This window comes from Mesorhizobium sp. AD1-1, from assembly GCF_020164655.1.
Taxonomy (GTDB): domain Bacteria; phylum Pseudomonadota; class Alphaproteobacteria; order Rhizobiales; family Rhizobiaceae; genus Mesorhizobium; species Mesorhizobium ciceri.
The window spans coordinates 1-105056 of sequence record NZ_JAIUGP010000020.1; the positions used below are offsets into that span (position 1 = coordinate 1).

At 62.7% G+C, this 105056-nt stretch carries 102 protein-coding genes and 1 pseudogene; 47 read left to right on the forward strand and 56 right to left on the reverse strand.

Features of this window, described 5'->3' with window-relative positions:
• Nucleotides 1-101, reverse strand: a pseudogene (locus LB519_RS28015) (DUF680 domain-containing protein); the annotation flags it as partial.
• A gap of 466 nt (nucleotides 102-567) precedes the next feature.
• Between LB519_RS28015 and LB519_RS28020 the strand changes: the two are divergent.
• Complete coding sequence (locus LB519_RS28020; RefSeq protein WP_224621662.1) at nucleotides 568-1245, forward strand: response regulator; 678 nt, start codon at nucleotides 568-570, stop codon at nucleotides 1243-1245.
• Between the two features lie 13 nt (nucleotides 1246-1258).
• Nucleotides 1259-2611: a sensor histidine kinase gene (locus LB519_RS28025; protein WP_224621664.1), complete on the forward strand. Its 1353-nt coding sequence runs from the start codon at nucleotides 1259-1261 to the stop codon at nucleotides 2609-2611.
• 28 nt (nucleotides 2612-2639) lie between these two features.
• On the opposite strand, the gene LB519_RS28030 is transcribed toward LB519_RS28025, so the two are convergent.
• The 9 genes from LB519_RS28030 to LB519_RS28070 form a co-directional block, all read right to left on the reverse strand.
• On the reverse strand, nucleotides 2640-3518 hold the full coding sequence (locus LB519_RS28030; RefSeq protein ID WP_013532454.1) for an ABC transporter permease: 879 nt from the start codon (nucleotides 3516-3518) through the stop codon (nucleotides 2640-2642).
• Nucleotides 3519-3531: 13 nt separating this feature from the next.
• Nucleotides 3532-4386 (reverse strand): ABC transporter ATP-binding protein, encoded by an 855-nt coding sequence (locus LB519_RS28035; RefSeq protein ID WP_013532455.1) that lies wholly within the window; start codon nucleotides 4384-4386, stop codon nucleotides 3532-3534.
• Nucleotides 4387-4528: 142 nt separating this feature from the next.
• Nucleotides 4529-5515: an ABC transporter substrate-binding protein gene (locus LB519_RS28040; RefSeq protein ID WP_263485018.1), complete on the reverse strand. Its 987-nt coding sequence runs from the start codon at nucleotides 5513-5515 to the stop codon at nucleotides 4529-4531.
• 202 nt (nucleotides 5516-5717) lie between these two features.
• Nucleotides 5718-6497 (reverse strand): 4-hydroxy-tetrahydrodipicolinate reductase, encoded by a 780-nt coding sequence (gene dapB, locus LB519_RS28045; protein ID WP_224621665.1) that lies wholly within the window; start codon nucleotides 6495-6497, stop codon nucleotides 5718-5720.
• 17 nt (nucleotides 6498-6514) lie between these two features.
• Nucleotides 6515-8608: an ATP-dependent helicase gene (locus tag LB519_RS28050; protein WP_224621666.1), complete on the reverse strand. Its 2094-nt coding sequence runs from the start codon at nucleotides 8606-8608 to the stop codon at nucleotides 6515-6517.
• Between the two features lie 97 nt (nucleotides 8609-8705).
• The gene (locus tag LB519_RS28055; RefSeq protein WP_013532459.1) at nucleotides 8706-8879 is read right to left on the reverse strand and encodes a hypothetical protein; all 174 of its coding nucleotides are present in this window, start codon (nucleotides 8877-8879) and stop codon (nucleotides 8706-8708) included.
• A gap of 393 nt (nucleotides 8880-9272) precedes the next feature.
• Complete coding sequence (locus tag LB519_RS28060; protein WP_224621667.1) at nucleotides 9273-10439, reverse strand: M20 aminoacylase family protein; 1167 nt, start codon at nucleotides 10437-10439, stop codon at nucleotides 9273-9275.
• Nucleotides 10440-10472: 33 nt separating this feature from the next.
• Nucleotides 10473-11699, reverse strand: coding sequence for a Zn-dependent hydrolase (locus LB519_RS28065; protein ID WP_024504282.1), 1227 nt, complete (start codon nucleotides 11697-11699; stop codon nucleotides 10473-10475).
• On the reverse strand, nucleotides 11696-12904 hold the full coding sequence (locus LB519_RS28070; RefSeq protein WP_224621668.1) for a diaminopropionate ammonia-lyase: 1209 nt from the start codon (nucleotides 12902-12904) through the stop codon (nucleotides 11696-11698). The genes LB519_RS28065 and LB519_RS28070 overlap by 4 nt, the downstream gene beginning before the upstream one ends.
• Before the next feature lie 72 nt (nucleotides 12905-12976).
• On the opposite strand from LB519_RS28070, the gene LB519_RS28075 reads away from it, so the two are divergent.
• The gene (locus LB519_RS28075) at nucleotides 12977-13486 is read left to right on the forward strand and encodes an Lrp/AsnC family transcriptional regulator (protein WP_224621669.1); all 510 of its coding nucleotides are present in this window, start codon (nucleotides 12977-12979) and stop codon (nucleotides 13484-13486) included.
• An 81-nt stretch (nucleotides 13487-13567) separates the two neighbouring features.
• Nucleotides 13568-14710: a flavin-containing monooxygenase gene (locus tag LB519_RS28080; RefSeq protein WP_224621670.1), complete on the forward strand. Its 1143-nt coding sequence runs from the start codon at nucleotides 13568-13570 to the stop codon at nucleotides 14708-14710.
• Between the two features lie 26 nt (nucleotides 14711-14736).
• Here the strand turns inward: LB519_RS28080 and LB519_RS28085 are convergent, their stop codons facing one another.
• From LB519_RS28085 to LB519_RS28110, 6 genes are all read right to left on the reverse strand, one after another.
• Nucleotides 14737-16845, reverse strand: a complete 2109-nt coding sequence (locus LB519_RS28085; RefSeq protein WP_224621671.1) for a molybdopterin-dependent oxidoreductase — start codon at nucleotides 16843-16845, stop codon at nucleotides 14737-14739.
• Nucleotides 16846-16927: 82 nt separating this feature from the next.
• Nucleotides 16928-18805 (reverse strand): ABC-F family ATP-binding cassette domain-containing protein, encoded by a 1878-nt coding sequence (locus LB519_RS28090; protein ID WP_224621672.1) that lies wholly within the window; start codon nucleotides 18803-18805, stop codon nucleotides 16928-16930.
• 124 nt (nucleotides 18806-18929) lie between these two features.
• Nucleotides 18930-19379 (reverse strand): MucR family transcriptional regulator, encoded by a 450-nt coding sequence (locus LB519_RS28095; RefSeq protein ID WP_013532467.1) that lies wholly within the window; start codon nucleotides 19377-19379, stop codon nucleotides 18930-18932.
• A gap of 162 nt (nucleotides 19380-19541) precedes the next feature.
• Entirely contained in the window at nucleotides 19542-19745 is a 204-nt protein-coding gene (locus LB519_RS28100; protein ID WP_027162726.1) for a hypothetical protein, read from the reverse strand.
• Nucleotides 19738-20664, reverse strand: a complete 927-nt coding sequence (locus tag LB519_RS28105) for a DMT family transporter (protein WP_224621674.1) — start codon at nucleotides 20662-20664, stop codon at nucleotides 19738-19740. Before LB519_RS28105 ends, LB519_RS28100 begins: the two co-directional genes overlap by 8 nt.
• Nucleotides 20665-20709: 45 nt before the next feature.
• The gene (locus LB519_RS28110) at nucleotides 20710-21543 is read right to left on the reverse strand and encodes a hypothetical protein (protein ID WP_024504290.1); all 834 of its coding nucleotides are present in this window, start codon (nucleotides 21541-21543) and stop codon (nucleotides 20710-20712) included.
• A gap of 110 nt (nucleotides 21544-21653) precedes the next feature.
• On the opposite strand from LB519_RS28110, the gene LB519_RS28115 reads away from it, so the two are divergent.
• Nucleotides 21654-22613, forward strand: coding sequence for a LysR substrate-binding domain-containing protein (locus LB519_RS28115; RefSeq protein WP_013532472.1), 960 nt, complete (start codon nucleotides 21654-21656; stop codon nucleotides 22611-22613).
• 96 nt (nucleotides 22614-22709) lie between these two features.
• Here LB519_RS28115 and LB519_RS28120 read toward each other — a convergent pair whose 3' ends face one another.
• Complete coding sequence (locus tag LB519_RS28120) at nucleotides 22710-23222, reverse strand: DinB family protein (RefSeq protein ID WP_013532473.1); 513 nt, start codon at nucleotides 23220-23222, stop codon at nucleotides 22710-22712.
• A 59-nt stretch (nucleotides 23223-23281) separates the two neighbouring features.
• Here LB519_RS28120 and LB519_RS28125 point away from each other — a divergent pair, with 59 nt between their 5' ends.
• Nucleotides 23282-23974, forward strand: coding sequence for a glutathione S-transferase family protein (locus LB519_RS28125; protein WP_224621675.1), 693 nt, complete (start codon nucleotides 23282-23284; stop codon nucleotides 23972-23974).
• A gap of 17 nt (nucleotides 23975-23991) precedes the next feature.
• On the opposite strand, the gene LB519_RS28130 is transcribed toward LB519_RS28125, so the two are convergent.
• On the reverse strand, nucleotides 23992-24249 hold the full coding sequence (locus tag LB519_RS28130) for a DUF2934 domain-containing protein (protein ID WP_013532475.1): 258 nt from the start codon (nucleotides 24247-24249) through the stop codon (nucleotides 23992-23994).
• A gap of 159 nt (nucleotides 24250-24408) precedes the next feature.
• Here LB519_RS28130 and ndk point away from each other — a divergent pair, with 159 nt between their 5' ends.
• Nucleotides 24409-24831, forward strand: a complete 423-nt coding sequence (gene ndk / locus LB519_RS28135; RefSeq protein ID WP_013532476.1) for a nucleoside-diphosphate kinase — start codon at nucleotides 24409-24411, stop codon at nucleotides 24829-24831.
• Between the two features lie 68 nt (nucleotides 24832-24899).
• On the opposite strand, the gene LB519_RS28140 is transcribed toward ndk, so the two are convergent.
• The 6 genes from LB519_RS28140 to LB519_RS28165 all read right to left on the reverse strand — a co-directional run bounded on the left by LB519_RS28140 (nucleotide 24900) and on the right by LB519_RS28165 (nucleotide 30045).
• Nucleotides 24900-25664, reverse strand: coding sequence for a YbaY family lipoprotein (locus tag LB519_RS28140; RefSeq protein ID WP_013532477.1), 765 nt, complete (start codon nucleotides 25662-25664; stop codon nucleotides 24900-24902).
• 125 nt (nucleotides 25665-25789) lie between these two features.
• Entirely contained in the window at nucleotides 25790-26266 is a 477-nt protein-coding gene (locus tag LB519_RS28145) for a molybdenum cofactor biosynthesis protein MoaE (protein WP_063171808.1), read from the reverse strand.
• A 1-nt stretch (nucleotide 26267) separates the two neighbouring features.
• Nucleotides 26268-26525 (reverse strand): molybdopterin converting factor subunit 1, encoded by a 258-nt coding sequence (gene moaD / locus LB519_RS28150; RefSeq protein ID WP_013532479.1) that lies wholly within the window; start codon nucleotides 26523-26525, stop codon nucleotides 26268-26270.
• A 1-nt stretch (nucleotide 26526) separates the two neighbouring features.
• Complete coding sequence (gene pgsA / locus LB519_RS28155) at nucleotides 26527-27123, reverse strand: CDP-diacylglycerol--glycerol-3-phosphate 3-phosphatidyltransferase (RefSeq protein WP_013532480.1); 597 nt, start codon at nucleotides 27121-27123, stop codon at nucleotides 26527-26529.
• 97 nt (nucleotides 27124-27220) lie between these two features.
• Nucleotides 27221-29284, reverse strand: coding sequence for an excinuclease ABC subunit UvrC (uvrC, locus tag LB519_RS28160; RefSeq protein ID WP_224621676.1), 2064 nt, complete (start codon nucleotides 29282-29284; stop codon nucleotides 27221-27223).
• Nucleotides 29281-30045 (reverse strand): SDR family oxidoreductase, encoded by a 765-nt coding sequence (locus LB519_RS28165; RefSeq protein WP_013532482.1) that lies wholly within the window; start codon nucleotides 30043-30045, stop codon nucleotides 29281-29283. Before LB519_RS28165 ends, uvrC begins: the two co-directional genes overlap by 4 nt.
• A gap of 412 nt (nucleotides 30046-30457) precedes the next feature.
• On the opposite strand from LB519_RS28165, the gene LB519_RS28170 reads away from it, so the two are divergent.
• Nucleotides 30458-31120, forward strand: a complete 663-nt coding sequence (locus LB519_RS28170) for an outer membrane protein (protein WP_013532483.1) — start codon at nucleotides 30458-30460, stop codon at nucleotides 31118-31120.
• A 95-nt stretch (nucleotides 31121-31215) separates the two neighbouring features.
• Here the strand turns inward: LB519_RS28170 and LB519_RS28175 are convergent, their stop codons facing one another.
• Nucleotides 31216-31812, reverse strand: a complete 597-nt coding sequence (locus tag LB519_RS28175; RefSeq protein ID WP_013532484.1) for a glutathione S-transferase family protein — start codon at nucleotides 31810-31812, stop codon at nucleotides 31216-31218.
• Between the two features lie 410 nt (nucleotides 31813-32222).
• On the reverse strand, nucleotides 32223-32687 hold the full coding sequence (locus LB519_RS28180) for a hypothetical protein (RefSeq protein ID WP_224621677.1): 465 nt from the start codon (nucleotides 32685-32687) through the stop codon (nucleotides 32223-32225).
• 574 nt (nucleotides 32688-33261) lie between these two features.
• On the opposite strand from LB519_RS28180, the gene LB519_RS28185 reads away from it, so the two are divergent.
• Entirely contained in the window at nucleotides 33262-33573 is a 312-nt protein-coding gene (locus LB519_RS28185; protein ID WP_013532486.1) for a transcriptional regulator, read from the forward strand.
• 21 nt (nucleotides 33574-33594) lie between these two features.
• Here LB519_RS28185 and LB519_RS28190 read toward each other — a convergent pair whose 3' ends face one another.
• The 7 genes from LB519_RS28190 to LB519_RS31280 form a co-directional block, all read right to left on the reverse strand.
• Nucleotides 33595-34209, reverse strand: coding sequence for a LysE family translocator (locus LB519_RS28190; RefSeq protein ID WP_013532487.1), 615 nt, complete (start codon nucleotides 34207-34209; stop codon nucleotides 33595-33597).
• A 101-nt stretch (nucleotides 34210-34310) separates the two neighbouring features.
• A complete protein-coding gene (locus LB519_RS28195) occupies nucleotides 34311-35147 on the reverse strand; it encodes a DMT family transporter (RefSeq protein ID WP_224621678.1) in 837 nt (278 codons plus the stop codon).
• Nucleotides 35144-35725 carry a TetR/AcrR family transcriptional regulator gene (locus LB519_RS28200; protein WP_224621679.1) on the reverse strand — a complete coding sequence of 194 codons (582 nt, stop codon included), beginning with the start codon at nucleotides 35723-35725 and terminating at the stop codon, nucleotides 35144-35146. The genes LB519_RS28195 and LB519_RS28200 overlap by 4 nt, the downstream gene beginning before the upstream one ends.
• A 134-nt stretch (nucleotides 35726-35859) precedes the next feature.
• Nucleotides 35860-36312, reverse strand: a complete 453-nt coding sequence (locus LB519_RS28205) for a hypothetical protein (RefSeq protein ID WP_013532490.1) — start codon at nucleotides 36310-36312, stop codon at nucleotides 35860-35862.
• Between the two features lie 194 nt (nucleotides 36313-36506).
• Nucleotides 36507-37361 carry a 23S rRNA (adenine(2030)-N(6))-methyltransferase RlmJ gene (locus LB519_RS28210; RefSeq protein WP_013532491.1) on the reverse strand — a complete coding sequence of 285 codons (855 nt, stop codon included), beginning with the start codon at nucleotides 37359-37361 and terminating at the stop codon, nucleotides 36507-36509.
• A gap of 62 nt (nucleotides 37362-37423) precedes the next feature.
• The gene (locus tag LB519_RS28215) at nucleotides 37424-38029 is read right to left on the reverse strand and encodes a hypothetical protein (protein ID WP_013532492.1); all 606 of its coding nucleotides are present in this window, start codon (nucleotides 38027-38029) and stop codon (nucleotides 37424-37426) included.
• Between the two features lie 215 nt (nucleotides 38030-38244).
• Complete coding sequence (locus LB519_RS31280; RefSeq protein ID WP_255337192.1) at nucleotides 38245-38373, reverse strand: hypothetical protein; 129 nt, start codon at nucleotides 38371-38373, stop codon at nucleotides 38245-38247.
• Nucleotides 38374-38739: 366 nt separating this feature from the next.
• Between LB519_RS31280 and LB519_RS28220 the strand changes: the two genes are divergently transcribed.
• Together LB519_RS28220 and galE are read left to right on the forward strand one after the other, a co-directional pair.
• Entirely contained in the window at nucleotides 38740-39777 is a 1038-nt protein-coding gene (locus tag LB519_RS28220) for a UDP-glucuronic acid decarboxylase family protein (RefSeq protein WP_024504301.1), read from the forward strand.
• Nucleotides 39774-40853, forward strand: coding sequence for a UDP-glucose 4-epimerase GalE (gene galE, locus LB519_RS28225; protein ID WP_063171800.1), 1080 nt, complete (start codon nucleotides 39774-39776; stop codon nucleotides 40851-40853). The genes LB519_RS28220 and galE overlap by 4 nt, the downstream gene beginning before the upstream one ends.
• Nucleotides 40854-41533: 680 nt before the next feature.
• Here the strand turns inward: galE and LB519_RS28230 are convergent.
• A complete protein-coding gene (locus LB519_RS28230) occupies nucleotides 41534-42136 on the reverse strand; it encodes a DUF995 domain-containing protein (RefSeq protein WP_224621681.1) in 603 nt (200 codons plus the stop codon).
• A 226-nt stretch (nucleotides 42137-42362) separates the two neighbouring features.
• Here LB519_RS28230 and LB519_RS28235 point away from each other — a divergent pair, with 226 nt between their 5' ends.
• The 3 genes from LB519_RS28235 (at nucleotide 42363) to LB519_RS28245 (ending at nucleotide 46148) form a co-directional block, all read left to right on the forward strand.
• Entirely contained in the window at nucleotides 42363-43991 is a 1629-nt protein-coding gene (locus tag LB519_RS28235) for an ArnT family glycosyltransferase (protein WP_224621682.1), read from the forward strand.
• A 184-nt stretch (nucleotides 43992-44175) separates the two neighbouring features.
• Nucleotides 44176-45102, forward strand: a complete 927-nt coding sequence (locus LB519_RS28240; protein ID WP_013532498.1) for a lysylphosphatidylglycerol synthase transmembrane domain-containing protein — start codon at nucleotides 44176-44178, stop codon at nucleotides 45100-45102.
• 44 nt (nucleotides 45103-45146) lie between these two features.
• On the forward strand, nucleotides 45147-46148 hold the full coding sequence (locus LB519_RS28245) for a glycosyltransferase family 2 protein (RefSeq protein ID WP_224621701.1): 1002 nt from the start codon (nucleotides 45147-45149) through the stop codon (nucleotides 46146-46148).
• 159 nt (nucleotides 46149-46307) lie between these two features.
• On the opposite strand, the gene LB519_RS28250 is transcribed toward LB519_RS28245, so the two are convergent.
• Nucleotides 46308-46715 (reverse strand): hypothetical protein, encoded by a 408-nt coding sequence (locus LB519_RS28250; protein WP_224621683.1) that lies wholly within the window; start codon nucleotides 46713-46715, stop codon nucleotides 46308-46310.
• A 292-nt stretch (nucleotides 46716-47007) separates the two neighbouring features.
• Nucleotides 47008-48888, reverse strand: coding sequence for a glycosyltransferase family 2 protein (locus tag LB519_RS28255; protein ID WP_127384679.1), 1881 nt, complete (start codon nucleotides 48886-48888; stop codon nucleotides 47008-47010).
• Between the two features lie 600 nt (nucleotides 48889-49488).
• Between LB519_RS28255 and LB519_RS28260 the strand changes: the two genes are divergently transcribed.
• On the forward strand, nucleotides 49489-50412 hold the full coding sequence (locus tag LB519_RS28260) for a glycoside hydrolase family 26 protein (RefSeq protein ID WP_224621684.1): 924 nt from the start codon (nucleotides 49489-49491) through the stop codon (nucleotides 50410-50412).
• Between the two features lie 133 nt (nucleotides 50413-50545).
• Nucleotides 50546-51031 carry a DUF995 domain-containing protein gene (locus tag LB519_RS28265; RefSeq protein ID WP_013532503.1) on the forward strand — a complete coding sequence of 162 codons (486 nt, stop codon included), beginning with the start codon at nucleotides 50546-50548 and terminating at the stop codon, nucleotides 51029-51031.
• Nucleotides 51032-51060: 29 nt separating this feature from the next.
• Here the strand turns inward: LB519_RS28265 and LB519_RS28270 are convergent, their stop codons facing one another.
• The gene (locus tag LB519_RS28270; RefSeq protein ID WP_013532504.1) at nucleotides 51061-51510 is read right to left on the reverse strand and encodes a DNA polymerase III subunit chi; all 450 of its coding nucleotides are present in this window, start codon (nucleotides 51508-51510) and stop codon (nucleotides 51061-51063) included.
• 28 nt (nucleotides 51511-51538) lie between these two features.
• Nucleotides 51539-53050 carry a leucyl aminopeptidase gene (locus LB519_RS28275; protein WP_224621702.1) on the reverse strand — a complete coding sequence of 504 codons (1512 nt, stop codon included), beginning with the start codon at nucleotides 53048-53050 and terminating at the stop codon, nucleotides 51539-51541.
• 51 nt (nucleotides 53051-53101) lie between these two features.
• Between LB519_RS28275 and LB519_RS28280 the strand changes: the two genes are divergently transcribed.
• From LB519_RS28280 to rsmA, 7 genes are all read left to right on the forward strand, one after another.
• A complete protein-coding gene (locus tag LB519_RS28280) occupies nucleotides 53102-53290 on the forward strand; it encodes a hypothetical protein (RefSeq protein ID WP_157678558.1) in 189 nt (62 codons plus the stop codon).
• Between the two features lie 111 nt (nucleotides 53291-53401).
• Nucleotides 53402-54604: an LPS export ABC transporter permease LptF gene (gene lptF / locus LB519_RS28285; RefSeq protein ID WP_013532506.1), complete on the forward strand. Its 1203-nt coding sequence runs from the start codon at nucleotides 53402-53404 to the stop codon at nucleotides 54602-54604.
• Nucleotides 54601-55686 (forward strand): LPS export ABC transporter permease LptG, encoded by a 1086-nt coding sequence (gene lptG / locus LB519_RS28290; RefSeq protein WP_174299091.1) that lies wholly within the window; start codon nucleotides 54601-54603, stop codon nucleotides 55684-55686. The genes lptF and lptG overlap by 4 nt, the downstream gene beginning before the upstream one ends.
• A complete protein-coding gene (locus LB519_RS28295; protein ID WP_064993142.1) occupies nucleotides 55686-58106 on the forward strand; it encodes an LPS-assembly protein LptD in 2421 nt (806 codons plus the stop codon). Before lptG ends, LB519_RS28295 begins: the two co-directional genes overlap by 1 nt.
• Before the next feature lie 90 nt (nucleotides 58107-58196).
• The gene (locus LB519_RS28300) at nucleotides 58197-59135 is read left to right on the forward strand and encodes a SurA N-terminal domain-containing protein (RefSeq protein ID WP_024504313.1); all 939 of its coding nucleotides are present in this window, start codon (nucleotides 58197-58199) and stop codon (nucleotides 59133-59135) included.
• A gap of 1 nt (nucleotide 59136) precedes the next feature.
• On the forward strand, nucleotides 59137-60165 hold the full coding sequence (pdxA, locus tag LB519_RS28305) for a 4-hydroxythreonine-4-phosphate dehydrogenase PdxA (RefSeq protein ID WP_127384835.1): 1029 nt from the start codon (nucleotides 59137-59139) through the stop codon (nucleotides 60163-60165).
• A 10-nt stretch (nucleotides 60166-60175) separates the two neighbouring features.
• Nucleotides 60176-61015 carry a 16S rRNA (adenine(1518)-N(6)/adenine(1519)-N(6))-dimethyltransferase RsmA gene (gene rsmA, locus LB519_RS28310; RefSeq protein ID WP_127370435.1) on the forward strand — a complete coding sequence of 280 codons (840 nt, stop codon included), beginning with the start codon at nucleotides 60176-60178 and terminating at the stop codon, nucleotides 61013-61015.
• Between the two features lie 48 nt (nucleotides 61016-61063).
• Here rsmA and gmk read toward each other — a convergent pair whose 3' ends face one another.
• The 7 genes from gmk to fabD all read right to left on the reverse strand — a co-directional run bounded on the left by gmk (nucleotide 61064) and on the right by fabD (nucleotide 67622).
• Nucleotides 61064-61720: a guanylate kinase gene (gene gmk, locus LB519_RS28315; protein ID WP_013532512.1), complete on the reverse strand. Its 657-nt coding sequence runs from the start codon at nucleotides 61718-61720 to the stop codon at nucleotides 61064-61066.
• Between the two features lie 3 nt (nucleotides 61721-61723).
• Nucleotides 61724-62614: a YicC/YloC family endoribonuclease gene (locus LB519_RS28320; protein ID WP_013532513.1), complete on the reverse strand. Its 891-nt coding sequence runs from the start codon at nucleotides 62612-62614 to the stop codon at nucleotides 61724-61726.
• 155 nt (nucleotides 62615-62769) lie between these two features.
• The gene (gene mltG, locus LB519_RS28325) at nucleotides 62770-64035 is read right to left on the reverse strand and encodes an endolytic transglycosylase MltG (protein WP_127366166.1); all 1266 of its coding nucleotides are present in this window, start codon (nucleotides 64033-64035) and stop codon (nucleotides 62770-62772) included.
• 102 nt (nucleotides 64036-64137) lie between these two features.
• Entirely contained in the window at nucleotides 64138-65400 is a 1263-nt protein-coding gene (gene fabF / locus LB519_RS28330) for a beta-ketoacyl-ACP synthase II (protein WP_127366165.1), read from the reverse strand.
• 34 nt (nucleotides 65401-65434) lie between these two features.
• Entirely contained in the window at nucleotides 65435-65671 is a 237-nt protein-coding gene (locus tag LB519_RS28335) for an acyl carrier protein (RefSeq protein ID WP_006203723.1), read from the reverse strand.
• Between the two features lie 211 nt (nucleotides 65672-65882).
• Entirely contained in the window at nucleotides 65883-66620 is a 738-nt protein-coding gene (gene fabG / locus LB519_RS28340; protein ID WP_063171792.1) for a 3-oxoacyl-[acyl-carrier-protein] reductase, read from the reverse strand.
• Between the two features lie 60 nt (nucleotides 66621-66680).
• The gene (gene fabD / locus LB519_RS28345) at nucleotides 66681-67622 is read right to left on the reverse strand and encodes an ACP S-malonyltransferase (protein ID WP_224621685.1); all 942 of its coding nucleotides are present in this window, start codon (nucleotides 67620-67622) and stop codon (nucleotides 66681-66683) included.
• 253 nt (nucleotides 67623-67875) lie between these two features.
• On the opposite strand from fabD, the gene LB519_RS28350 reads away from it, so the two are divergent.
• Entirely contained in the window at nucleotides 67876-69831 is a 1956-nt protein-coding gene (locus tag LB519_RS28350; RefSeq protein WP_013532518.1) for an LTA synthase family protein, read from the forward strand.
• A gap of 47 nt (nucleotides 69832-69878) precedes the next feature.
• Here the strand turns inward: LB519_RS28350 and LB519_RS28355 are convergent, their stop codons facing one another.
• Nucleotides 69879-71540 (reverse strand): pilus assembly protein, encoded by a 1662-nt coding sequence (locus LB519_RS28355; protein WP_224621686.1) that lies wholly within the window; start codon nucleotides 71538-71540, stop codon nucleotides 69879-69881.
• Nucleotides 71541-71987: 447 nt separating this feature from the next.
• On the opposite strand from LB519_RS28355, the gene rpsF reads away from it, so the two are divergent.
• From rpsF to LB519_RS28425, 14 genes are all read left to right on the forward strand, one after another.
• Nucleotides 71988-72488 carry a 30S ribosomal protein S6 gene (gene rpsF / locus LB519_RS28360; protein WP_013532520.1) on the forward strand — a complete coding sequence of 167 codons (501 nt, stop codon included), beginning with the start codon at nucleotides 71988-71990 and terminating at the stop codon, nucleotides 72486-72488.
• Complete coding sequence (rpsR, locus tag LB519_RS28365) at nucleotides 72488-72736, forward strand: 30S ribosomal protein S18 (RefSeq protein WP_006203718.1); 249 nt, start codon at nucleotides 72488-72490, stop codon at nucleotides 72734-72736. Before rpsF ends, rpsR begins: the two co-directional genes overlap by 1 nt.
• 218 nt (nucleotides 72737-72954) lie before the next feature.
• Nucleotides 72955-73539, forward strand: a complete 585-nt coding sequence (gene rplI, locus LB519_RS28370; protein WP_013532521.1) for a 50S ribosomal protein L9 — start codon at nucleotides 72955-72957, stop codon at nucleotides 73537-73539.
• A gap of 300 nt (nucleotides 73540-73839) precedes the next feature.
• Nucleotides 73840-75144 (forward strand): SAM-dependent methyltransferase, encoded by a 1305-nt coding sequence (locus tag LB519_RS28375; protein WP_024504321.1) that lies wholly within the window; start codon nucleotides 73840-73842, stop codon nucleotides 75142-75144.
• Between the two features lie 67 nt (nucleotides 75145-75211).
• The gene (locus LB519_RS28380; protein ID WP_224621687.1) at nucleotides 75212-75535 is read left to right on the forward strand and encodes a YnfA family protein; all 324 of its coding nucleotides are present in this window, start codon (nucleotides 75212-75214) and stop codon (nucleotides 75533-75535) included.
• Nucleotide 75536: 1 nt separating this feature from the next.
• Nucleotides 75537-76514 (forward strand): small ribosomal subunit Rsm22 family protein, encoded by a 978-nt coding sequence (locus LB519_RS28385; protein ID WP_224621688.1) that lies wholly within the window; start codon nucleotides 75537-75539, stop codon nucleotides 76512-76514.
• A gap of 220 nt (nucleotides 76515-76734) precedes the next feature.
• Complete coding sequence (locus LB519_RS28390; protein WP_013532525.1) at nucleotides 76735-78225, forward strand: replicative DNA helicase; 1491 nt, start codon at nucleotides 76735-76737, stop codon at nucleotides 78223-78225.
• A gap of 76 nt (nucleotides 78226-78301) precedes the next feature.
• The gene (locus tag LB519_RS28395; protein WP_224621689.1) at nucleotides 78302-78448 is read left to right on the forward strand and encodes a hypothetical protein; all 147 of its coding nucleotides are present in this window, start codon (nucleotides 78302-78304) and stop codon (nucleotides 78446-78448) included.
• Complete coding sequence (radA, locus tag LB519_RS28400; RefSeq protein ID WP_064993137.1) at nucleotides 78448-79851, forward strand: DNA repair protein RadA; 1404 nt, start codon at nucleotides 78448-78450, stop codon at nucleotides 79849-79851. The genes LB519_RS28395 and radA overlap by 1 nt, the downstream gene beginning before the upstream one ends.
• Before the next feature lie 63 nt (nucleotides 79852-79914).
• Nucleotides 79915-80583 (forward strand): CvpA family protein, encoded by a 669-nt coding sequence (locus tag LB519_RS28405; RefSeq protein WP_063171789.1) that lies wholly within the window; start codon nucleotides 79915-79917, stop codon nucleotides 80581-80583.
• Nucleotides 80584-80688: 105 nt separating this feature from the next.
• A complete protein-coding gene (gene purF, locus LB519_RS28410) occupies nucleotides 80689-82158 on the forward strand; it encodes an amidophosphoribosyltransferase (RefSeq protein ID WP_013532528.1) in 1470 nt (489 codons plus the stop codon).
• Nucleotides 82159-82201: 43 nt separating this feature from the next.
• Nucleotides 82202-82942 carry an SDR family NAD(P)-dependent oxidoreductase gene (locus LB519_RS28415; RefSeq protein WP_013532529.1) on the forward strand — a complete coding sequence of 247 codons (741 nt, stop codon included), beginning with the start codon at nucleotides 82202-82204 and terminating at the stop codon, nucleotides 82940-82942.
• Nucleotides 82943-83077: 135 nt separating this feature from the next.
• Nucleotides 83078-83707 (forward strand): hypothetical protein, encoded by a 630-nt coding sequence (locus LB519_RS28420; protein WP_224621690.1) that lies wholly within the window; start codon nucleotides 83078-83080, stop codon nucleotides 83705-83707.
• Nucleotides 83708-83875: 168 nt separating this feature from the next.
• Nucleotides 83876-84097: a hypothetical protein gene (locus tag LB519_RS28425; protein WP_013532531.1), complete on the forward strand. Its 222-nt coding sequence runs from the start codon at nucleotides 83876-83878 to the stop codon at nucleotides 84095-84097.
• 3 nt (nucleotides 84098-84100) lie between these two features.
• Here the strand turns inward: LB519_RS28425 and LB519_RS28430 are convergent, their stop codons facing one another.
• On the reverse strand, nucleotides 84101-84607 hold the full coding sequence (locus LB519_RS28430) for an OsmC family protein (protein WP_224621691.1): 507 nt from the start codon (nucleotides 84605-84607) through the stop codon (nucleotides 84101-84103).
• A 201-nt stretch (nucleotides 84608-84808) separates the two neighbouring features.
• Between LB519_RS28430 and aguA the strand changes: the two genes are divergently transcribed.
• Together aguA and LB519_RS28440 are read left to right on the forward strand one after the other, a co-directional pair.
• Nucleotides 84809-85915, forward strand: coding sequence for an agmatine deiminase (gene aguA / locus LB519_RS28435; protein WP_013532533.1), 1107 nt, complete (start codon nucleotides 84809-84811; stop codon nucleotides 85913-85915).
• Between the two features lie 45 nt (nucleotides 85916-85960).
• Complete coding sequence (locus LB519_RS28440; protein ID WP_013532534.1) at nucleotides 85961-87055, forward strand: polyamine ABC transporter substrate-binding protein; 1095 nt, start codon at nucleotides 85961-85963, stop codon at nucleotides 87053-87055.
• Between the two features lie 109 nt (nucleotides 87056-87164).
• On the opposite strand, the gene LB519_RS28445 is transcribed toward LB519_RS28440, so the two are convergent.
• Nucleotides 87165-87914, reverse strand: coding sequence for a helix-turn-helix transcriptional regulator (locus tag LB519_RS28445; protein WP_013532535.1), 750 nt, complete (start codon nucleotides 87912-87914; stop codon nucleotides 87165-87167).
• 217 nt (nucleotides 87915-88131) lie between these two features.
• On the opposite strand from LB519_RS28445, the gene LB519_RS28450 reads away from it, so the two are divergent.
• The 3 genes from LB519_RS28450 (at nucleotide 88132) to LB519_RS28460 (ending at nucleotide 91684) form a co-directional block, all read left to right on the forward strand.
• Nucleotides 88132-89649 (forward strand): S10 family peptidase, encoded by a 1518-nt coding sequence (locus LB519_RS28450; RefSeq protein WP_127369405.1) that lies wholly within the window; start codon nucleotides 88132-88134, stop codon nucleotides 89647-89649.
• 178 nt (nucleotides 89650-89827) lie between these two features.
• Nucleotides 89828-90715, forward strand: a complete 888-nt coding sequence (locus LB519_RS28455; RefSeq protein ID WP_013532537.1) for a DMT family transporter — start codon at nucleotides 89828-89830, stop codon at nucleotides 90713-90715.
• A 60-nt stretch (nucleotides 90716-90775) separates the two neighbouring features.
• Nucleotides 90776-91684, forward strand: a complete 909-nt coding sequence (locus LB519_RS28460; RefSeq protein ID WP_224621692.1) for a DMT family transporter — start codon at nucleotides 90776-90778, stop codon at nucleotides 91682-91684.
• A 195-nt stretch (nucleotides 91685-91879) separates the two neighbouring features.
• Here the strand turns inward: LB519_RS28460 and LB519_RS28465 are convergent, their stop codons facing one another.
• The gene (locus tag LB519_RS28465) at nucleotides 91880-92734 is read right to left on the reverse strand and encodes a LysR substrate-binding domain-containing protein (RefSeq protein WP_224621693.1); all 855 of its coding nucleotides are present in this window, start codon (nucleotides 92732-92734) and stop codon (nucleotides 91880-91882) included.
• A gap of 113 nt (nucleotides 92735-92847) precedes the next feature.
• Between LB519_RS28465 and LB519_RS28470 the strand changes: the two genes are divergently transcribed.
• Together LB519_RS28470 and LB519_RS28475 are read left to right on the forward strand one after the other, a co-directional pair.
• Nucleotides 92848-93255 carry a tautomerase family protein gene (locus LB519_RS28470; RefSeq protein ID WP_013532540.1) on the forward strand — a complete coding sequence of 136 codons (408 nt, stop codon included), beginning with the start codon at nucleotides 92848-92850 and terminating at the stop codon, nucleotides 93253-93255.
• 123 nt (nucleotides 93256-93378) lie between these two features.
• Nucleotides 93379-95601 (forward strand): AMP-binding protein, encoded by a 2223-nt coding sequence (locus LB519_RS28475; protein WP_064993130.1) that lies wholly within the window; start codon nucleotides 93379-93381, stop codon nucleotides 95599-95601.
• 27 nt (nucleotides 95602-95628) lie between these two features.
• Here the strand turns inward: LB519_RS28475 and LB519_RS28480 are convergent, their stop codons facing one another.
• The 3 genes from LB519_RS28480 to LB519_RS28490 all read right to left on the reverse strand — a co-directional run bounded on the left by LB519_RS28480 (nucleotide 95629) and on the right by LB519_RS28490 (nucleotide 98640).
• A complete protein-coding gene (locus LB519_RS28480) occupies nucleotides 95629-96447 on the reverse strand; it encodes a CDP-alcohol phosphatidyltransferase family protein (RefSeq protein ID WP_013532542.1) in 819 nt (272 codons plus the stop codon).
• A 3-nt stretch (nucleotides 96448-96450) separates the two neighbouring features.
• Nucleotides 96451-97149, reverse strand: a complete 699-nt coding sequence (locus LB519_RS28485) for a phosphatidylserine decarboxylase (RefSeq protein WP_224621694.1) — start codon at nucleotides 97147-97149, stop codon at nucleotides 96451-96453.
• A 198-nt stretch (nucleotides 97150-97347) separates the two neighbouring features.
• On the reverse strand, nucleotides 97348-98640 hold the full coding sequence (locus LB519_RS28490; protein ID WP_224621696.1) for a DUF4375 domain-containing protein: 1293 nt from the start codon (nucleotides 98638-98640) through the stop codon (nucleotides 97348-97350).
• Nucleotides 98641-98964: 324 nt separating this feature from the next.
• Here LB519_RS28490 and LB519_RS28495 point away from each other — a divergent pair, with 324 nt between their 5' ends.
• On the forward strand, nucleotides 98965-99828 hold the full coding sequence (locus LB519_RS28495; protein ID WP_224621697.1) for an SMP-30/gluconolactonase/LRE family protein: 864 nt from the start codon (nucleotides 98965-98967) through the stop codon (nucleotides 99826-99828).
• Nucleotides 99829-99836: 8 nt separating this feature from the next.
• Here the strand turns inward: LB519_RS28495 and LB519_RS28500 are convergent, their stop codons facing one another.
• The 4 genes from LB519_RS28500 to LB519_RS28515 form a co-directional block, all read right to left on the reverse strand.
• On the reverse strand, nucleotides 99837-100184 hold the full coding sequence (locus LB519_RS28500; RefSeq protein ID WP_064993128.1) for an antibiotic biosynthesis monooxygenase: 348 nt from the start codon (nucleotides 100182-100184) through the stop codon (nucleotides 99837-99839).
• A gap of 107 nt (nucleotides 100185-100291) precedes the next feature.
• Nucleotides 100292-102172, reverse strand: coding sequence for an ABCB family ABC transporter ATP-binding protein/permease (locus LB519_RS28505; RefSeq protein ID WP_064993127.1), 1881 nt, complete (start codon nucleotides 102170-102172; stop codon nucleotides 100292-100294).
• Nucleotides 102173-102193: 21 nt separating this feature from the next.
• Entirely contained in the window at nucleotides 102194-102526 is a 333-nt protein-coding gene (locus LB519_RS28510) for an ArsR/SmtB family transcription factor (protein WP_013532548.1), read from the reverse strand.
• 209 nt (nucleotides 102527-102735) lie between these two features.
• Nucleotides 102736-104181: a LysM peptidoglycan-binding domain-containing protein gene (locus tag LB519_RS28515; protein WP_224621699.1), complete on the reverse strand. Its 1446-nt coding sequence runs from the start codon at nucleotides 104179-104181 to the stop codon at nucleotides 102736-102738.
• A gap of 125 nt (nucleotides 104182-104306) precedes the next feature.
• Here LB519_RS28515 and LB519_RS28520 point away from each other — a divergent pair, with 125 nt between their 5' ends.
• The gene (locus LB519_RS28520) at nucleotides 104307-104918 is read left to right on the forward strand and encodes a TIGR00730 family Rossman fold protein (protein ID WP_013532550.1); all 612 of its coding nucleotides are present in this window, start codon (nucleotides 104307-104309) and stop codon (nucleotides 104916-104918) included.
• The last annotated feature ends 138 nt before the right edge of the window (nucleotides 104919-105056 follow it).

Genomic DNA, 105056 nt, shown 5'->3' on the forward strand with positions numbered 1-105056 from the left:
GCAGGCTGATTGGCGTTGGCCGAGCCATAATTGTCGCTGCCGGCAAAAGCAGTGCCCGTGGCAACGAGGATGGCGGCGGCGGTAAGAGCGATCTTGGTCATTTTAATTACTCCAGTATTTGTCATGTCCGTCTAGTGGCGTGCCCTTGGGAGGAATTTCGCGTCGCTCGGACCACCCCGAGATGGGCTCGCCCTGCCGCGGATTCCAATCACGAAGATGTTCCCCCGCAGCTCGAATCCAGGCCTTGAAATTTGACACAGGGTCTCGGTGGTCATAATTTAACTGTTTGAAATCAGATAGTTAATCGATAACGCCCATCACCAGGCGCGACCGCTCGCCAGGCCGGCGTTCACCATCTGCTACACAGTGCGTCAACAGAAATCGAACTGAACGGTTCGGTTTGAAACGATTGCGCCACCATCTGAACTTCTGGATCTCCTCCATTTGCCTTGCGGTTGGATCGAGATTATCGCTTGTGCACGATCATCAATCGGGCGCGACTTGGCGGCGCCAGTTGAAGAAGTGGGCGGAAATCCGGGTGACCTGCACCCCAGGACAGCGATAGAAATGCGGTTGCTGCTTGTAGAAGACAATCGCGAGCTGGCGGATTGGCTGGGCAAGACCCTGCGTCAGGCGAACTATGTCGTCGACATCGTCCATGATGGCGAGGATGTCGAACACGCGCTCGCCGCCGGTGGCCACGCGCTTGTCATCCTCGACCTTGCGCTGCCGCGCATGAGCGGGCTGGAGGTGCTGCGAATGTTGCGGACGCGCGGCAACCGGGTGCCGGTGATCGTGCTGACCGCAAACGCCAGTCTCGACGGCCGGGTCAAGGGCCTCAATGAGGGCGCCGACGACTATCTGGCCAAGCCCTTCCAGATCGAAGAGCTCGAAGCACGAATCCGCGCGCAATTGCGCCGTGCCAATGACCGCACCGCGCCGGTCGTTGCCTGCGGTGATCTCGTCTTCGACACCAACACGCGGCTGTTTTCGCTTGCCGGCGAGGCGCTGGCGCTGACACCGCGCGAGCATGCCGTGCTTGAGCAATTGATGGTCAAGGCCGGACGCACGGTGAGCAAGGCGGCATTGTCGGCCGCGATCTACGATTTCGAGACCGACGCCGATCCCAGCGCCATCGAGATCTACGTGCACCGCGTGCGCAAGAAGCTCGAAGGGTCGCGGGTCCAGATCGCCACACTGCGTGGTCTCGGCTACCTCTTGCGCCAAGACGATTTGGCGCCGTGACGATCCTGGCGCCATGAGGATCAACAGCCTCCGCCTGCAATTGCTGGCATGGGTGGTGCTGCCGCTTGCCGGGCTCGCGACCATCAACCTGTGGACCAGCCAGCGCAACGCACTGGCGACCGCGGACCTGGTCACCGACCGGATGCTCGTCGGATCGGCGCGGGCGATTGCCGAGCAGGTCGCCATGGTCGACGGCGTGCTCGATGCCACGGTGCCCCCGGCGGCGATCGAGATGTTCGACACCGGCGACCGCGACAGCGTCTACTATCGCGTCGAGACAGCCGGCGGGCGGCTGCTGACCGGATATCCCGACCTGCCCGAAGCGCCGCAGCATGCCAGTGTCGAGGCCGCCTACCGCGATCACCAGCTGCGGCTCCTGACCCTTGGCCATGCGGTGATCGGCGCTGGCAACGACTCGCCAATATCAGTCACCGTGGGCGTCACCCTTGCCGGCCATGACGCCATGGTCAAACAGCTTTGGTTCAGCGCCTTTGCCCAGCAACTGGCGCTGGTGGCGATTGCCGGCGTGTTCGTGCTGCTCGGCTTGCGTCGCGGCCTGGCGCCGTTGATCCGGCTGCGCGATGCGGTACGCTCGCCAAACCGCAGCGACCTTGACCCCGTCGAAGTGCCCGGTGTGCAAAGCGAGATCCGCCCGCTGATCGACGCCCTCAACGCCTACATGGAGCGCGTGCGGGCGCAGATGGCGGCGCAACGCCGCTTCATCGCCAATGCGGCGCACCAGCTGCGCACGCCCCTGGCGCTGCTGTCGACACAGGCAAGCTATGCGCTTCGCGAAAGTGCCGCCGATGCCCGCCAGGAGGCGCTGGTGGCGCTGCAGGCGAGTTCCGGCAAACTGGCGCGGCTGGCCGAACAGCTCTTGACCCTGTCACGCGCCGAGCCAGGCAGCCGGCGGCCGCGCGCCGACCGCATTGACCTGGCGGAAGCCGCCCGGCACGTGCTGGAAACCCTGGCGCCAACGGCCATCGATCGCAAAATAGATCTCGGCCTCGAGGAGGCTGGCCCCGTTCCGGTCATCGGCGACGGCACCATGCTGCGCGAGATGATCGTCAACCTCGTCGACAACGCGCTGCGCTACTCCCGGGCTGAGGGCAGTGTCACGGTGAAGCTGGCGGCCATCGACGGCGAAGCCGTGCTGACGGTCGCCGACGACGGGCCTGGCATTCCGGCGGACGAGCGAGACCATGTCTTCGAGCGCTTCTACCGTATTGCCGGTTCGACCGAGGAAGGCAGCGGGCTGGGACTCGCCATTGTACGCGAGGTCGTCGAAAATGCCGGCGGCCGCGTCACCCTTGGGGATGGCGCGGCCGGCGGTCTGTTGGTTGAGGTCAGGCTGCCGCTGGCCTGACCGGTCAGGCTGCCCCTGGTCTGACCGATCACGTTCCCTGCTCGTTGAACGGCGCCGGCCGCCACTTCACGACATAGTTCTCGAAGCGGGTGATGATGAACTCCACCACCAGCGCCATGACAGCCAGGATGATCATCGCGGCGAACACGCCATTGGCGTTGAAGGCGCCCTGCGCGGTCGAGATCAGCAGGCCCATGCCTTGCTTGGCGCCGAGGAACTCGCCGACCACCGCGCCGACCAGCGCGAAGCCGAAGCTGACATGCAGGCTGGCGAGTATCCAGCTCATCGCCGAAGGAATGATGACGGTGCGGGTGATCTGGAATGGCGAGGCGCCAAGGATCTGGGCATTGGCGATCATTGCCCTGTCGGCCTCGCGCACACCCTGGAAGGCGTTGGCGAAAACAACGAAGAACACCATCACCACGGCAAGCGCCACCTTGGACGCCATGCCGAGGCCGAGCGCGATGATGAACACCGAGCCGAGCACGACGCGCGGCACCGAATTGGCGATCTTGATGTAGATCGAAAAGACATCCGCCAACAGCCGATTGCGGCCGAGGATGATGCCGGCGGCGATGCCGCCAAGGGCACCGATGACAAAGCCGAGGAAGGTTTCCTCCAGCGTCACGTAGATCTGCAGCCAGAGTGGGCCTTGCGAGGTGCCTTCGGTGATCCACGACCAGATCTGCTGCCAGATGCCAGAAGGGCTGGCGAAGAAGAACGGGTCGATGATGTTGTAGTCGGCGCCGAGTTCCCACAGGCCAAGGAAGACGACCAGGATCGCCAGGCGCAAGGAGATGACAAGCGCGTGGCGGCGGCGCAGCCTTGCCCTCGCCCGGGCTTCGGCAACGGCGATGGAAGCATCGCGGACGGCGGCCTGGTTGGCGGTCGGAGAGATTGCGGTCATGCTGTTTCTCCTTTCAATGTCCGGTCTGCAAGGTCCGGCTCTGGCCGAGCTGCACTTCCTCGCGCAGATCGTTCCAGATCACCTTGGCGATCTCGACGAAGTTCGGGTCGTAGCGGATGTCGGCCATGACGCGCGGGCGCGGCAGGTCGATGCGGTAGACGCTCTTGACCGTGCCCGGCCCAGCGGTGAGCACATAGACCTTGTCGGCCAGCGCCACCGCCTCCTCTAGGTCGTGGGTGACGAAGACAACCGAGGATTTCTGCTCCGACCACAGATCCAGCAATTCGTCCTGCATGGCGGTGCGCGTCTGCATGTCGAGCGCGCTGAACGGCTCGTCCATCAAAAGGATCTTGGGCTGGTTGATGAAGGTCTGCGCCAGCGCGACGCGCTTGCGCATGCCGCCCGAAAGCTGGTGCGGATAGTGCTTCTCGAAGCGGCCGAGGCCGACGCGGGCGATCCAGTCGCGGGCGCGGTCGTAGGCCTGCGCCTTTGGCGTGCCGCGATAAAGTGGACCGGCGGCGACATTGTCGATGACACTGCGCCAGGGAAACAGCGCATCCGCCTGAAAGACAAAGCCGATGTCCCGGCTGATATCGGTGACCGGCGTGCCCATGACGCGGACATTGCCGGTCGTCGGCCGCAACAGGCCGGTGACCAGGTTGAGCGTCGTCGACTTGCCGCAGCCGGTCGGCCCGACGACGCAGGCGAACTCGCCGCGCGCCACGGTCATCGTGAAATCGCGGATCGCCGTCATCATGTGCCCGTCGGGCGTGACGAAACGCAAGGTCACATCATCGATGGCGATCGCGGCGTCGGCTTGTGGCGCGGCCTGAGACAGCTTCTCGGCCGCCATGGGTTGCACTTGCATGGCGCACTCCTGTCGCAATGGGGCAAGGGAGCCCGCGGCAGTGCCACGGATCTCCAGGTGTTCGGGAGGCCGCGCCGCTGCCTTCTTGATTCAAGCAGCCGGCGCAAGCCCTTGTTATTCAACGAGTGGTAGGCTGGCGCCGCTATTTGGCGGCGTCGACGAATTCGGTCGTGTAGGTCTTCGACAGGTCGATCTGCTTGCCTTGCAGGCTCTTCGAGAATGTCGAGAGAACCTCGAGCACGGTCGGCGGACCATCGGCCGGCATGCGGCCATCCGGCGTGAACATCGCCTTGCCGCCGGCCAGCCCCTGCACGTAAAGGTCCCGGTTGCCGGCATAATAATCCTTCGGCATCTTGTCGGCGATCTCTTCGGCCGAATGCGTGGCGATGAATTTCATCGTCTTGACGAAGGCATTGGCGAGCTTCTGTGCCTCATCCTTGTGGCCTTCCAGCCAGGAGGACTGGACATAGAAGGACGCCGCCGGATAGTCGCCGCCCAGCGCTTCCTTGGTCTTTTCGGGCGTGCGCATGTCGACCAGGATGCTTGCCTCGCCAGTCTTGAGCAGTTTGGCGATGGTCGGCTCGGTGGTCATGCCGGCCTGGATCTGGTCCTGCTTGACGGCGGCGATGAAGGTGTTGCCGGCGCCGACCGGCAGCAGCGTGTAGTCGCCGGGCTTCAGGCCGCTGCGCACGGCAAGATACTGGGTCAGGAAATCGGTCGAGGAGCCGAGACCGGTGACGCCGAGCGTGGCGCCCTTGAAATCGGCGGGCGACTTGATCTCCGGGTGCTTGGCGGAGACCAGCTCGACCTCACCGGGCGCTTGGCTGAACTGGACGATCGACTGGATGTATTTGCCCTTCGACTGCAGGTCGACGGTGTGATCGTAGAAGCCGACAACGCCTTGGACGGCACCGGCCAGCAGTTCATTTTCGGCCTCGACCCCGGCGCGCGAGTTGAGCAGTTCGACATCGAGCCCCTGGTCCTTGAAGTAGCCGAGCTGCTGGGTGAGCACGGCAGGCAGATAGATCTGCTTTTCCATGCCGCCGACGATGATGGTGATTTTGTCGGCAGCCGAAGCCACCGTGGCGCTTGTGGCTGCAATAGCAAGGGTTAGCGCCGCTGTGCGCAGGGCGCACTTCGAGATGAAACCGGTCACGAAACTTCCTCCACTTGGGCGGCGCGCCATCCGGCTGCGCCGCATTCCTCCTTACCGGCCGCTCCCGCACCGGTCACACGGCGAACGCCGCAATGACTTCATGGCACGCCCAAGCTTTCAGCTGGCTTTCAGTCGTTTTAGCGGCCGTTGAAATGGAATCCGTTGTGGCTGCCGGTCACGGAGCGCCGAAACCGAGAACGTCGCGCATGTCGTATTCGCCGGGTTGGCGCCCCGCCACCCAGAGCGCGGCGGCAATAGCACCACGGGCGAACATGATGCGGTCGCCGGCCGCATGCGACAGGGTTACAAGTTCGCCCTCGGCGCAGAAGCTGACGCTGTGCTCTCCGACGATGCTGCCGCCACGCACCACCGCGAAGCCGATCTCACCGGGAGGCCGCGCGCCAATGGCGCCATCGCGTGCACGCCTTGCGACCGTCTCCAGATCGATGCCGCGTCCGCCGGCTGCGGCATGCCCCAGCATCAACGCCGTTCCCGATGGCGCATCGACCTTGTGGCGATGATGCGCCTCGACAATCTCCACGTCCCAGTCATCGGGGTCGAGTGCCCGCGCCGCCTGCTCGACCAGTCCGATCAGCATGTTGAGCCCGAGTGAAAAGCTGCCGGAGCGCACGATGGCAATTGTTTTCGCGGCGTCGGAGATCGCAGCCAATTCAGAAGCATCGAAGCCCGTAGAGCCTATGACCAGGGCCGGCCCGCCGCGCTCGGCGCAAATCCTGGCCAGGTCGACCGAGGCAGCCGGCGTCGTGAAGTCGATGACCACATCGGCCATGGCAAGCGCCTCCTCGCGGCTGACCAGCCCATCGCCGACAGCGCCGGGCCGATGGAACCGCGCAGCGAGCGCCAGCCGCGCGTCGCCCTGCACGGCGTCCGCCATCTGACGGCCCATGCGGCCCAGCGCACCCGCGAGGGCTATCCTGACCGGTGGTTTCGACATGGAGCGCTATCCCGCGGCTATTTCCACATGCCGCGCATGCGCGCGCCGATGTCGACGCGCACCTCCGGCCGGGCTGCCCTGCCCTGTGCTGCCTGTGCGCTCGGCCACGACACCTGCTGGAATGCGGCAAGGATCGAAGCCGGGATGAAACGGGTGCGCGAGGCATAGAGATGGCGGTCGCCGCGCGCCGCCTGGCCATGTGGAAAGAAACGCTGCGGCATGACCAGGTTGAGATTGTCCTTGGCCCGCGTCATTGCCACGTAGAGCAGCCGGCGCTCCTCCTCGATGTCCTCCTTGGTGCCGACGCCGAGATCGGCCGGGATGCAGCCATCGACGGTGTTGAGCACGAAGACATTTTTCCACTCCTGGCCCTTGGCCGAGTGGATGGTCGACAGGATCAGATAATCCTCGTCGCGATGCGGCGGCCCAGCCTGGTCGCTGGTGGCGTCCGGCGGATCGAGCGTCAGTTCGGTCAGGAAGCGCTCGCGCGAGGCATAGCCCGAGCCGATCTGCTCAAGTTGCAACAGGTCGGCCCGGCGCGTCGTCGCGTCCTCGTGTATGCGTTCCAGATGCGGCTCGTACCACAGCCTGATCTGTTCGAGGTCGGCCGGCCATTTGGCGCCGGCGCGCAGGCCGGAATAGAGCGAGACGAAGCCAGGCCAGTCATCGGCAGCGCGTTGCGGCGGACGCCAGCCGGCCAGCCCCATGGCCTCGTCCAGCGCCGTCGTCATGGTCTCGACGATCTGCGCGGCGGCCGAAGGGCCGATGCCAGGCAAGAGTTGCAATACGCGAAAACCGGCGACACGGTCGCGCGGATTTTCGGCAAAGCGCAGCACCGCCAGCACATCCTTGACGTGAGCGGCATCGAGAAACTTCAGGCCGCCGAATTTGACGAAGGGAATGTTGCGCCGCGTCAGTTCGATCTCCAGCGGCCCGCTGTGATGCGAGGCGCGAAACAGCACCGCCTGGGATTTCAGCGCTGTGCCCGCCTCGCGCTCGGCCAGGATGGTGTCGCAGACGAAATTGGCCTGCTCGACTTCGTCGCGCACGGTCACCAGTTTTGGCCTGTCGCTGGATTTGCGCTCCGACCACAGGTTTTTGGTGAAGCGCTCCGAGGCTTCGCCGATCACCGCATTGGCGGCAGCAAGGATGGTCTCGGTCGAGCGGTAATTGCGCTCCAGCATCACCACGTCGGCGGCCTGCGCAAACTGATTGGGGAAGTCGAGGATGTTGCGAACCTCGGCGGCGCGGAACGAATAGATCGATTGCGCATCGTCGCCCACCACCGTCAGCCCGGCGCCGTCGGGTTTCAGCGCCATGAGGATCGAAGCCTGCAGGCGATTTGTGTCCTGGTATTCGTCGACCAGCACATGGTCGAAACGCCCGCCCAGATGCGCTGCTATCTCGGGCTCCGCCGCCATCTGCGCCCAGTAGAGCAGCAAATCGTCGTAATCGAGCACGTTTTGCGCCTGCTTGGCCTCGACATAACCGGCGAACAATTCTTTCAGCTGCTCCGCCCAGCCGGCGCACCAGGGAAAGGCGGAACCCAACACCTCGTTGAGCGGCGCCTGCGCGTTGACGGCGCGCGAATAGATGGCAAGGCAAGTGCCCTTGGTGGGGAAGCGCGCTTCCGTCTTCGAGAAGCCGAGCTCGTGGCGGACCAGATTCATCAGGTCGGCGGAATCCTCGCGATCATGGATGGTGAAGGCCGGGTCGAGACCGATCTCCAGCGCATAGTCGCGCAACAGCCGCGCGCCGATGCCGTGAAAGGTGCCGGCCCAGGTCAGCGCATCGGTGATGACGGCTGCATCGCGGCCGAGCACCTCGCCGGCAATACGCTCGACGCGCCTGGCCATTTCGTATGCGGCGCGGCGCGAAAACGTCATCAGCAGGATGCGGCGCGGGTCGGCGCCCTTGACGATCAGATGAGCGACGCGATGCGCCAGCGTGTTGGTCTTGCCAGATCCGGCGCCGGCAATGACCAGCAACGGGCCGGCAATCTGACCGGCGCCGTGCTCGACGGCCTGGCGCTGGGCATCGTTCAGCCGCGCGAGATAGGCAGGCTGGACGGTCGGTTCCCGAAAGGTCGAATCAGCGGTGGCGAGGTTCATCGCCCATCAAGCATCGTTTCTGCTTTGTTCGCAACATCAATGCGGGCACACCTAACCCATGCAGGACTGGGGCCGGTCTGAAGAGAAGGGATCGCGGCTAGCGTTGCGGATCGACACCCATGTCGGCCGACTGCCGTCGCAAGGTCTCGCGATCGGGTTGCGACGGCGGCAACAGCAGCGGGTCGACCGTATCGGGCACGTTTTCGACCATCTTCCTGGCGATGCGATAAGTGACATAGGCGAAGGCGCCGGCGACGAGCAGACGGAACATGGTGCAACACTCCTTTGGAGCAGAACCAACCGTAGAAACAGCCTTTGGTTCCCTTGCCAATCGTCCACGCGCGCAGTCGAAGATAGAGGGCGGTTTCGCCGGCGCTCCCGATGCATTCTCGAGGCACCGCAAGCGGAACTTGGCCTTTGCGAGGTTCGCGTGCTGCCGCAACCCGCTGTGGCGTCCCGGACGAACTTTTGGAGAAGAAGGCCGGCGCCGCTTGGGAGGAGTGAAGCGCCGGCCAAGCGGATAATTAGGTCCGCCGCACAGGTAAGGCTAGCTGAGTCTTTCCCCTGCGTCATCGGAACATTGTTTTTGTTAACAGCGTATCTGCCCGCGACTCTACCCATATCCGGCTCGCGATACGCATGTTTGACAATCGTGACGCCGCGATCATCTCCCGGCCGCGAGCCTTTGCCTGACCAGCGCGACATGGAAATTCGTGCCGAACAACAGCCCCTCATCGTCGAAGTCGTAGCTGGAATTGTGCAGCGGCGCCGAGCCCTCGCCATTGCCGAGGAAGGCGAAGCAGCCCGGCACATGGTCGAGGAAGCGGGCGAAATCCTCGGAGGCGGTCATCGGCTCGCGGGCGACGGCGATGTTGCCGGGTTCGAAGACGCCTCTGGCGGCGGCGAATGCGGCATCGACCAGTTCGGCATCGTTGCGCAGCGGCACAAACTCCCTGCTGTACTTGACCTCGGCGGTGACATTATAGGCGGCAGCGATGCCCTCGGCGAGAATGCGCATCTGCCGCTCGATCTCGGCGCTGACCTCGGGACGGAAGCTGCGCGCATCGCCGAGGATGCGGGCAAGACCGGGCAGAGCGTTGCGGGTGCCGTCGGTGATCAGCTCGGTCACCGAAACCACGGATATGTCGGCCGGACTCAGTCGGCGCGAGACGATGGTCTGCAGATTGGTGACCAGCGCGCAGGCCGCGACCAGCGTCTCGTTGCCCGCATGCGGCCGCGCGGCATGGCCGCCGAGCCCCTTGAGCACGATCTCGAAGTTGTCCTCGGCCGACATTATGGGTCCGGCACGGGTCTCGAAATGCCCGATCGGCAGGCCGGGCATATTGTGCAGGCCAAATATCTCGTCGAAGGGAAAGCGCTGCATCAGCCCATCGTCGAGCATGGCGAGCGCGCCCCTGCCCCATTCCTCGGCCGGCTGGAAGACGAAGCGCACGGTGCCGTCGAAACCGCCCTCACCGGCCAGCAGCTTTGCCGCGCCGAGCAGCATGGTGGTGTGGCCGTCATGGCCGCAGGCATGCATGATGCCGGGATTGCCGGACCGGTAAGATGCGTCCGATTGTTCTGATATGCGCAGCGCATCCATGTCGGCCCTCAGCGCAATCGCCCGGTTGCCGCTGCCGCGCTTCAGCGTGCCGACGACACCGGTGCCGCCGACGCCTTCGGTGACATCGTCCAACCCAAATTCGCGCAGTTTGGCGGCGACGAAGGCGGCGGTGCGCGTCTCCTCGAAGCCGAATTCCGGGTGTGCATGCAGATCGCGCCGCCAGAAAATCATCTCCTGCTTCAGCGCGTCGCGATCGAGTTCAGACATTCTTCTGCCCCTTCTGCTTCTGCCCCTTCTGACCTACTTTGCCAGTTGCGCGGCCACATCAAGCAGGATGTTGGCGCCGGCAACAAGCTCGGCGTCATCGGTGTGTTCGCGAGGACTGTGACTGATGCCGCCAACGCTCGGCACGAAGATCATCGCCGCAGGCGCGATACGCGCCAGCATCTGCGCATCGTGGCCGGCGCCTGATGTCATGCGCCTGACCCCGAGGCCACGGCGTTTCGCGGCGGCCTCGATTTGTTCGACGATGCGCAGGTCGAAGATCACCGGTTCGAAGCGGGCCAGTTGCTCGACCGAAACCGTCACGTTCTCAGCGGCGGCAAGCTGCTCGAGATAGGCGGCAAGCGCCGCTTCCGCCGCCTGCAGGCGCTGTTCGTCGGGATCGCGCAGATCGACGGTGAAGACCGCGCGCGAAGGGATGACATTGATGGCATTCGGCTCGAAGCGGATCGTGCCGACGGTGGCGACGGTCGGCGCGTTCGAGGCTTTGGTCCGGTCGAGCAGGAAGGTGATGACCCGGGCGGCGGCGTGGCCGGCATCGTTGCGCATCGACATCGGCGTGGTGCCGGCATGGTTGGCGACGCCGTCGATGGTGATGCGCTGCCAGGAGATGCCTTGCAGATTCTCCACCGCGCCGACCGGCAAGCCTTCGCGCTCCAGCACCGGCCCTTGCTCAATATGCAGTTCGAGATAGGCGTGCGGCGTGAGGAAGCCGGGCTCCCGGTCGCCGGCATAGCCGATGCGGGCAAGCTCCTGCCCGAGCACGCTGCCGTCGGTGCCGACGGCCGCCAGCACCGTTTCGGCATCGATGCCGCCGGCGTGGACCAGCGAGCCCATCATGTCGGGTGTGTAGCGTACGCCCTCCTCATTGGTGAAAGCGGCGACCGCGACCGGGCGCGACGGCGAAAAGCCCGTCGCCTTGAGCGTCTCGATCACTTCCAGCCCGGCAAGCACCCCGTAGCAGCCGTCATAAATGCCGGCATCGATGACGGTATCGATGTGCGAGCCGATGAGCAGCGGCGCTTGCCCGGTAATTTCCGGGTTTTGCCAGATGCCGAAAATGTTGCCGACCCGGTCGATGGCGACATCGAGCCCGGCCTGCCGAAGCCAGCCGACGAAGAGGTCGCGGCCCTGCCTGTCGGTGTCTGAGGCGGCCAGCCGGGTCAGCCTGCCCTCGCCATCCCGGCCAACAGCGCCGAGTTCGCGGATGCGGCCGAGCAGGCGCTGCGCATCGATGGCGATCATGCCGTTGCCTCGGCTGTCATCTTGCCTTCCAGCACATCGGCCGGGTTCATGCCAACCAGTTCGGCGTAGCGATGCGGGTCGGTGGCGCCTTCGGTGTTGATCACCAGCACCCGCGATTTGCCGTCGAGTTCAAGATCGGCCCGGTTGTCGGCCACCGCCCGGATCAGCCCGGCAAGGCCGACACCACCGCTTTCGCCGGCGACGATCACCGGGTCACCGCCGGCCGGCCAGGCCAGCCGCCGCATCACCGCGATGGCCTCGTCCTCATCCACCGTCATGAAGGCGTCGGCGGCCCGCGCCAGCACCCGCCAGGCGACCGGCGAGGCTTCGTAACATTCAAGCATGGCCATCACCGTCGGCTGGCCGTGCGCGACCTTGACCGGGCGCCCGACCTGGGCGGCTGCGAGAACACAAGCGGCACGCGCCGGCTCGACCACGATGAAGGTCGGCCTGGCGTCACCGAGCACGATGGCCAGATGACCGGCCAGCGCGGCGGCAATGCCGCCGACACCGGCCTGCACGAAGACGTGGGTCGGCGTCCGAGGGAGTTGGCGCAAGGCTTCGCGTACGATCGCGGTATAGCCCTGCATGACCAGGCCGGGAATGCGCTCATAGCCCGGCCACGAGGTGTCGGAGACCACGGTCCAGTCCTTGTCGGCCGAAACCTGGGCAGCTTGCCTGACCGAATCGTCATAATTGCCGTGGACGCGGATCATCTCGGCGCCATAGCGGGCGATCGCCGCGATGCGCTCCTCGCTGACCCCGGCGTGGACGAAGACCGCCGCCCGCGCGCCGACGAGTTGCACGCCTTGCGCGACGGAGCGGCCATGATTGCCGTCGGTCGCACAGGCAAATGTCATCGCCGCGGCGACCGCCCGCACGTCAGCCTGATCGAGATCGGCCATGTCGACGGGCCGGCCAAGGCGACTGCCGGCCTCCTCCAGCACCAGGCGGAAGACGGCATAGGCGCCGCCAAGCGCCTTGAAGCTGCCGAGGCCGAGGCGAAAGCCTTCATCCTTGATATGGATGGCGCTCAGTCCGAATTCGCTGGCGAGCGCCGGCAGTGCATGCAGCGGCGTCATCCGGTGATTGTCGCGGTGGCTGAGAAAACGCTCGACTGTGTCGGCTCCGGCCACGCCAAGGGTTTCGGCATCGATCGGATCGAGCGGCCGGCGGTGCGATGCGTTGCGGTTGAGCAGGAACATTGGCCGGTCCCGTTGGTCAGCGAGAACATATTGCAGGAGCGACGCAAAGAGCGCTGTAATATGGTCTCTTAAATGCAAGTTTGTTTCGTCCGGGATATTCCATTGCCTGCATTGCCGTCCTCGCTCGATAGTTTCGATCTCGCCATCCTTGCCATCCTGCAGCGCGACAACACGACGCCGCAGCGGTTGATCGGCGAGGCGGTGAACCTGTCGGCGCCGGCGGTGCAGCGCCGCATCAAGCGCATGGAGCAGACCGGCGTTATTGCCGGCAATGTCGCTGTCGTCGAGCCGGCAGCGGTCGGCCAACCCATCACCATCTTCGTCGAGGTGGAACTCGAGAGCGAACGCGCCGAACTGATCGACGCGGCCAAGCGGCAGTTCTCGGCGACCCCCGAGGTCCAGCAATGCTATTACGTCACCGGCGAGGCCGACTTCATCCTGGTCATCACAGTGGCCGACATGGGCGCCTATGAGGCGCTGACGCGAAAACTGTTCTTCGACAGCAACAATGTCCGCAAATTCCGCACGTTCGTTGCCATGGACCGGGTCAAGGTAGGGTTGACGGTGCCTTTGCCTGTCTAAATATTTGTCGCGCGGCAGGCCTTTACTTTCCCACCATGTTTTTGACATTCTCGGGCTGTGAATTCTGCCGCGGAGGCGCGCTTGGACGACACCACCCCAGTTGCGATCATCGGTGCCGGGCCGGCGGGCCTGGCCATTGCCGCGTGCCTGCGGCAGAGCGGGCAGGATTTCGTCCTGCTGGAAAAGGAGCAGCAGGCCGCACCCGCCTGGCGACGCCACTATGAGCGCGTCCACTTGCACACGGCCAAGCGCTTTTCCTCGCTGCCCTTCGCGCCCTTTCCCAGGGACTATCCGCGTTATGTGCCGCGCGATCTCTTCGTCGACTATCTCGATGCCTATGCGCAACGTTTCGATCTGCGGCCGCGATTTGGAGAAACAGTGCGGGCGATCACCCGGCGGGGCAGAAGCTGGCTCGTGGATACGACGACCGGTCCCTTACATGCTTCAAACGTTGTGATTGCATCTGGCAACAACGCAGAGCCGCTGATGCCCGGATTTGCCGGCGCCGATGCCTTCAAGGGCCAAAAGCTGCATAGCGCCGACTATCGCAACGCAGTGCCTTTCGCTGGCCGGCCGGTACTGATCGTCGGCATGGGCAATACCGGCGCCGAGATTGCGCTCGATCTGGTGGAAGGCGGTGCGCGGCCGACGATTTCGGTGCGCGGCGGCGTTCATATCGTACCGCGCGAACTGCTTGGCGTGCCCATCCAGATGATCGGCATGGCGGCGCGCCTGATGCCGCAGCGCATCAACGACGCCTTGTTTCCCATCATCCTCGATCTGGCGTTGGGCAGGCTGGGGAAATACGGGCTCAGGCGGCCGCAGCAAGGAATGCTGCAGCAGATCGCGCTCTCGTCGCGCATTCCGACGATCGATATCGGCACGGTGCGCAAGATCCGCGAAGGTGCGATCAAGATCGTACCCGACATTGCCGAGATCACCGAACAGGGCGCCCGTTTTGCCGATGGCAAGCATGGCGAGTTCGATGCGATCATCTTCGCCACCGGCTTCCGGCCCGGCTACGCCAAATTGCTGGAGCCCGGCGTTCAGCCAGAGCGCAGCGGCGTCAATGCGAGGGCTTCAGAGCTTGGCCTCTATCTCATCGGCTTTCACAATCCGGTCACCGGATTGCTGCGCGAAATCTCGATCGAGGCCGAGCAGATCGCCGACGACATCAGTTTTAGGCGAAACCGAAAGAAGGTGGCCGAAGCCCTGCCGGTATAATTTGACGCGAGAGCAACTGAGTTCTCTCACCTTGCCGCGCGCAGCCAGACCTTGTTGTCGTGGAAGGCAGCACCCCCATAGGGTGCAGGCGCGTCGGCGCCGGTCAAAACGTTGATGCCCTCGCCGCGCTCATGGGCGCTGTTTGGCCAGATGCCTTCGGCGATCACCACGCCACGCTTGATGCCGTCGAACAATTTTGCATGCAGCACGACTTCGCCGCGCTGGTTGCCGACCTCGACACGGTCGCCATCGGCCAGCCCAAGTGCCGCGGCATCGTCGGGATGTAGAAGCAGTTCCGGGCGGCCCTCCCTGGCTTTCGACACCGGTGTTTCCGAGAATGTCGAATTGAGGAAGTTGCGCGCCGGCGACGTCGTCAGCCGGAACGGGTGGGCTTCGTCGGCGACCTCGATCAGGTCGACATGGTCGGGGAATTCCGGCAGCCGCGCCACCGGGCCGAACAGGCCCATGCTTTTGGGCGGCCGGTTGGGCGCCGCCTGCCCGGTCCAGTCGGCGCGGAAGCGGAATTTTCCATCCGCATGGCCAAATCCGCTGATGAAGTGTGCTGCCTCGAAATCCGGCTGCAGGTCGACCCACTTGTCTTGCTTCAAGCTTTCGAAACTGCCCAGCCCGCGCTTGCCCAGGATGATGTCGATATGCTGCTGCTCGGTCAGGCCGAAACCCGGACGGTCGGCGACACCGAGGCGATCAGCCAATTGCTCGATGACGAAATGGTTGGTGCGCGGTCCCTCCGGCGGCTCGATCAGCTTGGGGCCAAGCGTGATGTGCTGGTTGCCGCCGCCCTTGTAGACATCGTCGTGCTCGAGGAACATCGTGGCCGGCAATACGACGTCGGCAAGCTTGGCCGTGTCGGTCATGAACTGCTCGTGCACGCAGGTAAACAGGTCGTCGCGCAGGAAGCCTTGCGTCACCAGCCGCTGCTCCGGCGCGACATTCACCGGATTGGTGTTCTGGATCAGCATCGCCGTCACCGGCGGGCCACCATAGAGCGCATCGCTGGCTCCGGTCAGCACCGGGCCGATGCGCGAATGGTCGAGATAGCGGATCGAGGGATCGCGCATCTTGGTGCCTTCGAGCACATCCTGGTTGAGCTTGAAGATGCCGGAATTGGAATGGAAGGCGCCGCCGCCCTCATATTGCCAGCTGCCGGTGACAGCCGCGATGCACGAGGCGGCATGCATGTTGACGGCGCCATTGCGCTGGCGTGCAAAACCATAGCCGAGGCGGAAATAGGTCTTCTTGGTCGTGCCGACGAGGCGGGCGAAGGCCTCGATCTCGGCGACCGTCAAGCCGGTGATCCCGGCCGCCCACGCCGGCGTGCGCGTCTCGAGATGGGCTTCCAGCCCTCTCGGGTCGTCGGTGTATTTCGAGAGATAGGCGCGGTCGGCCATGCCCACCTTGAACAGCACATGCATGACCGCGCAGGCCAGCGCGCCGTCGGTGCCCGGCTTCAGCACCAGGCCGAGATCGGCCTGCTTCATCGTCGCGTTTTCGTAGACGTCGATGACGACGATCTTGGCGCCGCGCTCCTTCCGCGCCTTGATGGCGTGGGTCATGACGTTGACTTGGGTCACCACCGCATTGGTGCCCCAGATCACCACGCAATCGGATTTCGCCATCTCGCGCGGGTCCGGCCCGCGCAAGGCGCCGGCCCCCATCATCCAGCCCGTCCAGGCGAGATTGGTGCAGATTGACCCGAAGAAGCCGGAATACTTTTTCGCGTGGCGCAGCCGGTCGATGCCGTCGCGCTGCACCAGCCCCATCGTGCCGGCATAGTAGTAGGGCCAGATCGTCTCCGAGCCGTACCTCTCCTCGGCCGCAATGAACTTTTCGGCGACGAGGTCGAGCGCGGCCTCCCAACTCGCTTCCTTCCAGGCGCCGTCGCCCTTAGCGCCGGCGCGGATCAGCGGCTTCAGCAAACGGTCGGGATGGTGGACGCGGTCGGCATAACGCGCAACCTTGGCGCAGACGACGCCGGCGGTGTAGCTGTTGGACTTGGCGCCATGGACGCGGCCGATCCGATTGCCGTCGAGCAGTTCGACCTCGAGCGCACAGGTCGACGGGCAATCATGCGGACAGGCGGAATGGCCGATTCTGAGCTTGGCGTGCTGGTTCATGCGGCAAGACTAGCGGGTTTCAAAGGGCGCGTGTAGGGCCAGATGATTAGCCAATCTCCCCACTTGTGGGGAGATTGCGTAATCACTCCGCCGTGCCTTCCTCATACTCTGCCGACATGGACAGCCACTTTTCCTCGTGGCCGGCCAGCGTCTGGGCCAGTTGCGAGCGCTCCTTGGCCAGCCGGGTCGCCGTCGAGGGATCCTTTTCGTACACCGCCGGATTGGACAGTTCGTCCTCGATGCCGTCGATGCGCTTGCGGATGCGGTCCATCAGCGCTTCGGTGGCGCGGATTTCCTTGGCCAGCGGCTCGAAGGCGGCGCGGCGTGCCGCCGCATCGCGACGGCGGTCGGCCTTTGATGCCTTTTCCGCCTCGCGCTTGCCGCGGCGGTCGCCGGACACGCCGGTGACCAGCGTCTTGTAGTCTTCCAGATCGCCGTCATAGGGGTTGACCGCGCCGTCCTTGACCAGCCACAGCCGGTCGGCGGTTGCCTCGAGCAGATGGCGATCATGCGAGATCAGGATGACGGCGCCAGGGAATTCGTTCAACGCATGGATCAGCGATTCGCGGCTGTCGATGTCGAGATGGTTGGTCGGTTCGTCGAGGATGAACAGGTTCGGCCCCTCGAAGGCCGACAGGCCCATCAACAGTCGTGCCTTCTCGCCGCCCGACAGATCCTTGGCGGCGGTGTTCATCTTCTCGGTGGTGAGGCCGAACTGGGCGACGCGGCCGCGTACCTTCGATTCCGGCGCCTCCGGCATCAACCGGCGGACATGCTCGTAGGCGTTTTCGTCCGGCCGCAGATCGTCGAGCTGATGCTGAGCGAAGATCGCCACCTTCAGCCCGGGCGCCACCGTCATGGTGCCGCTCTCCTGCTTCAACCGGCCGGACAGCAATTTGGCGAAGGTCGACTTGCCGTTGCCGTTGGCGCCGAGCAGCGCGATGCGGTCGTCGGCGTCGATGCGCAGCGTCATCTTCTTAAGGATCGGCTGCCCCTCGGTGTAGCCGACATTGACGTTGTTCAGCGCCACGATCGGCGAGGCCACCGTCTTCACCGGCTCGGGGAAGGAGAACGGCCGCACCGAATCGTTCACAAGGGCCGCGATCGGCTTCATTTTTTCCAGTGCCTTGATGCGCGACTGTGCCTGTCTCGCCTTGGAGGCCTTGGCGCGGAACCGTTCGATGAAGGATTCCATGTGCTTGCGCGCGGCTTCCTGCTTGACGCGGCCCTTCTCCTGCAATTCCTTCTGCTCGGTGTATTGACGCTCGAACTGGTCGTAGCCGCCGCGCCAGAAGGTCAGCTTCTTCTGGTCGAGGTGAACGATCGAGTTGACGGCGCGGTTGAGCAGGTCGCGGTCGTGCGAGATCAAAAGCACGGTGTGCGGATATTTCGACACGTAGTTTTCCAACCACAGCGTGCCTTCAAGATCGAGATAGTTGGTCGGCTCGTCGAGCAGCAGCAGATCGGGCTCGGCAAACAGCACCGCGGCGAGCGCCACGCGCATGCGCCAGCCGCCGGAAAAGGAGGAGGCCGGACGCCGTTGCGCAGCGTCATCGAAGCCGAGGCCGGCGAGAATGGTGGCGGCGCGGGATTCGGCTGAGTGCGCGTCGATGTCGGCCAGCCGCATATGGATGTCGGCGATGCGGTGCGGATCGGTCGCCGTCTTTTCCTCTTCGAGCAACGCCGTGCGTTCGAGATCGGCCTTGAGCACGATCTCGATCAGCGCATCCTCGGTGCCTGGCGCTTCCTGCGCCACCTGGCCGATGCGGGTGCTCTTCGGCAGGCTGATCGAGCCTGTCTCGGACGGGAAATCGCCGGTAATGGCCTTGAACAGCGTCGTCTTGCCGGTACCGTTGCGGCCGACGAGGCCGGCTTTGGTGCCGGCTGGCAAGGTCAGCGAGGCATGGTCGAGAAGCAGGCGTCCGGCCATGCGGAGCGATAGGTCGTTGATGATCAGCATGGCCGCGCTTTTGCACCGGACATCAACGCTTCGCAAGGCCTTGCGGGCCAGTTGGCCGCACAAGGCCTCGAAACGACGCCCGCGAGGGCGCCGTCAAAGCAGCCGAACAGTGGCTTGCCTGCTCTCAGGCAGTCGCCTTGCGCTTCGTTGCCTTGGCGACAGCGGCCGGCGCTGCTGCCGGCTTGCGGCCCAGTCCCGTCGACTTTGCCAGCGCCGATCGCGTCGCCGAGTAGTTCGGCGCAACCATCGGATAGTCCGGCGGCAAGCCCCATTTGGCCCGATAGTCGTCCGGGCTCAGGCCGTAGTCGGTCCGCAGATGCCGCTTGAGCGACTTGAACTTCTTTCCGTCCTCAAGGCAGATGATGTAGTCGGGAAACACCGACTTCTTCGGATTGACTGCCGGAACCAGGTTTGGAGTTTCCGCGACAACTGCACCAGCGAGCTTGCGAACCGAAGCACTGACGCTGGCAATCAACTCAGGCAGGCCGGAAGCCGGAAGGGGATTGTTGCCTACATAGGCCGAGACAATATCGGCCGTCAGCTCGATAACGGTCTTATCATCGATATTTGACAATTCTTTCACCTTATTTGCGACAAAATCCTCCACCCCAGCGAAGACTTGTGTCGATGTATCTCTTTAACCGCGTCCCCCAACGGACCGCCAAGTCTCATAAAAGAATGAAGAATCGGCCAAAATAGCATTCATGCGAAATCGACGCCGTGCAAATTAGAAAATCTAATACTTGGAACCAGCAGACTTAGCGGCAGGACTTTCGTCCAATATCTCCAGAATACGCTTCCAGCGGGCGCAGCGCGCGAAATCCTTTTGTTCTATCGCCTTTTCGGCCCTCATCGCGGCGTAAAGCGGTGCCTCGACGCCGAATTCGTCGATCAGCCAATGCGCTTCCTGAATGGCCAGACGCTCATTCTCGTCAAACATGGTTTTCGGCCTCCGAACGTTCCACACCGACCGCGACACAACTGCCGATGACGAGGATGGCTCCGACAATGGCCGTCACCGTCAGCCGTTCGCCGGACAAGGTCAAAAGCAGGGTCGAGGCGATCGGCGTGAGATAGGCGACCACCGCGACCCTGCCGCTGCCTTCAAGCTTCAAGGCGCGCGACCAGAAATAGTAGCCCAAGCCCATCGGACCGGCGCCGAGATAAAGGCCGAGAGCCAGGTCCGCGCCGATGGGCCAGGTGAAACCGTCGCGAGCGCACCACAGAAACGTCAAAGCGACGCCGATCAACGATGAGGGCAGCAACAGGCGATCGGCTGGGGTGGCGACCCGTCCCACCATGATCGAATATAAGGCCATGCACAGCGCCGACCCGAATGCGGCGAGATATCCGACCAGATCGCCCTCGAACCAGGATTGGTTGCGCCCTCCCGAAATCACCAGTGCGACGCCGATGAAGCCTACCACCGCGGCGAGACCCAACAGTGCCGGACGCCGCGGATTTTCCAAGGCAATGACTGCCGCCGCGACCATCAACGGCCAGGTGTAGGCGACCAGATTGGCCTCGATCACCGGCATCGAAGCGAAGGCGATGTATTGCAGCACCATGGTGCCGACCAGACCGATGAAGCCGACCGCGAGAGAGATGAACGCCGCCCCGGCCGTGACCGGTGCTACTCTTTTCCGGCTCATCAATCGGATGGCGGCGAAGACGAGTGCAGCGCCTGCAAATTGCAGGAACTGGACCTGCGACACCGGGTGGCCGGCCAGCAGGGATTTGCCGACCAGGGCATTGGTGGACCACAACGCCACCGCACCGGCAGCGAAGACCAACGCGGATATCGAGCCGGATCCCTGCCGAAACAATCGGCATGGGATTCTATTTTGCTGTTCGACCATGATCCTGTCCGAAAACCGGTTCCGACTTTTCGGGATCATGGTTCACTACCATGATTCCCTGGCTCCGCCCGGAACCGGAGCATCGACGGCGGCGGGCACGGGATGCTCCGCCTCGAACCGACGGTAGGCCGGGAGCTGGTTGGTCCAGACATCTTCGGCCAGTTCGCTGACCCACTCACGGTCGTGGTCATTGTCGGCGGCGAGATAGAACATTCTGTTGTCGTCGACATAGGGTTTGGCCACCGAGCGCTGGTTGAGCACCAGCGTGACGCGCTCGCCGAACCGGATCGGCGCGGTGCGATGCAGGACGCCCAGGAACTGGCCGAGCGTCGCGTAGTTCATCTTGTGATCGATGCGCATGACACTGTTGCGCGGGATCTCGCGGCCGGATTCGAGAATGGCGCGGCCGGTTTCGGAGTCGTCGCAATAGATTTCGAGGTGGCCGCCGACCAGCGGATTGCTGATCGACAGCGGAATGAGCTCGGTGACCGGAACGCCATCGCAATGCCACTCCACGGCGCCGTCCCTGGGATTCATGAAGGTGACCGTCGAGCCGACGATCGACAGCGGATAGGGCTCCAGCTTGGTGCCCATCATGTCGGACAGCCGCTCCAGGCGCAGCTTGTCATGCAGCAATTCCCTGATCTCGGGGATGAAACGGTCGGCCCCGGTGATGAAGGTCAGATCGAGGTGCTTGTGCACGGCATGGCTGGCCTTGAGCTTCAGGGCAGCCTCCTCGATCGCGGCAAGCAGTGCCGGGTCATAGCCGTGCAGATATTGCGCGACACCGAAACTCGACACTTTCCAGGCGGTTTCATGGCCGATAATGGCTTCGCGGCTCATCGCATAACGCAGTTCGGGAATGGTATGGGCGTTCATTGTACTTCTCCAGGATGGGGGCAACACTTGGTAAACAGTCGATTAATTCACCCACCCCTGTAAAATTAGGAATGCTGGTGCTAGTGTAAGCCAAGCTTAAGGTCGAAACCGTGCGTCTGCTCAGTCAGGTCAACCTCAATTCGCTGAAAATCGTGGAAAGTGCTGCAAGGCACGGTAATTTCACGCGCGCCGGTGAAGAACAGTTTATTACCGCTTCAGCGGTCAGCCAGCGCGTGAAAAGCCTGGAGGATCAGCTTCGTTTCAAGATTTTCCAGCGCGGCGGCAATGCGGTGTCGTTGACGCCGGAGGGCGAGACCTATGTCTCGCGCGTTCGCGAGGCGCTGGAGCGAATCGTGGCCGCCAGCATGGAAGCGACCGGACAATCGCAGGAGCATGTGCTAAAAATATCGGTGCTGCCGACCTTTGCGGCACGCTGGCTGTTTCCGCGCCTGCCGCTGTTCCAGCAGCAATATCCCGATATCGTGATGCGGGTCTCGACTTCGTACGCGACGCATGAGTTCACGGCCTCGGAATTCGATCTCGAAATCCGTTATGGCGACGGTCACTTTCACGGGCTGCAGTCCGATCTGCTGTTTCGCGAAGACCTGACACCGGTGTGCAGCCGCAAGCTGTTCCACGAAGTCCTCGGCGACAAGCGGCTGTCGAAGGTGACACCGGACGACCTCAAGCACTTCACCCTGCTGCATTCCGACACCTGCACCCAGAATTGGCAGTCCTGGCTTGGTTTCGCCGGCGCCAGCTTCGTGCTCAGCGAGACCAAGAGCATCTATTTCGACTCGTGCATGATGTCCTACGAGGCAGCCAATTCCGGGATGGGCTTTGCGGTGGCCAACCGTGCCTATATGGCCAGCGACATCCGCGCCGAAAGGCTGGTGGCTCCCTTCGCCGTCCATCATCCGAACACGGCTGGCTGGTATTTTGTCTCTCCGCTGAAAGGCCTTGCCGCACGCAAGGTCCAGTTGTTCAAGCAGTGGGTAATGGCGGAAGCCGCCCTGACCCAGTCCCAGTTGGACAACGAAATCAGGGGCGAGGCTTCGACGGCTGCCTGAATCCATCCGGTGCCTACTGATGCAAAGACGATGCTGCAGCACAAAATGCAGCGATGGTCGGCACAACCTTCGGACTGGCTACGCCAACGCCACCGATCAGGCGAAAGCCCTGCCCTCCTCGGTCCGCTGGAAAAGCATCAGGTCCAACCCCAGGCTTGGCCGTCCCAGGATGGTCAAGATCGTATGCGCCTGGCCGCGATGGTGGGTCTGGTGGTTGAAGACATGGTCCAGCGCCGGCGCCAGCCTTTGCGAGACGGTGCGCATGTCCGAGACGGTCATGTAGGTGAACCGGCCCGTCAACGCCTTGTCATTGAGGCCGCCGACCCAATCGATGATCCGCCTGTCCTCGGCTTCACGCGCCGCCCGCAGGCCGGTCAACCCCCGATGCAGGATAGCGTCCAGTGTCGTCGGCGCGTCGCCCTCCCCGGTGAAGCGCTTCATCCAGATGCGGTCGGCAGTCAAAAGGTGGTTGAGCGTGCCCATCATCGAGCCGAAGAAGGCGCCGACATCGCGGTTGAATTCCTCATCATCGAGTTCGGCGGCGGCATCATAGATGCGACCGTTGGCCCATTGATTATAGGCCGCAAACATCATGAAATGCTGTCTCATGGCTTCCCTCGGCTCGCGTCGATGCGGGGCCTACCTAACCCGCACGGGAGCCGCCGCCAATGACCATTCTGCTTTATGATCTCGTCGGACGCGACAGCACACGTCCGTTCAGCCCGCATTGCTGGAAGGTGGCGATGGCGCTTGCCCACAAGGGGCTCGACATATCAACCGTACCGACGCGCTTTCTCGAGGTGCCCGCTGTCGAGGGCGGCGTTTCGAAAACCGTTCCGGTGATCCGCGACGGCGAGACAGTCCTCGCGGATTCTTTCGCGATCGCGCTCTATCTCGATGAAGCCTATCCGGACCGGCCGACGCTGTTTGGCGGTGAAGGCGGCGAGGCGATGGCGCGCTTCATCGAACGCTGGTCGCAAGTGACCATTCATCCCTACGTGACCACCGCGGCCATCATGGACCTTCATGCCATGCAGGACGCGGAAAACGCCGTCTATTTCCGCCAGAGCCGGGAGCAGCGTCTTGGCAAGAGGCTGGAGGAGGTGAAGGCCGCCAGGGAAGCCGGGCTCGGCACTTTCAGAGCCTCGCTGGAGCCATTGCGCTCGATGCTTTTCTATCAGCCGTTCATCGGCGGCTCGGCGCCGCTGTTTGGCGACTATATCGTCTTCGGCGCCTTGCAATGGGCGCGCATAGCCTCGCCCTACCAATTGCTCGACGACGGCGACGTGGTGGCGCAGTGGTTCACCCGCTGCCTCGACCTGCATGGCGGGCTGGGACGAAAGGTCGCCGCCGCGGCTTGACGCCGTAAAGCAGTAACTTACTTGGCCGCCTTCTTTGGCTTGCCGGCCTTCGTGGCAGCCTTTGCCTCCTTGGGGGCGGCTTTTGGCTTGGCGGCGCCAGCTGCCTTCTTGGTTGGCTTTTTGGCTGCCGACTTGTCCGTGGCGTCCTCCTGGTCGACATCCGCCGCCGCCTGATGCCAATGGCGCTCGTGATGTCCAGCCGGCTGGCCCTCTTGCAGCCAGATCTGGTGCGCACGGTTGCGAATGCGTTCCTGACGATCGTCTGTCATGGTCATGTTGTCTCCATACGGCCCGACCTCAGCGCGGCGCCGACACGCGACTATAGCAAGCAAAGCGTTGCTGTGCAGCCGTCTGATCGGGGGCCCTTGGCAATGGGCCGGGCGGCTTGTATAGAGCCCGCCACTCTCAATTCCATTCTCAGACAAGGACGACCCATGGCGCTCGAACGCACATTTTCCATGATCAAGCCGGACGCAACCCGGCGCAATCTCACCGGCGCCATCACCAGGATGCTGGAAGAGGCAGGCCTGCGTGTCATCGCCTCGCGCCGGGTCTGGATGAGCCGCCGCGAAGCGGAAGGCTTCTATGCTGTCCACAAGGACCGTCCTTTCTTCGGCGAATTGGTTGAATTCATGTCGTCGGCACCGACCGTCGTCCAGGTGCTGGAAGGCGAGAACGCCATTGCCAGGAACCGCGAAGTGATGGGCGCCACGAACCCGGCCAACGCCGCCGAAGGCACCATCCGCAAGGTTCATGCGCTGTCGATCGGCGAAAACTCCGTGCACGGCTCCGACGCACCGGAGACCGCGGCAGAAGAGATCAAGTACTGGTTCTCGGACACCGAGATCGTCGGCTGAGCCGACGATCCAGACCTTGGATTCCGTAAAAAGAAGGCCGGCGTTTCGCCGGCCTTTTTCGTTGGGGGTCAGCTCGCCGCGCTAAAGCGCAGGATCTCGCGGCCATCCTTGCCTGATATGATGAGCTTGCCGGCCTCGACACGGTAAGACGCCGCCTTGGCCAGCGCATCGAACAGCGCCTTTTCCTCGGCCATCACCTCTGGCGCACAGGCCTTGTAGGTCGAACCGATGTCTCCGATCACGATCGTTTGCCCATTGACCTTGGCGGTGGCGAAATAGGTGTTGCAGGGGCCGCTGCCGCCCGCCTTGCCGGCCTCGCTGACCCTGAATGTCGCTTGCGGGGCAGCGATGACGCCGATGCCGTCGACATAGTCGACCAGCCAGAGCTGGTCGAAGACCGAAACCGTCGGCTCGGCGTTCGGGGCGACCATCTTCAGCATGATGGTCTGCGGCACGTCGGTCAGCGGATCGACCTGATGGCGCATATCGGAGATGAACAGGAGCTTGTCGTCGACGGTGATGCGGGCTTGCAACGCGTAAGTCATCTGCGACCGGATGACGGAAGGGTCGAATTTGATCTCGAAGCTGATCGGCACCTGGCCGGTCGGCTTCACTTTCTGCTCGCCGATAATGGTGGCCGGCGCATCGGCCAGCGACACATCGGCAAGTTGCACGGAGAGCACGGCACTGGGCGGCAAGGCAATGCGCTCGCGATAGATCACTTCGCCTCTCACTGCCTTTTCGGCGGCAACAGACTGCTCAGGAACGGCCAATATGCCGACGACCAGAGGCACGAAACCGAAGATGAAGAACTCCGCGATCCTGTCCAGCATGACCATCTCCCTCACCCCGGGCTGCCAATGCCCTGGGCTGCCAATGCCCCGGGTTGCCAATGCCCAGGCCGACCAATTCCGCCAATTGGCCAAAGGATTGCGGTCAATGCATGGCTGCGGCGATCTTATTCGGACGCTTTCCAGCGTTGCGCGGCCGTTGCATCGGCTTCCTTGGCCTCGACCCAGCCTCCCTCCGAACCGTCAGCCCGATGCTCCTTCTTCCAGAAGGGCGCGCGCGATTTGAGATAGTCCATGAGAAAATTCGCCGCCTCGAACGCCGCATGGCGGTGCGCGGAGGCTGCCACCACCAGCACGATGTTCTCGCCGGGCGCGATCTTCCCGTGGCGGTGGATGGCGGTGAGCCCCTGCAACGGCCAACGCTCGACCGCTTCAGCAGCGATGCGGGCGATTTCTGCTTCGGCCATACCGGGATAGTGTTCGAGCTCGAGCGCTGAGAGCGCGCCCTGCTCGTCGCGGCAAAGGCCTGAGAAGCTCACCACGGCGCCGATATCGGCGCGGCCTAGCGTCAGTCTGGCGATCTCGGCCGCGACGTCAAAATCTTGGCGCTGAATGCGCACGACAGGTAAGACCGCGCCGGTCATGTCAGCCCCCGGTCATCGGCGGGAACAGCGCGATTTCGCGGGCGCCCGCGATCTTCTCGCGGTGCTCGACATGCTCCTGGTTGATGGCGACACGGATGACGTCAGGATATTGCAGCGCGTGCTCGTAGCCCTCGCCGCGCGATTTCAGCCAGCGCAGGAGATCGGCGACCGTCTCGATGCCAGCCGGCAAGTCGACGTCTTCCTCGGGCATGCCGATGCGCTCGCGCACCCAGGCAAAATAGATGAGCCGGGTCGTCATCTCACTCGTCCATGATGTGCTTGAGGCCGGCGCGGAAATAGTCGTAGCCGGTGTAGAGCGTGACCAACGCCGCGATCCACAGCAGCACCAGCCCGGTCTGGGTGGTCAGCGGAAAGATCTTGTCGCCGGCTGGTCCGGCCAAGAGGAACGCTATGGCGACCATCTGGATGGCGGTCTTCCATTTTGCCAGCTGCGTCACCGGCACCGAGACTTTCAGCGCCGCCAGATATTCGCGCAGGCCCGAGACGAGGATTTCGCGGCACAGGATGATGATCGCCGCCCACAACGACCAGCCGGCAATGCCCGCATGGCGATCGGTGTCCGCAGCCAGCAGCAGCAGGCAGGTGGCGACCAGCAGCTTGTCAGCGATCGGGTCGAGCATCTTGCCGATGTTGGAGGTCTGTTGCCAGGCGCGCGCCAGATAGCCATCCAGATAATCGGTGATCGAGGCGAGCAGGAAGATGATCAGCGCCGACCAGCGGGCAAAGTCGCTCGACTTCAGATGTCCTTCGAGAAAAAAGCACAGCACCACCATCGGCACCGCGACGATGCGGGCGTAGGTGAGCATGTTGGGCAGGTTGAACGCGCGCTTGGCCATATCCGGGAAACTCTTTCTGCCTGCCTACTCAAATCAGAAGCGAATGTGGGGGGTCAACAGGCCAGATTCGACAGGCCAGATGAAAGTGCCAGATTTTTCAACTCTCGTGGAAGTGATTGTAGACCAGTTTCGCCACCTGCTCGGAAATCCCGTCGACTTTCCGCAGATCCTCGATGGCCGCGCGGCTGACCGCCTTGGCGGTGCCGAATGCCAGCAGCAATGCCCGCTTGCGGCCGGGACCGATGCCGCTGATCTCATCAAGTGGGCTCTTGACCATTTCCTTCTTGCGGCGAGCCCGATGCGAGCCGATCGCGAAACGGTGAACCTCATCGCGCAGCCGCTGGACGAAATAGAGCACGGGGTCGCGGACCGGTAGGGAAAACGAGTCCCTGCCTTTGACGAAGAACCGCTCGCGGCCGGCATCGCGGTCCTGGCCCTTGGCGATGCCGATGGCAACCACGCGGTCCTCGATGCCGAGATCGGCGAGGATCTTGCGCACCGCGGTCATCTGGCCCTGGCCACCGTCGATCAGGATGACATCGGGCCAGGCCGGGAAGCTGCCGGAGATATCGTCCTCCATATCGTCTGCCGAACCGTCGGCTGCATCCCCAGCCGGGACATCGCCATGCTCCTTGAGCAACCGCGAAAACCGCCGTTCCATCACCTCGCGCATCATGCCGAAATCGTCGCCAGGCGTGATCTCGGTCGAGCGGATGTTGAATTTCCGGTACTGGTTCTTCACGAACCCCTCCGGTCCGGCAACGACCATGGCGCCGACGGCATTGGTGCCCATGATGTGCGAATTGTCGTAGACCTCGATGCGCACTGGCGGCTTCGGCAGGCCGAATGTCTCGGCGAAACCGGCAAGCAGGCGTCCCTGGGTGGAGGTTTCAGCCAGCCGGCGTCCGAGCGCTTCGCGGGCATTCTGCAAAGCGTTGTCGGTCAGGTCCTTCTTCTCGCCGCGCTGTGGCACGGAGATTGCGACCTTGCGGCCGGCGCGGGTGGAGAGCGCCTCGGCCAGCAATTCCTGATCCTCGACGCCATGCGACAGAAGAATGTTCCGCGGCGTCGGCTTGTCGTCATAGAACTGCGCCAGGAACGAGCCCAGCACCTCGGCTGCTTCCAACGCCGGATCGGCCTTGGGGAAATAGGCGCGGTTGCCCCAGTTCTGGCCGGTGCGGAAGAAGAACACCTGGATGCAGACCTGGCCGCCTTCCTGATGGATGGCGAAGACATCGGCTTCGTCGACGGTCGCCGGATTGATGCCCTGGTGGCTCTGCACATGCGACAGGGCCGCCAACCGGTCGCGATAGATCGCGGCGCGCTCGAAATCGAGAGCTTCCGACGCCTGCTGCATGGCGGCCGAGATTTCCGTCTTCACCTTCTGGCTGCGGCCGGACAAGAAGTCCTTCGCCTCATTGACCAGCTCGGCATAGTCCTGGTGCGAGACCTCGCCGGTGCAGGGGCCGGCGCAGCGCTTGATCTGATAAAGCAGGCATGGCCGCGTGCGGTTCTCGTAGAACGAGTTGGTGCAACTGCGCAGCAGAAAGGCGCGCTGCAGCGAGTTGATGGTGCGGCCAACGGCACCGGCCGAAGCAAAGGGACCGAAATAATCGCCTTTGCGCGAGCGCGCGCCGCGATGCTTGTAGATGCCGGGCGAGACATGGTCGCCGGTCAAGAGGATATAGGGAAACGACTTGTCGTCGCGCATCAGGACGTTGAATCGCGGCCGCAAGCGCTTGATAAGATTGGCTTCGAGCAGCAGCGCTTCGATCTCGGTGCGGGTGACGACGAACTCCATCGTCGACGTCTCGCGCACCATGCGGCCGATGCGGGTGGTGTGGAAACGGCCTTGCGCGTAGTTGGTGACGCGCTTCTTCAGGCTGCGTGCCTTGCCGACATAGAGCACATCGCCGGCAGCGTTCATCATGCGGTAGACGCCGGGCGCGTTGGGCAGCCGCTTGACCAGCGTCTGGATCACCTCGGCGCCGATCATCCCTTCCGCGTCGCCGGCATGCGGCGTCCAGTCGATGGCGGTGAAGGCGACATCGGGACCGACGGTTTCAACCATCTCCTCGACCGCCTCGTCCTCGAGGTCGATATCGGGAGGCAGATCGTCGGTACCGCCGCGCGGCTTGCTTTTGTGGTCTATAGGACTCATTCCGTCATGCCTGTCACATCGGGCGTCTGCCACGCAAGATGCTGGCCGCCATCAAGCGCGATCATCTGGCCGGTGACCGAGCGCGCTTCCCAGAGATAGCGGATAGTGGCGCCGAATTCCGGCAATTCCGGGCCGCGCTTGAGGATCAAGCCATCGACTTGGGCTGCAAAATCGCTGTCGTCCTGACGCGCGTTCTTCAATGTCGGCCCCGGGCCGATGGCATTGACGCGGACGCGGGGACCGAGCGCTTGCGCCATCATCTGGGTGGCTGTCCACAGCGTCGATTTGGACAGTGCATAGGAGAAGTAGCGCGGCGTCGGCCGCCAGACGCGCTGGTCTATCATGTTGACGATCAGGCCCTCCTGCCCTGCCGGTAGTGCCCGGGCGAAATTCTGCGCCAGGAGCGCGGGCGCTTTCACATGGACGGCAAAGTGCCGGTCCCAGGCCCGCCAGTCGAAATCCAGAACCGAATCGTCCTCGAACAGCGACGCGTTGTTGACCAGCAGCGAGAGCGGCCCTAGCGCTGCTTGCGCCTCGCCGATAAGGTCATCGATGGCGTCCATATCGGTCAGGTCGGCGGCGACCACCGCGGCGCGGCCACCTCCGGCGATGATTTCGGCAGCCAACGCATCGGCCTCGCTGCGCGAGCGGTTGCAATGGATGGCGACGGCAAAACCGTGCGCGGCGAGATCCTCGACGATCGCCCTGCCGATCCGCCTGGCCCCCCCCGTCACCAGCGCCGTGACAGTGGCTTTGCTCATATGGTGTCAATCCTCAATTTCGGCCCGAAAAGCAGTGCCGGCGAAATATGGCCCGGCATGCGTTAAATGGTGTTCGCACCTTGGGCAGCATTGTGGCGAAACGGCCGTTTGGGCATCTTGGCCCGCCCTGGACTCAGGCGTGCCCGACCGCAATATAGGGTGCTGGAGTCCTTGCACCAAGCGATGTGCAGCGCAGCACCGGATGGTTCCTGCCATTTCGCTGTTGCGAAGATGCAACGTCAAGGTTCTGCCTCATTTGCGCCGGGGAATGACCCAAGTTCAGGTTCGCTTCAGCCGCATTTTGACACGACATTTGGAACCGACGAACGCCAGATCCGTTTCACCCCCCGGACGGGTCGATGGCGATCGTGAGAAACAAGCCTGTGTCCTGTGGCTTAAGGAGTAAAGAACATTGCAAGCCAATCTCAAATTCGCACGGCCGCTGGCCGTTGCGCTCGGGCTCTTCGCCCTCAGCGGAACTGCCTATGCTGCTGACGTGGTTTCGGAAGAGCCGCCGGCACCTGCGCCGATCGCTGAACTTCCCGTCGCTTCGTGGGCCGGCCCCTACGCCGGTCTCAACGTCGGCTATGGCTTCAGCGGCCATACCAAGGAAAAGGATCTGGGTGTTGACAATGTTGACGTCGGCACCAAGGGCTTCGTCGGCAGCGTCTTCGGCGGCTATCAGTGGCAGCAAGAGAACTTCGTCTACGGCGCTGAAGCCGAACTCGGCTACAACGGCGTCAAGGGCGACGATTCTGGCGTCAATTCCAAGGCCGGCTTCGAGGGTTCGTTGCGAGCCCGTCTCGGCTATGCCGTGACCCCGGAAATCCTGCTCTATGGCACCGGCGGTCTCGCCGGAAGAAGCCTGAAGGTCGAAGACGACGTATACGGTTCGGACCGCGCCACGTTGCTCGGCTGGACCGCCGGTCTCGGCACCGACATCAAGCTGACCGACAATGTCTTCGGTCGTGTCGAGTATCGTTACACCGACTTCGGCAGCAAGAGCTTCGATGGCATCGGCAAGGTCAAGGCCACCGACAACCGCGTCACCTTCGGCGTCGGTATGAAGTTCTAAGTCGTTCAAGCCACGACACGAAAAAGCCGGGCCTCGCGCCCGGCTTTTTTTATGCTCGCGTGATTTCCGGGTAAATCTATTCGGGTAATGGGCGGTCAACCGGGAATGCAGGGCTTCAGTTCTGGAAACTTCTCGTCGAAGCGTGCCGCCCACCGCGTCAGCCGGGCGCGACCCTTCTCCCATTTCCCGGCAAAGCGCAGCGCGAGATAGCCAAGGCAGGCGCGCAGCGCCATCTGGCCGGCGGTGATCTTTTTCGGCAGCTTCGGCGGGTTGGCGTTGAGCAGGTCGAGTGCCGCCGTGATCTTCGCCCACTGGCGATCGAGCCAGGGCTGATAGACCATCTCCTCAGGCCGCGTGCGCCGTTCATAGACCATCGACAGCGCACAGTCGCAAATGCCGTCGGCCAATGCCTCCAGCACTTCCGCCTCGAGCCGCTTGTCGGGATTGCGTGGAAAAAGCGCGCTCTTCGACAAACGGTTGAGATGCTGGGTGATGGCGCGACTGTCATGGATGGAGCGACCGTCGTCGAGCACCAGAACCGGAATCTTGCCGAGCGGGTTGGCGATCATCAAGTCGGCCGGCTTCTCCTCGGTCTTGATCGGCACCAGATCGACAGCGATGCCGGCATAGGCTGCCGCCATTCGTACCTTGGAACTGTAGGGAGAAGACGACGCATAGAGCAGTCTGGGCATGATCCGTTTCCTGTTTTGCAGGCCGGCAGTGTTGACCGATCGGGCGCGATCGGGCAATGGCCAGAAGCGGAAAACCCAGCCGCCAGAGCGACGCATCGGACAGGGCCGTTTAGCGAGCGCTCCATGAAGACGGTGCTTCGTCACCATGGCCGCCGGGTTGCCGGGATCGCGCGAAGCCGCCAGCCGACTGGCAAGACCGAAGAGCCTCGCGCCGATGTTCATCACCCGCATGAATGACACGAAAAAAGCCCCACCGGACTCCGCCCTATGGCGAAGTCCTGGGAGCTGCGAAAAGATATCCTCCGTCCGCCTCTGTTCTCGCCTTCCGACTGCCTAAACAACGAGCGGGGCGCCCTGTGAGGCACCCGCCCTTGACTGTTTCGGCACCGCCCCCGGCGAGGGAAGCGCGACTACTTCTTGCCGGCCTTCGCGGGCGCTGCCTTCGGCTTGGCCGCAGGTGCCGCTTTCTTCACCGGCGCTGAAGATTTCGCTGCCGCAGCCTTCTTTACCGGAGCAGCCTTGGCAGCCGGCTTCTTGGCTGGTGCAGCCTTGGCAGCCGGTTTCTTGGCAGGTGCTGCCTTCTTCGCTGCGGGTTTCGCCGCGGCTTTCGCTGCAGGCTTCTTGGCCGGTGCCGCCTTGGCAGCCGGCTTTGCCGCTGCCTTGGCGGGTGCCGCCTTCTTCACTGCCGGTTTCGCAGCAGCTTTCGCTGCCGGCTTCTTGGCCGGTGCTGCTTTTGCCTTGGCCGCCGCGGCCTTCGGCTTGGCAGCAGGTGCTGCTTTCTTCACTGCAGCTGCGACCTTTGCCGTCGCTGCTTTTGCGGGTGCTTTCTTTGCCGGTGCCTTGGACGCCGGCGCTTTGGATGACTGCTTAGCCATGCGATGCCCCTTCCTTTGTGCCGACGGCCGTAATGACCCGGCGCGCTCATGCATATCTGACTCGCGGCTTGCTAGCCAGCGAAGCAATAGACTGATTTTCGCAGCTTAAATTTCGGTTACGATCGGCACATGGTCGTGCTGATCGTCGCAGAAATTCACTTCTGATCTTCGACCATTGGCTAGAATGTGTCGCCGACATTCTCCACAGTCCGCGGAAGCGCTCCTCTCGTGAAGCTCCGAAGATCAGCGAGCAGCTTTGCGTGTCGATCGTCGGCCGCCGATATCATGACCGCTGCCTCATCGGTGCGATCATCTCGTGCAGGCGGACGATCTATACTGCAATGCGACAGCCGATCGGTGCATGGTCTTGTCAAGCACGAACGCAGACCGGCCTGCTCGTGAATTGACAGATAACTCTACATGGCAGAGTATTCTGTACAGCATGCTGGAGCATTTCAATGTCGATCGCACAGGAGCAAGCGGCGCTGTCGCCGTTCGAGATTGCCAAGACGGTCCGCCACGGCGGCAGCATGGTTGTCGGCGGCCTCCGGCTTGGCTGCGCCGGAGCCAATCGATGAGTGCCGACGAAATCATCCACCAGAGCACTCGGCTCAGGATCATGGCGGCGCTGAGCATGCTGGAAAGGCGGCAAACGCTGGATTTCACCGGGCTGAAAGCCATCGTGGACGTCACCGACGGCAATCTCGGTGCGCATCTCGATACGCTGGCCAGGGCTGGTTATGTCGACATCGAAAAGCTGTTCGTCGGCCGCCGGCCGCAGACGCGCGTCAGGGCGACGACGAGCGGACGGCGCGCGTTCCGCGGCCATGCCGCATTCCTGCGCAAGATCCTCGATCAGGCCGAGGCGGCGGCGCGCAGGAAATAGCGTGATGACTGGGCAATCCGCTCAGCGCGCGGCAACAACGGCAACGCCGGCGCCGATCATCACACCGCCCGCCGCGCGGTTCACCCGGCGTACGATCCTTGGTGTGCGCAACAGGCTGCGGGCGCGACCGGCGAGGACGACATGACCGCCGATCACCACGACCTCGACGGCCACGATCACCATCATCAGCACACCGAGATGACCTGCGTCGAGCGATGCGCCGACGACGCTAGGCAACAGCGCAATGTAGAACAACGGCATTTTCGGATTGCCAAGATTGAGCGCGATGCCGGTGGCAAAAATCATCAACAGCCCTCGCCGTCCTGAGATGGGCTGCAGTTCGGGAATGACGGGCGCCGCCATCCACAGCCTGATGCCCGTCCAGACCAGATAGGCCGCTCCACCATAGCGAAGCACCGTCATGACGATCGCCATCTTGGCGGCGACGATCGACAGGCCGAAGGCGGCGAGGATCAGGAAGATGAGGATGCCGACCACGGTGCCGGCACCGTAGGCGATGCCCGACGCGGCGCCATTGGAGATTGTGCGCGCGACGATCGTCATGTTGTCCGGACCCGGGCTGGCAGCGAACACGAAGAAGGCGGCCGCAAAGGCAAGCGAGGTCGCGAGATCCATGAAAACTCCCGAGGGTAATGCCGCTCTCGGGAGTCCAGACTAGCCGGTTTACCTGTCGGCGCCATCAGGAAAATCGAGAAACTGCGCGATGCGCATTTCCGTCACGGCTGATAGCCGAGGCAGATGGCGCCGAGCGCGACGATGGCGCAGGCGCCGACCCGCCGCGGCGTCAGCACCTCGCCGAGGAACAGACGTCCGATGAAGGCCGCGAAGACGACGCTGGTTTCGCGGATCGCGGTGATCGGACCGGCCGGTCCGAGCGCGAAGGCCGCGACCACGACACCGTAGGCCAGAAGTGCAAACAGGCCGCCGCCCAGCGCCTTCCAGGTTTCCGGCGCACCCAGGTCGACTGTGAGCCGGCCACGGCAGGCGACGAAGGCCGCCGGCAGCAACGCGCCGTAGATCACCAGCACCCATGCGGTATAGGCGCCGGCGTTTCCTGCCGCCCGAACGCCGAGCGCATCGACCGTCGCGTAGGCGGCGATGATCGCTCCCGTTGCCAGCGCATAGAGTATCGATGTCGTGGCGGCCCTGCCCCTTCCGAGAGAAAGGCCCATGATGCCGCCCGCGACCAGCGCGACACCGATGGTCTGCGGCAGAGTGAGCTGCTGGTTGGCCAGGAAGAAACCGCCGAGCGTGACGAGCAGCGGCACGCTGCCGCGAACGATCGGATAGACCTGTCCCAGCTCGCCATATCTGTAGGCGGCCACCAGAAACAAACTGTAGCCAACCTGCAGGCAGGCCGAGAGCACAATGTAGGACCAGGCCGGCGCGGCCGGAACGGCGTGGAAGAAGGCTAAGGGGATGGCGAGCGCCGTACTGGAAAAGCTCATGACGGTGACGGTCCACAACCTGTCGGCCCCCGTGCGCAGGAACGCGTTCCAGGTTGCGTGCAGGATCGCCGCAAACAATGCGAGCCCGATGACCAGCGGGCTCATTGGGACTTACGCGAAGCAGCGACGATGCCCATGGCCGCCTTGCGGGCGTCGCGAATGGCGGCGTCGGCCGGCCCCATCTGCGCCAGCAAGGTCGCACCTTCGATCAGCATAAGCAGTGTCGCCGCCACGCTTTCGGCGCGGCCGCGCGGCATCATCTCTTCGAGGATAGACCGCATGCGCCGCTTGAGGCCGTTCTTCTGCCTGACAACGGCCTTGAAAACCGGATGCCCGGGATCGCCGAACTCGGCCAATGCATGAGCGAACAGACAGCCATGGAAATCGGCGCTGCGGAACCAGCGTGCATGCCAGTCAAAGATCCTTCCGATTTTCTGTTCCGGCGGAATGCCCTCCTGGGCGAGCCGGTCGAGCTGGCGGTCGAAACGCATAGCGCGATAGTCGAGCACCTCGACGATCAATTCGTCCTTGCTGGGGAAGTGGCGATACATCGTCATCTTGGCCACATCGGCTTCGGCGATGATCCGGTCGATACCCGTCGCATGGAAGCCGGCGCGCTTGAACAGCACGTAGGCCGTTTCAACGACGTGCTGGCGCTTATCGGAAACGGGCGATGGTATCATGGCGCATACCGAGTGGTGAGACAGGTCTGTCTCATACATATGCGACGGATCGCGCCAGCTGTCAACGCAGCACGAAAAACGCCTGCAGCCGATCAAGCCACAGGCGCGAAAGAGATTGGAAGGGGAAACCGGGTTTAGCGCAGAATGCGGCAGCGGCCGTTGTAGACCATCCAGCGGTCGAAGCCCGAGACGCAGAATTCGACATTGTCGCCGATCGAGGCAAAGCCCTGGCCTTCCTCGATCAGGTACCAGATGGTGCGATCGCGGCCGTCGGACAGGCTGACGGTGGCCCCGCAATAACGGCGACCGATCGGCCAGGTATCGTCGGCCGCCAGATAGCGATGCTGGTGAATGCGCCGGAAATCGGTGATCTGCACATCAGGCAGATGCGGCACGTGATGCACCTGATAGGAAAAGCGGCTGGTGATCTTGTTCAGTACCCAAGGCTGACCGCAGACCCCGCTGTCTTCATCGGAATAGACCGTAAGATCGGCGGCCTGCACGGTCTGGGTGATACCGAGAGGCGCGGCAAGCGGGGTGCAGAGCGAAATCAGGGCGGCAAGAGCGGATTTGGCGAAGCGAGTCATGGCAGCCTCTCAAGGTCGATTGTGCGCACTGTGCGGATTCGCTCGGCGGCGGTCAAGCGGTTGCGTTGACAATGGTTTCCCAGTTTGAAACTGCTTTTTGACCAAAGCCGAATTTACACGGCACCGGAATGGCTCTGGCACGTTCATGTCCGGATCCAAAAGAGCGCGGGTCCCGGGTCGTCAATGAGCCCGTCTCAAGCCTGCTCGCCGGCCAGCCATTCCAACGACCAGTGCGCCGGCCGCCCCACCGCAAGCAGCCTGTGCAGGGCCGGCAGCAGCGTCCGCAGCTCGCCCTCCAGCGTGAACGGCGGATTGACCACCAGCAGACCGCTGCCGTCGAGGCTGGGTTCCGAAGAGGCCGGCCTGATCTCGAATTCGATGTCGAGCAGCTTCGGGATGCCCGATTGCTTCAGCGCCTTGCGGAAAGCGATGATCGCCTTGCGGTCCTTGATCGGATACCAGAGCGCGTAGATGCCGCCTGGCCAGCGCTTGTGCGCCCTTATGAGCCCGTCGACGAGGCGATCGAACTCACCCGCTTCCTCGAATGGCGGATCGATGAGAACAAGGCCGCGCTTCTCCTTCGGCGGCAGATGGGCGCCGAGCGCCAGCCAGCCATCGAGTTCGATGATCCGGGCCTGGAAATCGCCGGCAAAGAACGTCCTCAGCCTCGCGGCATCCTTGGGGTGCAGCTCGATCGCGGTCAGCCTGTCCTGCTTGCGCATGAGATGGCGCGCAATCAACGGCGAGCCCGGGTATTTCTGGATGCCACCCTCAGGGTTGAGCGACCGTATTGTCTCCAGATAAGGCGCGAGCAGTGCTGCCACCGGCGCGGCAAACGGGGCATCGATCAGCCTGCCGATGCCGCCTTGCCACTCACCCGTCTTCTGCGCTTCGGCCGACGACAGATCGTAGCGGCCAATGCCGGCATGGGTGTCGACGACCCGAAACGCCTTGTCCTTCTGCTTCAGATACTCGAGCAAGCGCGTCAGCACGACATGCTTGACGACGTCGGCGAAATTCCCGGCATGGTAGGCGTGGCGGTAGTTCATCGTTTTGTGCCGTTATGCATGTCGTTGTCCCAAAACCGCTGCACACTTTTGGGCGACATGCATCAGCCCCTGCCCCAGCGCGGCGGTGGCGGCTGAGAGTTTGGATTTTCCGGCCGACCGCCTCGAGTGCGCAAGGTCAGCAAAAATCCGATCAGGCCGATCGCCATCAGCGCGAAGCCGACCGGCCGTGCACGGCTGTCGATCTCGCCTGCGCCGGAGCGCAGGATGAGATCGACAGCCCGCATCGGTATGTCGTCGGCATCACCCGGTCCGACGGTGAAGACGTAGGGACCCGGGCTGACGGTCGCGATGACGCCGGCCTCGTCGCGAAAGATCTTGTCGGGCAGTTGCGGGCTGGCCTGGCGAGGATTGTCGGAATGGTTGAACTGCAGCGTCGAGGCGAGCACCGTGCGGCCATTGCTGGCGGCGGTCAGCGTCAGCACGGTGCGCTGCTGCGAGACGATGCGCTCGGCTCTTGCGGTCAGGTCGACCAGCACCCGCACCGGCGCATCGCGGCCGGAGAGCGGCACCGTCAGCGGCTTGAAACGGCCTTGCTCATAGACCCGCCAGGTGCCGATCTCGTGCCCGGAGAAATTGCTCATCGCCCAGGGATAGATGACACCGACGCCGGCGCCGACAAGCAGGATCAGGACAAACAGAAAGCGCATTCACATCACCATGGCGTATCGTAACCTTGCCAATAGCGCCCCGACGGCCAAAAGGCGATGGCCAGTTGCGGCAGCCACCCTGGAGGTGGACCGTGCGGGGTGCGAGCGCAACCAGATTGGCGGCGTGGCTGCTCAACAATGCCGATAACGTTCTACCTATGCGCTCAAAAATTAAGCCGTGTATTTCGCGCGCCGCGCTGAATATTGCTGTCGGCTCATTCTTGGCCGTTCTTGCTGTCAGGTTTTGATTCTACCTCAAGGGACAGCTTGCCGCGTCCGGCAACATATTGACGTCGATCGAGCCAATATGCTGATTCATAAACAGGATTTGCCTTGTGCGCCATGCTTCGGTCCGAGAGGCCGTAGCCGCTTTCATGATTAACCATTCGCGAGCGCATTTGGTTAAGGAATTGCTAATTTAGTTGACTATAATTTCCACAGGTATATTTTCGATGCGTTGGGATGTGCAATTTGGGCGAGCAATCGATGGTGACACCGGGCGTGTGATCGCGATTTCGGGGCGCGGAGAATGCTGAGCGGCAGCACGGAGGTTGTGTAGTCGCACCAGCTTCGCGAAAGCCAAGAACAATTGACGCACATCAGTGATGGCGGTTCCGCAGATGCGGAGGTTTGCCACGTTCTCAGGAACGTGGCCGGGCGATGCTTTGTCCCGGCCCGGCGGTAGCGTGTTCGGTGCGTATGAGGAAAGCATGACTAAGCTTGTCAAGGTTCTGAAACTGGAATCCGGCAGCCAAAAGGACGCCAGCCAAAGCCGACGACGCGCCCTTGTCGCCGGAGGAGCGGGATTTTTAGGTTCGCATCTGTGCGAACGTCTTTTGCGGGACGGATACGACGTTGTCGCGCTGGACAATTTCCACACCGGCAAAAGATACAATCTCAATGCCCTTCAGCGCAATCCGAGCTTCAGCTGCATCGAGCACGACATCGTCGATGCACTGCCTTCGGACCTTCAGTGCGACGAGATCTACAATCTCGCCTGCCCAGCCTCTCCGCCGCACTACCAGGCAGATCCGATCCACACCTTCAAGACAAGCGTGCTTGGCTCGCTGAACCTTCTGGAACTCGCGCGACAGAACAAGGCCAAGATATTCCAGGCCTCGACGTCCGAAGTCTATGGCGATCCCTTCGTGCATCCACAGCCCGAGAGCTACTTCGGCAACGTCAACACGCACGGGCCGCGCTCCTGCTACGATGAAGGCAAGCGCTCGGCCGAAACCCTGTTCTTCGATTATTCGAGAACCTATGGTCTCGATATTCGTGTCGCCCGCATTTTCAACACCTACGGTCGCCGCATGCAGCCCGACGATGGACGTGTGGTTTCGAACTTCATCGTCCAGGCGCTGCGCGGCGAGGACCTGACCGTCTATGGCAGCGGCCAGCAGACGCGCTCCTTCTGCTATGCCGACGACCTGATCGAGGGCTTTATCCGGCTGATGAATGCGCCGAACGCGCCCGCCCACCCGGTCAATCTCGGCAACCCTGCCGAGTTCACCATCATGGAACTGGCGACGCTGGTCGTCGATTACACCAACGCCCGATCGAAGATCGTGCATCGGCCGCTGCCCGTCGACGATCCCAGGCAACGCAAGCCGGACATCTCCTTTGCCAGGGCCAATCTCGGCTGGGAGCCGAAAATCAGCTTGAGCCAGGGGCTCGCGCGTACCGTCGAGTATTTTGATACCCTGCTCTACGGAAGTCACACCGCCAGAGGAGCTGCTGCTTCATGAGCCGGCCGGCGGTCCTGGTGACGGGTGGAGCCGGCTTCATCGGCAGCCACACCTGCAAGCAGTTGGCCGCCGCCGGCTACATGCCGGTGGTTTTCGACAATCTGAGCCGCGGCAATGAGAGATCCGTCGCCTGGGGGCCGCTTGTCGTCGGCGATATCCGGGATCGGGATGCACTGCGGCGGGCGATGGAAACGCACCGGCCGACGGCCGTGATCCATTTTGCTGCGCTGGCCTATGTCGGAGAGTCCGTTCGCGAGCCGGCCGAATATTATTCGACCAATGTGACAGGCACCATCGCGGTGCTCGACGCCGCACGCGCGAGTTCGATTGAAAACATTATCTTCTCCAGCAGCTGTGCGACCTACGGCGTGCCGGAGGCGTTGCCGGTCCGCGAGACCTCCTCGCAAAATCCGATCAGCCCCTATGGGCGCACCAAGCTGATCGGCGAACAGATCATCGGCGACTATGCGTCCGCATACGGAATGAAATTTGCGATCCTGCGCTATTTCAACGCTTGTGGCGCCGATCCCGATGGCGAGCTCGGTGAGTGGCATTCGCCGGAAACCCATCTGGTTCCCAGAGTGCTCATGGCCGCATCGGGCATCATCGACGCGATCGAGGTTTTCGGCACCGACTACGACACGTCGGACGGCACTTGCGTAAGGGATTATATCCACGTCACCGATCTGGCCCGCGCCCACCTGAAAGCGCTCATGCATCTCGAGGGTGGCGGGCGAAGCCTTGCGGTCAATCTCGGCACCGGGCGGGGCGTCTCCATCAAGGAGATTGTCAAGGCGGTCGGCCGAATGACGTCGAGGCCGGTTCCGGCAGTGTTCAGGAGCCGACGCCCCGGAGATCCGGCGGAGCTCTACGCCGACCCGGGAAGCGCACGCGAACATCTTGGCTTTGTGCCGGAGCTTTCAGACATCGATACGATTGTCAGGACGGCCGCTCCCTTTTTCGGACTGAAGACCAGGCCCATGAAACTGCCGCCAGTGAGGGCGGCAGCGCCGGTCGTCGCCCGACGGGTCAGAGATAGCGGGGGTGACAGCTCGCGCGCTGGCCAAATCCGCTAGGGCTGCAGATATAAGGCGAGCCGCCCGAGAACGTGCTGCCATCGCCCGGATTGAACGAGATGTTCACCGGCGCCGGCGTGCTGGCTTTGATCCGTTGCGGCGGTGCAAAGGCGTAGGCACTTTCGGTCCCTATTGTGCTTGTCATCTGGATCGGAAGGTCGGCCCGGAGCGAGCGCACGAGAAATCTGGCCTGCACGGGCTGGACCGCGGGCTGACTGCGGACCGGGTGGACGATGGGCCTGATAAGGACCGAACCGGTTTCAGTTGCGTCCATACCTTGACAACCTGCAACCATAGAGCTCAGCGCCACAGCCGCGGCAATAGACACGACATTCTTGCTTGAGCGAAATACGCTCGCGGAATTTCTCATCCTCTGTCCCTTGCTATCAAGTATAAGCCAGGGGCGCATTGCGACATACTATACTTGGGCCGCTTCCACGCCGCATGAGTGACCACTCGCACATCACACGCTATATTAGATATCACTAATTATTAAATTTCATCAAAACCGTATGGCAGGCCATCGTCTTGTCGTCCGGGTGATGCAATTGAATGCGATTAAATGCGATCGGCGCGCCGATCGCGCCTGCCGAGCCACTCAACTATAAGCGATTCGCGGGTTCCACGACAGGCGCACGGGAAGAACAGCCAGGCCATCTCAGCGCGGCCGGAAGCGCGGCCTACTTTTTGGCATCGACCAGCTTGCGGGTCACTTCGAACTGCGCGCCCTTGGTGTCGCCTGCTTCGAATTTCTTGTATTCGTCAGAAGGATTCTCGGGAGATCGCTTGAAACCGTACCATTCCCCGTCCGGATCCTTGCGTTGCTCGATATTCCGGCCCTGAATGCGGTGGCTGTAGCAGGTGCGGTGCTGCTCGCCGGTGTAACCTTTCGATCGCCAGGCGAGCTCCATGCACATCTTGCCGTCCTTGGTCACCAGCCATCTGCCCTCCGCGACAGACGCGGTGTCCTGCCCGGACGTCCAGGCCTGGAGACGTCGATTGTCCTGCGCGAAAAAGGCCGCGCCGTTTTTCCATATCCATGTGCGGTCGGCATAAAGAAGCTGCAGCTCGTAGGCAGTCGGAGCCGGTGCGATGACCGTTTCCGCTGGTCTGCCGTCTTTGGCGGCAGCCGCGTGCGCCGTTCCCGAAAGCGCCGTCTGGCCGCAGAGGGCCAGGAGAAACATGAGTTGCATACAAGTTGCGAACCGACAATGTTTGCGTCGACGGTCGACACCATGCGGTGGCAATCCGTTCAGAGCTGTCAGTACAATTGGCGTTCGCATGCCCGTTTTGCCCAAGATAGCACTATCATCGCTCTGACAGCCGTATGAACTATTTAACAGTCGCGAGAACGGTGATGTCAACCTTTGCGAGCGGACGGACAACAACCGTTCCAGATGTGCGCATCCCGCTGTCGTCAAAATTAAGAAATGTGTCATATGCTCTGCCAACTCTGACAATCGCACTCAAAAGCAACATCCGCAGACGTCAGGGAGGACGCGGTTTCAAATGGCGGGCGACCCGGAATTGAACCAGGCCGAAGGTCAGCAATACCGGCAGCAGTCGACCGTCCGGGAAACGACTGCTCGCAACACCGTGAGCCCCAACATGGCGATCTTGCTGGGGATACTGTTCATTGCGATCCTGTTCAGGTTCCACAACATAACCTTGCCGCTGGTCGATGCCTTCAGCTGGCGCGAAACAAGTACCGCGATGATGGCCGACAATTTCCAGCAGCGCAGCTGGAACATCTTCTTCCCCGAGGTCAGCTGGACCGGGCCCGGGCCAAGCTATCAGGGCCGCGAGTTCCAGATCGTCAGCTATCTGACCGCCATACTCTACCAACTCTTTGGCTGGCACGACTGGTTCGGCCGCATGATTGCGGCCCTTTTCGGCTTGGTGACGGTGCTTTCACTGCACAGACTAACGGCGTTATGCTGGGGCGAGACGCACGCCCACGCCGCGGCACTTGCCTATGCGCTGATGCCGGCGGCGATCATGATCGACAGCTCGTTTCTTCCCGACCCCTCGATGCTGGCTCTGGTAACCTTGGGCGTCTGGCTTTTCACGAAATACTGGACGGGAGGCAGCGCGTGGCTGCTCCCCTTCGCCACAGCCAGCTTTTCCCTCGGTGTGCTTGCAAAACCACCGGGTTTGGCTGCTGGAGGCGTCATATTCTATCTGATGGTTTGCTGGCTTTTGCAAAATCGGCGAAAGCATGCGGCCAAAGTATTCATAAGCGGACTGGTCAGCCTGTTCGTCATCGGCGCCTACTACAGCTGGGCCATTTATCTCGGGCGAACCTATCCGCCGTTTCATGTCGCGGGCAGCGGATACATCTGGGATTCTGGATTCTGGACGTTTTTCAACAACGATTTCTATTTCAAATCTGTTTGGAACACGTCGGTCTGGTGGTTTTATGGCTATCCGTTCATGATTTTGATGGCGGTCGGATTCTGGATGCCGCCCCAGCCAGTCGCGGAATCGAAAGAACGCGCTCTTTCGGCCATACCTTTCATATGGCTTGCAGCGGCCTCTGTTGTTTATCTCGCTGCGGCACGTGAGATCACGACCAATCCATGGAACTATCATATATTCCATGTGCCATTTGCGATGTTTTGCGGCCGTGGCGCGGTCGTCCTGGCGACGCTTGGAGCCAAAACCGTTCCGTCTCCTGGGGTAATTCTGCGGTCGATTTGCATCGTGGCCGCTATGCTTGTCTGGTCGACTTTTCCTCTCGTCCGGACGATGAAGGCGCCCTTCGCCATGAATGGAAAGTTGCTTGGCGAAGAGCTGGCGCGCAGGGCCCAACCTGGCGATCTTGTCGTGGCCATCGCTCCGGAGGTGGGAGATCCCGTCGCAGTCTATTACAGCAGGGCGCGCGGGTGGGTGTTTCCGCCTGGTGGCGGCGACGTGGAGTGGTCCAGGTTCGTCGAGGACGATGCCATCGCGATAGCACAGCTTGAGGAACTTCGCACGCAAGGCGCGGATTGGTTCGGCGTGGCAAAGGATGCCGAAGACAGTCAGAAACGGCCGTTCATCGAGCATCATGACGGGGTGATCGACTATCTCAACAAGATCGGGACCAAGCGGCTGGATTCGGACAACCTCCTGATTTATGAAATCAGCCGGCCTTGATCTGGTCAGGCCGTTGGGCTTATGGGCTGGGGATCAGGCAAACGTTGGAAATCCGGCGACGGTCAGCGACCTTGCCGACCCGCCCTCGCCTGCCCAACGCAGCAAGCTAAGCGAGACAAGCCGGCCAGCAAGCTCAAATATCTCTACGGCTGGCGGAATTCGACGGTTGCGACCGGAGGAATTGTTGAAACGAGCGATTTCGATCATTGTGACGCTGGCCCTGCTGGCCTGGCTCGCCAGCGACTCGCGCTGGCGCATGGTCGGCGACGCCTTTGCCCGCATCACGCCCGGCACCTTCGCCGTGGCGACGATCGCGTTCTTCGCCACCTATGTCTTGCGTGCGCTGCGCGTCTGCGACGAGTTCCGCGACGAGGTGCATGGCCGCTTCGGCGCCTGCCTGCGCGTCATTCTGATCCACAATGCGATGATCAACGTCGTGCCCTTTCGCGGCGGCGAGACGGCCTTTCCCCTGCTCCTGCGCCAGGTCTTCGGCATACCGATCATGCGCGCCAGCGCCTCACTGCTGTGGTTCAGACTGCAGGACGCTTTCGTCGTCGGCGTGCTCGCCCTGGCGGTGTGGCCGGGCCTGCATCCGGCGATTAGGATTGCGGGCGGGGCCGTCTTGATCGTCGCCGCCTGGTACCTGCCGCGCTGGGCGCGTGCGCCGCATGACTGGGCCGGCCGCGGCAAGATCGTGGCGAAGCTCGGCAAGCTCCGAGATGTGTTCACCGAAGCAACCGGGCGCTCGCGCTATGGCTGGTGGTGGACGATCGCGAACTGGTCCCTGAAGCTCACTGTGCAGGGATGGTTGTTGGCAATGCTGCTGGGGACATCCTTTTCGACCGCCTTTCCAGGCGTCGTTGGGGCCGAAGGAGCCGCCATACTGCCGGTGCAAGGCGTCGCCGGCTTCGGCACCTATGAAGCGGGAGCAGCGGCGGCGCTGCTCACCTCCGGAATCACGATGAAGAATGGCTTGCAGGCGGCGCTGGCGCTGCACCTGTTCATCTTCTGCTCGGCAATCGCCACGGGTGCGATCGCCTGGCTGTTTCCCTCGAAATCGACGCTGCCGGGAAATCCGGCTGTCGGACCTGCAAGGAAGCCATCCCAATGAACGTATTGCCCATCCCTGCTTCGGGACTGCCTGACGGCGCGGTAATGCCGAACCATACGCTGTCCATCGTCGTCCCCATGTACAACGAGGCCGAAAACGTCGAGCCGCTGCTGGCACGGATCCACCAGGCGATGGAACGCTACGACCAGCCCTGGGAGGTCGTGCTGGTCGATGACGGCAGCACCGACGCGACGGTGAGCGAGATCAGGCGCCTTGCAGCGCATTACGGCTCGCATGTGCATGCGGTCGAGCTCGTGCGCAACTACAAGCAGACCGCCGCGATGCAGGCCGGCATCGACGCGGCGCGCGGCGACGTCATCGCCACGATCGATGGCGACCTGCAAAATGATCCCTACGACATTCCGCGTATGGTCTACCGCCTGCTGAGCGAGGATCTCGACCTGGTGGTCGGCTGGCGCAAGGACCGGCAGGAAGGGTTTTTCATGCGCAGGCTGCCCTCGCGCATCGCCAACGCGCTGATCGCGCGCGTCACCGGCGTGCGCCTCAAGGATTATGGCTGCAGCCTCAAGGTCTATCGCGGCAACGTCATCCGCAGCGTCAAGCTCTACGGCGAGATGCACCGCTTCATCCCGGCATGGCTGGCCACGGTGACGACCCCCAGACGCATCGCGCAGGAGGTGGTGAAGCACCATGCCCGCATCCACGGCCAGTCCAAATACGGCATTTCGCGCACCTTCAGGGTCGTGCTCGATCTGGTGTTCATGTACTTCTTCATGCGCTATCGCACACGGCCGGGACATTTCTTCGGCGGCATCGGCATCGTGCTTGGCGCGCTGGGTTCTCTGATCCTTGCCTACCTGCTTTGCCTGAAGCTGTTTTTCGCCGAAGACATCGGAACACGCCCGATGCTGTTCACCGGCTTCTTCCTGCTCATCGCCGGGGTGCAGATGGTGACGTCGGGCGTGCTGGCGGAAATGCTGGCACGCGTCTATCACGAGGCGAACGGAGCATCGGCCTATGTCGCGCGGCCACGGCCGCCGGGCGGCGACAATGACGGCTGGCACGCCCCGGGCCGAGCATCGTGACCTGATCGGAATGCCACGGAGGTCCGCGCCTAACGAACGCATGGCGGTTGGAGGGCAAGAGGCAAAGCGCAACGTCTGCGCAAACCTCCCGCCCTCCACTCGCGCCCCCCGGCAAAGACCCGGCAGCAGTCAAATCGGCCGCGCTTCAGGTCTGATGGCTTAGTAACGCGAACGGCAGCTGGCGCGCTGGCCGAAACCGCTCGGACCACATATCCAGGGCGAATGACCCAGGAGCGGGCCGCCATTGCCCAGACTGTAGGAGACCTTCACCGTCGCCGGCCTGCCGACCCTATGCGGCCGCACGAAGGCCGCATAGGCCTCCTCCCTCGTACGCGTCACGTTGGTCATCTTGGTGAGCGGTTTGCGGTTGATCAGATGCAGCCGCTTGTCCTTGGCGTAGTGCACCCTCTGGCCAAGCGAATGAACCACGGGCTTGGTGCCGATCGAGCTCGTCTTGGTGGCATCCATGCTTTGGCAACCGGACATCATCGAGATCAATGCAACCGCGGCAAATGCACAGGCATGTTTCTTGCCGAGCCTTGCCCCTCTTTCCATTATTTTGTTCATCGCTATCCCCTGCCATGAAATACAAGTCGCTGGAGCGCGGAGATATATTGCTCTTATTTGCTTTCCGCACCACGCGAGTGACCCATCGCCACTCACATCATGGGCTGTATATTAGGGGAGACTTATTAAATATCATGCAAACGATATGATGAGCGCGGTCTTTCGGCACTCGACCGGATATTATTAAAATTTGACCTTTTGGGCTCGTGCCTGGCCCTGCTACAGCTTGCCGGCCGGCTATCAAGGCAAATGCGGTTCAGGGGAGTTGTTTGCGCACGGACGCCTGTCGGCGTCAGCGTGGCGGATTCCAGGCGGGGTCAAGATGGAATGTGCGGGTTCCGCTCCCGCCGCGCCCGGCTCCGGAAACCGGGTAGGCCACGCTGACGATGCGCATACCGCCTGCCCCCTGCTGGAGCCCATATATGCCTTCCAGGCCGCGGTCACAGAACGCGGCGCCCGGGACGAAGAGCGCAACGCCAGCGAGCGAGGTCTGCAAGGCGAGTTTCGCGGCATTGCAACGCAACGAAATTTTGTTCTCCACGAGGTGCCTGGTGATGATCACGACCACAAGCAATCCGTAGACGAACGCATTGAAGGCAGCGAACCAGTAGAAGCCGGCGGCGTCCGAGGCGCGGTCTACAAGAAGGACCGGCAGCGAAGCTCCCATTGCAAGCACCACATAGGGAACAATAACGCGGGCAGGCAGCAGGTTTTTCGGGCCACTGCCCTTGGGGGTAACGCGAAAATCGACGAACGACTTGGTCAGATAATCGCGGATCGACGACAGCGTGCCCGCCAGCACCCACGGCCAACGAGCGAAAAATGAGAACAACATTCCCTCCCAACTGATCGTCTTGGCGGTCAGTGGGCGCGACAGCCCGAAGGACTTCAACAGCATCACCAGCACAATCAGCGAAATCGAGTTCGGCGCATAGTATAGAAGGAAGTCAATATACGTCACATTGGCGAAATTCTGACCCGTAAGAAGCGCGTATATCGGCATGATGTACATGAGAAGCGAAAATACGGCGAAAAGCGGATACCAGAGCTGGCGGAACAGGAACTGGAATTTCAGCCGTGGCGATACCTTGGAAAGGTATATGGGCGAGTATTCGAGCATGATCGTCATCAGGCTCCGCGACCACTGGAACTCTTGCGTGACAAGATCGCCAAAGGTTTGCGGGCCGTCGCCATGGGCAATGGCGTCTATGGCATGCACACCGCGCCAACCAGCCGCAATGAACAGCATGGACGTCGAGTGATCTTCGGCCAGTTCCGGGCCAAGGCCGCCGACCTGCTTGAGCGCTGCGGTTCTCACGGCATAGTGCGAGCCGATGCAGAGCGGCGTTCCGTCGCCCGTGTGGCCGGACTGCAAAGGTCCGTGGAACATCCCTTCCGGGAACAGCCGGCCGCGTGCCGACCAGCTTTCAGCGGCATTGTTGTCGCATATGCTCGGCGCCGATACATAGCCAACCGCCGGGTCGGCAAAGGCGACCAGGATTTCCCTGAGATAGGTTGGTGTCGGGACGTGGTCCGCGTCCATCTGAGCGACGAAGTGATAGCGTTCATAACCATAGTGGTCGTAGAAGAAGGCCAGGTTTCCCTCTTTGCAGCGCGTCCGGCGGGGCCACACCTTGCGGTGATAATCTTCCCGCCCGCGCCGCGTCGAAATCATGACGTTATGGGCATCGCACCAGGCAATCGTTTCCTCGGACGGGTCCTCGTCGGCCAGCCAGGTATCATGCGGACAGTCCTGCGCCAGCATTGCCTCGAGGGTTCGCGCAACCACGGAAAACGGCTCTGACGGAGCCTTGGTCACCACCATCGCGACACGCGAATGCTTCGGGATCGTGTGAAGCCTGGACGGCTTTTTCATCGCATGCACGTTCAAGAGAAAATACATCGGCATGAATGTCAGCCATACGAGCGTCAATGTCGCCAGCATGTATGGGATGACGTGTTCGATGTGCCCGGGCTGCAGCCACCAGAACCAGAAAAATCCGAACGTTACCGACCAGCAGGCAAGTCCCAGCTTCCAGATCCGCTTCTGGGCGGCCGACAGCACGGGCACCAGAAAAGGAGGCTTCTCCGCCGCCTTCCCCGGAGCTGCCCCACGCCCCCGTTTCGGCATGGTCTTACTGCCGATGATCCCCACGTCCGCGGAAACACTCATACACTTAACGCCGCCACCCGAGCATCAGCCAAACGACGGCCGATGAGCCTAACCCAGCAGCAGAATCCGCTCAGGCATCCTTAGAGTCAACTAAATTAGTTATTTCTTAACTATGGTTCTTCAGAACTGGTTAAGGATAGTCCGGTGGAACAGTTTCCACCGACCAGCACGTGAACGATGAGCCGCAAATTTTTCAGCGCTGGAGAATTCGCCGATGGGCCAAAGCTGTCCGGCAAGGATCGAACTTTGAGAGCAGCGTTAACCATGTCGCGCGCACATGGTTAAGCAACCGTTAATTGCACTTGACTCTTGGTCGCGACCGGCTCTTAAATTAGCCAGGGATGATATATCGGGATATTGACGCGAATTTGTGAGTATCGCGGCGAACTTTCTCTCGAGCGCCCCCTGTATAGGGCCTTGAGAGATAATTTTTGGGTGGCTCTGTGTCAGGTTTCGCACATCCGCCAACGGGTCGCTCCGAAATCCCGCAGATTCTGCCAAATAGAGCCGATCGGTTTTGGGTAATCGTGTCGATCAAGCATCGATGCGCACGGGCGAAGCCTTAACTTCCGCAAGAGGTTGGGGCCATGGGAGATCGACATGAAACACTCCACAGTAAAAGCACTTGCAATCGCGCTGGCATTGGGCGGAAGCGCCGCGTTCCCCACGGCAGGAGGCGCTGGCTCAGTAGCCGCGACGGACCCCGTCCAGACGAGCAGCGCCGCCTCGGCGTTCGGATCCTACGATCCCTACGGCGACTTCAGCGCCGACAAGAGCGCCAGCATCGAAGAGCTGTTCCTGCCCTGGGAAGACGTCGATCTGTCGACGCTGCCACTCGCCGACGCCTATGCGCTGCAGCGCGGCCGTTCGCTGCTGATCACGGTTGAGCCGTGGACCTGGTCCAAGGACTGGCGCATCACCCCGCCCGAATTGCGCGACGGCATTTTGAGCGGCAAATATGACGCCAACATGCAGGCGATCTGCGACCTGATGGGACAGATGAAGAGCCCGGTGACCATTCGCTGGGCGCAGGAAATGGAAGACAAGAACGGCCGCTTCACCTGGGCCAACTGGGCTCCCAAGGACTGGATCTCCGCTTACAAGCGCGAAGTCGACATCTGCCGCAAAGCTGCCCCCGCAGCCAAGTACATGTGGTCGCCCAAAGGCGAAGAGGGTTTGGAAAAATACTACCCCGGCGACGACTATGTCGACGTCATCGGCCTGTCGGTGTTCGGTCTGCAGAAAAAAGATGATGACGAGACCGGCCGCGACCGCACCTTCGCTGAGCTGCTGAAGCCCGGCTATGACCGCGTTGCAGTGTTCAACAAGCCGATCATCGTTGCGGAACTCGGCTATGTCGGGAAGCAGGACTATGTCTCGAAATGGCAGGAAGATTCCCGCAAATCCTACGCGGAGTTCCCGGCGCTGACTTCGGTTGTCTACTTCAACCAGAAGGAAGTGTGGCCGTGGCTGGGTGGCTATGGTCTGCCCGACTGGAGGGTGACCCAGCACGTCCTGCCGTAGACGCATCGTGCTGATCGACCCCGACGCGATCGGGATCGACTTCCAATCTCCTTGTTTGATCGTGATCCATCCCGAACCAGCGGTTCGGGATGAGGATTGAGGCGTGGCGTAAATCAGTCTGTGGAGAAGTTTCGTGAAGCGGGTAGTGGGAAATTATCTTGGAGCGGCATTCGCCTGCTCCGTTCTTGTTCTTGCCTTCCAGGCTCCTGCGACAGCCAAGACGGCGATGAAAATCGCCGAGCAGGCTCAAGAGGCCACAGCGGTTCCTGACGAAGGCGTCTACCAGATCTATCAGAACCATTCGTGGCTGTGGGGCAAGAAGGGCGCCGGCTTCTTTGCCGTCAAGCAGAGACAGTTCGAGTCCTGGACCCACGACAAAGGCAAGTCGGGCTATGGCGACGGCATGTGGTTCATTCCCGGCGGCGGCAAGCTGTGCTGGCGTGCGCAATGGCACGGTTCCTGGGGCGTGAAGGGCTCGATGACCTGCTTCGAGCACCGCCAGGCTGGCAAAGTAATCTACCAGCGCAAGGCTCCGGATGGCGACTGGTATGTTTTCAAGAGATTGAAACACGGCGACTACGTCACCCGGAAACAGAACCGGATCAAGGCAAGACTGTAGGATCGTGTCATCCGCCACAAGCGGCTGGTCTACGCCTTGCGCTCCCAGCGGCGATCTGGCGTCTGTTGCCAGTAGGTGACGTCGTGGCCAGCGCTCTTCATCACCTTCCAGTGTCCTCGCGCCGCCTCGAGCTGGGCGGCATCGTGGCCATCGAACAGGAACACCGCGCGCTCGTAGCCGCCAAGGTCAGGCGGCACCGCGCCGTCGACCAGGAACCTTATCTTGGCGTCGTTGGGATTGCCGTCGCCGGTGGTCAACAGAATCGGCTGTTCGCCGGGATGAGCCTCACGATCGGTTGCGTGCGCCAGGAACGAATCGTCGCGGAAGGTCCAAAGATGCTGGTCGAGCGCATCGCGGCGTTCCTCGGTGCCTGTCTGCACCACGGCGCGCCAGCCACGGTCGACGCTGCGCTCCAGGAGGCCTGGCAGCGCATCCTCCAGCGTCGATTCGGTCAGGTGGTAGAACAGAACGTCGGCCATCGCTTCAGCCTATAGTGATCGAACCCGTTCACTGCTCATAGTTATCGCGCACCAGCCGGTCGAGCAGCCTGACGCCGAAACCGGAACCCCACGACTGGTTGATCTCGTTCGACGGCGCCCCCATCGCCGTGCCGGCTATGTCGAGATGAGCCCATGGCGTGTCCTTGACGAAGCGCTGCAGAAACTGCGCCGCGATGGTGGCGCCGCCAAAACGGCCGCCGATGTTCTTCATGTCGGCGTTCTTGGAATCGATCAGCTTGTCGTATTCGGCGCCGAGCGGCATGCGCCACAGCCGTTCCTGAGTCGCCTGCCCCGCCACCGACAATTTTTCGGCCAGTTCGTCATTGTTGGAAAACAGGCCGGCATAATGTTGGCCGAGCGCCACCATGATGGCGCCGGTCAGCGTCGCCAGATTGACCATGAATTTCGGCTGGAAGCGGTCGTTGCAGTACCACAACGCATCGGCCAGCACGAGGCGGCCCTCGGCGTCGGTATTGAGCACCTCGATGGTCTGGCCCGACATCGAAGTGACAATATCACCGGGACGCTGGGCATGACCGTCGACCGCATTTTCGACCAGTCCGATGATACCGACGACATTGGCTTTCGCCTTGCGGGCCGCCAGCGCATGCATCAGGCCGGTAACGGCGGCGGCACCGCCCATGTCGCCCTTCATATCCTCCATGCCCGAGGCCGGCTTTATGGAATTGCCGCCGGTGTCGAAAGTGACGCCCTTGCCGACGAAGGCGATCGGGCTGTCCTTCGGCTTGCCGCCGTTCCACTGCATGATCGCCATGCGGGCGCCGCGTGGCGAGCCTTGCGCGACACCGAGCAGCGAGCCCATGCCGAGCTTCTTCATTTCCTTCTCAGCCAATATCTCGACCTTGACGCCGAGTGCCTCGAGTTCCTTGGCGCGGGCAGCGAACTCGACCGGCCCAAGCACGTTTGCCGGTTCGTTGACGAGGTCGCGCGCCAGAAGGACGCCGTCGATCACCGCCTCGGCATCGGCGAAGGCCTTCTTCGCAGCGGCCGGATCGGCGGTATGGATGGTCACCTTGACCGGCTTCTTCGGCTCTGCCTTGCCGTCGTCCTTGTCCTTCCTGGTCTTGTACTTGTCGAAGGAATAGCTGCGCAGGAGAATGCCCGCGGCAAGGCTTGCCGCGTCCTTCGCGCTCGGCGAGGCGCCGACCACATCGAGGACTACCGCTACCTCGGTCGCCTTGCGCAGCGACGCGGAAACGGTGCCGCCAAGCTTCAACCACGCATATTCGTCCAGTCCCGACACCTTGCCGGTGCCTATCGCCACCAGTCTGTCGAGCGACGCTCCCTGCGGGGCCAGAACTTCCACCGTGCTGGCGAACTTGCCCGTGAACTCAGCCACGGGAAAAGCCCGCTCCAGTGTCTTGCCGGGATCACCGGCCTTGGCGACGTCGCTGAGGCCGCCCTCATCCGCCGCGAGCACGAAGACCGTGCCCTTCTTGTTCACCGCGCTCTGGGACCCGGAAAATTTGGCGAAGGCGATCGACGGTCTTTGATTCATCATGTCCTGCTTTCAGGGAATGCGCGACTTTTGGGGAAGCGGTTCGAAACGATGCGCGACATTTGGTCGTTTTCCGGCATTTGGCAAGACTTTGCCGAATTGGCATCCCATATGACCTATGGAATCGATGACGATTCGTCGCGGCACGGCCCCGCTTTTCGCCGCAACTTGTTGTTAACCATCGATGTTCGCCCTTTCTTATCCATTCCCGCCGACACTCCGCCCAGCCGGGGGGCGTGATGTGGGACAGAACCCGGATAGACCATCTGATGAGCCAGTTGTGCAGGCGCTGCCGGACAGCTACCTTGTTCGGCGGCATGATGCCGTTCGAAAAAATCGAGAAAAGCCTTCATGAAGGTCGTTGAACGCTACATCATGCGCCGCGCTTTCGTGGTCTTCATGGCCGCTCTTGTGTGGACGCTGGCGATCGTATGGACGACGCAGGTGCTGGCAAAGATCGATCTGGTCACCGACAGCGGCCAGTCGGCGCTGACCTTCTTCGAAGTCGCCGCCCTCATCCTTCCGTCCATCATCCCGATCGTCGTGCCTTTTGCGCTGGTGGTGGCGGTCGCACAGACACTCAGCGTCATGAATTCGGATTCCGAACTTGCCGTCGTCAACGCCGCGGGGGCCTCGCGCTGGACGATCGTGCGGCCGATCATGTTGCTGGCGCTCGCCGCAGCTGTTTTTTCCTTTGCCGTCGACAACGGCATCGATCCTTACGCACGGCAGAAGAACCGGGCCCTGGTGGCATCGTCACGCGCGGATCTGTTGTCGCTGATCATCCAGGAAGGTACCTTCCGCAAGATCGACGACGGGTTGTTCCTGCAGGTCGGCGAGCGCCTTCCCAACAATCGGCTGGGCGGCATTTTCGTCGCCGATTCGCGCGAAGAAGGCGTCAACCTCGTCTACTACGCCAAGACCGGCAGCATCATCGAACGCGGCGGTGAAAAGGTGCTGATGATGAATGACGGCGTCATCCATCGCAAAACGCTGACCGGCGATCTCTCCGTCATCCGCTTCACCTCCTATGCCTTCGACATGTCGGCCTTCATGGCGGCGGCTTCAGCGGTGACGCTCCTGCCCAAGGACCAGACGACGCAGTACCTGCTCAACCCGAGCGCCAATGACAAGTATTATCAGCAGAGCCCCTACGAATACCGGGCCGAAGTCAACCAGCGGTTCTCGGAATGGACCTATTCCATGGTTTTCGCGCTGATCGCGCTTGCGGTCGCCGGGGATGCGCGCTCGCACCGCGAGGCGCGCGTCAATCCGCTGATCACGGCGATCACGATATCGCTGTTCGTGCGTTGGCTGGGCTTTTTCGCCGCCAGCAAGGCGGACGAGATTCCGCAATATGCCTATATGGTCTATGGTGTGCCGATCGTGGCTTCCGCGGTGGCGATCTGGTTCATCGTCTCGAACCGGACACTGGAACTGCCCGTGACCTGGGCGGACTGGATGACAAACTTCGCCTCGCGCATCGCTGACAGCTGGAATGCTTTCAAATTGCGTTTGTCCAGGCGCGGCACATCAGGGCAAGGGGTCGGCTGATGGGCTGGACACTGGGCCGCTATTTCTTCTTCCGCTACGTGACGATCACCATCTGGTTCTTCATCGGCCTCCTGGCGCTGGTGTTCCTGATCGATTTCACCGAGCTGTCCGGCCGCACCACCGGCCTGCCCGGCTTCACCTACGGCACGGCGGTAGCCATTTCAGGCCTCCGTATGCCGATGATCATGCTGCAGACGGTGCCGTTCGTCGGTCTCTTCTCGGCGATGGCGACGCTGGTGTCGCTGAACCGGCGCTACGAGCTGGTCATCGCGCGTTCCGCCGGTGTTTCCGCCTGGCAGTTCCTCTTGCCCTGCTGTATCGGAGCCTTGCTGTTCGGCGTCCTGTCGGTTGGTGTCATCAATCCGCTCGCCGCGCACGCATTCTCCTGGTCCGAGCAGATCGAAACCCAGCTGCGTTCCGGCAAATCGAACACGGTCTCGGCCGATGCCGCGCCCTGGATCCGGCAGAAAACCAGTTCGGGGGACACCATCATCGGTGCGCGGGCCATCCTGAACCAGGGCCTGGAAATGGCCGATGTCGTATTCTTCATTCTCGACCCGCAAGGCAACATCGTCGAGCGCAAGGATGCTGCCCGTGCCTTCCTGCGCGACGGCTATTGGGAATTGCAGGACGTCAAGACGTTCCAGAACGGCACGATCCAGGCATCGGCAACCGATCGCGTACCGACCAATCTGAAGCCCGAATTCGTGCAAGAGCGGCTGGCGCGCCCGGAAACCATCCCCTTCTACGACCTGCCCGGAAAGATCGAGGTTGCCCGCTCCTTCGGCCTCAAGGCAAATGCCTTTGCCATGCAGTTTGATTCGCTCGTGGCGTTGCCGTTCCTTCTCGTCGCCATGACGCTGATCGCGGCAACGGTTTCAATGCGATTTGCTAGGATGGGGCAGTCGGCGACGATGATTCTGGGTGGCATCATCGCTGGCTTTCTGCTTTATGTCGTTTCGGTTCTGGTGAAGGCATTCGGCGTGGCGGGATTCGTGCCGACTGTCGTAGCCGCCTGGGTACCGGTCATGGTGGCTATGTTCTTCGGGGTGACTTTCCTGCTATACAAGGAAGACGGCTAGTGAGGGAGGCGTTTTTGCCCAGCAACAGGCAGGCCGGTTTGGCGCGCCTCTATGCGGCGACCGCCTTGGCGTGCGTGCTTGCCTACGCCGTTCCGGCACCGGCGCTTGCGCAGGACGTCGGCGACATGGCGACATCGGTTCCATCCGGCTCGCAAATGCTGCTGGCCGCCGATACGCTGGTCTATAACAACGACAACCAGACCGTGACCGCCGTTGGCGGCGTGCAGATCGACTATGGTGGCAATCGCCTTGTCGCCCAGCGGGTCGAGTACAACCGCAACACCAAGCGAATGGTCGCAAGCGGTAACGTCGAAGTCATCAACAGCGACGGTACCAAGATCAATTCGCAGCATATCGACATCACCGATGACTTTGCCGACGGCTTCGTCAACGCGTTGCGGGTCGAAACCATCGACAAGGCCTATTTCGCCGCCGAAAGCGCCGAACGCATGGGCGGCGTGCTGACCACCTTCCACAATGGCGTCTACACCGCCTGCGAGCCGTGCGAGGATAAGCCGGACAAAGCGCCGACCTGGCGCGTCAAGGCCAAGAAGATCATCTGGAACGGCGAGAAGAAGACGGTTCGCTTCGAGAATGCGAATTTCGAGTTCTTCGGTTTTCCGCTTGCCTATCTGCCTGCATTCGAAATTGCCGACCCGACGGTGAAGCGCAAGAGCGGCTTCCTGATCCCGAGCATCATCTACAAGAGCGATCTCGGCGTCGGCGTGAAAGTCCCCTATTATCTTGCATTGGCGCCGACCTACGACCTGACCGTCACCGGCACCGGCTATACCAAGCAGGGTTTCCTCGGTGAGGCCGAGTGGCGTCAGCGCTTCAACAATGGCGAGTACAGCTTGAAGATCGCCGGGATACACCAGCAGAATCCCGACGCTTTCCTCGACACCACTGCCTTCCCCTCCAGCTCTGGCCACAACGTCAATTCGGGCAGCGCCGGCGATCCCAACAAATTCCGCGGCATGATGGGTACCCAGGGGCAGTTCGCCATCAACTCACGCTGGAACTTCGGCTGGGACGTGCTGCTGCAGACCGACAAGAATTTCTCGAACACCTACGGCATCGAAAAGTACAATAGCAGCGTCCACCAGTCGTCGGTCTACTTGACGGGTCTCAACGGCCGCAACTATTTCGACGTGCGCGCCATGCATTTCGATGTGCAGGAAGATACACCTGACGACAACGCCTCTGCGCGAAGCGGACAACAGCCCTGGGTGCTGCCGTCGCTCGACTACGCCTATATTCCTGATGCGTCGGTGGCCGGCGGCCAGCTATCGCTCAACGTCAACGCGCGTGTCATCCGCCGCGACGAACTCGATGACACTTTCTCCACCCCCATACAGCGTGTCCCTGGTATCGAAGGCGAATCGGGCCGTCTCACCGCCGAGGCCGAGTGGAAGCGGAGCTTCGTCACCGATGGCGGGCTGGTGCTGACGCCATTGCTCGCACTGCAGGGCGACGTCGACTACCTCAATGCGTCATCGGCTTCGCTCACTGCCATTAACAATATGGCAGCAAATTTGAACGAGCAGGCCGATATGCGCTCGTCATTTGCCCGTTACATGGCAACCGCAGGCCTCGAGATGCGTTGGCCGGTGCTGTTTTCCATGGCCAGCGGGTCCAGCCATGTCATCGAACCGATGGCACAGGTCTTCATGCGTCCGAACGAGCAATATGTCGGCGGCCTCTCAGTACCCAACGAAGACGCCCAAAGCATGGTCTTCGATGCGACCACCTTGTTCGAACGCGACAAGTTCTCCGGCTACGACCGCGTCGAAGGCGGTTCGCGCGCCAATGTCGGCTTCCGCTATTCCGGCTCCTACAACAATGGCTGGGGCACCAATGCCATTTTCGGCCAATCCTATCAGATTGGCGGCGAGAACTCGTTCGCCGCGCCGGATTTGGTGAATGTCGGCGCAAACTCCGGCCTCGACACGACCAAGTCCGACTATGTCGGCCTGTTCGGCATCAACAGCCCCAACGGCTTCGCGGCCTCGGTCAGCGGCCGTTTCGACGAACAGAGCTTCGAGATCCGCCGCGCCGAGGTGAAGGCCGCCTATTCCGGCCTGCCTGTGTCGCTGAGCGCCAAATACGCCTTCATCCAGGCCCAGCCGCTGTACGGCTTCACCACCGACCGCCACGAGGTCACGCTTGGTGCATCCACGCATCTGGCCGAAAACTGGCGCGTCTTCGGCACAGGAACCTACGACCTGCAGCAGAGCCTGCTGGTCAAGGACGGCGTCGGCTTCGCCTACAACGATTCCTGCTTCACTTATTTGATGACCTACTCGCAGTCGCGCGATCTGAACACCAGGGAGGTGTCGCAGACCATCGGCTTCAATCTGTCGTTCCGCACCCTCGGCGATTTCGGCTCGTCGACCAGTGCCGTCGACACGATCCAGTAACAATCGGCGACATCGTTTCGCCGCATAGGGCTGGCACGGATTTCGCGCACCTGGAAAGATCAAATTGGGCGGGACCGGGATAGAATTGGGATGCCAACGATGAGGAAATACCTCTTTTCAGCAGGTTTCGCGTTGCTCGTGGCGGCGACGTCCGTGTCGATCACCGTAATGGCGCCGCCGGCTTTCGCCAGCGAGATCAAATACGTCGTCAACGACATTCCTGTCACCACCGGCGACATCGCCCATCGCGCCGCCTTCCTGAAGCTGCAGCGCAAGAAGGGCGATGCCGGCCAGGAAATGATCGACCAGACGTTGCGTATGGCCGAGGCCAAGCGGCTTGGTATCCGCATCAGCGACGCCCAGGTCGATGCCGCGTACCAGCGCTTTGCCTCGAGCAACAAGATGCAGCTCAGCCAGCTCGACGGCGTCATGGAGAAGTCGGGCGTCACTAAGAGCCACTTCAAGGAATTCATCCGCGCCCAGATGGCCTGGAACCAGGCCTTGAGCGCGCGCTACCGTTCCGGCGACGGCACCGGCGCCGTCAGCGAACAGGATCTCGTCAGGAAGATGCTCGAAAAAGGCGGCGCCAAACCGAGCGCCACCGAATACATGCTGCAGCAGGTCATCTTCGTGGTGCCGGCGGCTGAACGCAGCGCGACGCTGGGCAAACGCAAGCGAGAGGCCGACGCCATGCGCGCCCGCTTCAACGGCTGCAACACGACGCGCGAATTCGCCAAGGGCCTGATCGACGTCACCGTTCGCGATCTGGGCCGGGTGCTGGCGCCGCAACTGCCGCCGGACTGGGCCGAGCAGATCAAAGCTACCAAAGTCGGCGGTGCCACCGTCACGCGCGAAACTGAACGCGGCGTCGAATTCATCGGCATCTGCTCGTCGCGCGAAGTGTCCGACGACAAGGTTGCCCAGATGGCGTTCCAGGCCGAAGGCTCCGGCGGCGACAAGGATGCCGACGCGCTCAGCAAGAAATATGTCGACGAGCTGAAGGCAAAAGCCCGCATCGTCAAGCGCTGACGTGGGCAACGCAGTGACTGCGCTCGCGTTGAGCGCCGGCGATCCGTCCGGCATTGGGCCGGAGATCGCCATCGCCGCCTTCATGGCGCGTGAAGCTGCCGCCCTGCCCCCCTTCTACCTGCTCGCCGATCCGGCGCTGATCGCCTCCCGGGCGCGCCTGCTCGGCCTCTCGCTGCCGATCGCCGAAGCCACCCCGGCACAAGCGGCGCAGGTCTTTGCCCGCGCCTTGCCGATCGTTCCGCTGGCTGCAGGCTGCATCGACAGCCCCGGCCAGCCGGATCCGGCCAATGCGGCCGCCACCATCGAGGCCATCGACCGCGCCGTCGCCGATTGCCTTGCCCGCGAAGCCTCGGCCGTGGTCACCTGCCCCATCGCCAAGAAGCCGCTCTACGATGCCGGCTTTCGCTTTCCCGGCCACACCGAATATCTGGCGCATCTGGCGGCTCGGCACAGCGGCGTCGAGGCGATGCCGGTGATGATGCTGGCAGGACCCGACCTGCGCACCGTTCCCGTCACCATCCACATAGCGCTGGCCGAGGTGCCGAAGGCACTGACCACCGAACTGATCGTCGCCACCGCGCGCATCACCGCTGCCGACCTTGCCGGCCGCTTCGGCATCGCCAGGCCACGGCTGGCGATTGCCGGGCTCAATCCACATGCCGGCGAAGGCGGCGCCATGGGCCTCGAAGACGAGCGGATCGTGCGCCCGGCGGTCGACATCCTGCGCGCCGAAGGCATCGACGCTTTCGGCCCTTTGCCGGCCGACACGTTGTTCCATGTCCGGGCGCGGGCTGGTTACGACGCGGCCCTTTGCATGTATCACGACCAGGCGCTTATCCCGGCCAAGGCGCTGGCTTTCGACGAGGCGGTCAATGTCACGCTCGGCCTGCCCTTCATCCGCACCTCGCCCGACCACGGCACGGCCTTCGACATCGCCGGCAAGGGTGTGGCGCGGCCCGACAGCCTGATAGCGGCGCTGAAGCTTGCCCGGCGGCTGGCCGACACGAACACCAAGGCGGTTGCCGTATGAGATCTCGGGCATGAGCATCGACGGGCTGCCGCCGCTGCGCGAGGTGATCGAGCGGCATGGGCTGCAGGCGAAGAAGGCGCTCGGCCAGAATTTCCTGCTCGACCTCAACCTCACCGGCAAGATCGCCCGCACCGCCGGCGACTTGTCCGATGCAACCGTCATCGAGGTCGGCCCCGGTCCCGGCGGGCTGACCCGCGCCTTGCTTGCCAACGGAGCGCGCCAGGTGATCGCCATAGAGCGCGACGAACGTTGCCTGGCTGCTCTTGCCGAAGTGTCCGACCACTATCCCGGCCGGCTGGAGGTTGTTTCGGGCGATGCGCTGAAGACGGATTTCACGGGCCTTGCCAGTCGAGCGACCGGCAATGGCGGCCCGGTCAAGATCGTGGCCAACCTGCCCTACAACATCGGCACGGAGCTGCTGGTGCGCTGGTTGACCGTCAGCGACTGGCCGCCTTTCTACACCTCGATGACTTTGATGTTCCAGCGCGAGGTGGCCGAGCGCATCGTCGCTCCCGCCGGCAGCGACAGCTATGGCCGGCTGGGGGTCCTTGCCGGCTGGCGGACGGAGGCGAGGATCGCCTTCGACGTACCGCCACAGGCATTCACGCCGCCGCCAAAGGTCACCTCCTCGGTGGTGCATCTTGTGCCGCGCCCGATGCCCCTGCCCACCGAGGTGAAGAAACTCGGCCGCGTCACAGAAGCCGCCTTCGGCCAACGTCGCAAGATGCTGCGGCAAAGCGTTAAGAGCCTCGGCGGCGAGGCCCTGCTCGACCGCGCCGGCATCGATCCGACACGCCGCGCCGAGACGCTCAGCGTCGAGGAATTTGTAAGGTTGACAAACGCGGTGTAAAAAGCTGCCGATCTGCCCCCTCGTGGGGGAGATTGGCGCTTCACCGCCTCAACCCGTCTTCTCGTCCAACAGTCCCGAGACGAAATCGAACAGGCCTGGCCGGCGGTCGCGTCTCAGCCGCTCGGCGACGACGATGCCGCGCACTTCGGCGAAGGCGCGGTCGAGGTCGTCATTGACGATGACGAAATCATATTCCTTCCAGTGCTCGATCTCGTTGCGGGCGTTTTTCAACCGCGTTTCGATCACCGCTTCCTGGTCTTCGGCGCGGCGCTTCAGCCGTGCCTTCAACTCCTTCATCGACGGCGGCAGGATGAAGATCGAGACGATGTCGGCGCGCATCTTCTCCTTGAGCTGCTGGGCGCCCTGCCAGTCGATGTCGAACAGCATGTCGCGCCCTTCAGACAGCGCCAGTTCGGCAGGCTCGCGCGGTGTCGCATAGCAATTGCCATGCACCTCGGCCCACTCCAGCAGCGCGTCTGAATCACGAAGCCGCTCGAATTCGCGCATCGTCCGGAAATGATAGTGGACGCCTTCGATCTCGCTGCCGCGGCGCGGCCTGGTGGTGACCGAGACCGACAGTTCGAGGCTGGAATCGCTTTCCAGAAGATTGCGCGCGATCGTCGACTTGCCGGCGCCGGACGGCGACGACAGGACGAGCATCAGGCCCCGGCGGCGAATGCGGGACCCCAAATCCTTGGCAACCATCGGCTACTCCAGATTCTGGATCTGTTCACGAAACTGGTCGACCACCGCCTTCAGGTCCAGCCCGATCGCGGTGATGGCGGCGGCATTCGACTTGGAACACAGCGTATTCGATTCGCGGTTAAATTCCTGTGCCAGAAAATCGAGCTTGCGACCGACCGCGCCGCCGCCCACCAGCAGTGCCCGGCCGGATGCGACATGCGTTTTCAGCCGGTCGATCTCTTCGCGAATATCGGCCTTGGTGGCCAGGAACGCGGCCTCCATGTGCAGTCGGGTGGCATCCAAATTGGCGGAAGCGTCCATCAGCAGCCTGACCTGCTCGGCGATGCGTTCCCGGATCACCGCGGTCTCGCGGGATGGATCCACTTCTGCCCGCAGCGTCAGCGCCTCGATTGTGTCGATATGACCCGACAGCAGCAAAGCCAGCGCGGCCCCTTCGCCCTGCCGTGCCTGTTCGAGCCCGTTCAAGGCCACTTCGAGCGCGGCCATGATCGCGGCATCGAGCGCGGCCCTCGCCTCCTCGGTTTCGACAGTTTCGGGAATGTCGAGCACGCCGCGCAGCGACAGCAGTCCATCCGAGGTCGCCGCAGCAACGCCGAACTGCTCCTGCAGCCGCTTGGCGAGCCCGGCCAGGTCCTTCAGGAAGGCTTCGTTGACGACCGGCTGCGCCTGCGCGCCGACGGCACGGCCGATGGTCAGCGTCGCCTGAAAATTGCCGCGTGCAAAACGTTTCTGAAGTATCTGCCGGACAGCCGGTTCCAACCGCTCGAAGCCTTGCGGCAGCCGCAGCCGTACTTCGACGCTCTTGCCGTTGACGGACTTGACCTCCCAGGCGATCGAAGTGCCTTCGTGCTCGGCGACGGCGCGTGCAAAACCGGTCATGCTCTGCAAATTCATATCGCCCACACGTCCCTGGCACATTGCCCCGAACCGGCTTTCCGGACAGAGCAAGTGCTGCTTGAAAATGACTGCGCCGCAGCGCGTCGAAATCGGACGCGCGGCGCTCTTGCAAATGTCAGGGCGTCGCCTGTCGGGCAACGCCTTTCTTCATTCTACTGGGCAGCGCCCGCGTCACCGCCGCTGTCGTCGGCACCGTCAGCCGGCGCACTGTCGGCCGGCCCACCGTCCGCCGGCTTGACGGCATTGCTGTCGCCGCCGCCGGTCGTCTTGGCGGCTTTGGCGACGTCATCCGCCTGCTTCTTCTGCAGAGCGCGATAGCGGGCGACATTCTCGTTGTGCTCGTCCAGCGTCGCGGCAAAGACGTGCCCACCGGTGCCGTCGGCGACGAAATAGAGGTCGTCGGTCTTCGATGGGTTGGCCACCGCCTCCAGCGCTGCACGACCCGGATTGGCGATCGGCGTCGGCGGCAAGCCGTTGATCACATAGGTGTTGTAGGGGGTCTGTTTCTGGATATCCGACTGGTAGATCGGCCGGTCCGCCGGCTTTCCCTTGCCGCCGAACAACCCGTAGATGATGGTCGGATCGGATTGCAGGCGCATGCCCTTGGCAAGCCGGTTCAGGAAGACGGCGGCAACCCGTGAACGCTCGTCACCCTTGCCCGTTTCCTTTTCGACAATCGAGGCCAGCGTGACGAACTCCTCGACGTTGGCCAGCGGCAGGTCCGGCGCGCGCCGCTGCCAGACATCGTCAACCAGCTTCTTCTGATCCGCAAGCAGCTTGTCGACCATCTGCTGGCGTGTCGCGCCGCGCGTGAAGCGCAGCGTGTCGGTGGCGAGGCTGCCCTCCGGCGGCGTGGTTGCCGGCATGTCGCCGCTCAAGGCAGTCTCCTCGGCGATGCGCTGCAATGCCTGGTCGACAGTCAGTCCTTCAGGGATGGTCAGCGAATACATCACCGACTTGCCGCTCTTCAGAAGCTCCATGATATCGCGCATGGAAGCCCTGGGCTTGATCTCGTACTCGCCGGCTTTCAGCGCCGAATCATTGCCGAAGGCCCGCACGCCAAGGCGGAATACCCGGGCATCACTGATCAGTCCGCGGCGTTCGAGCTGGTCGGCGATATCCTGGACGCCGGTGTTCGGCTTGACCAGGAAGGTGTCGCCATTGGCGGAGGGTCCGGGCTCGGTGAATTCCTGCTTGCCGAAATAGACCGCGACGCCGGCCGCCAGAACCACCAGCATCACCGAGGAGATGACGAAGTTCATGAACACGACGACCTGGCTGCGTGACGCACGCGAGCGCTTCGGCGGCGGCGTGCCGGCCTCTGGCCGCAACGCCTCGCTGGCCGTTTTCGGCACGATCGGTCCGGATGTTGCCGGCCGTTGCCCGAATTCTCCGTTGCCTGCCGGATTTGTGTTCATTTCGCCCTACCGTTTGATCGCCCAACGAATCCCCAGCGGCAGAGTAGAGGCGAATATGGCAAAATTGGCGGCACGCCAAAGCGTCGCCCGGCAGCCGGACGATCAGCCATTGTAGCGCTGGAAGACCAGCGACGCATTGGTCCCGCCAAAGCCGAACGAATTGGACAGCGCCACGTCGATCTGGCGGGCGCGCGGCTTGTTCGGCACCAGGTCGATCGCGGTTTCGCGTTCGGGGTTGTCGAGGTTGATGGTCGGCGGCGCGACATTGTCCCTGATGGCAAGGATCGAGAAGATCGCTTCGGCGGCGCCGGCCGCCCCAAGCAGATGGCCGATCGACGACTTGGTCGACGACATCGAAATCTTCGATGCGGCATTGCCGACAAGCCGCTCGACAGCGCCGAGCTCGATCGTGTCGGCCATGGTCGAGGTGCCGTGCGCGTTGATGTAGTCGACGTCGGCAGGCGTAAGCTTGGCCCGGTTGAGTGCTGCCGTCATGCAACGGAAGGCACCATCGCCATCCTCGGCGGGCGCCGTGATGTGATGCGCGTCGCCGGTGAGACCATAACCCGTCACCTCGGCATAGATCTTGGCGCCGCGCGCTTTGGCATGTTCGAGCTCCTCAAGCACGACAACGCCGGCGCCCTCGCCCATGACGAAGCCGTCGCGGTCGCGATCATAGGGGCGCGACGCCGTTTGCGGCGAATCATTGCGTTCCGTCGACAGTGCCCGGCATGCGGCGAACCCGGCGATCGACAGCCGCGTCACCGGCGCTTCGGCGCCACCGGCGACCATCACGTCGGCATCGCCCCACATGATCAGCCGGGCAGCATCGCCAATGGCGTGCGCGCCGGTCGAACAGGCCGTGACGACGGCATGGTTCGGGCCTTTCAGCCCGTGCCGGATCGAAACCTGCCCGGAGACGAGATTGATGATCTGGCCCGGGATGAAGAAGGGGCTGATGCGGCGCGGGCCGCGTTCCTTGAGGATCATCGCGTTCTCGGCGATGCCCTCGATGCCGCCGATGCCGGAGCCGATCAGGACGCCGGTGGCGCATTGCTCTTCATGCGTCCTGGGTTCCCAGCCGGAATCCTTCAGCGCCTCGTCGGCGGCAGCAATCCCGTACAGGATGAAGTCGCCGATCTTGCGCAATTCCTTCGGCTCGAGCACGGCCTCGGGATTGAAGGTGGCATTGCTGCCGTCACCACGCGGAATGACGTGGGCGATCTTGCAAGCAAGATCCTCCACCTCGAACTCGGTGATGCGCTTGGCAGCGCTGCGGCCGGTCAGAAGCTCCTTCCAGCTGTGCTCGAAGCCCATGCCGAACGGCGACAGCAAGCCAAGGCCCGTGACGACGACACGCCTCATCGCAGGTCCTCCCCGGTGATGACTGCAGAAAGCGTCAGGCCGAAGCCTTGTCGATGTACTTCACGGCATCGCCGACGGTCAGGATGGTCTCGGCCGCGTCGTCGGGGATCTCGACGCCGAATTCTTCTTCGAACGCCATGACGAGTTCGACCGTGTCGAGGCTGTCGGCGCCCAGATCATCGATGAAGCTCGCCTGCTCCGTCACTTTGTCGGCATCGACGCCAAGGTGCTCGATGACGATCTTCTTGACGCGCTCTGCGGTGTCACTCATTTGGGCATCCTCGTCTTTTGTTTGTCTGTCTTCGTTAGCGGGCAGAATGCCGCTAATCAAGCTGAAAGATGGTCCTGCCGGAAACGCAACGACTACGGACCGATTTTTGCCCGAACCGCCGGGTTGCGGGCCGCATTACACGAAAAATAGCTGAGGTCCAAGCCGAAATGGTCTCTTTACACAACCCGCCGGCGTTGCTGCAGAACCTCGTTCAAATCATAGCCATGCCGCCATTTACGTGGATGGTCTGGCCGGTGACGTAGGCGGCTTCGTTGGAGGCGAGATAAGCGACGGCGGACGCGACTTCGACGCTGGTGCCCATGCGCCGCGTCGGGATCGCCGCCATGATCGCCTCTTTCTGCTTGTCGTTGAGCTTGTCGGTCATTGCCGATTCGATGAAGCCTGGTGCAACGCAGTTAACAGTGATGTTGCGGGTGGCGATCTCCTGCGCCAGCGACTTGGAGAAGCCGATCATGCCGGCCTTGGAGGCGCAGTAATTGGTCTGGCCGGGGTTGCCGGTCACGCCGACCACCGAGGTGATGTTGATGATGCGGCCATGGCGGCGGCGCATCATCGGATGGGTGAGTTCGCGGGTGAGCCGGAAAACGGCGGTCAGATTGACCTCGATCACGCTGTCCCAATCGGCATCCGACATGCGCACGAACAGCCCGTCCTTGGTGATGCCGGCGTTGTTGACCAGGATGTCGACGCCTTCGAGATCGGCCTCGGCTTTCTGGCCGAGCGCCTTGACCTCGTCACGGTTGGACAAATTGGCCGGGAACAGCTTGACCCGGTCGCCAAGCTCGCTAGCCAGCGCGTCCAATTTCTCGATGCGGGTGCCATGCAGGCCGACGATCGCGCCTTGCGCATGCAGCATCCGGGCGATCGCCTCGCCGATGCCTCCCGATGCGCCGGTGACGAGCGCCTTGCGGCCAGTCAATTCGAACATTTTTGTCTCCTGATTGAGAAGAGAACACCCCTTTTGCAGGGAATGGGATCAAATGGGGCTTTATGCAAGCGCTGCTAGCGTTGCCTCGACCTCAGCCGCCGAGCCGACCGACGCAGTGGCGATGTCGCGGTTGATGCGCCGCGCCAATCCCGAAAGCACCTTGCCGGCGCCAATCTCGTAAAGCGTGGTGACGCCATTTGCGCCGAACCACTCCACGGTCTCGCGCCAACGTACGCGGCCGGTTATCTGCTCGACCAGGCGGCGGGCGATCTCGTCCGGATCGCTGGTCGGGCTGACCGTGACATTGGAGAGGACGGGAACGACCGGCGCATTCTTTGTCACACCGGCGAGTGCGTCGCGCATGACGTTCGCGGCCGGCGCCATCAGCGCCGAATGGAAGGGCGCGGACACCTGCAGCATCAGTGCGCGCTTGGCGCCTTTCTCAGTGCACAGTTTCGCCGCCAGTTCGACCGCGGCCCTGGCGCCGGAAATGACCAGTTGGCCGCCGCCATTGTCGTTGGCGATCTGGCAGACGGAGCCTTTGGCGGCTTCCGCGCAAGCGGCTTCGACATCGGCCTGTTCCAATCCGATGATCGCCGCCATGGCGCCCTCGCCGGCCGGCACCGCCGCCTGCATGGCATTGCCGCGGATGCGCAGCAGCCTGGCGGCATCGGCAACCGAAACGAAGCCAGCAGCCGCGAGCGCCGAATATTCGCCCAGCGAATGACCGGCGACATAGGCGATCTTGCCTTTCAGCGAGAAGCCGCGCGATTCCAGCGCCCGGATCGCGGCCAGCGACACCGCCATCAGCGCCGGCTGCGCGTTGGCGGTCAGCATCAACGTCTCTTCCGGCCCTTCCCAGATCAGCTTCGACAGGTTTTCGCCGAGCGCGTCGTCGACTTCCTGGAAAATTCTGCGCGCCTCGGGAAAAGCCTCGGCGAGATCCTTGCCCATGCCGACTGCCTGGCTGCCTTGTCCAGGAAAGGTGAATGCAACGGCCATGCGCGGGCTCCCAAGGGCTGGTTTTGCTTGCCTGATAGACGAGTTTTTCTTGCCTGTGACGCAAGGCAGGCCGCCAAGTCAAGCCCGGTTCGACCCTGCTCGACGGCAGCTTCATCCGCCGAGTGCCTGTTCCGAAAGGCTTTTTGGCGATCACTCCTGATGAAAACCGCTCACGATTCGTTTGCTGGCTCTTCTTATTTTGGCCACAGGCGCTAGCTTTGCGTGACAATTCCATGACAATCGAGTGACGTGCTTGTCGCTGGGTGGGGAAGTTAAAGTGGCAAAGAGTTACAAACGCGCCGGCAAGGCCGCGCCACAGTTCCTGGAAGACGACCCCTCCACCGGCTATCTGCCGGGCAGGAGATGGCCGGTCGTGCGCTATGGGCTGATCAGCCTGGCGATCGCCGCCGTCCTGGTGTTTGCCATCGAACTGATCGTGCGCGGCGACTTTGCCGGCACGGTCTCCTTCTTCCTGCAGCCGCTCAAGCCGGGCTGGACCACCATCGTCGTGTTCGCGCTGATCCTGATCGGCCTCGATGCGGTGCTGGGCCGCAGCCATCAGAGCCTGATGATCGTCGCGCCGCTGACGCTATCGCTTGCCTTCGTCGGCCACCAGAAGTCGCATTATCTCGGCGATCCGCTCTATCCGACCGATTTCCTCTATGCCCGCCAGATCTTCGCGCTGTTGCCGCTTTTGGTGCGCGACCGGCCGATGACCGCGCTCGCCATGGTCGTCGGCATCGTCGCCGGCCTGTCGCTGCTCGTCTATGGCTGGCGGATGTGGCGCCGCAAGGTTCCCGCACTCAGCCGCAAGGGACGCCTTGCGCGGCTGACGCTGGCAGTGCCGCTGCTCGCCTTCTTCGTTTCGATCATGGACTATGCCACCTTCTCCTGGACCAGGGACCGGTTGCAGATCATCCCGATCATGTGGGACCAGAAGGAAAACTATGCCTCCAACGGTTTTGCGCTGGCCTTTGCGCTCAATGTGCCGATGGCGCATGTCTCTGCGCCGCCGGGCTATTCCGACAAGGCGATCGCGGCGATCGCCAGGCCCGATGTGACCGCCTCGGTGCCGGCCGAGAAGCCTGACATCATCATCGTCATGAGCGAGTCCTTCTGGGACCCGACCAAGCTGCCCGGCGTCACCATCACGCCCGATCCGATCCCCAATGTGCGGGCGCTGCGCTCCGGCTCGATGTTCTCGCCGGAGTTCGGCGGCATGACCGCCAATATCGAGTTCGAGGCGCTGACCGGCTTCTCCAACGCGTTCCTGCCGGCCGGCAGCATCCCCTACCAGCAATATGTGCGCACGCCGACGCCGTCGCTGGCAACCTTCCTCAAGAGCCAGGGTTATCGGGCGCGCGCCATCCATCCGGGCACCAACTGGTTCTGGAACCGTGGCGCGGTCTACGCCGATTTCGGCTTCAACGATTTCAAGTCGGAAGAGACGCTGCCGCCAATGCAAAAGCGCGGGCCACTGGCATCGGATGCCGCGATGACCGACGAGATCATCAGCGAGGCCGACGCCAGCGAAGAGCCGGTGTTCTTCTTTGCGGTCAGCCTGCAAAACCACGGTCCCTACGAACCGAACCGCTATTACAGTCCCACGCACAGGGTGCAGGCGCCGATCAGCCAGTGGGCGCGCGAATCGCTGCTCAGCTACGCCGAAGGCTCAGCCGATGCCGATCGCGGTCTCGAACGCCTCGTCGAATGGGCAAAGACACGCTCCCGCCCAACCGTAATCGCCTTCTTCGGCGACCATCTGCCGCCGCTCGGGCCGGTTTATGTCGAAACCGGCTTCCTGAAGGACAATGTCGCGCCGCGCAAGGAAGCGTCGCCCGAGGCTGCCCTCGAGCATCATGAGACGCCGCTGGTCATCTGGTCGAACCGCACCGGGCCGGCTGAGCACATGGGCGCCGTCAGCCCGGCCTTCCTGCCTTATCATATCCTGAAGACGGCCGGCATCAGCCATCCCTACTACACCGGCTTCCTGGGCGAGATGAGCGAACACTACCGTGTCGTCGACCGCAATTTGCTGCTGACGCCGGCTGGCGAGGCCACGCCCGATTGGGCGCGGCAGAAGGAGATCGATCCGGCGATCCGCGATTTCCGCCTGCTGCAGTACGATATGATGTTCGGCAAACGCCACGCGGCGCCCGACTTCTTCCCCGAAACGGTCGACAAGATTGTCGCCGCCCATACGAGTTGAGGCCAGCGATTTCCTCGGAGCCTGCTGGTCCGTCTCGGTTCGCGTGTTCAGTTGGTCAATTGCAACTTCGTGAAATTGTTGGCGATCTGAAGGAACACGTTCGGCAGTTTGGTCGGATCGTTGACGGCATAATAGTTGCTCGGATCCGAGGCGCAGGCGCTGTAAAGCGCACGGTTGGCTGCGGTGTCGGATTGCAGCACCATGGTGTAGATCTGCACGCCCTCGTTCTTCAATTGCGTGCAAACGTTTTTGGTCCAGCCGTCGACATTGCGCGCAGCGGTCGTCTGGTTGTCCGATCCGAAGCGGCCGCCAGCCAGATAGCCATAGGATGTGTAATCCGACTTTGTCGATTCTTGTTCGCTGGCGCCATAGACGACGTTCTCGCCGTCGGTGAGCAACAGCACGATCTTGCTGATCCCAGGCGTCTTCCACGGCGCTCCGTCGGTGTAGGGCGCGGCAGGCGACAGCACACGCATACCCCATGACAGGCCCTCGGAGACATTGGTACCCGAGCCATTCCACTCGGTCATCTGACTGGCCGCCTTGCGGAGCTTGTCGAAGTCGTCGGTCAGGGGGACCACCGGGGTCGGACACGCACGGTTCGGGCCGACAGTGATGGGAGAGCCGATCTCGGTGATGAGTTCCTTGGCGGGCGCAACATATTTGGCGATCTTTTCCCTGGCATCCCTGTCATCGGGCGACAGAAGTTCGATGAGATTGCCGAGCAGGTTGCTGAGATCGATGCCCAGAATGTTGATGCCCGACTGGGCAAGCCTGGTTTTGTCGCTGACATCGTTGAGATAGGAGTTGTTGTAGTATTTATCCGAATTGCCATAGGAGCCAGACGGCTTCTGGGCGTCTTCGGGATCATCCGGCGCAAAGTAGGGCACGAACAGCGTGTCGGGCTTGGCCGGGTCGGGTGGCGTGTCGGAGATATTGTAAGCGCCTGGCCGCGCCTCGACGCAACCTTTCCATCCGGTGCCATTCCATCCGGCATCGGCCCATCCGGTCTTCTTGAGCTGTTTGAAAAGCGCCATGTGGTTCGGCCGCTTGGCGTCGATGACGGGAAAATTGACGCCGTTGGTTGAGGACTTGCCGTCCATGTCGATCCAGGACGGGTCGAAGCCGTCGCCATTGACGTTGACGGCCGTCACGAAAGGAACCAGCGAGGCGCGGATCTTGCGCGTTGGCGATTTCGCCGCTTCGAGCGTGTCGAGCAACGATTTTGTCGCCGTCCTCAGCGCCGTCATCCGCGCGCCGGCCATCGAGCCGGTGTTGTCCAGCACCAGCACGACTTCGAGCTGGTTGTTCGATTCGACCGCCGAGGCATCGACCACGATGTGCTTGCTGTCGCCGAACAGGAAGGCGAAGTTGAGATGGACGTCCGCCGAGGCAACCGCCTTGGTCTTGACGAAGTTGACGCCCTTGTCGACAGTCAACGTCGCCTGCGCATTGTCGAGCTCGCCATGACCGACGATGTTGGCCTGGAAATAGCGGTTGAAAGCGTCATTGCGGGTGATGTCGAGATCGCCAAGGTGCGAAGAAGCAAGGTTTGCCGAATCGAGAGCGTTCTGCAAATTGCTCTTGGCCCGCATAAGGGTCGAGACATCGGTTGCGAAAGCGACTGCCGTCAGGATGACCGGCAAACCCAGTCCCAGCACAAGCGTGAAATTGCCGCTCTTCGAGCGCCAGAATTTGTTGAGAAGCATCCTTACCCCCGGAAATGCTTGCCGCTTTTGCGCGGTTGTCCGGGCTTTTGCGCCTTCCATGATGAATCGACCGTTGACGGCCAGGCTTCAACTCCACACAACCTGCTGGTGTGGTTAAGACGTGGTTGAAACCACGACTCCGGCCGTTGCTGCTCCCGATCGTCGCCTGCGACACACGGGAATGCCGCTTGCCCTTGCTTTGCGGCCGGATTGCTGTATAGACGCCCGCAATCTGCCGGTCCTTGCTGGGGGCTGAACGGAGGGCCGGAGGTTTTCAGAACCTTCGTGTGAAGCCGGAAGTGCTTCCGCCTCCCGTGTCTCCGCTCTCGACCGTCTCGTCATGCTCCTTTCTTCCCCCTGCCCCTTCGAGGGTTTGCGGGTCAGAGAAGTTGCAGAGGCTTTTGCCGCCGGGAACCGGGAGAGAAACGAAGAAAGGCATAAGACATAATGGCTCTTTACGAACATGTGTTTCTTGCCCGGCAGGACCTCTCGCAGCAGCAGGTCGATGCGCTTGTCGAACAGTACAAGGGTGTCATCTCCGCAAATGGCGGGTCCGTCGGCCGGGTCGAGAACTGGGGACTGAAGTCCCTCACCTACCGGGTCAACAAGAACCGGAAGGCTTACTACACGCTGATGGACCTGAATTGCCCGGCGGCCGCGCTCAACGAGATGGAGCGCCAGATGGGCCTGTCCGAAGACGTGCTGCGTTTCCTGACCATCAAGGTCGAGGCGCATGAGGAAGGCCCGTCGGCCATGATGCAGAAGCGCGAAGAGCGCTCGGAACGCGGCGGCTTCGGCGACCGTGACCGTGGCGATCGTGGTCCGCGTTCGTTCGGCGATCGTGATCGCGGCGACCGTGGCGATCGTCCGCCGCGCTCGTTCGGCGACGCCGGTGCCGATCGTGGTCCGCGCCGTCCGCGCGAAGGCTTTGAAGGGGGTGCAGAATAATGGTCGACATCAATCAGATCCCGACCCGGCGCCCGTTCCATCGCCGCCGCAAGACCTGCCCGTTCTCCGGCGCCAACGCGCCCAAGATCGACTACAAGGACGTGCGTCTGCTGCAGCGCTACATTTCCGAGCGTGGCAAGATCGTGCCGTCGCGCATCACCGCCGTCAGCCAGAAGAAGCAGCGCGAACTCGCCAAGGCGATCAAGCGCGCCCGCTTCCTCGGCCTGCTGCCCTACGTGGTTCGCTAATATCTCAAATGCGGGCGGTTCGCCGCCCGCTCTTCTCCCACGGCGACGGGCGCCGCAGGGTTGAACATCAAATCCCGGGTTGAGGTCAAAACCTCTAACTGCCGCACAGGCAGGACAGCGACACCAGCGCCAAAGGCGCTCAAGCTTCCTGACCTGTTCCCAAGACATTCGGCGCCGATCTCATCGATCGATTGGCGTCCAACCAAAGGAACAAATCCATGGACGTCATTCTTCTCGAACGCGTTTCCCGCCTCGGCCAGATGGGCGATACCGTCAAGGTCAAGGACGGCTTCGCCCGTAACTTCCTGCTGCCGCAGGGCAAGGCGCTGCGCGCCAACGAAGCCAACAAGAAGAAGTTCGAAGGCCAGCGCGCCCAGCTTGAAGCCCGCAACCTCGAGCGCAAGTCGGAAGCGGCCCAGGTCGCTGAAAAGCTCGACGGCAAGAGCTTCATCGCCGTTCGCTCCGCCGGCGAAACCGGTCAGCTTTACGGTTCCGTTTCGACCCGCGACATCGCCGATCTGCTGACGGCGGAAGGTTTTTCGATCAACCGCAACCAGATCCTGCTCAACCAGCCGATCAAGACCATCGGTGTCACCAATGTGGCGATCGCGCTGCATCCGGAAGTCGAGGTCACCGTCACGCTCAACATCGCCCGCACGGCCGACGAAGCCGAGCGCCAGGCCAAGGGCGAGACGCTGACCACCGCCGAAGCCATCTATGGCGACGACATCAACGACAACGCCCGGCCGGAGAACTTCTTCGATCCGAACACCGAGTTCGAAGGCGACGAAGACAACGCCTGATCACACGTCGCAAGCGATTGGAGCCATGGGCTGATCACGACTTGACGCCAAGCTCCGATCACTTTGCCGTCATCCAGCCATGCTGGACCAATGCCCGGGCCTCGCGCCCGGGCATTTTTGTGCCAAATGGAACTTTTCGAACCCCTATATATTGTTGCAGACTATGGCGTCGCGCGTCCTTTGGCCGCGCAAAGCACGCTGTGCAACTTTGGTTCGGCGCAAGATCTCCGGCGAAATCGATCCCGATTTTCGCGGTCACGCGCCAAGGCAGCCTGTCTGGCCGAGAGGGGACATTTGGTCATGAATATTCTGTTGAAGCGCGTTCTCGACCGCTTGGTGCGCACCGGCAATCTTAGGGTAACCGGCCCCAAGGGCACGGCGGTGGTTTTCGGCGACGGCAGCGGCGAACCGGTGCACATGCACATCAAGACCGCGCATGCCGAGCGCGCCATCACCTTCGATCCGATGCTGGCGGTGCCTGAAGCCTACATGGACGGCGAACTCGACATTCTCGAGGGCGGCGTGCTGGGCGTGATGCGCATCGCCTTCCAGAACATGGGCAGCGGCGGCATCGACGCCACCTGGTCGAAGGCCATCGAAGGCCTGCGCCACGCCTTCCGCCGGCTGCAGCAGATCAACACCGCCTCGCGCTCGCGGCGCAACGTGCAGCGCCACTACGATCTGTCGGGCGATCTCTACCGACTCTTCCTCGACGAGGACATGCAATATTCCTGCGCCTATTTCGAGCAGCCGGACATGACGCTCGACGAGGCGCAGGCCGCCAAGAAACGCCACATCGCCGCCAAGCTCCGGCTGAAGGCCGGCCAGACGGTGCTCGACATCGGCTCCGGCTGGGGCGGGCTTGGCCTCTATCTCGCCAAGGCGTTCGACGTCGACGTGCAAGGCGTCACGCTGTCGACCGAGCAGCATGGCGTCGCCACCGACCGGGCGCATGCGCAAGGGCTGGAAAGCCGCGTGCATTTCGAGCTGAAGGACTACCGCGAACTCAATGAGCGTTTCGATCGCATCGTCTCGGTCGGTATGTTCGAGCATGTCGGCGTCAACCACTATCGCACCTTCTTCGACAAGAGCGCGACGCTGCTCAAGCCGGATGGCGTCATGCTGTTGCACACGATCGGCCGTTCCGGCGTGCCGTGGGCGACCAGCGCCTTCATCCGCAAATACATCTTCCCGGGCGGCTACATCCCGTCGCTGTCGGAAGTGATGCCTGCGATCGAGAAGTCGGGCCTGGTCGTCACCGACGTCGAGATCCTGCGGCTCCACTATGCCGACACGCTGAAGCACTGGGGCGAGCGCTTCGCCGCCAATCGCGACAAGGCCAAGGCGATCTATGACGAGCGCTTCTGCCGCATGTGGGAATTCTATCTGGCGGCCTCGGAAGCCGCATTCCGCTGGCAGGATCTGGTGATCTTCCAGATCCAGATCGCCAAGAAGAACGATACGCTGCCGATGACACGCGACTACATGGCCAAGTGTGAAAAGGCGCTCGAGATGCGCGATATGGGGCATCGTGAAACGGCTCCCGTCAAAAAGAGCCCGGCCGCCAAGCCGGCTCGCCGCCGCAAGGTTGCCGACCAGGAATAGCATTGCCGCTTGCCATTGTCGGCGCCTGCACTGAAAAAGGTCCCGTGACCGTCGCGGGACCTTTTTCATGACCTTTGTCCTCTATGCCGCCGCCGCTCTGGCCGAGATCGCCGGCTGCTTTTCATTCTGGGCCTGGTGGCGGCTGGAGAAGTCGCCGCTTTGGCTTCTTCCCGGCCTCGCCTCGCTTGCCCTGTTCGGCTTCCTGCTGGCGCTGGTCCACACGTCAGCCGCCGGTCGCGCCTACGCCGCCTATGGCGGCATCTACATCGTGGCGTCGCTTGGCTGGCTGTGGCTGGTTGAAGGCGTTCGCCCCGACCGCTGGGATCTTGCCGGTGCCGCGCTCTGCATTGCCGGTGCTTCGGTGATCCTTCTCATCCCGCGGGGCGCTTGAGATGGAGTTGCCTGCCTCCCTTCGCCAAGGTGTCGAGCGTCTGCTCGAAAACGTTCCGCTGGCGGTACTCAAGCAAGCGGCAAAGACGCTGTCCGACCGCTACCGCGCCGAGTTGCGCGACGGCCGTCTGCACATGGCCGAGGATCTGGCGGTGAAGGCCTATCTGGCGACGCGGCTGCCGGCGACCTATGCCGCGATCCGTGCCAGCCTCGACGCGCTGAGCGACGCCAAGCCTGCCTTTCAGCCCAGGACCTTGCTCGATGTCGGCGCCGGCCCTGGCACGGTGCTTTGGGCCGCGACCGATCTGTGGCCCGATCTCGAACAGGCGGTGTTGTTCGAAGCCAGTGCCGCCGTGCGTAAGATCGGCGAGACGCTTGCCGGCAACACTATTGCCGCCCAGACCAGATGGCTGGCCGGTGATGCCACCATCGACCTTGCTGACATCGAGCCGGCCGATCTGGTCACGTGCGCTTATGTGCTCGATGAAATCGCGCCGGCATCGCAGCCGAAACTCATCCACCGGCTCTGGCAACTCACTGGCGACACGCTCCTGATCGTCGAGCCCGGCACCCCCGCCGGCTGGCAGCGCATCCTTGCCGTGCGCCGGCAGCTGATCGAGGCGGGCGCACATGTGCTTGCGCCTTGCGCGCATCAGGCGCCCTGCCCGCTGGTCCAGCCCGACTGGTGCCATTTTTCCCGCCGCGTCGCCCGCTCGCGCCTGCATCGGCTGGCCAAGGATGCCGACGTGCCGTGGGAAGACGAGAAATTCATCTACGTCGCGGCTTCTCGCGACGGCCCCACATCACACCAGGCACGAGTTCTTGCGCCACCGAAATCCGGCTCCGGCAAGGTTCTGCTCAAGCTTTGCCAGGACGACGGCACCGCCACCGAGCGCTTGTTCACCAAGCGCGACGGCGCCGACTTCAAGTTGGCCCGGCGACTGGACTGGGGCGACAGGCTGGACAACATCGCAAAATGAAGAGTGCCATTGTTCTTGCTTTGTTCCGACGAGTCAGATAGAGATCCGCGCCCTGTCGAGTCAACTGGAATCGGGGCACGCGAATACTCTCCTGTGGACGATTGGTTGTTCCTGTGAACAACGGGCATCAAGGTTCTTTGGTTGGGTAGTGATGCAGAAAGGTCAGCACCGACTCATCACGTTCTGATATCGAAAGGCCGGGATTGAAATCGGGGATATCATGGCAGAGGCAGCGCGAAAATTCGGCGTCGCGGAAACACCGCTTTATCGTGAAGCGCCAAACAACATCGAGGCTGAGCAGGCGTTGCTCGGCGCCATCCTCGTCAACAACGACGCCTTCTACCGCGTCTCTGACTTCCTCAAGGCCAGCCATTTCTACGAGCCGCTGCACCGCAAGATCTATGAGGTGGCGTCCGAGTTCATCCGTATGGGCAAGGTGGCGACGCCGATTACGCTGAAAACCTTCCTGCCAGCCGACGAGAAGGTTGGCGACATGACGATGGCGCAATATGTCGTGCGGCTGGCGGTCGAGGCTGTGACCGTCGTCAACGCCACCGACTATGGCCGCGCCATCTATGACCTTGCGACGCGCCGCGCGCTGATCACCGTCGGCGAAGACATGGTCAACATCGCCTATGACGCGCCGGTCGACATGGCACCCGGCGAACAGATCGAGGATGCCGAGCGGCGGCTGTTCGAACTGGCCGAAAACGGCCGCTACGATGGCGGTTTCGAAAGCTTTTCCGATGCGTTGAAGAATGCCGTCGACATGGCCAGCGCGGCCTATATGCGCGATGGCCACCTGTCCGGCATTGCCACCGGCCTGCGCGATCTCGACCATCGCATGGGTGGTCTGCAGCCTTCGGATTTGATCATCATCGCCGGCCGCCCAGGCATGGGCAAGACGTCGCTGGCCACCAACATCGCCTACAACATCGCTGCCGCCTATGAGCCCGCCCAACAGGCCGACGGCTCCGTCAAGGCGGCCAATGGCGGCGTCGTCGGCTTCTTCTCGCTTGAAATGTCGTCGGAGCAGCTGGCCACCCGCATCATCTCCGAGCAGACCGAGATTCCATCGTCGAAAATCCGGCGCGGCGATTTGACGGAAGCCGATTTCGGCAAGCTTGTCGCCTACACGCAGGAGAACCACAAGCGCCCGCTCTACATCGACCAGACGGGTGGTATCTCGATCGCCCAGCTCGCGGCGCGCGCCCGCCGCCTCAAGCGCCAGCGCGGGCTGGACCTGATGGTCATCGACTATATCCAGCTGATGCAGGGTTCATCTGCCAAGGCGTCGCAGAACCGCGTCCAGGAAATCACCGAGATCACCACCGGACTGAAGGCGCTCGGCAAGGAGTTGGGCGTGCCGATCATCGCGCTCTCACAGCTCTCGCGTCAGGTCGAAAGCCGCGACGACAAACATCCGCAGCTGTCCGACCTGCGCGAATCGGGCTCGATCGAGCAGGACGCCGACGTCGTGCTGTTCGTGTACCGCGAGGAATATTACATCAAGAACAAGGAGCCGGAGAAAGGCACGCCCGAGCATCTCGCCTGGGAGACGAAGATGATCGAGGTCCAGGGCAAGGCCGAAGTGATCATAGCCAAGCAGCGCCATGGACCGACCGGCACCGTCAGCCTTGCCTTCCAGGGCGAGTTCACCCGCTTCTCCGACCTCGCCGAGGAGCATCATCTGCCGGAAAGGTTCGAGTGACCTATTGAGACAGGTCCCATTCCTTGGCGCCCCCCTCTGTCCTGCCGGACATCTCCCCCTCAAGGGGGGAGATCGGATGGCATCGACGCTTTCGCCAATTTTTGGCGTTGAAAAGAAGGCGCAAGCGCTGAAGCTGCAAATCTCCCCCCTGGAGGGGGAGATGGCCGGCAGGCCAGAGGGGGGCGCTGCCCCGCCAGCCTGTCACGGCGTGGCTTCCATCTGATGGCCAAGTCGCGCGTCCAATTCATCTGCCAAAGTTGCGGATCGGTGCATCAGCGCTGGGCCGGCAAATGCGATGCCTGCGGCGAGTGGAACACGCTGGTCGAGGAAGGCACGTCCGGCGGCATCGGCTCAGGACCAGCCAACACGCGCAACGCCCGCAAGGGACGCGCCGTGGTGCTGACCACGCTGTCCGGCGATATCGAGGACGCGCCACGCATCATCTCGGGCATTGGCGAACTCGATCGCGCCACCGGCGGCGGTTTCGTGCGCGGCTCGGCGCTGCTGGTCGGCGGCGATCCCGGCATCGGCAAGTCGACGCTGCTCACCCAGGCGGCCGCGGCGCTGGCATCAAAAGGCCACCGCATCGTCTATGTCTCGGGCGAAGAGGCGGTCGCGCAGATCAGGCTGCGGGCACAGCGGCTTGGCGTCGCCACTTCTCCGGTGGAACTGGCTGCGGAGACCAATGTCGAGGACATCCTGGCGACGATCGCCGACGGCAAGCGGCCTGATCTCGTCATCCTGGATTCGATCCAGACGCTGTGGACCGACCTTGCCGATTCGGCACCCGGAACCGTCACCCAGGTGCGCGCTGCCGCCCAGGCGATGATCCGCTATGCGAAATCCACGGGTGCGGCGATCGTACTGGTCGGCCATGTCACCAAGGAAGGCCAGATCGCCGGGCCGCGCGTCGTCGAGCACATGGTTGACGCCGTGCTCTACTTCGAAGGCGAAGGCGGCCACCACTACCGCATCCTGCGCACGGTGAAGAACCGTTTTGGACCGACCGACGAGATCGGCGTCTTCGAAATGTCGGACAAGGGCCTGCGCGAGGTCGCCAATCCGTCCGAGCTTTTTCTTGGCGAACGCCATGCCAAATCGCCGGGGGCGGCGGTTTTCGCCGGCATGGAGGGGACAAGGCCGGTGCTGGTCGAGATCCAGGCACTGGTCGCACCCTCCTCGCTCGGCACGCCGCGCCGCGCCGTCGTCGGCTGGGACGGCGCCCGGCTGTCGATGATCCTGGCGGTTCTCGAAGCCCATTGCGGGGTGCGATTCGGCAGCCATGATGTCTATCTCAATGTCGCCGGCGGCTACCGGATTTCGGAGCCCGCGGCAGATCTCGCAGTGGCGGCCGCCCTGGTTTCCTCGCTCACCGGTCTTGCCCTTCCCGCCGATTGCGTCTATTTCGGCGAAATCAGCCTTTCGGGCGCCGTGAGGCCGGTTGCGCATGCGCAACAGCGCCTCAAGGAAGCCGAAAAGCTGGGTTTTGGAAGCGCGGTTCTGCCCTCGGGCAGCGGGGAACTGGCCGGGGGGATCGGGGCCGGTTCTTTCCAGCCGACCGAGCTTGCCGACCTCGTGGCACGCATAGCCGGCTCACGCCGAAGCCGCGTGGACGAAGAAGACTAGAGCATCGGACCCAGAGCCCGATGTTCGGCGCTATAATGCGGCTCATGGAGTGGGGCGAAAGACATGCCGATTACGCTGCTTGACGGAATTCTCGTCGGCTTCACTCTGGTTTCGGCGATGCTCGCCATGGTTCGCGGCTTCTCGCGCGAAGTCCTGTCCGTCGTCTCCTGGGCAGCGGCGGCAGCGGCGGCGTTCTTCTTCTACAAGCCGGTCGTGCCTTACCTCGCTCCCTACATTGAGAATGAAAAGGTCGCCATGGCGGCCGCCGCCGGCGTGGTTTTCATCATCGCGCTGATCGTCGTCTCGGTCATCACCATGAAGCTCGCCGACTGGATCATCGATTCCCGGATCGGCGCGCTCGATCGTACGCTCGGTTTCCTTTACGGCGCCGCGCGCGGCATCCTGGTCGTTGCCGTCGCCCTGCTGTTCTTCAACTGGCTGGCCGGCGCCAAGGCACCAGCCTGGGTCACCGAGGCCAAATCGCGGCCGCTGCTCGAACAAATCGGCGCCAAGCTCGAAAGCCTGCTGCCCGAGGATCCGGAAAACGCGATCCTCAAGAAGCTCAATCCGAATCAGCCGGCCGCCGAGACGCCAGCTGCTCCGGACGCACCGGCCGCGGATGCTCCGGCGGGCGGCGACGATACCAACGCGCCGGCGCCTGACGACAATGACGCAACACCACCGGCGAACAACGCCCCGGCCGCTCCGGCACCGGCGGCACCGGCAAACTGACGCCGAAAAACGGCGTCAGGATCTGACGATGGTGTGAACGACCGCACGGCCCGCGTTGCTTTCGGCGCGAACCCGCATTATATGGCGATTTTAGCGGAGCTTAAGATGGCAGACGCAGACGACGTGCTTTCCGCCGAGGCCGACGACCATTTCCACGACGAATGCGGTGTGTTCGGCATTTTCGGCCGGCAGGACGCTGCGGCCATCGTTACATTGGGCCTGCATGCGCTGCAGCATCGCGGCCAGGAAGCGGCCGGCATCGTTTCCTATGACGGCAGCCAGTTCCATGTCGAACGCCATGTCGGCCTGATCGGCGACACCTTCACCAAGCAGCGCGTCATCGACAGCCTGCAAGGCAACCGCGCCATTGGCCATACGCGCTACGCCACCACGGGTGGCGCCGGCATGCGCAACATCCAGCCCTTTTTCGCCGAATTGGCCGATGGCGGTTTCGCCGTCGCCCACAACGGCAATCTGACCAACGCCATGACCGTGCAGCGCGCGCTGCAGAAGCAAGGCGCGATCTTCTCCTCCACCTCCGATACCGAGACGCTTTTGCACCTCGTCGCCACCAGCAAGGAGCGCGATTTGAACTCGCGTTTCATCGATGCGGTGCGGCAGGTCGAGGGCGCTTTTTCCCTGGTGGCGATGACGGCCAAGAAGATGATCGGCTGCCGCGATCCGCTCGGCATCCGGCCGCTGGTGCTGGGCGATCTCGACGGCGCCTGGATCCTGGCCTCCGAAACCTGCGCGCTCGACATCATCGGTGCGCGTTTCGTGCGCGACCTGAAGCCCGGCGAGATGGTCGTCGTCACGTCCAAGGGCATCGAGAGCCTGTTCCCCTTCGAGCCGCAGAAGACCCGCTTCTGCATCTTCGAATATGTCTATTTCGCGCGGCCGGATTCCTCGGTCGAAGGCCGCAACGTCTATGAGGTGCGCAAGCGTATCGGCGCCGAGCTGGCGGTCGAAAGCCCGGTCGAGGCCGACATCGTCGTGCCGGTGCCGGATTCGGGCACGCCGGCGGCGATCGGCTTCAGCCAGGCGGCCGGCATTCCCTTCGAGCTCGGCATCATCCGCAATCATTATGTCGGCCGCACCTTCATCCAGCCGGGCGATTCGATCCGCCATATGGGCGTCAAGCTGAAGCACAATGCCAACCGGCGCATGATCGAAGGCAAGCGCGTGGTTCTGGTCGACGACAGCATCGTGCGCGGCACCACCAGCCAGAAGATCGTGCAGATGGTGCGCGACGCCGGCGCCAAGGAGGTGCATATGCGCATCGCCTCACCGCCGACACGCGCCTCCTGCTTCTACGGTGTCGACACGCCGGAGAAATCGAAGCTCCTGGCGTCGCGCATGTCGATCGAGGAGATGGCCGAGTTCATTCGCGTCGATTCGCTTGGCTTCCTCACCATTGACGGGCTCTACCGCGCGGTCGGCGAGGCCAGCCGCGACAACGACCAGCCGCAATTCTGCGATGCCTGCTTCACCGGCCAGTACCCGACCCGCCTGCTCGACTTCGAAGGCCACGACAATGTGCGCACGCTGTCGCTGCTGGCGACAAGCGGGACGTAGGCCGGACCGCCATCAGCGTTAGTCAATTCCCGGAATCCATCGCATGACCCTCGACCTTTCCGGCCGCGTTGCGGTCGTCACCGGCGCCTCGCGCGGCATCGGCTATTTCATTGCCAAGGAATTGGCTGCCGCCGGCGCGCATGTCATTGCGGTGGCTCGTACTGTCGGCGGGCTGGAAGAGCTCGACGACCAGATCAAGGCGGCCGGCGGCCAGGCGACACTGGTGCCGCTCGACCTCGCCGACATGGCCGGCATCGACCGCCTGGGCGGCGCCATCCACGAACGCTGGGGCAAGCTCGACATTCTCGTCGCCAATGCCGGCGTGCTCGGCGTCATCTCGCCGATCGGTCATGTCGAAGCAAAAACCTTCGAGAAGGTGATGACCATCAACGTCACCTCGACCTGGCGGCTGATCCGCTCGGTCGACCCTCTGCTGCGGCTCTCCGATGCTGGCCGCGCGATCATCCTGTCTTCCAACGCCGCGCACTCGGCGCGCGCCTTCTGGGCACCCTACGCGGCATCCAAGGCCGCGGTGGAGACGATGATGCGCTCCTGGGCGCATGAGACGCAGAGCCTGCCGCTCAGGGTGAACGCCGCTGACCCCGGCGCCACCCGCACCGCCATGCGGGCCCAGGCAGTGCCGGGCGAAGATCCCGAGACGTTGCCGCATCCCTCCGAGATCGCCAAACGCATCGTGCCGCTGGCCAGCCCGGACCTGAAAGAGACCGGATTGATCTTCCAGGCCAAGCACAATCGCTTCGTCGCCTATAGGCAGCCGGAATAAAAGTTGAGCCTTTTTTTTGACGCATGTCGGTTTCCCAAAAACCGCTGCGCACTTTTAAGCGACATGCGTAGGGATTAAACAGGCCTCCGGAAACGTTTCTTCGACGTAGTCGAAGCCCAAACCGGAGGAACCACCATGCGCAAACTGCTTCTCGCCACCGCGGCCATCCTGATCGCAGCCGCGGGCGCCGCTTACTCGCAAGATGCCAAGATGAGCTTCTTCGTCACCAGTGTCGGTTCCGGCAAGGGTGCCGACCTCGGCGGCCTCAAGGGCGCCGACGCGCATTGCGCATCGCTGGCGAAAGCCGCCGGTGTCACCGGCAAGAGTTGGGCTGCCTATCTGTCGACCAGCGACACTGACGCCCGCGACCGCATCGGCAAGGGGCCGTGGGTGAACGCCAAGGGCGTCAAGATCGCTGACGACGTCGCCTCATTGCACAGCGATGCCAACGGCATCACCAAGCAGACGGCGCTCAACGAGAAAGGCGAAGTGGTCAACGGCCGCGGCGACACGCCGAACCGCCACGACGTGCTGACCGGCTCCAAGCCTGACGGCACCAAGATCGCCGACCAGACCTGCGGCGACTGGACGATGAGCGGGGCGGAAGGCGCCGCGATGATGGGCCATCACGACCGTACCGGCCTCGACGATTCGGCAGCCGCCAAATCCTGGAATTCCTCGCACGCCTCGCGCGGCGGCTGCAGCCAAGAGGCGCTGAAGGGCACCGGGGGCGATGGCTTGTTCTATTGTTTTGCCACCAACTGAGCCGATTGCGCTTCGAAATCGGGCTGGGAAACCCGCCGTCACATCACGCGGCTGTGATTTGGCGGCGGGAAGCTGTGCGGCGGTCATGCTTTCGTCATTTCCATGGAGTTGGTAGGGTTCCAGCGACTCCCACAACAAGCGCCCAACTGGCAGAACGAGGAAATCCCCATGGCTACGACCGCAGCAGCGTTGGTCTGGTATCTGGTAATCGCGGGTCCGCAAGGCGGCATGGTCGTGCTGCCCAGCACCTTCGACAAGCGCGAACAATGCACCGCCGCCATCACCGAATATCAGAAGCAGCCGACACCGGCCGGCTGGTCGGTGCAATGCGTGCCGAGCGCCTCGCCCTTCACCGACGAGGGTGACGCCGAAGAACCGTCAGCACAGTAGGCGTCAGCGGCGTGCGCTGACCGTCAGTGCCGGCTTTTGGCTGATGGTCTGGAATACCACGCAATAACGCTCGGTCAGCTTCAGCAGCGAGTCTATCCGCTCCTGCGGCTCATCGGTGTCGAGGTTGAAATTGAGCCGGATGGCGCGAAAGCCGACCGGCGCATCCTTGGCGACACCGAGCGTGCCGCGAAAATCGAGATCGCCTTCAGCCTCCACCGTGGCGGCGCCGAGTTTGAACTCGAGCGCCGTCGCCACCGCCTTCAGCGTCACCCCAGCGCAGGCGACCAACGCCTCCAGCAGCATGTCGCCCGAGCAGAGCTCAAGGCCTGAGCCGCCTGTTGCCGGATGCAGGCCGGCGATGGCGAGCGCCCTGCCCGTCTCCACCTTGCAGGCAACCGACTGGTCGTCGATCGAGCCCTTGGCGCGAAGCGTGATCATGGCCTGCGAAGCGTCGTCACGATAGGCCTGCTTCAGCGGCGCCTGCATGGCCTTCAGTTCGGTCGCATCCATCCGCTTTCCCCTTTCGTCGACTGCTTGCGTCACCGGCATGCGCCGTCCGGTCAAGATTTGCGCCGATCACCTTGGGAAGGCAATGCCATTCCGCAACAGGTGCCAGCCGCCTACACCGATATCCCAAATGGGACATTGACGGACAAGGTCCCAAAAACGTCTGATCCGGGCAAGTCATCACTCCATTCCCGGCGGTCCCCGATGCCTCGAACCCTCTCGACAAGGCCGAAACAGGATGGGTTTCGCGCGCCCGGCGAATTCGAACCCAAGTCAGGCTGCTGGATGATCTGGCCGGAGCGGCCGGACACCTGGCGCCTCGGCGCCAAGCCCGCGCAAAAACTGTTCGCCGATGTCGCCGCGGCGATCGCGCAAAGCGAGCCGGTGACGGTGGCGGCTTCTGCTCGCCAGTGGCAGAATGCCCGAGCGCGATTGCCTGGCCATGTGCGTGTCGTGGAGATGTCCACCAATGATTCCTGGCTGCGCGACAGCGGTCCCAACTTCGTCGTCAACGATCAAGGCGACGTGCGTGGCGTCGATTGGATCTTCAACGCCTATGGCGGTTTTGACGGCGGCCTCTATTCGCCATGGGACCTGGATGACCTTGCGGCGCAAAAAGTGCTCGAAATCGAGAACATGGATCGCTACCGCGCACCTCTGATCGCCGAGGGTGGCGGGTTGCAGTGCGACGGTCAGGGCACGCTCATCACGACGGAGCAATGCCTGCTCAACCGAAATCGCAACGCTCATCTCGGCAAGGCCGAGGTGGAGCGCCAGCTTGGCGACTATCTCGGTGTCGACACCGTCATCTGGCTGCCACGCGGCTTTGCCTTCGACGAGACCGACGGCCATGTCGACGACGTCTGCTGCTTCGTGCGCCCCGGCGTGGTCGTGCTGAGCTGGACCGACAATCGGGACGACCCACAATATGAGATCGTGCGCGAAGCCGAGGCGGTGTTGCGTTCGGCTCGTGATGCGAAGGGCCGCGCGCTGGAAGTTCACCGGCTGCCCCACCCCTTGCCGATCGAGATGACGCCGGAAGAAAGCGACAGCGTGGACCGGCTGGATTCGACCTGGGCGCGACCGGCCGGAAACCGGATCGCGGCGAGCTACATCAACTACTATCCGGGCAACAGCGTCGTGGTGGTGCCGCAGTTCGGCTGCGATCTCGATGTGAAGGCCAAGCGGACGCTGGCCGAGCTGTTTCCCGACCACCGAATAGTCGGCATCGAAAACTCGCGAGAGATCCTGCTGGGCGGCGGCAATGTCGCCTGCATCACCTTGCCGGTCTATGCCCCGCAACGACGTTGAGGGACGGAGCATGCCGAGAACACATAGCGAAAACGGAGGACATTCATGCGCGCTCTGATCTTCTCAACCCTGCTTGCCTGCGGCGTCTGCGCAAATGCGGCTTCGGCGGACGAGGAAAAGATCGTCAACGTCTACAACTGGTCCGACTACATCGCGCCGGACACGGCCGAGAAATTCGAGAAGGAAACGGGAATCAAGGTTCGTTACGACGTCTATGACGGCAACGAGGTGCTTGAGACCAAGCTGCTCACCGGCGGCTCCGGATATGACGTGGTCTACCCTTCAGCCTATCCGTTCCTCAAGAACCAGGTGAAAGCAGGGGCTTTCCTGGAACTCGACAAATCGAAGCTTGCCAACCACTCGAAGATCGATCCGCAAGCCCTCGCGCTGATCGCCGGCGCCGACCCGCAGAACCTGCATGCAGTGCCCTATATGGCGGTCACCGACGGCATTGGCTACAACGTCGCTGCGGTGAAGCAGCGGCTGCCGGACGGGCCGACAGATTCCTTCGCCATGGTCTTCGACGTCGATGTGGTCAAGAAGCTGTCCGATTGCGGTGTAGCTATCATCGATGCGCCGGCTGAAGTCATCCCGATGGCGATGAACTACCTTCACATCAACCCCAAATCGACCAGTCCCGACGACCTCGCCAAGGTCGAGGACCTGCTGGTCAAGGTGCGGCCCTACATCCGCTATTTCCATTCGTCGAAATACATCAACGACCTCGCCAACGGTGACATCTGTGTGGTGTTGGGCTGGTCGGGCGACATACTCCAGGCAAGGACCCGTGCGGCGGAATCCGTGAAGAAGCTGGAGATCGCCTATTCCATCCCCAAAGAAGGCACGCTCATCAACTTCGATACGATGGCGGTACCGAAAGATGCGCCGCATCCCGACAACGCCCAGGCCTGGATCAACTTCAATCTGCGGCCCGATATCGCCGCGGCCAATTCCAGCTATGTCTCCTACGCCAATGCGATACCGGAGTCCCTGCCGCTGATGGACAAGGCCATAGCCAGCGACCCCGGCGTCTTTCCGCCTGATGCCGTGAAGGCCAAACTGTTCGTGGTGGACAACAACGACCCAAAGCTGCTGCGATCCCAAAACCGCATGTGGACGCGCATCGTGACGGGACAATAGAGCAATTCCAGAAAAAGTGCGCAGCGGTTTTCCCGGGAAAAGCGCGTAGCGCTTTCCCTTGGGAATTGCGTCAAAGCAAAAAGACAGAGCCGGGCGGAAGCCGTCAGGCTCAAGCGGCTTCGCGGATGGCCGCCAGCAACTCGACCTGGGAGTGCACACCGAGCTTGCGATAGATCTGCTTGATGTGGTTGCGGACGGTCCCGGGCGAGATGGCGAGGCATCGCGAAATCGTCTTGGCGTTGCCACCATCGACCAGATGTCGTGCAATCTCGGTCTCGCGCCTGCTCAGCCGCGAGCGAGCGTCACCGATTGCGGCGCCCTTGTGCCGGAAGCGGCACAGATGGAGCAATCTTTCCAAAATGAGCCTTGTCGCGCTGCTTGCCGCGCAAGCCGTCGCCAGATCCTGCTCGCCAAATGGTTCTGCCCCGTTTCGCCTGAGAAAAGTGACATAGCCAGCGGTCAGCCGGTCGAGATTGAACACGCCGGTGATCTCGTCGAAACTGTCGGAAGGGCCGAAGAATTCGCGATAGTAGGGAGTGCGCTGGAAGTCGCCATTGCGGAGTGCCGACAGCGGCAACAGGAAATCCTGCCTTGTGCTGGCGAACCTCTGGAAGAAGGGATCCTGGCGATACAGTCGTGCATCGTAGTCGCGGTTCCAGCGATCGGGACCGGCATCGTCGATGGTCAGGGATGTGATGTCGCGACGGTAAAAGCCGACATAGGCGCGGTCGGAGCCAAGCAACTCGCTCGCCGCTGCCGTGAAGCGAGCCGACAACTCTTCGGGAGTCACGGCAACGGCCGCAGCGGCGACACCGCCGCTCCAGCGCCCAAACTGATCGAGGGAAAGGTTCGACTGCATTCCAATTCATACTAGGCATGATGCCGAAAAGTGTGAAGCGGTTTTCGGACGGCATCATGCTCCATCTGTTTGATTTAGAGCCGGATTCAGATTTCAGGTCGATCGACCTGAAATCATCCGGCTCTAGCGCAAGCCGTTGCAAGTTCAAATCAGCCATTTCCTTTGACTTCGACCCTCTCGGCCATACCTATGCGGGAGTCGTTGTCGCGGAGCCATCATGCCGGTCAAATTGAAACTGATCTGCCTTATCCTGCCGATGCTCGCCGTCCTGGCGCAGCCCGTCCTGGCTGAAACGGCGGAGCGGCCGGCGCCCTCGGGCGGCGTGCTATCCCTGCTGCCGCCGCCGCAGACCACCAACCATTCGATCACGCTGGCCGGGCGCAAGCTGGATTACCAGGCAAAGGCGGCGACCCTGTCGCTGCTATCGGGCAAGGGCGACGTCACGGCGGAGATCTTCTACGTCGCCTACACACTGGAGCCGCCGGCAAGCGGGGCCAAAGACCAGCAGCGGCCGATCACCTTCGTGTTCAACGGCGGCCCTGGAGCAGCGTCCGCCTATCTGCATATCGGCGCACTCGGTCCACGGATAATCGCGACGGGAGCCGACGGCGAATTCCTGCCGTCACCGCAAAGACTGATCGACAATCCGGACAGCTGGCTCGACATGACCGATCTCGTCTTCGTCGATCCGGTGGGAACCGGCTATAGCCGCGAGGCACCGGGTCAGGACACGCGCGACTTCTGGGGCGTCAACCAGGATGCCGGCTCGATAGGCGCCTTCATCCGGCTCTATCTCGCGCAGAACGGCCGCACCGGGTCGCCGCTGTTCCTCGCCGGCGAAAGCTATGGCGGGTTCCGCGCAGCGCTGCTCTCCAGGACGTTGCAGGAAGATATCGGCATCAGTCCGAACGGCATCGTGCTGATCTCCCCGGCGCTGGAGTTCACGCTGGTGCAGCCCGACGAATTCGAGCCGCTGCATTGGGCGCTCGAACTGCCTTCACTGGCTGCGGTGCGCCTGCGCGCCGAAGGCGTCAGCGGCGACGCGTTGCGGGAGAAGCTGGCAGACGTCGAACATTATGCGATGGGCGATTACCTAACGGCAATCACCAGCGGACTGGAGCAAGGCAGGCGGCTGGCCAGCCAACGCGTGGCTGACATCACCGGCCTGCCGCTCGACCTGGTGCAGCGGAACTCCGCCCGCATCCCCACCGGCCTGTTCGCAAGGGAGTTCGCCCGCGCCAGCGGCAAGGTGCTCAGCCCCTATGACGCCACGATCGGCACGGCCGACATCGCGCCCGAGAGCGCCCGCATCGCCGGCCCGGATCCGGTGCTCGACCGCAGCGTGCCGGCGCTGACGTCGGCGTTCGTCGGCTATATCAGCGACGAACTGCATTTTCGCACCGATGTCAGCTATCGGCTGCTCAATGGCGAAATCAGCCACAATTGGGATTACGGGACCGGCGCCTCGCGGCAAGGCTATGCCGGGGTGATGGACGATCTGCAGCGCGCACGCTCGCTGAACCCTTCGCTCGGCGTCGTGATCGTCAACGGCTACACCGACCTGGTGACACCTTACCTCGCCTCGCGCTACCTGGTGAGCCAGATCCCGTCGCTCGCCAATGCCAAGCCCATCCGTCTCGATGTCGTCGAGGGCGGGCACATGATGTATTTCAGGTCCGACGGCCGGCGCGCGCTGAAAGAAGCCGCTTCGGAACTTTACCAGGCGACGCAGTAGGCTTGGCGACAGTGCAGTTCGGCAAAGACCCGTGCCCCAATATAAGCACCGGGCTGGCGTAGCGCCGCAGGGGTTTTCGCCCGTATAGCTTGGTACCAAGGGAGTTGAATTCACGGCTCCCTTGTGTCACTCCTCACAGCATTTCTGCCGCTCCGGCAAATTTGGTCCCACGCGCCTTATGGCCGATATCGCCATTCTCGAAACACGCGAGCGGGTTCTTGCAGGCATCCTGCTGACCGGTGCGGCCTATCTGCTGTTTTCGACACAGGATGCTTCGATCAAGCTGCTGGTCGTCGGCATGAGCGTCTGGCAGATCATGTTCTTCCGCAGCATCACCATTCTGGGCGCGTGCGCGGCGATCGGCGGACGACAGCTGTTTGCCGACACGATGCGCTCGCCGATCGTGCGGCCGATGCTGGTGCGCAGTGCCTTCACGCTTGCTGCGTGGCTCTGCTACTACAACGCCGCGCGCAGCCTGCAGCTCGCCGAACTGACCACCGTTTATTACGCGGCCCCGATCATCGTCACCGTGCTTTCGGTGTTCCTGCTCGGCGAAAAAGTGCCGATGCTGCGCTGGCTGGCGGTGCTGATCGGCTTTGCCGGCGTGTTCATCGCTTGCGATCCGACCCATCTCGGCCTGTCCGTGCCGGTGCTGCTGGTGCTGGCGGCCGCCTTCTTGTGGGGCATCGCCATCGTGCTCTTGCGCAGGACCGCCCTTGCCGAGCGCTCGATGATCCAGCTCCTGCTCAACAATTTCTATTTCCTGCTGTTTTCGGCGGTGCCGGCGTTGCTTTGGTGGCGGACACCCGACTGGACCCAGCTGCTGCTGCTTGCCAGCGTCGGCGCACTCGGCGGCCTGGCGCAGTATCTTCTCTTCGAAGGCATGAAGCGCACGCCGGCCTCGGTTCTCGCGCCGCTGGAATACACCTCGCTATTGTGGGCATTCGCACTCGGCTTTGCGATCTGGGGCGACGTGCCGCGCCGCGAAGTTTTCCTGGGCGCTGCGCTGATCGTCGCCGCCGGCCTGCTGATCGTCGGCACCGAGCATTTCCGCAAACGGCTATGATGTGCATGGCCATGATTGCTGACGCTACGATGTCAGGACCAAGCGGCGTAGGCTGGCGGCATGACTGAGATTGCAGCCGCCACCGACACCGCCGCGGAGCGGACACTCGGCATCATCCTGGTGTCGTCCTCAGCCGCCGTCTTCGGCCTGACGGGCGTGCTGACGAAATCAATCCACGCCGACCCGTTGACCATCATCTGCTGGCGCGGCTTTGTCGGCGCGATCCTGATCAGCTTCTATGTGCTGTGGCGGCGTCACCGTTCCGGTGGGCGTGAGACCCTGCGGCTTGGCTGGCGCGGCTGGCTGCTGGCGGTGGAAGGCGCGCTGGCCAGCATCGCTTTCATCTCGGCGTTCAAGTTCACCTTCGTCGCCAATGTCGCTGTCATCTATGCCACAGCACCTTTCGTCACGGCGCTGCTGGCCTGGGTTCTGACGCGCGAACCCTTCCGGTTGCAGACGATGGGCGCCGCCGCAGTGTCGCTGTGCGGCGTGGCGATCATGGTCTGGTCCGGCTTCGGCACCGGCAATCTGTTCGGCGACGGACTGGCACTGCTGATGACCATCGGCAGCGGCCTTTACATGATCATGGTTCGCGCCTTCCGCGACACGCCCGTGGTGTGGGCCGGTGCGGTGTCGGCATTCCTGTTGTTCGTGCTCGGTTGGTTCGTCACCGATCCGCTGGCGGTTTCGCCGAGAGATGCCGTTCTGCTCACCACTTTCGGCGCGTCCTTCGCGCTGTCCTCGATCCTGTGGACGGAGGGCGCACGACTCATCCCGCCGGCCGAATCCGGGCTTCTCGGTTCGGCCGAAGTGCCGTTCGCGATCCTGTTTGCCTTCCTGTTCCTGGGCGAGATTGCACCAGCCGCCAGCATGATCGGCGGCGCCGTCGTGCTCACCGCAGTGTTCGCCCATGCGGGGCGGGATTGGCTGATGGCGCGCTCGCAACGCATGGCGTCAAATATTTCTTAAAAAAGTGAGACAGTCATGGAACCATCATCCGGGTCAGGCATTATTGCTGCGACGGGCCATCCCCAAGTCCCCCCAAACCCCTCGGCCCGTCCTACTCCAAGCCGACCGTAAGGTCGGCTTTTTCTTTGCCGCTTGCCGACCGTAAGGTCGGTTTTCTTTGCCACTTGGGACCGCAAGGTCGGGTTCGTTGGGCATTCAGCCCGACAAGGCAAGGTTGGCGCTGAGCAGGGTCGCCAGATCGGCTGCCGATCCATCGGCACCGGCGCGCAGCCGGATGGCGAACTCAGCCAAAGGCACCTGCGGCAGGCCAAGCTGGCGCGGCGCCTCGACAATCCCGGAATGGGCAAAGCGAGCCGTTCGCAGCGTCAGTGCGACACCGGCGTTCACGGCTGTGCGCAGGCCGGCCAGACTGGCGCTGCCGGCAGCAATGCGGTAGCGGCGGCCGGCGGCATCGAGTGCGGCAAGTGCCGCTTCGCGAAAACCGCAATATGGATCGAGCAGCGCCAGCGGCAGTTCCTCCTGCCGCGTGGCCAGCCCCTTTTGTGAGCATAGCCATATCATCGGCTCGCGCAGCACGCCGACTTCGTCCGGCGCTGCCGTCTGGCGCATGACGATCGCCAGATCGAGGCCGCCAGACTGCAGCGCCTGCGCCAACTCGGCGGAACGGCCGACCCGCAGTTCGATCCTGACGCGCGGATGGCTGCCGGCGAAAGCACGCAGCAGATCCGGCAGGCCGCTGTCGGCAAAATCCTGCGTCGTGCCGATGGCAACGCGCCCGGCAGCGCGGGCGCCCTTCAGCGCCAGCCAAGCCTCGCGATGGGCGGCAAGAATGCGCTTGGCGTGGCCGACGAGATCCTCACCCGCCGGCGTCAGACCACGTCCTCGCCCTTGCGCCGCCAGCAGCGGCTCGCCGACGATTTCCTCCAGCCGCTGCATCTGGGCGGTCACCGCCGAGGGCGAGCGGCCAATGCTTGCAGCCGCCCGGGCCAGCGAGCCGCTGTCGACGAAAGCAAGGAAGGTTCGGAGCAGATCGGGATCCAGTGTTTCCATACTTCGACAATATCGAAGTATGGGTTAAAAACAATTCGATTTTTTTGACTAAAAGGTGGTGGCATGGTTGTTTCAACGGCGATCGGACGCCGCTCAAGCCAAGGAGAAGAAGAATGCCTATCATCAACATCAGCGTCACCGGCAAACCTGACGCGGCGCTTTCCGCTCGCATCGCAAAGGAGGCCACAGAAATCACCGCGACGCAGCTGCGCAAGGACCCGACGATCACGGCAGTTGCCGTGTCCTATGTCGATCCGCAGCACTGGTTCGCCGGCGGCAAGTCGCTGGCCGAGCACGGCACCAACACGTTCTGGCTTGATATCAAGGTGGTCGACGGCACCAACACCAAGCTTGAGCTGGAGGCCTATCTGAAGGCGATCTTCGCAGCCTTCGGCCGTCTGCTGGGCGGCGTGCACGAGGAGAGCTACGCCTTCGTGCATGAAGTGCCGGCAGCCGCTTACGGCTATGGCGGCAAGACGCAGGAATTTCGTTTCATCAGTGGACGGCTGCAGGCGGCGTGAGAAGCAGCTTCCCGCACCAAGGGAAGCAAAAGCTCCGCATTGACCTTGCTCCCACATCGTCTAGGTTCTGGCCGACACGGCCGCAAAGAGCCGAGATGCTAAAAACGTTGGGAGAGACGCGGCATGATCCTGACACTGGCGCTGCTTGCGGGTCTTGTTCTGGCCTGGCTCCTGATTGGCGTGGCGGAAAAATTCCGCCTCGGCCTACGCTTCACCCAGGCGCTGCTCTATGTCCCGTTCAAGCTTGCCTACCGGATCGGAGACAGCCGCATCAGGATCGCCCGCAAGGCGCAGGCCCCAGTCATCTACGTCATCTCTCATCAATCGCGCTTCGAGCCGGCGCTGATGCTGTCGCTGCTGCCGGAAGACACGCTGCATATTCTCGATGAGGTCTCGGCGCGCTCGCCGTGGCTCGAACCTTGGCGCGAGCTTGGCCGTACCATCGCCTTCAACGCCGAACATGTCTTCGTCAGCCGCCGGCTGGTGCGGGTGCTGAAGGGCAAGGGCCGGCTCGCTGTCTATCTGCCGGATGCAGTCGAGCCCGACGTCAAGACGTTTCGGTTGTTTCGTGCCGTCACCCGCATCGCCATGCAGGCCGATGCCAAAATCGTGCCGATCTTCGTCGGCGGCGCGCGCAGCCTGCCGGTGTCGCTGACGCCTGGGGACAAGGCGCCACGACACTGGTTTCCGCAACTGTCGATCAGCGTGCTGGAGCCGATGACCATCACTGAGCTGGTGGCGCGCAACCCCGAGCAGGCCTCGAACACCAACGCGCTGTTCGACCGTGTCGCCGAGGCGCGGCTCTTCGGCACCAACCTCGATCGTGGCCTGTTCCTGGCCATGCGCGATGCCGCCGACCGCGTCGGCGCTTCGCATATCATCATCGAGGACGTGATCTCCGGCGCGCTGAGCTACCGCAAGCTGTTCATCGGCGCCCGCGTCCTGGGCAGGCGCTTCGAGGCGGTAACGGCTCCGGGCGAGGCAGTCGGCGTGATGCTGCCCAATGCCAATGGCGTCGTGCTGTCGCTCACCGGCCTTCTGTCGGCCGGCCGGGTGGCGGCGATGATCAACTACACGGCCGGGCCGGCGAGCGTCACCGCGGCCGTGCGCACGGCGGTGATAAGGACCGTGATTTCGTCCCGCGCGTTCGTCGAGAAGGCCGACCTTGCCGATATCGTCGCGGCGGTCGAAAAGGGCGGCGCCAGGCTTCTCTGGCTCGAGGATGTGCGGGAGAGCGTCACCGCGCTGGACAAGCTTGCCGCCGCCTTGCTGTGGCGCTGGCCGCTGCAGCGACAGGACGCGGCCAAGCCGGCGGTGATCCTGTTCACCTCGGGCTCGGAAGGCACGCCGAAGGCAGTCGTGCTGTCGCACAAGAACCTTTACGCCAACGCCATGCAGGCTGAGGCGCGCATCACCATCTCGCCCGCCGACATCCTGCTCAACGTGCTGCCGGTGTTCCATTCGTTCGGCCTGACGGGCGGCACCATCCTGCCGCTGGTCACCGGGGTAAAACTGTTCCTCTACCCCTCGCCGCTGCACTACAAGATCATCCCCGAGGTTGCGCGCAAGGTGAAACCGACCATTATGTTCGGCACCGACACGTTCCTCGCCAACTATGCGCGTACCGCCAAGGACGGCGATTTTTCCAGCCTGCGCTTCGTCGTTGCCGGCGCCGAGGCGGTGAAGCCGGAAACCCGCCGCGTCTATCGCGAACGCTTCCAGGCCGAGATCATCGAAGGGTTCGGGCTGACAGAGGCGGCACCGGTGGTTGCCGTCAACACGGCAATCCATGGCCGCGACGGTACCGTCGGGCGGCTGCTGCCGGCCATGCGCATGAAGCTTGAGCCGATCGAAGGCATTTCCGATGCCGGCCAATTGTGGCTCGACGGACCGAACCTGATGATGGGCTATATGACATCGGACCGCCCCGGTGAATTGCAGCCGCTGACGGGCTGGCACGACACCGGCGACATCGTCGCTGTCGACCGCGAAGGCTTCATCACCATTCGCGGCCGCGCCAAGCGCTTCGCCAAGATCGCCGGCGAGATGGTGTCGCTGGGTGCTGTCGAGATGCTGGTGCAGTCGTTGTGGCCGGAAGAACGCCATGCGGCGGTAGCGGTGCCGGACAAGAGGCGCGGCGAGCGCATTGTGCTGGTCACCACCGCCGACGACGCCAATCCCGACGAGTTGCGCAGATTCGGCAAACAAGCGGGCGCCGCCGAACTGATGGTGCCCAACGACATCGTCAAGGTCGAGGAAATCCCGGTGCTGGGTTCGGGCAAGACCGACTATGTCTCGACCCGAAAGCTGGCGATCGACAGGCTGGGGCTCGGCGTCGCGGCCTGAGTCGGATCAAGCACTTCCGCCGACCTTCTAACCTATATCCGAAGGCGGTACCTTCTCGCCCTCCAGCTTGGCGCGTTTCGAATAGGCGCGCACACTGAACGGCAGGAAGATCAGGTAGCCGGCAACCGAAGCGGTCAGCGTGTACCAGGGGTAGGTCATCAGCAGCAGTACGTAGAGCACGACACCCAGGATGATCGGCAACACCCTGTCGCCCGGGATTTTCAGGCTCTTGCCGGAATAGACCGGCAGCCGGCTGACCAGCAGGAAGGCGACCAGTATGGTAAAGCCGGTGGCGACGAAGGCCGCTGGACGACTGGGCTCCAGCCCTGTGCGCAGGAAATAGAGATAGAGCGGCAGCATCACCAGCACAGCACCAGCCGGCGCCGGCACGCCGACGAAATATTCGGACTGCCATATCGGGCGGTCGGCCTTCTCGTCGTCGAGCACGTTGAAGCGGGCGAGCCTTAGCCCGCAGGCGATGGCGAACAGCAAGGCCGCAATCCAGCCCGGCGAGCCGGCACGGTCGAGCAGGAAGGCATAAAGCACCAAAGCCGGGGCGACGCCGAAATTGACGATGTCGGCCAGCGAATCCATCTGGGCGCCGAATTTGGAGGTTGCCTTCAGCATCCGCGCCAAGCGGCCATCAATGCCGTCGAGGAAAGCGGCCAGCAGCACCATCACCACGGCCGGCTCGAAGCGGCCTTCGAAGCCGAAGCGGATGCCCGACAGACCGGCGCAGATGGCAAGCACGGTGACGAGGTTGGGCAGCACCATGCGCATCGGGATCTCGCGGATGCGCGGACCGCCGCTGGCATGGGCCTCGAACTTCTTATACTGCGTGCCCACGGCTCAGGAAATCCGCACGAGGGGTGTGCCGGCGACACCGCCGAATTCGGCCAGCACGGTTTCGCCGCCGACCGCTGTCTGGCCGACGGCAACGCGCGGCGTGGCGGTCAAGGGCAGGAAGACATCGACGCGCGAGCCGAAGCGGATCAAGCCGAAACGCTCGCCGGTGCCGATCGAGCCGCCCGCCTCGGCCCAACAGACGATCCGCCGCGCCACCAGGCCGGCGATCTGGACGGCGGCGATCGTGCCGTTGGGGCTTTCGATGACCAGGCCGTTGCGCTCGTTCTCGGTGCTGGCCTTGTCGAGTTCGGCGTTGAGGAATTTGCCCGGCCGATGTTCGATTTTCGCAATACGGCCGCGCACCGGGGCGCGGTTCACGTGGCAGGAAAAGACGTTCATGAACACCGAGATGCGGGTCATCTCGGCATTGCCGAGGCCGAGTTCGCGCGGCGGCACGGCGGGTCCGACCGCCGAGATGATGCCGTCGGCGGGGCTGACCACCAAGCGGTCGTCGACCGGCGTGACGCGCTCGGGATCGCGGAAGAAATAAACGCACCAGGCCGTCAGGATCAGACCGATCCAGAACAGGACCGAGGAGAAATAGCCGAGGAAAAGCGTCGCCGCGCCAAAGGCCGCGATGAAGGGATAGCCTTCGCGATGGATCGGTACGAACGCGTTCTTGACCGTATCGACAAGGCTCATCAGCTAAAAACAGGCTCCGTTTCAGGTGGGGCCTCAATAGCCGAAAGCCCCCCTCGCCGCAACGCAACAATCGGCGGCGCGGGCGAACGGGCAAGGGCCTGTCGCCTCAGGATAGCCGAACGCTCCGCGTTCGTGAGGTCGCGACCGGCTCGCATGCCTGTGCCACTGGCGTCAGAATTTCGAGACAATCAGCCCAGATCAGTTGGCACCATCGGCTTCGGCGCGCACAAAATGTTCTTCGATCTCAAGCCTATGGGCATCCGCCAGCGGATCTTCGGCGCCCGACCTCAAGAGCGCGCTCCCGTTGGGTGAGGACACCAAAAACAGCAGTCTACCGTCAGCAGCAACTGTCCAACTGACGACCGATCCTCCCTCGCTCGGAATCAGCATCGATGGCAAAGCAACTGCTCCTGCCGTATCAATTCCAGCCCTGCGCAAAAGAAGGTCGAGGGCTGCTGGTGCCCCGTATTCATCAGCCAGTTCGATGACTGTCGCTATTGAATCAGCGCCGACATGCGACAGCTTCAGACCGACACGTGGAGCACCTTCGCCAAGTAACTCATCAACGCTATCGACCGGTCCGAGGTCGAGTTGCAGTTCTGTACCATCAGCAGCCAGGTACTGGTATGCAGCCGCATGCGTTGGCGTGACTACGCACAAACGCACCCTGCCGGCGTTGGTTACGACCGGAAATGTCATCTGCTTCTCGCCATCTATGCCCAACCTCCGTCCTTTGCCGAGCCCGAGCTTAACCTCGGGCTGCGGCAAAGCTGCACAGGCGAGCCCGATGCCCACTTCAAGTCGGCTCGTCATCACTGCTTTCAGATGGAACACCGAACGATGGCGCAATCGAGGTTCGCGCCTGGGGTTGGCCATCACAATGTCAAGAGTGGCCTCCTGGCATTCGGCATCGTCGACAATCTCCAGTTCAGGCCAGGAGGCTATCCAACCCACTGCGCGGGCAAGCATCGGGACGCTGTCTTCCTCCTTGTAAAAAAGATCGTCGAGTCCATCAAGGAAATCAGCGCGGCCACCTTCGAATCCAGTCTGTTCCTCCGCTTCCTTGGGATGTTCCCGGACCCAAGCAACCATCTGTTTCAAAATAGCTAAATGGTTTTCTGCTCGCATTCCAGCCAAAGCCAAATGCACATCCGAGGTGACTTTATCGAGGTGATCACGGTAATTGTGAATAAATTGGCTATGGCCGCCATTAGCCACTTCCATCCCGTATAGGTAAGCGTGAAAAAACTGCCTCGCTGACGGCGGTATTTCGTGATCTTTGTAGAGGCCCTGATCAAACATTGCAGTCACGAAATCCATGACTGCAGTCACGAGGTCAGCAACGTAGTTTTCCTTAGCGGCGCGCTCGACTGCTGAAAACGGGACAACAATTGAAGTCACGCGCGGACTGGCCGTCGGTTGCTCCGGCTGGTGCGCCGAAATCGTTATCGACTGCTGCAGCCTTTTCTTTCGCGAAAAAATTCCGAACATTCCAAAGCCTTCTTACCCGGAGGAAAGCAATACCGGTAGATCAGAGTCTGTCGGCAGAATATCACTTGGAAAAGTGGACAAAAAGGCGCTTGAAATTCATTTTCACTGCGTCTTACCAACATTTTGAAGAACACTTCAACCGATAGTTTGAAGAACACTCCAAAAACTGACCTCGAGGCTTCGTCGCGAACTCAGCAAAGGGCAGCCAAACCAAAATATCGGTTCTGTGCCTGTCGGCAGACCGCTGCCTCGCCCGTCCTTGGTGAGACAGCGCCATCATGGACCATTTGGCGATGCTGACGCACTCAACAAGGAGTCCCCTACATGCAGAAACCACCTGCCCCCCAAGCGCATCTCGTCACTGCCGGTCTCGCTTTCGGCGAGTCGCCGCGCTGGCATGACGGACGGCTGTGGCTTTGCAACTGGGGCACCGGCGAGATTATCGCCGTCGATGCCGACGGCAACCGCGAGGTCATGCTCACCGTACCGGCTGTCCTGCCCTACTCCATTGACTGGCTGCCGGATGGCCGCCTGCTCGTCATCTCCGGCCGCGAAGGGCTGCTGCTACGACAAGAGGCCGACGGGAGCCTCGTCACTCGCGCCGATTTGCGTGACCTGTCGAAAAGCCCTTGGAACGAGATCGTCGTCGACGGGCGCGGCAACACCTATGTCAATGGCGGCGGACCGGCGCCGGCTTCGGGCGAGCATTTCGGCCCCGGCACCATCGTGTTGATCACGCCGGACGGCGCGGTCCGGCAGGTGGCGGAAAATATCGCCTTTGCCAACGGCATGGCAGTGAGCCCGGACAACAAGACGCTGATTGTCGCGGAATCCCATGCCAATCGGCTGACCGCCTTCGACATTGCCGCCGACGGCAGCCTTGCCAACCGAAGGGTCTGGGCCGACCTCGACGGCTATCCCGACGGCATCTGCCTCGATGCCGAAGGGGCGGCCTGGTATGCGGATGTTCCCAACAAGCGTTGCGTGCGGGTGCGTGAAGGCGGCGAGGTGCTGCAGACAGTGACCGTCGATCGCGGCTGCTTTGCCTGCATGCTGGGCGGCACCGACAGGAAAACGCTGTTCATTCTCGCCGCCGAATGGCGCGGCTTCGAGCATATGGTCAGCGACGCCCGCACCGGCCAGGTGTTCAGCGTCGAAGCGCCGGCACCTGGCATCGGCTGGCCGTAACAGCCTTGCTACAACCCAGGAACCCTCTGATAGTTGGCGATGTCGGCGCGAACGCCGAGCCGGGCAATCGTCTCCTGCGGGTTGAAGGCGATGCGCTCGTGCGCGGCCTTGACGATCGGCACGACATTGTCGACGGCCGCCTGGCTTTCCCATTCGACGATGGTGACGAGGTTGAATTCGCCCGGCCCGGAGAATTGCTCGAGCAGGAAATCCTGCACGAAGCCCCGCTGCAGGCGCAGCAATTCATGCGTTGTCCTGACCTTGGCGAGTATCTCCTCGCGGGCGCCGGCCGGGACGACGAATTTGTCCACCCTGAACACGCTGCCGCCGTTAACAGTCTGATTTATCTTGCTCATTCGATTGCTCCGTTCCTGGATCATGGTGTTTTTTGGGCTCCAGGAACGGCCTACAATCTCAACTTAAGTTGAGGTCAAGCGCAAAAATCAGATCACACGCCGAACCTTCAATTCACCTCCGACGTGCGCCGGCGGACGATGACGCCAAGTTCGTCGCCCTCGCGAGCCAAGCGCAGCCGCTCTTCGGCTTCGGTCGCCTCGCGCTGGCGGTCCCACATCGAGGCGTAGAGGCCATGTTTGCGCATCAGCTCGGCATGGGTGCCGCGCTCGGCGATCTGGCCGTCCTGCAGCACGATGATCTCATCGGCCGTGATCACCGTCGACAGGCGGTGGGCGATGACGATGGTGGTGCGGCCACGGCTGACCAGATCGAGCGCGGCCTGGATCTCCTGTTCGGTGTGGCTGTCGAGCGCCGAGGTCGCTTCGTCGAGCATCAGGATCGGCGGCGCCTTCAAAATGGTGCGGGCGATTGCCACGCGCTGCTTCTCGCCGCCCGAAAGTTTTAGCCCGCGTTCGCCGACCATCGACTTGTAGCCGTCAGGCAATCGCTCGATGAACGGGCCGATCTGAGCGAGTTCGGCGGCCTTGCGCATATCCTCCTCGCTGGCGCCGATGCGGCCATAGCGGATGTTGTAGGCGATGGTGTCGTTGAACAGCACGGTGTCCTGCGGCACCATGCCGATCGCCCCGCGCAGGCTCTCCTGCGTCACGTCCTTGATATCCTGGCCATCGATCAGCACCTGGCCGCCCTGAACGTCGTAGAAGCGGAACAAAAGCCGCGAGATGGTCGACTTGCCGGCACCCGAAGGCCCGACAATGGCGACGGTCTTGCCGGCCGGCACCTCGAAGCTGATGCCCTTCAGGATCTTCCGGTTCGGGTCATAGGAGAAGTGCACGTCGCGGAACTCGACCTTGCCGGCGCTGACCGCGAGTGGCCTGGCATCCGGCTTGTCGACGATCTCCTGCGGCACATCCAGCAGATCGAACATCTGCTCGATATCGGTGAGCCCCTGGCGGATTTCGCGGTAGATGAAGCCGATGAAATTGAGCGGCACCGACAGCTGCATCAGCATGGCGTTGATGAAGACGAAGTCACCGACGGTCTGCGTGCCGGCCCGCACTTCGAGCGCCGACATGCACATGACGATGACGGTGCCCAGGCCGAAGATGATGCCCTGCCCGAAATTCAACCAGCCAAGCGAGGTCCAGATGCGCGTCGCGGCGACCTCGTAGCGTGCCATGGAGCGGTCGAAGCGCTCGGCTTCCATGCCCTCATTGTTGAAATATTTCACCGTCTCGTAGTTGAGCAGCGAGTCGATTGCCTTGGTGTTGGCGTCGGTATCGCTGTCGTTCATGTCGCGGCGGATCGAGATGCGCCAGTCGCTGGCGCGGACCGTGAACCAGACATAGACCCAGACGGTGACCGCGACGACGACCACATATTTCCAGCCATAGGTGTAGGCGAAGATGCCCGTGGTCAGCGCGAATTCGAGGATGGTCGGCGCCGTGTTGAGCATGATGAAGCGCACGATCGTCTCGATGCCCTTGGTGCCGCGCTCGATGATGCGCGACAGGCCGCCGGTGCGGCGCTCGAGATGGAAGCGCAGCGACAGTTGGTGCATGTGAACGAAAGTACGGAAGGCGAGCTGGCGCACGGCATATTGGCCGACGCGGGCAAACAGCGCGTCGCGCAACTGATTGAAGCCAAGCTGCACCAGGCGCACGACATTGTAGGCGACGACCAGCATGACGGGCGCCAGCAGGAAGCTCGGCAGCGGCGGCGCCGATTTGGCGTCGCCGGCCAGCGCGTCGGTCGCCCATTTGAAGAAATAGGGACCGGCGACCAGCGTCAGCTTGGCGACGACCAGCAACAGCGTCGCCCATGTGACCCGGGCTCTCAGATCGGCGCGATCCGCCGGCCACATGTAAGGCCACAAATTGAGCAGCGTCTTGAAAGTCGAGGAGTCGGAGACGGTTTTTTCGGCCATTTCTTGTGCCTTCTTCTTATTTCAGCGGCCGGAGCAGCAGGAATTGACGAGAGCGGCCACCGATGCGGAGACATCGGCGAGCGCGGCATGGTCGATCGCATAGCGCGAGCGCTGGCGATCGGGCTCGAAGCGAACCAGCCCGGCTTCGACCAGTATTTTCAGATGTTGTGACACGGTGGACTGCGCCAGATCTAAGCGGTCGACGACCTCGCGGCAGCAGCAGGAACTGCTCGTCGATAGGTGTTTCAGGATTTCGATCCGCGCCGGATGGGAAAGCGCTGCAAGTCGGGCGGCGACCGCACGGCTGTCCGGACCGCCGCATGATGCGTTTGTTTCCATCAGGGATTCTGCCATCGTTCATCGGCGATAGACGATGAACGGGCACGGGGCAAGCTAACCCTATGGGCAGAGCGCCGGAACCGCCAATCTCCCCCTCGTGGGAGAGATGTCCGGCAAAGGTAGCTCGACCGGATTTGGCCGACAGGCTGGCGAGGCGCCCCCCTCTGCCCTGCCGGGCATCTCCCACAAGGGGGAGATTGCGCTCAACCGTCGGCGCTCAAACCCTACTCCGTCTTGGCGGGCGCTGTCGTTGCCTGCTCGCCCATGGCCTTGAGGTCGGCGGCTTCGCCTTCCTTCGACTTTTCCGGGACCTTGAACACCTGGCCCGGCCAGATGCGGTCGGGATCACTGATCTGGTCCTGGTTGGCGAGGTAGATGGTCGAGAAGCGTACGCCGTGGCCATAGACGCGCCGCGAGATCCGCCACAGCGTGTCGTTGCGGCGGATGATGACGGCGCCGTCGGCATGTTCAAGCTTGGGCGCCACGGTCTCGGGCACATCGCTTGGCGGCGTCGCCTCCGCCACAACGGCCGGAGCCTCGGCGGCGGGAGCAGGCGTCGTGGCCGGGGCCGTTTCGGCCGCGGCCGGCGCCTCGGCGGCGGCAGGTGCGGCCGGCTTGGGCTGAACGGGCTTCGGCGCCGAGGGTGCCACGGCGGCGATCGCTTCGCCGGGCTCACGCTCGAACGGTACGGCCGCGCGGGCCACAACTGTCACACCGTCGGCATCGAGGCCGTCGACATGGATTGTGTAGCTGCCGACCGGAACGTCGCGCGTCGCCTCGACCAGGAAATGACCGTCCGTCGAAGTTTGCGCGTCACCGAGCAGGATGTCGTTGGCATAGGCGCGCACCTTGCGGCCGGCATCGGCGAGGCCGGCGACAAAGATCTTGCTGCCGTCGATCTCGACCGCCTCGACGACGATCTTGGGCTCGGTCACGCCTGCAGCGGGCGGCGTCGCCGGCGCTGCAGGAGCCGGTGTTGCGTCGACCACGGCTGGCGCTGGGGCGGCTGGCGCCGGAGCGGTTGCGGGGGCTTCGGCTGTGGGAGCAGCCGGCTTTGTCTCGGGTGCGGGAACGGTCAGCAATTCGGCCGGCTTGCCCGGCTCCTCGACCATGGCCAGCACCTGGCCGGCCGCATCCTTGGGAACCGAAACGACGGCGGTCTGCACCGAGGGCGTTACGACGTCACCGGTGGTCGCGCGCAGCGCGATCGTATAATCGCCGGGCTTCAGCGGATCATCGAGAATGATAACGAAGGCGCCATCGGGACCAGCGACCGTCGAGCCAAGCACCGTCGAGCCATTGAGGATTTCGACCTTGGCGTTGGGCGCCGCATTGCCGGCGACGACAATCGAGCCATTGCTTTCAACGCGCACGACGTCGAAAGACGGTGCGACCGGACCGGCCGCAGCCGGCGCGTCCGCGGCCGGTGCGGCCGGTGCCGTTGCCTGGGGCACTGCGGCGGGAGCCGCCGGGACCTCAGCGGCGGGCAGCCGCGCTTCGGTGCCGGGATCAGCCGATTTTGCCGCTGCGGGCGGCGTCTGCGCCGCCACTTGCGCCGGCGGCGTGGGATTGAGATACGGGTCGAGTGCGCCCGCTACATAGGCGGTTCCCGCGGCCGCAACGGTCCCACCCGCCGCGAACAGGAACGCCTTCAGTGGATTAATTGCCATATTTCCCTACCCCTTAGCCACCTAACGCCGGTCTAGCCTGTTTTAGCAATACCGACAAGAAAAAGCCCAGGCCGTTAACCCTTGGGGCTTGACCGCGCTTTCAGACCCAATCACCAATCATCGACATGAACACGATTCGATCCGTCTGCGTCTATTGCGGCTCGTCTCCGGGCCGCGATGAAATCTATATCAAGGCCGGACACCTGCTCGGGCGCTCAATTGCCAAAGCGGGATTGCGGCTGGTCTATGGCGGCGGCACCAAAGGCATCATGGGCGCTGTCGCCGAAGGCGCGCTCAAGGCCGGCGGCAAGGTGACGGGCATCATTCCGCGCTTCCTGATCAACAAGGAGGCGAGCGAAACAGCGCTTGACCGGCTCGATGAACTCTTGATCACCGACAACATGCACGAGCGCAAGCACAAGATGTTCGAGAAATCCGACGCCTTTGTGGCACTGCCGGGCGGCATCGGCACGGTCGAGGAGATCGTCGAGATCATGACCTGGGGACAACTTGGCCATCATCGCAAGCCGATCGTCTTCGCCAATGTCAAAGGATTTTGGGATCCGATGCTGGCGCTGCTCGATCACATGGCCGCCGAAGGCTTCATCCACACCGCGCAGCGGGTCAAGCCGCTGGTCGTCGACGACCCCGAAGCGATCGTCGCCGCCATCATGGTAGCCGGATCGTCCGTCGACGCCCCAACCGAGGGCGTGCAGTCGGTGATCGATAAGATGTAGGGGAATAAGGCAGTAGGGCAGTAGGGCAATATGTGACAACAAGTGAATTGCCTGGAGGTCTCTGCCCTACTGCCCTACTGCCCTACTGCCCTACTGCCCTACTGCCCTACTGCCCTACTGCCCTACTGCCCTACTGCC

What these genes read in the sequence shown, in the direction of transcription:
- LB519_RS28020 (WP_224621662.1), top strand. Translation starts at nt 568, where the DNA reads ATGCGGTTGCTGCTTGTAGAAGACAATCGCGAGCTGGCGGATTGGCTG.
- LB519_RS28025 (WP_224621664.1), top strand. Translation starts at nt 1,259, where the DNA reads ATGAGGATCAACAGCCTCCGCCTGCAATTGCTGGCATGGGTGGTGCTG.
- LB519_RS28030 (WP_013532454.1), bottom strand. Translation starts at nt 3,518, where the DNA reads ATGACCGCAATCTCTCCGACCGCCAACCAGGCCGCCGTCCGCGATGCT.
- LB519_RS28035 (WP_013532455.1), bottom strand. Translation starts at nt 4,386, where the DNA reads ATGCAAGTGCAACCCATGGCGGCCGAGAAGCTGTCTCAGGCCGCGCCA.
- dapB (WP_224621665.1), bottom strand. Translation starts at nt 6,497, where the DNA reads ATGTCGAAACCACCGGTCAGGATAGCCCTCGCGGGTGCGCTGGGCCGC.
- LB519_RS28050 (WP_224621666.1), bottom strand. Translation starts at nt 8,608, where the DNA reads ATGAACCTCGCCACCGCTGATTCGACCTTTCGGGAACCGACCGTCCAG.
- LB519_RS28055 (WP_013532459.1), bottom strand. Translation starts at nt 8,879, where the DNA reads ATGTTCCGTCTGCTCGTCGCCGGCGCCTTCGCCTATGTCACTTATCGC.
- LB519_RS28060 (WP_224621667.1), bottom strand. Translation starts at nt 10,439, where the DNA reads ATGTCTGAACTCGATCGCGACGCGCTGAAGCAGGAGATGATTTTCTGG.
- LB519_RS28065 (WP_024504282.1), bottom strand. Translation starts at nt 11,699, where the DNA reads ATGATCGCCATCGATGCGCAGCGCCTGCTCGGCCGCATCCGCGAACTC.
- LB519_RS28070 (WP_224621668.1), bottom strand. Translation starts at nt 12,904, where the DNA reads ATGTTCCTGCTCAACCGCAACGCATCGCACCGCCGGCCGCTCGATCCG.
- LB519_RS28075 (WP_224621669.1), top strand. Translation starts at nt 12,977, where the DNA reads ATGCAAGTTTGTTTCGTCCGGGATATTCCATTGCCTGCATTGCCGTCC.
- LB519_RS28085 (WP_224621671.1), bottom strand. Translation starts at nt 16,845, where the DNA reads ATGAACCAGCACGCCAAGCTCAGAATCGGCCATTCCGCCTGTCCGCAT.
- LB519_RS28090 (WP_224621672.1), bottom strand. Translation starts at nt 18,805, where the DNA reads ATGCTGATCATCAACGACCTATCGCTCCGCATGGCCGGACGCCTGCTT.
- LB519_RS28100 (WP_027162726.1), bottom strand. Translation starts at nt 19,745, where the DNA reads ATGTTTGACGAGAATGAGCGTCTGGCCATTCAGGAAGCGCATTGGCTG.
- LB519_RS28105 (WP_224621674.1), bottom strand. Translation starts at nt 20,664, where the DNA reads ATGGTCGAACAGCAAAATAGAATCCCATGCCGATTGTTTCGGCAGGGA.
- LB519_RS28110 (WP_024504290.1), bottom strand. Translation starts at nt 21,543, where the DNA reads ATGAACGCCCATACCATTCCCGAACTGCGTTATGCGATGAGCCGCGAA.
- LB519_RS28120 (WP_013532473.1), bottom strand. Translation starts at nt 23,222, where the DNA reads ATGAGACAGCATTTCATGATGTTTGCGGCCTATAATCAATGGGCCAAC.
- LB519_RS28125 (WP_224621675.1), top strand. Translation starts at nt 23,282, where the DNA reads ATGACCATTCTGCTTTATGATCTCGTCGGACGCGACAGCACACGTCCG.
- LB519_RS28130 (WP_013532475.1), bottom strand. Translation starts at nt 24,249, where the DNA reads ATGACCATGACAGACGATCGTCAGGAACGCATTCGCAACCGTGCGCAC.
- ndk (WP_013532476.1), top strand. Translation starts at nt 24,409, where the DNA reads ATGGCGCTCGAACGCACATTTTCCATGATCAAGCCGGACGCAACCCGG.
- LB519_RS28140 (WP_013532477.1), bottom strand. Translation starts at nt 25,664, where the DNA reads ATGCTGGACAGGATCGCGGAGTTCTTCATCTTCGGTTTCGTGCCTCTG.
- LB519_RS28145 (WP_063171808.1), bottom strand. Translation starts at nt 26,266, where the DNA reads ATGACCGGCGCGGTCTTACCTGTCGTGCGCATTCAGCGCCAAGATTTT.
- moaD (WP_013532479.1), bottom strand. Translation starts at nt 26,525, where the DNA reads ATGACGACCCGGCTCATCTATTTTGCCTGGGTGCGCGAGCGCATCGGC.
- pgsA (WP_013532480.1), bottom strand. Translation starts at nt 27,123, where the DNA reads ATGGCCAAGCGCGCGTTCAACCTGCCCAACATGCTCACCTACGCCCGC.
- uvrC (WP_224621676.1), bottom strand. Translation starts at nt 29,284, where the DNA reads ATGAGTCCTATAGACCACAAAAGCAAGCCGCGCGGCGGTACCGACGAT.
- LB519_RS28165 (WP_013532482.1), bottom strand. Translation starts at nt 30,045, where the DNA reads ATGAGCAAAGCCACTGTCACGGCGCTGGTGACGGGGGGGGCCAGGCGG.
- LB519_RS28175 (WP_013532484.1), bottom strand. Translation starts at nt 31,812, where the DNA reads ATGCCCAGACTGCTCTATGCGTCGTCTTCTCCCTACAGTTCCAAGGTA.
- LB519_RS28180 (WP_224621677.1), bottom strand. Translation starts at nt 32,687, where the DNA reads ATGGCTAAGCAGTCATCCAAAGCGCCGGCGTCCAAGGCACCGGCAAAG.
- LB519_RS28185 (WP_013532486.1), top strand. Translation starts at nt 33,262, where the DNA reads ATGAGTGCCGACGAAATCATCCACCAGAGCACTCGGCTCAGGATCATG.
- LB519_RS28190 (WP_013532487.1), bottom strand. Translation starts at nt 34,209, where the DNA reads ATGGATCTCGCGACCTCGCTTGCCTTTGCGGCCGCCTTCTTCGTGTTC.
- LB519_RS28195 (WP_224621678.1), bottom strand. Translation starts at nt 35,147, where the DNA reads ATGAGCCCGCTGGTCATCGGGCTCGCATTGTTTGCGGCGATCCTGCAC.
- LB519_RS28200 (WP_224621679.1), bottom strand. Translation starts at nt 35,725, where the DNA reads ATGATACCATCGCCCGTTTCCGATAAGCGCCAGCACGTCGTTGAAACG.
- LB519_RS28205 (WP_013532490.1), bottom strand. Translation starts at nt 36,312, where the DNA reads ATGACTCGCTTCGCCAAATCCGCTCTTGCCGCCCTGATTTCGCTCTGC.
- LB519_RS28210 (WP_013532491.1), bottom strand. Translation starts at nt 37,361, where the DNA reads ATGAACTACCGCCACGCCTACCATGCCGGGAATTTCGCCGACGTCGTC.
- LB519_RS28215 (WP_013532492.1), bottom strand. Translation starts at nt 38,029, where the DNA reads ATGCGCTTTCTGTTTGTCCTGATCCTGCTTGTCGGCGCCGGCGTCGGT.
- LB519_RS31280 (WP_255337192.1), bottom strand. Translation starts at nt 38,373, where the DNA reads ATGGCGCACAAGGCAAATCCTGTTTATGAATCAGCATATTGGCTCGAT.
- LB519_RS28220 (WP_024504301.1), top strand. Translation starts at nt 38,740, where the DNA reads ATGACTAAGCTTGTCAAGGTTCTGAAACTGGAATCCGGCAGCCAAAAG.
- galE (WP_063171800.1), top strand. Translation starts at nt 39,774, where the DNA reads ATGAGCCGGCCGGCGGTCCTGGTGACGGGTGGAGCCGGCTTCATCGGC.
- LB519_RS28230 (WP_224621681.1), bottom strand. Translation starts at nt 42,136, where the DNA reads ATGCGAACGCCAATTGTACTGACAGCTCTGAACGGATTGCCACCGCAT.
- LB519_RS28235 (WP_224621682.1), top strand. Translation starts at nt 42,363, where the DNA reads ATGGCGGGCGACCCGGAATTGAACCAGGCCGAAGGTCAGCAATACCGG.
- LB519_RS28245 (WP_224621701.1), top strand. Translation starts at nt 45,147, where the DNA reads ATGCCGAACCATACGCTGTCCATCGTCGTCCCCATGTACAACGAGGCC.
- LB519_RS28250 (WP_224621683.1), bottom strand. Translation starts at nt 46,715, where the DNA reads ATGAACAAAATAATGGAAAGAGGGGCAAGGCTCGGCAAGAAACATGCC.
- LB519_RS28255 (WP_127384679.1), bottom strand. Translation starts at nt 48,888, where the DNA reads ATGAGTGTTTCCGCGGACGTGGGGATCATCGGCAGTAAGACCATGCCG.
- LB519_RS28260 (WP_224621684.1), top strand. Translation starts at nt 49,489, where the DNA reads ATGAAACACTCCACAGTAAAAGCACTTGCAATCGCGCTGGCATTGGGC.
- LB519_RS28270 (WP_013532504.1), bottom strand. Translation starts at nt 51,510, where the DNA reads ATGGCCGACGTTCTGTTCTACCACCTGACCGAATCGACGCTGGAGGAT.
- LB519_RS28275 (WP_224621702.1), bottom strand. Translation starts at nt 53,050, where the DNA reads ATGAATCAAAGACCGTCGATCGCCTTCGCCAAATTTTCCGGGTCCCAG.
- LB519_RS28280 (WP_157678558.1), top strand. Translation starts at nt 53,102, where the DNA reads ATGCGCGACATTTGGTCGTTTTCCGGCATTTGGCAAGACTTTGCCGAA.
- lptF (WP_013532506.1), top strand. Translation starts at nt 53,402, where the DNA reads ATGAAGGTCGTTGAACGCTACATCATGCGCCGCGCTTTCGTGGTCTTC.
- LB519_RS28300 (WP_024504313.1), top strand. Translation starts at nt 58,197, where the DNA reads ATGCCAACGATGAGGAAATACCTCTTTTCAGCAGGTTTCGCGTTGCTC.
- rsmA (WP_127370435.1), top strand. Translation starts at nt 60,176, where the DNA reads ATGAGCATCGACGGGCTGCCGCCGCTGCGCGAGGTGATCGAGCGGCAT.
- gmk (WP_013532512.1), bottom strand. Translation starts at nt 61,720, where the DNA reads ATGGTTGCCAAGGATTTGGGGTCCCGCATTCGCCGCCGGGGCCTGATG.
- LB519_RS28320 (WP_013532513.1), bottom strand. Translation starts at nt 62,614, where the DNA reads ATGAATTTGCAGAGCATGACCGGTTTTGCACGCGCCGTCGCCGAGCAC.
- mltG (WP_127366166.1), bottom strand. Translation starts at nt 64,035, where the DNA reads ATGAACACAAATCCGGCAGGCAACGGAGAATTCGGGCAACGGCCGGCA.
- fabF (WP_127366165.1), bottom strand. Translation starts at nt 65,400, where the DNA reads ATGAGGCGTGTCGTCGTCACGGGCCTTGGCTTGCTGTCGCCGTTCGGC.
- LB519_RS28335 (WP_006203723.1), bottom strand. Translation starts at nt 65,671, where the DNA reads ATGAGTGACACCGCAGAGCGCGTCAAGAAGATCGTCATCGAGCACCTT.
- fabG (WP_063171792.1), bottom strand. Translation starts at nt 66,620, where the DNA reads ATGTTCGAATTGACTGGCCGCAAGGCGCTCGTCACCGGCGCATCGGGA.
- fabD (WP_224621685.1), bottom strand. Translation starts at nt 67,622, where the DNA reads ATGGCCGTTGCATTCACCTTTCCTGGACAAGGCAGCCAGGCAGTCGGC.
- LB519_RS28355 (WP_224621686.1), bottom strand. Translation starts at nt 71,540, where the DNA reads ATGCTTCTCAACAAATTCTGGCGCTCGAAGAGCGGCAATTTCACGCTT.
- rpsF (WP_013532520.1), top strand. Translation starts at nt 71,988, where the DNA reads ATGGCTCTTTACGAACATGTGTTTCTTGCCCGGCAGGACCTCTCGCAG.
- rpsR (WP_006203718.1), top strand. Translation starts at nt 72,488, where the DNA reads ATGGTCGACATCAATCAGATCCCGACCCGGCGCCCGTTCCATCGCCGC.
- rplI (WP_013532521.1), top strand. Translation starts at nt 72,955, where the DNA reads ATGGACGTCATTCTTCTCGAACGCGTTTCCCGCCTCGGCCAGATGGGC.
- LB519_RS28375 (WP_024504321.1), top strand. Translation starts at nt 73,840, where the DNA reads ATGAATATTCTGTTGAAGCGCGTTCTCGACCGCTTGGTGCGCACCGGC.
- LB519_RS28380 (WP_224621687.1), top strand. Translation starts at nt 75,212, where the DNA reads ATGACCTTTGTCCTCTATGCCGCCGCCGCTCTGGCCGAGATCGCCGGC.
- LB519_RS28385 (WP_224621688.1), top strand. Translation starts at nt 75,537, where the DNA reads ATGGAGTTGCCTGCCTCCCTTCGCCAAGGTGTCGAGCGTCTGCTCGAA.
- LB519_RS28390 (WP_013532525.1), top strand. Translation starts at nt 76,735, where the DNA reads ATGGCAGAGGCAGCGCGAAAATTCGGCGTCGCGGAAACACCGCTTTAT.
- LB519_RS28395 (WP_224621689.1), top strand. Translation starts at nt 78,302, where the DNA reads ATGGCATCGACGCTTTCGCCAATTTTTGGCGTTGAAAAGAAGGCGCAA.
- radA (WP_064993137.1), top strand. Translation starts at nt 78,448, where the DNA reads ATGGCCAAGTCGCGCGTCCAATTCATCTGCCAAAGTTGCGGATCGGTG.
- LB519_RS28405 (WP_063171789.1), top strand. Translation starts at nt 79,915, where the DNA reads ATGCCGATTACGCTGCTTGACGGAATTCTCGTCGGCTTCACTCTGGTT.
- purF (WP_013532528.1), top strand. Translation starts at nt 80,689, where the DNA reads ATGGCAGACGCAGACGACGTGCTTTCCGCCGAGGCCGACGACCATTTC.
- LB519_RS28415 (WP_013532529.1), top strand. Translation starts at nt 82,202, where the DNA reads ATGACCCTCGACCTTTCCGGCCGCGTTGCGGTCGTCACCGGCGCCTCG.
- LB519_RS28420 (WP_224621690.1), top strand. Translation starts at nt 83,078, where the DNA reads ATGCGCAAACTGCTTCTCGCCACCGCGGCCATCCTGATCGCAGCCGCG.
- LB519_RS28425 (WP_013532531.1), top strand. Translation starts at nt 83,876, where the DNA reads ATGGCTACGACCGCAGCAGCGTTGGTCTGGTATCTGGTAATCGCGGGT.
- LB519_RS28430 (WP_224621691.1), bottom strand. Translation starts at nt 84,607, where the DNA reads ATGGATGCGACCGAACTGAAGGCCATGCAGGCGCCGCTGAAGCAGGCC.
- aguA (WP_013532533.1), top strand. Translation starts at nt 84,809, where the DNA reads ATGCCTCGAACCCTCTCGACAAGGCCGAAACAGGATGGGTTTCGCGCG.
- LB519_RS28440 (WP_013532534.1), top strand. Translation starts at nt 85,961, where the DNA reads ATGCGCGCTCTGATCTTCTCAACCCTGCTTGCCTGCGGCGTCTGCGCA.
- LB519_RS28445 (WP_013532535.1), bottom strand. Translation starts at nt 87,914, where the DNA reads ATGCAGTCGAACCTTTCCCTCGATCAGTTTGGGCGCTGGAGCGGCGGT.
- LB519_RS28450 (WP_127369405.1), top strand. Translation starts at nt 88,132, where the DNA reads ATGCCGGTCAAATTGAAACTGATCTGCCTTATCCTGCCGATGCTCGCC.
- LB519_RS28455 (WP_013532537.1), top strand. Translation starts at nt 89,828, where the DNA reads ATGGCCGATATCGCCATTCTCGAAACACGCGAGCGGGTTCTTGCAGGC.
- LB519_RS28460 (WP_224621692.1), top strand. Translation starts at nt 90,776, where the DNA reads ATGACTGAGATTGCAGCCGCCACCGACACCGCCGCGGAGCGGACACTC.
- LB519_RS28465 (WP_224621693.1), bottom strand. Translation starts at nt 92,734, where the DNA reads ATGGAAACACTGGATCCCGATCTGCTCCGAACCTTCCTTGCTTTCGTC.
- LB519_RS28470 (WP_013532540.1), top strand. Translation starts at nt 92,848, where the DNA reads ATGCCTATCATCAACATCAGCGTCACCGGCAAACCTGACGCGGCGCTT.
- LB519_RS28475 (WP_064993130.1), top strand. Translation starts at nt 93,379, where the DNA reads ATGATCCTGACACTGGCGCTGCTTGCGGGTCTTGTTCTGGCCTGGCTC.
- LB519_RS28485 (WP_224621694.1), bottom strand. Translation starts at nt 97,149, where the DNA reads ATGAGCCTTGTCGATACGGTCAAGAACGCGTTCGTACCGATCCATCGC.
- LB519_RS28490 (WP_224621696.1), bottom strand. Translation starts at nt 98,640, where the DNA reads ATGTTCGGAATTTTTTCGCGAAAGAAAAGGCTGCAGCAGTCGATAACG.
- LB519_RS28495 (WP_224621697.1), top strand. Translation starts at nt 98,965, where the DNA reads ATGCAGAAACCACCTGCCCCCCAAGCGCATCTCGTCACTGCCGGTCTC.
- LB519_RS28500 (WP_064993128.1), bottom strand. Translation starts at nt 100,184, where the DNA reads ATGAGCAAGATAAATCAGACTGTTAACGGCGGCAGCGTGTTCAGGGTG.
- LB519_RS28505 (WP_064993127.1), bottom strand. Translation starts at nt 102,172, where the DNA reads ATGGCCGAAAAAACCGTCTCCGACTCCTCGACTTTCAAGACGCTGCTC.
- LB519_RS28510 (WP_013532548.1), bottom strand. Translation starts at nt 102,526, where the DNA reads ATGGCAGAATCCCTGATGGAAACAAACGCATCATGCGGCGGTCCGGAC.
- LB519_RS28515 (WP_224621699.1), bottom strand. Translation starts at nt 104,181, where the DNA reads ATGGCAATTAATCCACTGAAGGCGTTCCTGTTCGCGGCGGGTGGGACC.
- LB519_RS28520 (WP_013532550.1), top strand. Translation starts at nt 104,307, where the DNA reads ATGAACACGATTCGATCCGTCTGCGTCTATTGCGGCTCGTCTCCGGGC.